97 protein-coding genes and 2 pseudogenes (1 of these 99 running past the window's edge) are annotated in these 115,343 nt (G+C 61.9%); 57 read left to right on the forward strand and 42 right to left on the reverse strand.

The window, feature by feature from the left end:
- Positions 1-17: 17 nt before the first annotated feature.
- Entirely contained in the window at positions 18-656 is a 639-nt protein-coding gene (locus tag ACT01B_RS03275) for a DUF6348 family protein (RefSeq protein WP_445145961.1), read from the forward strand.
- Positions 657-852: 196 nt separating this feature from the next.
- Here the strand turns inward: ACT01B_RS03275 and ACT01B_RS03280 are convergent, their stop codons facing one another.
- From ACT01B_RS03280 to ACT01B_RS03290, 3 genes are all read right to left on the reverse strand, one after another.
- Entirely contained in the window at positions 853-1,665 is an 813-nt protein-coding gene (locus ACT01B_RS03280; RefSeq protein ID WP_445144727.1) for an IS3 family transposase, read from the reverse strand.
- On the reverse strand, positions 1,662-1,988 hold the full coding sequence (locus ACT01B_RS03285) for a transposase (protein ID WP_445144726.1): 327 nt from the start codon (positions 1,986-1,988) through the stop codon (positions 1,662-1,664). Before ACT01B_RS03285 ends, ACT01B_RS03280 begins: the two co-directional genes overlap by 4 nt.
- 144 nt (positions 1,989-2,132) lie before the next feature.
- Positions 2,133-2,516, reverse strand: a complete 384-nt coding sequence (locus ACT01B_RS03290; protein WP_445145962.1) for a VOC family protein — start codon at positions 2,514-2,516, stop codon at positions 2,133-2,135.
- Between the two features lie 227 nt (positions 2,517-2,743).
- On the opposite strand from ACT01B_RS03290, the gene ACT01B_RS03295 reads away from it, so the two are divergent.
- Positions 2,744-3,148: a globin gene (locus ACT01B_RS03295; protein WP_445145963.1), complete on the forward strand. Its 405-nt coding sequence runs from the start codon at positions 2,744-2,746 to the stop codon at positions 3,146-3,148.
- Between the two features lie 54 nt (positions 3,149-3,202).
- Here the strand turns inward: ACT01B_RS03295 and ACT01B_RS03300 are convergent, their stop codons facing one another.
- The 4 genes from ACT01B_RS03300 to pdhA are packed head-to-tail and all read right to left on the reverse strand — an operon-like array spanning position 3,203 to position 7,061.
- The gene (locus ACT01B_RS03300) at positions 3,203-4,585 is read right to left on the reverse strand and encodes a dihydrolipoamide acetyltransferase family protein (RefSeq protein ID WP_445145964.1); all 1,383 of its coding nucleotides are present in this window, start codon (positions 4,583-4,585) and stop codon (positions 3,203-3,205) included.
- 33 nt (positions 4,586-4,618) lie between these two features.
- On the reverse strand, positions 4,619-4,984 hold the full coding sequence (locus ACT01B_RS03305; RefSeq protein ID WP_445145965.1) for a cupin domain-containing protein: 366 nt from the start codon (positions 4,982-4,984) through the stop codon (positions 4,619-4,621).
- Positions 4,985-4,991: 7 nt separating this feature from the next.
- Positions 4,992-5,972 (reverse strand): alpha-ketoacid dehydrogenase subunit beta, encoded by a 981-nt coding sequence (locus tag ACT01B_RS03310; RefSeq protein ID WP_445145966.1) that lies wholly within the window; start codon positions 5,970-5,972, stop codon positions 4,992-4,994.
- A 3-nt stretch (positions 5,973-5,975) separates the two neighbouring features.
- Positions 5,976-7,061 carry a pyruvate dehydrogenase (acetyl-transferring) E1 component subunit alpha gene (gene pdhA, locus ACT01B_RS03315; protein ID WP_445145967.1) on the reverse strand — a complete coding sequence of 362 codons (1,086 nt, stop codon included), beginning with the start codon at positions 7,059-7,061 and terminating at the stop codon, positions 5,976-5,978.
- Positions 7,062-7,275: 214 nt separating this feature from the next.
- Between pdhA and ACT01B_RS03320 the strand changes: the two genes are divergently transcribed.
- The 3 genes from ACT01B_RS03320 (at position 7,276) to ACT01B_RS03330 (ending at position 11,463) form a co-directional block, all read left to right on the forward strand.
- The gene (locus ACT01B_RS03320; RefSeq protein ID WP_445145968.1) at positions 7,276-8,124 is read left to right on the forward strand and encodes a tryptophan 2,3-dioxygenase; all 849 of its coding nucleotides are present in this window, start codon (positions 7,276-7,278) and stop codon (positions 8,122-8,124) included.
- A gap of 114 nt (positions 8,125-8,238) precedes the next feature.
- Entirely contained in the window at positions 8,239-9,747 is a 1,509-nt protein-coding gene (locus ACT01B_RS03325) for a peptide MFS transporter (protein WP_445145969.1), read from the forward strand.
- A gap of 207 nt (positions 9,748-9,954) precedes the next feature.
- Positions 9,955-11,463 carry a peptide MFS transporter gene (locus ACT01B_RS03330; RefSeq protein WP_445145970.1) on the forward strand — a complete coding sequence of 503 codons (1,509 nt, stop codon included), beginning with the start codon at positions 9,955-9,957 and terminating at the stop codon, positions 11,461-11,463.
- 49 nt (positions 11,464-11,512) lie between these two features.
- On the opposite strand, the gene ACT01B_RS03335 is transcribed toward ACT01B_RS03330, so the two are convergent.
- Positions 11,513-11,971, reverse strand: coding sequence for a MarR family winged helix-turn-helix transcriptional regulator (locus ACT01B_RS03335; RefSeq protein WP_445145971.1), 459 nt, complete (start codon positions 11,969-11,971; stop codon positions 11,513-11,515).
- Positions 11,972-12,085: 114 nt separating this feature from the next.
- Here ACT01B_RS03335 and hppD point away from each other — a divergent pair, with 114 nt between their 5' ends.
- Positions 12,086-13,180, forward strand: coding sequence for a 4-hydroxyphenylpyruvate dioxygenase (gene hppD / locus ACT01B_RS03340; RefSeq protein WP_445145972.1), 1,095 nt, complete (start codon positions 12,086-12,088; stop codon positions 13,178-13,180).
- A 47-nt stretch (positions 13,181-13,227) separates the two neighbouring features.
- Here the strand turns inward: hppD and ACT01B_RS03345 are convergent, their stop codons facing one another.
- Positions 13,228-13,623 (reverse strand): DUF5362 domain-containing protein, encoded by a 396-nt coding sequence (locus ACT01B_RS03345; protein ID WP_445145973.1) that lies wholly within the window; start codon positions 13,621-13,623, stop codon positions 13,228-13,230.
- 144 nt (positions 13,624-13,767) lie between these two features.
- Here ACT01B_RS03345 and hmgA point away from each other — a divergent pair, with 144 nt between their 5' ends.
- The 5 genes from hmgA (at position 13,768) to ACT01B_RS03370 (ending at position 19,516) form a co-directional block, all read left to right on the forward strand.
- Positions 13,768-15,066, forward strand: coding sequence for a homogentisate 1,2-dioxygenase (hmgA, locus tag ACT01B_RS03350; protein ID WP_445145974.1), 1,299 nt, complete (start codon positions 13,768-13,770; stop codon positions 15,064-15,066).
- A gap of 91 nt (positions 15,067-15,157) precedes the next feature.
- A complete protein-coding gene (locus tag ACT01B_RS03355; RefSeq protein WP_445145975.1) occupies positions 15,158-16,144 on the forward strand; it encodes a fumarylacetoacetate hydrolase family protein in 987 nt (328 codons plus the stop codon).
- Positions 16,145-16,256: 112 nt separating this feature from the next.
- Positions 16,257-17,657, forward strand: coding sequence for an oxygen-independent coproporphyrinogen III oxidase (gene hemN, locus ACT01B_RS03360; RefSeq protein ID WP_445145976.1), 1,401 nt, complete (start codon positions 16,257-16,259; stop codon positions 17,655-17,657).
- 135 nt (positions 17,658-17,792) lie between these two features.
- A complete protein-coding gene (gene fabA / locus ACT01B_RS03365) occupies positions 17,793-18,308 on the forward strand; it encodes a bifunctional 3-hydroxydecanoyl-ACP dehydratase/trans-2-decenoyl-ACP isomerase (protein WP_445145977.1) in 516 nt (171 codons plus the stop codon).
- A complete protein-coding gene (locus ACT01B_RS03370) occupies positions 18,308-19,516 on the forward strand; it encodes a beta-ketoacyl synthase N-terminal-like domain-containing protein (RefSeq protein ID WP_445145978.1) in 1,209 nt (402 codons plus the stop codon). The genes fabA and ACT01B_RS03370 overlap by 1 nt, the downstream gene beginning before the upstream one ends.
- 9 nt (positions 19,517-19,525) lie before the next feature.
- On the opposite strand, the gene ACT01B_RS03375 is transcribed toward ACT01B_RS03370, so the two are convergent.
- Entirely contained in the window at positions 19,526-20,296 is a 771-nt protein-coding gene (locus ACT01B_RS03375; protein WP_445145979.1) for a prephenate dehydrogenase/arogenate dehydrogenase family protein, read from the reverse strand.
- Positions 20,297-20,466: 170 nt separating this feature from the next.
- Here ACT01B_RS03375 and tpx point away from each other — a divergent pair, with 170 nt between their 5' ends.
- Positions 20,467-20,967, forward strand: coding sequence for a thiol peroxidase (gene tpx, locus ACT01B_RS03380; protein ID WP_445145980.1), 501 nt, complete (start codon positions 20,467-20,469; stop codon positions 20,965-20,967).
- A 141-nt stretch (positions 20,968-21,108) separates the two neighbouring features.
- On the opposite strand, the gene ACT01B_RS03385 is transcribed toward tpx, so the two are convergent.
- Entirely contained in the window at positions 21,109-21,897 is a 789-nt protein-coding gene (locus ACT01B_RS03385) for a hypothetical protein (protein WP_445145981.1), read from the reverse strand.
- A gap of 268 nt (positions 21,898-22,165) precedes the next feature.
- The gene (gene gap / locus ACT01B_RS03390; protein WP_445145982.1) at positions 22,166-23,179 is read right to left on the reverse strand and encodes a type I glyceraldehyde-3-phosphate dehydrogenase; all 1,014 of its coding nucleotides are present in this window, start codon (positions 23,177-23,179) and stop codon (positions 22,166-22,168) included.
- Between the two features lie 166 nt (positions 23,180-23,345).
- On the opposite strand from gap, the gene ACT01B_RS03395 reads away from it, so the two are divergent.
- Positions 23,346-23,816: an OsmC family protein gene (locus ACT01B_RS03395; RefSeq protein WP_445145983.1), complete on the forward strand. Its 471-nt coding sequence runs from the start codon at positions 23,346-23,348 to the stop codon at positions 23,814-23,816.
- Positions 23,817-23,891: 75 nt separating this feature from the next.
- Positions 23,892-24,701: a S1/P1 nuclease gene (locus ACT01B_RS03400; protein WP_445145984.1), complete on the forward strand. Its 810-nt coding sequence runs from the start codon at positions 23,892-23,894 to the stop codon at positions 24,699-24,701.
- 35 nt (positions 24,702-24,736) lie between these two features.
- Here the strand turns inward: ACT01B_RS03400 and ACT01B_RS03405 are convergent, their stop codons facing one another.
- On the reverse strand, positions 24,737-26,752 hold the full coding sequence (locus tag ACT01B_RS03405) for an alpha/beta hydrolase family protein (RefSeq protein ID WP_445145985.1): 2,016 nt from the start codon (positions 26,750-26,752) through the stop codon (positions 24,737-24,739).
- Positions 26,753-27,179: 427 nt separating this feature from the next.
- On the opposite strand from ACT01B_RS03405, the gene pyk reads away from it, so the two are divergent.
- The 3 genes from pyk to ACT01B_RS03420 all read left to right on the forward strand — a co-directional run bounded on the left by pyk (position 27,180) and on the right by ACT01B_RS03420 (position 30,509).
- Complete coding sequence (gene pyk / locus ACT01B_RS03410) at positions 27,180-28,652, forward strand: pyruvate kinase (RefSeq protein WP_445145986.1); 1,473 nt, start codon at positions 27,180-27,182, stop codon at positions 28,650-28,652.
- Positions 28,653-28,868: 216 nt separating this feature from the next.
- Entirely contained in the window at positions 28,869-29,318 is a 450-nt protein-coding gene (locus tag ACT01B_RS03415; RefSeq protein WP_445145987.1) for an energy transducer TonB, read from the forward strand.
- Positions 29,319-29,501: 183 nt separating this feature from the next.
- Positions 29,502-30,509, forward strand: coding sequence for a class I fructose-bisphosphate aldolase (locus ACT01B_RS03420; protein ID WP_445145988.1), 1,008 nt, complete (start codon positions 29,502-29,504; stop codon positions 30,507-30,509).
- Positions 30,510-30,587: 78 nt separating this feature from the next.
- Here the strand turns inward: ACT01B_RS03420 and ACT01B_RS03425 are convergent, their stop codons facing one another.
- Positions 30,588-31,196: an outer membrane protein gene (locus ACT01B_RS03425; RefSeq protein WP_445145989.1), complete on the reverse strand. Its 609-nt coding sequence runs from the start codon at positions 31,194-31,196 to the stop codon at positions 30,588-30,590.
- A gap of 263 nt (positions 31,197-31,459) precedes the next feature.
- Between ACT01B_RS03425 and tkt the strand changes: the two genes are divergently transcribed.
- A complete protein-coding gene (gene tkt / locus ACT01B_RS03430; protein WP_445145990.1) occupies positions 31,460-33,469 on the forward strand; it encodes a transketolase in 2,010 nt (669 codons plus the stop codon).
- Positions 33,470-33,593: 124 nt separating this feature from the next.
- Here tkt and ACT01B_RS03435 read toward each other — a convergent pair whose 3' ends face one another.
- Entirely contained in the window at positions 33,594-34,226 is a 633-nt protein-coding gene (locus tag ACT01B_RS03435; protein WP_445145991.1) for an HAD hydrolase-like protein, read from the reverse strand.
- A complete protein-coding gene (locus tag ACT01B_RS03440) occupies positions 34,226-35,404 on the reverse strand; it encodes a phosphoglycerate kinase (protein ID WP_445145992.1) in 1,179 nt (392 codons plus the stop codon). The genes ACT01B_RS03435 and ACT01B_RS03440 overlap by 1 nt, the downstream gene beginning before the upstream one ends.
- 144 nt (positions 35,405-35,548) lie before the next feature.
- Between ACT01B_RS03440 and maiA the strand changes: the two genes are divergently transcribed.
- The gene (gene maiA / locus ACT01B_RS03445) at positions 35,549-36,214 is read left to right on the forward strand and encodes a maleylacetoacetate isomerase (protein WP_445145993.1); all 666 of its coding nucleotides are present in this window, start codon (positions 35,549-35,551) and stop codon (positions 36,212-36,214) included.
- 75 nt (positions 36,215-36,289) lie between these two features.
- On the opposite strand, the gene ACT01B_RS03450 is transcribed toward maiA, so the two are convergent.
- On the reverse strand, positions 36,290-37,405 hold the full coding sequence (locus tag ACT01B_RS03450) for a PilT/PilU family type 4a pilus ATPase (RefSeq protein ID WP_445145994.1): 1,116 nt from the start codon (positions 37,403-37,405) through the stop codon (positions 36,290-36,292).
- 84 nt (positions 37,406-37,489) lie between these two features.
- On the opposite strand from ACT01B_RS03450, the gene ACT01B_RS03455 reads away from it, so the two are divergent.
- The 10 genes from ACT01B_RS03455 (at position 37,490) to ACT01B_RS03500 (ending at position 49,313) form a co-directional block, all read left to right on the forward strand.
- The gene (locus ACT01B_RS03455) at positions 37,490-38,056 is read left to right on the forward strand and encodes a DUF4398 domain-containing protein (RefSeq protein WP_445145995.1); all 567 of its coding nucleotides are present in this window, start codon (positions 37,490-37,492) and stop codon (positions 38,054-38,056) included.
- Entirely contained in the window at positions 38,053-38,685 is a 633-nt protein-coding gene (locus tag ACT01B_RS03460) for a DUF4398 domain-containing protein (RefSeq protein ID WP_445145996.1), read from the forward strand. Before ACT01B_RS03455 ends, ACT01B_RS03460 begins: the two co-directional genes overlap by 4 nt.
- Positions 38,686-39,105: 420 nt before the next feature.
- Complete coding sequence (locus tag ACT01B_RS03465; RefSeq protein WP_266149805.1) at positions 39,106-39,333, forward strand: YdcH family protein; 228 nt, start codon at positions 39,106-39,108, stop codon at positions 39,331-39,333.
- Positions 39,334-39,525: 192 nt separating this feature from the next.
- The gene (locus tag ACT01B_RS03470; protein WP_445145997.1) at positions 39,526-40,896 is read left to right on the forward strand and encodes a pyridoxal-phosphate dependent enzyme; all 1,371 of its coding nucleotides are present in this window, start codon (positions 39,526-39,528) and stop codon (positions 40,894-40,896) included.
- Positions 40,897-41,045: 149 nt separating this feature from the next.
- Positions 41,046-42,875: a glutamine--fructose-6-phosphate transaminase (isomerizing) gene (glmS, locus tag ACT01B_RS03475; RefSeq protein ID WP_445145998.1), complete on the forward strand. Its 1,830-nt coding sequence runs from the start codon at positions 41,046-41,048 to the stop codon at positions 42,873-42,875.
- A gap of 1,409 nt (positions 42,876-44,284) precedes the next feature.
- A complete protein-coding gene (locus tag ACT01B_RS03480) occupies positions 44,285-45,070 on the forward strand; it encodes a transketolase (protein WP_445145999.1) in 786 nt (261 codons plus the stop codon).
- Between the two features lie 47 nt (positions 45,071-45,117).
- Positions 45,118-45,981 carry a hypothetical protein gene (locus ACT01B_RS03485; protein ID WP_445146000.1) on the forward strand — a complete coding sequence of 288 codons (864 nt, stop codon included), beginning with the start codon at positions 45,118-45,120 and terminating at the stop codon, positions 45,979-45,981.
- Positions 45,978-47,942 carry an NAD-dependent epimerase/dehydratase family protein gene (locus tag ACT01B_RS03490; RefSeq protein WP_445146001.1) on the forward strand — a complete coding sequence of 655 codons (1,965 nt, stop codon included), beginning with the start codon at positions 45,978-45,980 and terminating at the stop codon, positions 47,940-47,942. The genes ACT01B_RS03485 and ACT01B_RS03490 overlap by 4 nt, the downstream gene beginning before the upstream one ends.
- Positions 47,943-48,000: 58 nt before the next feature.
- Positions 48,001-48,921 (forward strand): class I SAM-dependent methyltransferase, encoded by a 921-nt coding sequence (locus ACT01B_RS03495; RefSeq protein ID WP_445146002.1) that lies wholly within the window; start codon positions 48,001-48,003, stop codon positions 48,919-48,921.
- Positions 48,918-49,313: a GtrA family protein gene (locus tag ACT01B_RS03500; protein WP_445146003.1), complete on the forward strand. Its 396-nt coding sequence runs from the start codon at positions 48,918-48,920 to the stop codon at positions 49,311-49,313. The genes ACT01B_RS03495 and ACT01B_RS03500 overlap by 4 nt, the downstream gene beginning before the upstream one ends.
- Here ACT01B_RS03500 and ACT01B_RS03505 read toward each other — a convergent pair.
- Positions 49,310-50,080, reverse strand: coding sequence for a methyltransferase domain-containing protein (locus ACT01B_RS03505; RefSeq protein ID WP_445146004.1), 771 nt, complete (start codon positions 50,078-50,080; stop codon positions 49,310-49,312). The two genes, ACT01B_RS03500 and ACT01B_RS03505, sit on opposite strands and share 4 nt — an antisense overlap.
- Positions 50,081-50,357: 277 nt before the next feature.
- Between ACT01B_RS03505 and ACT01B_RS03510 the strand changes: the two genes are divergently transcribed.
- Both ACT01B_RS03510 and ACT01B_RS03515 read left to right on the forward strand, forming a co-directional pair.
- On the forward strand, positions 50,358-52,454 hold the full coding sequence (locus ACT01B_RS03510) for a hypothetical protein (RefSeq protein ID WP_445146005.1): 2,097 nt from the start codon (positions 50,358-50,360) through the stop codon (positions 52,452-52,454).
- Positions 52,455-52,927: 473 nt separating this feature from the next.
- Positions 52,928-53,236 (forward strand): annotated as a pseudogene (locus ACT01B_RS03515) (transposase); the annotation flags it as partial.
- 70 nt (positions 53,237-53,306) lie between these two features.
- Here the strand turns inward: ACT01B_RS03515 and ACT01B_RS03520 are convergent.
- A pseudogene (locus ACT01B_RS03520) lies at positions 53,307-54,269 on the reverse strand (IS1595 family transposase).
- Positions 54,270-54,503: 234 nt separating this feature from the next.
- On the opposite strand from ACT01B_RS03520, the gene ACT01B_RS03525 reads away from it, so the two are divergent.
- On the forward strand, positions 54,504-56,543 hold the full coding sequence (locus tag ACT01B_RS03525) for a hypothetical protein (RefSeq protein WP_445146006.1): 2,040 nt from the start codon (positions 54,504-54,506) through the stop codon (positions 56,541-56,543).
- A 444-nt stretch (positions 56,544-56,987) separates the two neighbouring features.
- Here the strand turns inward: ACT01B_RS03525 and fabR are convergent, their stop codons facing one another.
- Complete coding sequence (gene fabR, locus ACT01B_RS03530; RefSeq protein ID WP_445146007.1) at positions 56,988-57,635, reverse strand: HTH-type transcriptional repressor FabR; 648 nt, start codon at positions 57,633-57,635, stop codon at positions 56,988-56,990.
- A 96-nt stretch (positions 57,636-57,731) separates the two neighbouring features.
- On the opposite strand from fabR, the gene ACT01B_RS03535 reads away from it, so the two are divergent.
- From ACT01B_RS03535 to ACT01B_RS03550, 4 genes are all read left to right on the forward strand, one after another.
- Positions 57,732-58,838 (forward strand): ferredoxin reductase, encoded by a 1,107-nt coding sequence (locus tag ACT01B_RS03535; RefSeq protein ID WP_445146008.1) that lies wholly within the window; start codon positions 57,732-57,734, stop codon positions 58,836-58,838.
- Between the two features lie 11 nt (positions 58,839-58,849).
- Positions 58,850-59,980: a fatty acid desaturase family protein gene (locus ACT01B_RS03540; RefSeq protein ID WP_445146009.1), complete on the forward strand. Its 1,131-nt coding sequence runs from the start codon at positions 58,850-58,852 to the stop codon at positions 59,978-59,980.
- Positions 59,981-60,528: 548 nt separating this feature from the next.
- Positions 60,529-61,305 (forward strand): DUF899 domain-containing protein, encoded by a 777-nt coding sequence (locus tag ACT01B_RS03545; RefSeq protein ID WP_445146010.1) that lies wholly within the window; start codon positions 60,529-60,531, stop codon positions 61,303-61,305.
- A 95-nt stretch (positions 61,306-61,400) separates the two neighbouring features.
- Positions 61,401-61,832 carry a cupin domain-containing protein gene (locus tag ACT01B_RS03550; RefSeq protein ID WP_445146011.1) on the forward strand — a complete coding sequence of 144 codons (432 nt, stop codon included), beginning with the start codon at positions 61,401-61,403 and terminating at the stop codon, positions 61,830-61,832.
- Positions 61,833-61,951: 119 nt separating this feature from the next.
- On the opposite strand, the gene ACT01B_RS03555 is transcribed toward ACT01B_RS03550, so the two are convergent.
- From ACT01B_RS03555 to ACT01B_RS03580, 6 genes are all read right to left on the reverse strand, one after another.
- Entirely contained in the window at positions 61,952-63,364 is a 1,413-nt protein-coding gene (locus ACT01B_RS03555) for a mannose-1-phosphate guanylyltransferase/mannose-6-phosphate isomerase (RefSeq protein ID WP_445146012.1), read from the reverse strand.
- A gap of 5 nt (positions 63,365-63,369) precedes the next feature.
- Positions 63,370-64,305, reverse strand: coding sequence for a dTDP-4-dehydrorhamnose reductase (gene rfbD, locus ACT01B_RS03560; protein ID WP_445146013.1), 936 nt, complete (start codon positions 64,303-64,305; stop codon positions 63,370-63,372).
- Positions 64,302-64,859 carry a dTDP-4-dehydrorhamnose 3,5-epimerase gene (gene rfbC / locus ACT01B_RS03565; RefSeq protein WP_445146014.1) on the reverse strand — a complete coding sequence of 186 codons (558 nt, stop codon included), beginning with the start codon at positions 64,857-64,859 and terminating at the stop codon, positions 64,302-64,304. The genes rfbD and rfbC overlap by 4 nt, the downstream gene beginning before the upstream one ends.
- Positions 64,856-65,743, reverse strand: a complete 888-nt coding sequence (rfbA, locus tag ACT01B_RS03570) for a glucose-1-phosphate thymidylyltransferase RfbA (RefSeq protein ID WP_445146015.1) — start codon at positions 65,741-65,743, stop codon at positions 64,856-64,858. The genes rfbC and rfbA overlap by 4 nt, the downstream gene beginning before the upstream one ends.
- The gene (gene rfbB / locus ACT01B_RS03575) at positions 65,740-66,810 is read right to left on the reverse strand and encodes a dTDP-glucose 4,6-dehydratase (protein WP_445146016.1); all 1,071 of its coding nucleotides are present in this window, start codon (positions 66,808-66,810) and stop codon (positions 65,740-65,742) included. Before rfbB ends, rfbA begins: the two co-directional genes overlap by 4 nt.
- Before the next feature lie 127 nt (positions 66,811-66,937).
- Positions 66,938-67,762 carry a hypothetical protein gene (locus ACT01B_RS03580; protein ID WP_445146017.1) on the reverse strand — a complete coding sequence of 275 codons (825 nt, stop codon included), beginning with the start codon at positions 67,760-67,762 and terminating at the stop codon, positions 66,938-66,940.
- Between the two features lie 356 nt (positions 67,763-68,118).
- On the opposite strand from ACT01B_RS03580, the gene ACT01B_RS03585 reads away from it, so the two are divergent.
- From ACT01B_RS03585 to ACT01B_RS03620, 8 genes are all read left to right on the forward strand, one after another.
- Complete coding sequence (locus ACT01B_RS03585; RefSeq protein ID WP_445146018.1) at positions 68,119-69,297, forward strand: trans-sulfuration enzyme family protein; 1,179 nt, start codon at positions 68,119-68,121, stop codon at positions 69,295-69,297.
- A 129-nt stretch (positions 69,298-69,426) separates the two neighbouring features.
- Positions 69,427-70,251: an ABC transporter permease gene (locus ACT01B_RS03590; RefSeq protein ID WP_445146019.1), complete on the forward strand. Its 825-nt coding sequence runs from the start codon at positions 69,427-69,429 to the stop codon at positions 70,249-70,251.
- Positions 70,241-71,659: an ABC transporter ATP-binding protein gene (locus ACT01B_RS03595; protein WP_445146020.1), complete on the forward strand. Its 1,419-nt coding sequence runs from the start codon at positions 70,241-70,243 to the stop codon at positions 71,657-71,659. The genes ACT01B_RS03590 and ACT01B_RS03595 overlap by 11 nt, the downstream gene beginning before the upstream one ends.
- Before the next feature lie 4 nt (positions 71,660-71,663).
- On the forward strand, positions 71,664-75,221 hold the full coding sequence (locus ACT01B_RS03600; RefSeq protein ID WP_445146021.1) for a glycosyltransferase: 3,558 nt from the start codon (positions 71,664-71,666) through the stop codon (positions 75,219-75,221).
- Positions 75,222-75,310: 89 nt separating this feature from the next.
- The gene (locus ACT01B_RS03605) at positions 75,311-76,246 is read left to right on the forward strand and encodes a GHMP family kinase ATP-binding protein (RefSeq protein ID WP_445146022.1); all 936 of its coding nucleotides are present in this window, start codon (positions 75,311-75,313) and stop codon (positions 76,244-76,246) included.
- On the forward strand, positions 76,231-76,830 hold the full coding sequence (locus tag ACT01B_RS03610) for a D-sedoheptulose-7-phosphate isomerase (protein ID WP_445146023.1): 600 nt from the start codon (positions 76,231-76,233) through the stop codon (positions 76,828-76,830). Before ACT01B_RS03605 ends, ACT01B_RS03610 begins: the two co-directional genes overlap by 16 nt.
- A 49-nt stretch (positions 76,831-76,879) precedes the next feature.
- Complete coding sequence (locus tag ACT01B_RS03615; RefSeq protein ID WP_445146024.1) at positions 76,880-77,521, forward strand: sugar phosphate nucleotidyltransferase; 642 nt, start codon at positions 76,880-76,882, stop codon at positions 77,519-77,521.
- Complete coding sequence (locus tag ACT01B_RS03620) at positions 77,518-78,084, forward strand: D-glycero-alpha-D-manno-heptose-1,7-bisphosphate 7-phosphatase (RefSeq protein ID WP_445146025.1); 567 nt, start codon at positions 77,518-77,520, stop codon at positions 78,082-78,084. Before ACT01B_RS03615 ends, ACT01B_RS03620 begins: the two co-directional genes overlap by 4 nt.
- Before the next feature lie 174 nt (positions 78,085-78,258).
- On the opposite strand, the gene ACT01B_RS03625 is transcribed toward ACT01B_RS03620, so the two are convergent.
- A complete protein-coding gene (locus ACT01B_RS03625) occupies positions 78,259-79,260 on the reverse strand; it encodes a class I SAM-dependent methyltransferase (protein WP_445146026.1) in 1,002 nt (333 codons plus the stop codon).
- Positions 79,261-79,593: 333 nt separating this feature from the next.
- On the opposite strand from ACT01B_RS03625, the gene ACT01B_RS03630 reads away from it, so the two are divergent.
- A complete protein-coding gene (locus ACT01B_RS03630) occupies positions 79,594-80,502 on the forward strand; it encodes a class I SAM-dependent methyltransferase (protein ID WP_445146027.1) in 909 nt (302 codons plus the stop codon).
- Positions 80,503-80,959: 457 nt separating this feature from the next.
- Here the strand turns inward: ACT01B_RS03630 and ACT01B_RS03635 are convergent, their stop codons facing one another.
- From ACT01B_RS03635 to ACT01B_RS03650, 4 genes are read right to left on the reverse strand one after another with little or no spacing between them, the layout of a single operon-like run.
- The gene (locus ACT01B_RS03635; protein ID WP_445147417.1) at positions 80,960-82,306 is read right to left on the reverse strand and encodes a phosphomannomutase; all 1,347 of its coding nucleotides are present in this window, start codon (positions 82,304-82,306) and stop codon (positions 80,960-80,962) included.
- A 19-nt stretch (positions 82,307-82,325) separates the two neighbouring features.
- The gene (locus tag ACT01B_RS03640) at positions 82,326-83,267 is read right to left on the reverse strand and encodes an electron transfer flavoprotein subunit alpha/FixB family protein (protein WP_445146028.1); all 942 of its coding nucleotides are present in this window, start codon (positions 83,265-83,267) and stop codon (positions 82,326-82,328) included.
- A 21-nt stretch (positions 83,268-83,288) separates the two neighbouring features.
- The gene (locus tag ACT01B_RS03645; protein ID WP_445146029.1) at positions 83,289-84,035 is read right to left on the reverse strand and encodes an electron transfer flavoprotein subunit beta/FixA family protein; all 747 of its coding nucleotides are present in this window, start codon (positions 84,033-84,035) and stop codon (positions 83,289-83,291) included.
- A 52-nt stretch (positions 84,036-84,087) separates the two neighbouring features.
- Complete coding sequence (locus ACT01B_RS03650) at positions 84,088-86,196, reverse strand: glycosyltransferase (RefSeq protein ID WP_445146030.1); 2,109 nt, start codon at positions 86,194-86,196, stop codon at positions 84,088-84,090.
- A 251-nt stretch (positions 86,197-86,447) separates the two neighbouring features.
- Between ACT01B_RS03650 and ACT01B_RS03655 the strand changes: the two genes are divergently transcribed.
- Positions 86,448-87,776: a glycosyltransferase family 2 protein gene (locus ACT01B_RS03655; protein WP_445146031.1), complete on the forward strand. Its 1,329-nt coding sequence runs from the start codon at positions 86,448-86,450 to the stop codon at positions 87,774-87,776.
- Between the two features lie 12 nt (positions 87,777-87,788).
- On the opposite strand, the gene ACT01B_RS03660 is transcribed toward ACT01B_RS03655, so the two are convergent.
- On the reverse strand, positions 87,789-89,390 hold the full coding sequence (locus tag ACT01B_RS03660; RefSeq protein ID WP_445146032.1) for a 4Fe-4S dicluster domain-containing protein: 1,602 nt from the start codon (positions 89,388-89,390) through the stop codon (positions 87,789-87,791).
- A 172-nt stretch (positions 89,391-89,562) separates the two neighbouring features.
- Between ACT01B_RS03660 and ACT01B_RS03665 the strand changes: the two genes are divergently transcribed.
- Positions 89,563-90,960 (forward strand): amidase, encoded by a 1,398-nt coding sequence (locus tag ACT01B_RS03665; RefSeq protein WP_445146033.1) that lies wholly within the window; start codon positions 89,563-89,565, stop codon positions 90,958-90,960.
- Between the two features lie 36 nt (positions 90,961-90,996).
- On the forward strand, positions 90,997-91,638 hold the full coding sequence (locus tag ACT01B_RS03670; protein ID WP_445146034.1) for an alpha-ketoglutarate-dependent dioxygenase AlkB family protein: 642 nt from the start codon (positions 90,997-90,999) through the stop codon (positions 91,636-91,638).
- Positions 91,639-91,640: 2 nt separating this feature from the next.
- Here the strand turns inward: ACT01B_RS03670 and ACT01B_RS03675 are convergent, their stop codons facing one another.
- Genes ACT01B_RS03675 through ACT01B_RS03690 form a run of 4 tightly spaced genes read right to left on the reverse strand, consistent with a single transcriptional unit; the run spans position 91,641 to position 95,158 of the window.
- Entirely contained in the window at positions 91,641-92,264 is a 624-nt protein-coding gene (locus tag ACT01B_RS03675) for an ABC-type transport auxiliary lipoprotein family protein (protein ID WP_445146035.1), read from the reverse strand.
- Complete coding sequence (locus tag ACT01B_RS03680; RefSeq protein ID WP_445146036.1) at positions 92,261-93,199, reverse strand: MlaD family protein; 939 nt, start codon at positions 93,197-93,199, stop codon at positions 92,261-92,263. The genes ACT01B_RS03675 and ACT01B_RS03680 overlap by 4 nt, the downstream gene beginning before the upstream one ends.
- A 1-nt stretch (position 93,200) precedes the next feature.
- On the reverse strand, positions 93,201-94,013 hold the full coding sequence (locus tag ACT01B_RS03685) for an ABC transporter ATP-binding protein (RefSeq protein ID WP_445146037.1): 813 nt from the start codon (positions 94,011-94,013) through the stop codon (positions 93,201-93,203).
- On the reverse strand, positions 94,010-95,158 hold the full coding sequence (locus ACT01B_RS03690; RefSeq protein WP_445146038.1) for an MlaE family ABC transporter permease: 1,149 nt from the start codon (positions 95,156-95,158) through the stop codon (positions 94,010-94,012). Before ACT01B_RS03690 ends, ACT01B_RS03685 begins: the two co-directional genes overlap by 4 nt.
- Positions 95,159-95,350: 192 nt before the next feature.
- On the opposite strand from ACT01B_RS03690, the gene cysD reads away from it, so the two are divergent.
- The 6 genes from cysD to ACT01B_RS03720 all read left to right on the forward strand — a co-directional run bounded on the left by cysD (position 95,351) and on the right by ACT01B_RS03720 (position 102,541).
- Entirely contained in the window at positions 95,351-96,253 is a 903-nt protein-coding gene (cysD, locus tag ACT01B_RS03695; protein WP_445146039.1) for a sulfate adenylyltransferase subunit CysD, read from the forward strand.
- The gene (gene cysC / locus ACT01B_RS03700; RefSeq protein WP_445146040.1) at positions 96,253-98,142 is read left to right on the forward strand and encodes an adenylyl-sulfate kinase; all 1,890 of its coding nucleotides are present in this window, start codon (positions 96,253-96,255) and stop codon (positions 98,140-98,142) included. The genes cysD and cysC overlap by 1 nt, the downstream gene beginning before the upstream one ends.
- 134 nt (positions 98,143-98,276) lie before the next feature.
- Positions 98,277-99,377, forward strand: coding sequence for a glycine cleavage system aminomethyltransferase GcvT (gene gcvT, locus ACT01B_RS03705; protein WP_445146041.1), 1,101 nt, complete (start codon positions 98,277-98,279; stop codon positions 99,375-99,377).
- Positions 99,378-99,473: 96 nt separating this feature from the next.
- On the forward strand, positions 99,474-99,869 hold the full coding sequence (gene gcvH / locus ACT01B_RS03710) for a glycine cleavage system protein GcvH (protein WP_445146042.1): 396 nt from the start codon (positions 99,474-99,476) through the stop codon (positions 99,867-99,869).
- A 726-nt stretch (positions 99,870-100,595) separates the two neighbouring features.
- On the forward strand, positions 100,596-101,162 hold the full coding sequence (metJ, locus tag ACT01B_RS03715) for a met regulon transcriptional regulator MetJ (protein ID WP_445146043.1): 567 nt from the start codon (positions 100,596-100,598) through the stop codon (positions 101,160-101,162).
- A 338-nt stretch (positions 101,163-101,500) separates the two neighbouring features.
- Positions 101,501-102,541, forward strand: a complete 1,041-nt coding sequence (locus ACT01B_RS03720) for an energy transducer TonB (RefSeq protein WP_445146044.1) — start codon at positions 101,501-101,503, stop codon at positions 102,539-102,541.
- A gap of 76 nt (positions 102,542-102,617) precedes the next feature.
- On the opposite strand, the gene ACT01B_RS03725 is transcribed toward ACT01B_RS03720, so the two are convergent.
- Complete coding sequence (locus ACT01B_RS03725; RefSeq protein ID WP_445146045.1) at positions 102,618-103,970, reverse strand: serine hydrolase domain-containing protein; 1,353 nt, start codon at positions 103,968-103,970, stop codon at positions 102,618-102,620.
- 188 nt (positions 103,971-104,158) lie between these two features.
- Complete coding sequence (locus tag ACT01B_RS03730) at positions 104,159-105,751, reverse strand: GMC family oxidoreductase (RefSeq protein ID WP_445146046.1); 1,593 nt, start codon at positions 105,749-105,751, stop codon at positions 104,159-104,161.
- 63 nt (positions 105,752-105,814) lie between these two features.
- On the opposite strand from ACT01B_RS03730, the gene ACT01B_RS03735 reads away from it, so the two are divergent.
- Positions 105,815-107,131, forward strand: coding sequence for an NTP/NDP exchange transporter (locus ACT01B_RS03735; RefSeq protein WP_445146047.1), 1,317 nt, complete (start codon positions 105,815-105,817; stop codon positions 107,129-107,131).
- Between the two features lie 13 nt (positions 107,132-107,144).
- Here ACT01B_RS03735 and ACT01B_RS03740 read toward each other — a convergent pair whose 3' ends face one another.
- The 3 genes from ACT01B_RS03740 to mtgA form a co-directional block, all read right to left on the reverse strand.
- Positions 107,145-107,573, reverse strand: coding sequence for a CBS domain-containing protein (locus ACT01B_RS03740; protein ID WP_266149758.1), 429 nt, complete (start codon positions 107,571-107,573; stop codon positions 107,145-107,147).
- 134 nt (positions 107,574-107,707) lie between these two features.
- A complete protein-coding gene (locus tag ACT01B_RS03745; RefSeq protein WP_445146048.1) occupies positions 107,708-108,643 on the reverse strand; it encodes a glycosyltransferase family 2 protein in 936 nt (311 codons plus the stop codon).
- A 65-nt stretch (positions 108,644-108,708) separates the two neighbouring features.
- Complete coding sequence (gene mtgA, locus ACT01B_RS03750) at positions 108,709-109,449, reverse strand: monofunctional biosynthetic peptidoglycan transglycosylase (RefSeq protein ID WP_445146049.1); 741 nt, start codon at positions 109,447-109,449, stop codon at positions 108,709-108,711.
- 169 nt (positions 109,450-109,618) lie between these two features.
- Here mtgA and hslO point away from each other — a divergent pair, with 169 nt between their 5' ends.
- Positions 109,619-110,479 (forward strand): Hsp33 family molecular chaperone HslO, encoded by an 861-nt coding sequence (hslO, locus tag ACT01B_RS03755; protein ID WP_445147418.1) that lies wholly within the window; start codon positions 109,619-109,621, stop codon positions 110,477-110,479.
- A gap of 768 nt (positions 110,480-111,247) precedes the next feature.
- On the opposite strand, the gene ACT01B_RS03760 is transcribed toward hslO, so the two are convergent.
- On the reverse strand, positions 111,248-114,085 hold the full coding sequence (locus ACT01B_RS03760; RefSeq protein ID WP_445146050.1) for an EAL domain-containing protein: 2,838 nt from the start codon (positions 114,083-114,085) through the stop codon (positions 111,248-111,250).
- Positions 114,086-114,448: 363 nt separating this feature from the next.
- Here ACT01B_RS03760 and ACT01B_RS03765 point away from each other — a divergent pair, with 363 nt between their 5' ends.
- Positions 114,449-115,343, forward strand: the 5' portion of a protein-coding gene (locus tag ACT01B_RS03765; protein WP_445146051.1) for a hypothetical protein. 23 nt of this gene lie beyond the right edge of the window; 895 of the gene's 918 nt are visible here — the first part of the coding sequence; the start codon lies at positions 114,449-114,451; its stop codon lies beyond the right edge, outside the window.

Raw genomic sequence — 115,343 nt, forward strand, 5'->3', positions numbered from 1 at the left:
AAACGACGAGGATCCCCATGGACGACGCAACGCTGCAACGCTATCTGCTACGCCTGTTCGAGCGGCATGACGTCGAGCTGGAACCCGACGAAGAGTGGCTGATGACGGATGGGGATTTTCCGGCTATCCGGGCCATTTGGCATGAGGGCGTAGCCGGCGAGCCCGGGCGTCTGGACGTCGATATCGTGATCGGCGAAAACCGCCATATCGAAGAGAGCTTCGCCGGCGAAGGTGTCGGTGAGGCGGCTTGCCGCAATGCGTTGGAGGCCTTCGAGCGCAGCGTATTCCATGTGCTGCTGGCGGCCTGCTGGTACGTTACCGACGATCGTCGAATGCAGCTGGAGAGCTGGGATATCGGCGTACGCACCTGGGACGTGTTCATCGGTCCCCCGGTCTCCAGTCGCGATGGCGTCGAGGCGCCGGCTGAGCTCGTGCCGGCCCTGCGCAGTGCCTTGCAGAACGAATCACTCAGCCCGGAGCTGCACTGGGTGCGGCTGTTCTACCGCCGCTCCGACGACGGCCAGGTCAGTACGGAAGTGCAGCTCGACAACGAGGTATGGCCTGCAGGTGATCGCCTGCTGACCTCCTTGGCATGGCCGGAGGGCACGGGCTACCGTGCGCGCAGCTTCGTTGCGTTGGATATTCGCGATTACTGAACCAGGGCCACGCCCACTTTCGGTAGGAACGCACCCTGTGCGCGATCACGGCGTCACCGCTGCGTAGGCTTTTCACTCGGTCCATCCTTGGCCCTCGCCCTTCGGGCAGCTGTCGCTGTGCAAACCGGCAGTCCTGCCGGTTTGTCGCGCACAGGGTTGTAGTGGCCGGCTTTTTTTGGACCAAGAGATAGGAGCGTTAAGCCGCCAGTGCCTCAAACTCGGCGGGCGGCCGGTAATCGAGCGTGGAGTGTAGACGTTCGTGATTGTAGTAGCGTGCGACGTAGTCGATCACGGCATGACGCGCCTGTTCGCGCGTTGGGTAGGTTCCGTCGATCCATTCCTGTTTTAGGCTGCGGAAGACGCGCTCGACCACCGCGTTGTCCCAACAATTACCTGTACGACTCATGCTTTGCACGGCACCGTGTTGCTGCAAATGAGTGACATAAAGGTCCGCGGTGTACTGGCACCCTTGATCGGAGTGCACGATGAGCCCGGGTCCGGGCTGGCGGATGGCGAACGCCAGTTCGCTGGCCGCAAGAGCCAGCCGCGCATCAGCCACCTGCGCGGTCGCCCAACCGATGATGCGCCGGGAAAACAGGTCGACCACGATGGCCAGGTAAAGCCAGCCCTGACGGGTCGGGATGTAGGTGATGTCACTGGCCCAGGACTGGTTAGGGCGGCCCGGATCGAACTGGCGCGCGAGAAGGTTTTCCGCGGGCGCCGGCTTGGTGTTGCGACGGTAGTGCTGAAAACGCTTCGTCTTGGCCGTGATGTTCATCAGACGCATGATCGTGGCGGCCCGTTCTCGCCCGGTCGGGATGCCGGCCCGACGCAGCCCGTGCGCCAGGGTGCGGGCGCCGCAGCTGCGGTTGCTTTTGGCGTGGAGGTGGCGAACCTTCCGGGCGATGACTTCATCCACGACCGGCGCCGGACGCGGTGCGGCGTAATAGCTACTGCGCGACCAACCCAGCAGCCGATGGATGCGCCGGATGGATACCTCCCCTCTCACCTTGTCGAGCGCCTGCGCCGTTGAAAGAGCACGGCGAGGTGAGAGGGCAACGATTTTTTTAGGGTATCGCGCTCTTGTGCCAGGGCCTCGCGCGCTTCTTCCGAAGCCTTCAGCTGCTCCTGCAGCTCCCGAATGAGGCGCTGCTGATCGGCGACGCCGCTGGGAATTTGCGCTTGATGTGCGCGCCACGCTTGGACCCAACGACGCAGCGCCGTCGGCCCAACCCCTGTCAGTTGCGCCGCCTGCGGCGGGGAATAGCCCGCCTCAACGACCAACCGAATGGCCTCTGCCTTCACCGCAGCGGCAATCTTTCTATGACCCATGGTTCACCTCGTAGGAGATTTTGCTCCTATCCGGTGGTCCAGAAATACCCGGCCACTTCAGGTGCGCTCCTACAGAAGGCGCCCGGCCGGCGCCGTACGGTGCATCGCGTACGCTATCGTCATGGCGCGTGGAATACGGGCGCCTCACTCCCATCGATTGAGATGCGGGCCGAAGCGTTCGCGCTGCTGGCGAACCACACAAAAGCGATGGCCGCTGGGTGCCTGCATCACCCACCAGCGATCGCGCACATGGGCCACGCGGGTGGCGCCCAGTTTTTCGAGTCGCTCGACTTCGGCCTCAAGGTTATCGGTCTCGATATCCAGATGGACGCGGCTGTCATGTTCAACGCGTTGCAACAGGATGATCTGCTCATCGTCTGCCGTCGCCAGTTCGGCATAGCGTCCGTCGCCGTCCTGGTCGAGCGTCACGATGGACTTACCCAACGCGTGACTCCAGAACGTGGCCGCTCCGCTCAGGTCATCGGTTTGGCAGTCGATGACGATGGTGCATAGCCTGCTGTGGTGCATGGGGTGGCTCCCGTGGCTGCGATAACGCGATTCGTATAGCGGTTCGGTAGTCGAGATCCCGTCAAACGGCATGATTGCTTTTGTTCGGTTACGAGTGATCGTGGCGATGTCGCACGCGATATGTTTTTTGTCGCTGCGTTGCGACGCTGTGACTCAATGGCCCAAACAAGCCTGCGTGCTAGATTCCTGATGCTCAAGGGCAGACGGTGTCCACGCAAGGAGCAGGCATGGGCGATAGCTTTGATGATTTGCAGACCAGTTACGGTCGCTGCTTGCGCAATGGTCAATTCATTGCGCGTTTCTACGAGATCTTCGTAGCTAGCCATCCCGACATCCCGGGCATGTTCAAGAACACCGACTTCAGCATGCAGTTTCTTGCCCTGCGCCGCGGTATCAGCGCGGCGATTACTTATGCCGGTGGCAGTACGCTTTCCCGACGCATGATGACCGAGATGGCGCAGGTGCACAGCAAGCGCGGTCGCGCGCCCGTGCCGCCTACGCTCTATCCCTATTGGATGGACAGCCTCCTGCGTGCCATTGCGGAACAAGATCCGGAGTATGACTTCGCGCTGGAGCAACGCTGGCGAGCGGCGTTGGGTCGCACGACCCAATATTTTATCGACCAGTACTGAGCTTGCACAAAAAAGCCCCGGCATGACCGGGGCTTTTCTTGACGCTGGTGATGCTTAGTTCGGCAGGGCCAGGTCGTCCATCATGGCCTTGAGGAAGCGGGCGGCTTCACCACCCGTCACGGCGCGGTGATCGAAGGTCACCGACAGCGGCATGCGGCGATGCACTTCGATGCCACCGATCACGGCCACTACGTCGTGGCTCAGCTTGCCGGCACCAATGATGGCGACCGTCGGCGGCACCACCACCGGTGTGGCGTAGCGACCGGCGAACATGCCGAAGTTCGACAGGCTGATGGTGTAGCCGGACAGTTCCGAGGCCGGAATGCTGCGGTCTTCCACCTGCGAACGCAGGCGCTTGATCGCGGCACGCACGCCGGCACCGTCCAGCACGTCCGCATTGCGCAATGCCGGCACGAACAGGCCATCATCGGTGTCCACGGCGATGCCGATGTCCACATGCGGATGCAGGGTGCGGGTGAGGTTCTTGCCGTCGAACCAGGCGTTCATGGCGGGCACCGTCTTGCAGGCAACCACGATCGAGCGGATCAGGCGGGCGGTGATGTCCTGCTTGCCGATCCAGGCATGCAGGTCGGCATCGTCGACCAGGGAGGTCGGCACCACGTTGGCGTGGGCCTCGGCCATCACCCGCGCCATATTGCGGCGGACACCCTTCAGCTGCTCGGGCTGGCCGCTGGCGTGCACGCTTGGCGGTGCCGTGCGCACCGGCTTGCCGGCCAGCGAGGTGGCCGTACGGGCCGGCTCAGGCTGCGGCAGTTCCGGCGCCAGGTGGCGACCGGCGGAAGCTGGTACGGCGCGCGCCGGCGCGGCCCCAAGCGCGGCCGTGCCATTGGCGGCGGCGTTCTTCACATCCTGCAGGGTGACCACGCCATCGGCACCGGTGGGGTGCACGCGGGTCAGGTCGACCTTGAGCTTCTTGGCCAGTGCACGCACGGCCGGTACGGCCTTGACGCCGCCGACGCTGCTCGCCTGTTCGACGTGCACGTGGCTGCCGCTGATCATGGCGCCAACCACGGTGCCTTCGTCTTCGCGCTCAGGCTTGCCGTTGTCGTCGATTTCGCCACCCTCGTCGGAGGCGACGACCTTGTGCGCATCGGCGGTGGCGCTACCCACGCCCTTCTTCGGGCCGTGGTGGTGGCCGGTGGATTCGGCCTCGGCGCGCTGCTTGGCATTCGGGTCGGGCTCGAACTCGGCCAGGGCCGAGCCGGTCTCGATGATGTCGCCGGCCGCACCGTGCAGCTTGGTGACCTTGCCGGTGTACGGCGACGGCACGTCGACCACGGCCTTGGCCGTTTCCATCGAGCACAGCGGTGCGTCGAGCTTGATGTAGTCGCCTTCCTTCACGTGCCACTCGACGATGGTTGCGTCGGGCAGGCCCTCGCCGAGGTCGGGCAGGTAGAACGTCTTGATGTCAGCCATGGCGTGTCTGGTCTCTCGATGGGAGCGTGGACCTCAGGCCCACACGTCGTTATCTGCGGTAAGGGTGCTGTCGGTGTCGCCGGTATTGACGATGCCGCGCGGCTCGATGAGCAGGGCGTGGCATTCGCCCTCGGCACGCGTGATGTGCTCGACGCCGCGTGGAATCACGTATAGCTCGCCTTCGCGTACGGTCACGTTGCGGTCGCGGAAACCGATCTCCATCTGTCCGTGTAGCACGATGAAGGTTTCGTCGGTATCGGCATGGGCATGCCAGACGAATTCGCCCTGGAACTTTACCAGCTTGAACTGGTAGTCGTTCATTTCAGCGATGACGCGAGGCGACCAGTGTGCGCTGAACGTCGCCAGCTTGTCGGCTAGGTTGATGGCGGATGCCTGCATGGCGGGCTCAGCTGGCGGCCAGCGTGCGTTTGGCGGCGGCCACGACGCGCTCGGTGCTCGGCATGTACTTCATTTCCAGGCGGAACAGCGGAATGTGCGTGTCGAAGCCGGTCACGCGCTCGACCGGCGCGAGCAGGTCGTACATGCATTCCTCGGCCAGGCGCGCGGCGATTTCGGCACCAAAACCGGCAGTCTTGGGCGCCTCGTGCACGATCACGCAGCGGCCGGTCTTCTGCACCGACTCGGCGATGGTGTCGAAGTCGAGCGGGGTCAGCGTGGCCACGTCGATCACTTCGGCACTGATGCCATCGGCGGCAAGTTCATCGGCGGCTTCCAGCGCTTCCTTCACCTGGGCGCCCCAGGTCACGATGGTGACGTCGGTACCGTCGCGCAGCACGAAGCAGACGTCGAGCGGCAGCGCCTCGCCGTCATCCGGCACCTCTTCTTTGTACTGGCGATAGATGCGCTTGGGCTCGAAGAACATCACCGGATCCGGATCGCGGATGGCGGCGAGCAGCAGGCCATAGGCACGTGCCGGTGACGACGGCATCACCACGCGCAGGCCCGGGATATTGGTGAACAGGTGCTCGTTCGCCTCGGAATGATGTTCCGGCGCGCGGATACCACCGCCCCACGGTGCACGCCACACGGCCGGCACGGTGATACGGCCGCGCGTGCGGTTGCGCAGGCGGGCGGCGTGGCAGGCGATCTGCTCCATCATCGGATAGATGAAGCCTTCGAACTGCGCTTCGGCGACCGGCTTCATGCCCTGGGCGGCGAGGCCGACGGTGACGCCGGCAATGGTGGTTTCGTCCAGCGGCGTGTCGAGCACGCGCAGCTCGCCGAATTTTTCCTGCAGGCCCTGGGTGGCGCGGAACACGCCGCCGTTGACGCCCACGTCCTCACCGAGCACGACGACGCTGTCGTCATGGGCCATTTCATAGGCCAGCGCCTGGGTGACGGCTTCGATAAGAGTGATTTGTGCCATGACTCAGTGACCCTTGGTTTCGAGTGAGAGGACGTAATCGCGCTGCTTGGCGAGATCGGCAGGAACTTCGGCGAAGGTGTAGTCGAACATCGCCGTGACCGGCTGCGTCTTCGTCTCGAGGTAGGCATTGACCTCGTTGTCCATCCACTCGTCGCACTCGGCCTTCCAGGCCTCTTCCTTGGCGTCGTCCCACACGCTCTTGGCCACCAGCCAGTTGCGCAGGCGCTTCATCGGCTCCTTGGCCCAGGCGTCCTTCACTTCGTCCTCGCCACGGTAACGGCGGGCGTCATCGGCGGTGGTGTGGTCGGACAGGCGATAGGTCACCAGCTCGACCACCGAGCCACCCTGGCCGGCGCGCGCGCGTTCGATCGCGTCGCCCATGGCCTTGCGCACGGCGATGATGTCGTTGCCGTCGACCTGGATGCAGTACAGGCCTGCAGCGATGCCCTTCTGCGCCAAGGTCGGTGCACCCGACTGGATCTTGCGCGGCACCGAGATGGCCCACTGGTTGTTGACGATCGCGGCGACCAGCGGCAGGTTCTGCGCGCCGGCGATGTTGATGGCGCCGTAGAAGTCGCCCTTGGACGAGCCGCCATCACCGATGGTGCACACGGCCACGCGTGGCTCGTTGCGGATCTTAAACGCGAGGGCCGAGCCGGCGGCGTGCAAGCATTGCGTGGCGATCGGCACCGACCAGGGGAAGTCGTGGCGGGCCGGTTCGTTCTGGTAGTCGTTGCCGCGCTCGTCGCCGCCCCAGTACATGTACACCTCGCGCGGCTGCACGCCGCGGTACAGCTGGGCGCCGTATTCGCGGTAGCTGGGGGCGAACACGTCTTCCGGACGCATGGCGCTGCCGATGCCGACGTGGGCCGCTTCGTGGCCTAGGCAGCTGGCATAGGTGCCGAGCTTGCCGGTACGCTGCAAGGCGACCGACTTGGCGTCGAACACACGGGTCGACAGCATCAGCTTGTACAGCTCGACCATGTGGTCGAGGTCTTTGGCAAATTCAGGCAGATCGTCACGGACCTGTTTGCCTTCGGCATCGAGATACTGCAGGTATTCGATTTCAAACTTGGCGGCGATGGACACGACTCGCTCCCGGAGTGAGTAATGGTAGGGATATGGGTGCAGGGGAGGCCGCGACCCATCCAGTGGGGTCTGGCGCACGCGTAACGTCCTGACAAGACCGCATTTGATAACAGGGGCGTATGTTGCGCTGCAAGGTACAGCGCAGCATTCGCGGCGGTACGGAGGGGGCCTCAACAGCAGTTAACATGCGTCTTTTGCCGCTTACTGGAAGGCCATGACCGAGAACCAGCGCGACCTTGAGGCCGGTATCGAACTCGACCTGAACGGGCGACTGACCTATGGCGGTTATCTGCGACTGGATACCCTGCTGTCGGCACAGCGCCCGTTGAGTAACCCGCCGCACCATGACGAAATGCTGTTCATCGTCCAGCACCAGGTGGCCGAGCTGTGGATGAAGCTGCTGATCCATGAGCTGAAGGCCGCGCTGGCGCATCTGCGCGCCGACGACATGGATACCTGCCTGAAGATCCTGGCGCGGGTGAAGCAGGTGCAGCGCCAGCTGTTCGAGCAGTGGGCGGTGCTGGAGACGCTGACGCCGTCGGAGTACCTGGAATTCCGTGGCGTGCTGGGTGCCTCGTCGGGGTTCCAGTCGCTGCAGTACCGGCAGATCGAATTCCTGCTCGGCAACAAGAACGCGCAGATGCTGCAGGTGTTCGCCTATGACCCGGCGGCGCAGGCCGAGCTGCGCGGCGTGCTCGAGGCGCCGAGTCTGTATGACGAATTCCTGCGCTATCTCAAGCGCCGGGGGCACGATGTGCCAGCCGCCTTGCTCGAGCGGGACTGGACGCAGCCCTATCAGCGGCACGACGCGTTGTTGCCGGTGTTGAAGCGCATTTACGAGAACCGCTCCGAGTTCTGGCCGGAATACCACATGTGCGAACAGTTGGTGGACGTGGAGGAGAGTTTCCAGCTTTGGCGTTTCCGCCATATGAAAACGGTAGAGCGAATCATCGGGCACCGGCGCGGCACGGGCGGCTCGTCTGGGGTGGCTTTCCTGAAGAAGGCCCTTGAGCTGGAATTCTTTCCCGAGTTGCTGGATGTACGCACCGAGCTCGGCAGCTGATCCGAGCGGCCGCACCACGACTTTGACGGGCTGGCGAACGCGTAGCGCATTCGCCAGCCCGTGACCATACCGGTCGGCACGCGTCGTGCCGACCTAAACCCAACGGGGCAACGCATGAGCGACACCACCACGAGCGCAGCTTCATCGGTGCCGGACTATCCGCAAATGCTCGGTCATCCACGGCCGTTGTGGATGCTGTTCATGACCGAGTTCTGGGAGCGCTTTGCGTTCTACAGCGTCAGCTGGGCGCTGGCCTTGTACATCGTGGCCCATTTCTTCAACGGCGATCCCGCCGGCGAAGCCTGGGCCAGCAAGATCTACGGCGCGTATACGGCGCTGATCTATGCCACCAGCATCTTTGGCGGCTATGTAGCGGACAAGATCATCGGCTACCAGCGCTCGATCCTGCTCGGCGCCCTGGTGATGGCGGCGGGCCTGTTCGTGGTGATGCTGCCGAGCAAGGAACTGTTCCTGTTCGGATTGTCGATGGTGATCGTCGGCAACGGCCTGTTCAAGCCGAATATCTCCACCATGGTCGGCCAGCTTTACGGTCCCAAGGACGATCGGCGCGATCGCGGCTTCACCCTGTTCTACATGGGCATCAATGGCGGCGCCTTGCTGGCACCGCTGCTGACGGGCTGGCTGGCCAGCTATTTCACCGACACGCCGATGCAGCAGAATTACCGCCTGGTGTTCGGCGCGGCTGGCGTCGGCATGGTCTTGAGCCTGTTCTGGTTCTGGTTCGGCCGGCGTGGTCTGGGTGGGGTGGGGCGGCCGGCGCCGGAAGCGGCCAGCCGCATGCGCGTGGTGTGGGTGCTGCTGGGCATCGTGGCGGCGGTGCCCCTGATCTATCTGCTGCTGGCCTTTGTCGGCGCGAACGGCCTGCAATGGCTGCTGGGCCTGCTATTCGTCGGCGTGGCGGCGATGCTGATCGTCGAGGCGATGCGCCAAGATCGGATACAGCTGCATCGGGTGCTGGCGATGCTGATCATTTTCGCCTTCAACATCCTGTTCTGGATGTTCTATTTCCAGCTGGGCACGTCCTTCAACTTCCTCGCGGCGAACATGGTCGACCGGCGCATGTTCGGCGGCTGGGAATTCCCGGTGGGCTGGTTCCAGTCGGTGAGCCCGCTGGCGATCATCGTGCTGGCGCCGCTGGTGACCCAGGTCTGGTCGTTCCTGGCACGGCGCCATAAGGAGCCGTCGATTCCGCGCAAGTTTGGCCTGGGCCTGGTGTTCAACGGCCTGGGCTTCACCGCGCTGATGTATGCCTTGTCGCGCTTGGTCGACAGTCATGGACTGATTCCGTTGTGGCCGCTGACGCTGTGTTACGTGCTGCAAACCGTGGGCGAGCTGTGCCTGTCGCCGATCGGCTTGTCGATGGTGACCAAGCTGGCGCCGCCTCGCCTCACCGGCGTGGCCATGGGCGGCTGGTTTCTGTCGCTGGCGGTGGGCGGCAATCTGTCTGGCTTATTGGCTGGCCGCATCAGCGGCGAAAGCGGCATGACCGCCGCCTCTGCGTTGAGCGGCTTCACCTTCAGCTTCTGGCTGCTGGCCGGTGCCGGCGTGTTCCTGTTGTTGATCTCGCCCCTGATCAACCGACTGATGCACGGCGTGCGCTAAGCAGACGGGTCGGGGCTGGGTTGACGCTGCCCTCGCCATAGTCCGGGCGGCGCTGCCGCCCGGAAATCAAGGCTTTGCATGGAACGCTGACCGGATCGTAAAATGTTGCGGTGCATTTGACGGGGTCGGCAATGGCCGGTTACACCTCTCCGTCAGCAACGATCCGGTCCGCACCCGATGTGCCGACCCGTACCCATAGGGGAAGGCATGAGCGAGACCATTACGACTGCCGCGCCAGCGGCGCCTGATTACCCGCAGATGCTCGGCCACCCACGGCCGCTGTGGATGCTTTTCATGACCGAATTCTGGGAACGCTTTGCGTTCTACGGCATTCGCTGGGCGCTGACGTTGTACATCGTGGCGGAGTTCTTCCACGGCGATGCCGCGGGCCAGGCCTTTGCCAGCCGCACTTACGGTGCCTATCTGGCCCTGGTCTACGCCACCGCCGTGTTCGGCGGCTATGTGGCCGACAAGATCATCGGTTACCAGCGCTCCATCCTGGTTGGTGCCACGGTGATGGCGGTGGGCCTGTTCATGATCATGTTGCCCAACGAGCAGCTCTTCCTGCTCGGGTTGGCCACGATCATCGTGGGCAACGGCCTGTTCAAGCCGAATATCTCGTCCATGGTCGGTCAGCTCTATGCGCAGGGCGACTCGCGCCGGGACCGTGGCTTCACCCTGTTCTACATGGGCATCAACGGCGGCGCGCTGATCGCACCGCTGATCACCGGCTGGCTGGCCAGCACCCTCACCGACACGCCTATGCAGCAAAACTACAAGGTCGTGTTCGGCGCCTCAGGCGTGGGCATGTTGATCAGCCTGGCGTGGTTCTGGATCGGCCGCCGCCAGCTCAAAGGCGTGGGCCGGCCGACTGCCGACCAGGCCAACCGCCTACGCGTGGTCTACGTGGTGCTGGGCATGCTGGTGGCCATCCCGGTGTTCTACCTGCTGATGGCCAGGGCCGGCGCGGTGGTGTTGCAGTGGCTGCTGACGGCTCTGTTCATCGGCGTGGGCGCGATGCTGGTCGTCGAGGCGGTGCGCAACGGCAAGGTACAGATCCATCGCGTGATCGCCATGCTGATCATCTTCGCCTTCAACGTGCTGTTCTGGATGTTCTTCGAACAGGCGGGCAGTTCGTTCAACTTCCTGGCGCAGAACATCGTCGACCGCCAGATGTTCGGTGGCTGGGAATTCCCGGTGGGCTGGTTCCAGTCGGTGAACCCGGTGGCCATCGTGATCCTGGCACCGCTGGTGTCGCTGGCCTGGGGCTGGCTGGACCAGCATCGTATCGAGCCGTCGATTCCGCGCAAGTTCGGCTTGGGCCTGCTGGGCAACGCGCTGGGCTTCCTGGTACTGATGTACGCGCTATCGAGTGCGGTGGGCAGCAACGGGCAGATTCCGTTCTGGCCGCTGGCGCTTTGCTACGTACTGCAGACCGCCGGCGAGCTGTGCCTGTCGCCGATTGGCCTGTCGATGGTGACCAAACTGGCGCCGGTGCGCCTGGTCGGCCTGGCGATGGGTGGCTGGTTCCTTTCCACCGCCATCGGCAACAACCTATCGGGCCTGTTCGCCGGCCATATCAGCGGCGCGAGCGGCATGACCGTGGCCTCGGCCCTGGGTGGTTTCACCTTCAGCTTCTATCTGCTGGCCGGCGCGGGCGTGCTGTTGTTCCTGATCGCTCCCCTGATCAACCGCCTGATGCATGGCGTGAAGTAAGCGACAGGAGAGGAGGGGGTGCATCCCCCTCGTTGCTCATACCGAGTACTTACTGCGGCTCGACCGGCTGGAGCTTGTCGAGGATGCGCATGAGCCAGTCACGCTCTTCGGCATCCAGTTTGGCCAGCAGCTCGCGCTCCCTGGCCCGGGCCATCGGCGCCACCTCATCGTGGACCTGCCAGCCGGCCTCGCTGAGACCGAGTACGGAACGGCGCTTGTCGCCGTCGTGGGTGCCGCGGTTGACCCGACCCGATTCCACCAGGCGCGCCAGGGCGCGACTTACGGCGACCTTGTCCATCAAGGTGCGTTCCGCCACTTCGCGCGCGGACAGGCCGTCGAAGCGCGCCAACACGGCCATCACGCGCCATTCCGTCATGCTCAGGTCAAAACGGCGCTGATACTCGTCGGCAATGCCCTGGCTGACGGCGTTGGACAGGATCGAGAGCCGGTACGGCAGGAAGTGCTCGAGTTCAAGTGGCGCATGGTCGGGACGGGATTCAACAGGCACTGCTGCAACGCTCCTTGCAAATGGTTTCATATGTAACTATAACGCTCATCTTATACGGATGGTCGCACGCTTAGGCGTAGGGCCATTGAGTCTTAGGTCAATCAGGAGATCCCCATGAGCGCGCAGCCCAATCTTGGCATGCAGGTCACCACCTTCGAAAACCCCATGGGCATCAACGGATTCGAGTTCGTCGAATTCGCCGCTCCTGCCGACCGCGCCCATGAACTGCATACGCTGTTCAAGAACATGGGTTTCACCGCCGTACTCAAGCACAAGTCGCGGCCGATCACGGTCTACCGCCAGGGCGGCGTGAATGTCTTAGTCAACGAAGATCCCGATTCGTTCGCGGCTGATTTCGCCAAGGCGCATGGTCCCTGCGCGGCCGGTTTCGCCATTCGCTTCCAGAAGCCCGCTGCCGAGGTCCTGAACACCGTGATCGGCAACGGTGGTGAGGCAATCATCGAGAAAGCCCAGACCAAGGCCGTGAATGCGCCGGTCGTGAAGGGTATTGGCGACTGCATGCTCTATCTGGTCGATCGTTACGGCGACAAGGGCAGCATCTATGACGGCGACTACGAGCCGATCCCTGGCGTGGACCAGCATCCGACCGGCTTTGGCCTCACTTTTATCGATCACCTGACGCACAACCTCTACTTCGGCAATATGCAGAAGTGGTCGGACTACTACGAGCGCCTGTTCAACTTCCGCGAGATCCGCTACTTCGACATCAAGGGTGCCAAGACCGGCCTGGTGTCCAAGGCGATGACCGCGCCGGACGGCATCGTGCGCATTCCGCTCAACGAATCGAGTGATCCGAAGTCGCAGATCAACGAATACCTCGATGCGTACCACGGCGAAGGCATCCAGCACATCGCCTGCTTCACCGACAATATCTACGACACGGTCGAAGCGATGCGCGCCAAGGGCGTGGCCTTCCTCGACACGCCGGATGCTTATTTCGAGGTGATCGACCAGCGTATTCCGGACCATGGCGAAGACGTGCCGCGCCTGGCCAGGAACAAGATCCTGATCGACGCCGACCCGGAGACCAAGCAGCGCAAGCTGCTGCAGATCTTCACGCAGAACAATATCGGCCCGATCTTCTTCGAGATCATCCAGCGCAAGGGCAACGAGGGCTTCGGCGAAGGCAACTTCCAGGCGCTGTTCGAGTCGATCGAACGCGACCAGATGAAGCGCGGCGTGCTGTAAGGCGCTTGCACGGTGGCCGCCACTGGCGGCCACCGTGGTACGAACGATCAGTGCGGAAAACTGCCGTTCCTTATCATGGTGGCAATCATTGCGCCAAAGAACATGAAGTAAACGGCGGAGATGACGATGCCGACGAGGATGAGCACGCCCAGGACCACGAAGTAGGTGCGCAGCTTGGCGAGCGATTCCTTCAAGGCGTCGGCATCGCCACTGAGCTGGGCGCGTTCGATGGCGTTGGCGGACTTCATGAGCAGCAAGCCCATCCAGATCGGCAGCCAGGCGATGACAATGCCGATAATGGAGAGGGCGATAAGGACCCCATGGACGATGGACACGATGCCGACGAACTTCATCCATCCCTTGCCCGAGGCGAGCGGCTGGCTGAGATCCTTGATCGAGGGGACGGCGGTGGCTTGGCCGAGTGACGAGAACGAGTCGGACATGTGGTTTCCTTTGGTGTCGTTGCAATGAATGAACAACAACGCCTCTTCCCTTGAGCGAGGCGGCCCAGCAGTCGTAGCCAAGAGTAATAGGATCGTGCGGTGTCGTGCATGCCACCGCCCTATCGGACAGATCGCGGAGCTTCCATGTCAGCCAGCAAGCAGCAGTACCAGTCCGGTTTCGCCAATGAATTCGCCACCGAGGCCCTGCCTGGTGTGCTGCCGGAAGGGCAGAATTCGCCGCAGCGGGTGGCCCACGGCCTTTATGCCGAACAGCTATCGGGCACGGCGTTTACCGCCCCCCGGCATAGCAATCGCCGCAGTTGGCTGTATCGCATTCGCCCCGCGGCGATGCACCACCCGTTCGAGGCGATGCCGCCAAGTCGCTTCAACAACCGCTTTGGCGAGGTGCCGGCTTCGCCCAACCAGTTGCGCTGGGACCCGTGGCCGCTGCCGAGCGAGCCAACCGATTTCATCGACGGTCTGGTCACCTTGGCCGGCAACGGTAGCGCGGCCGATCAGACGGGTGTGGGCATCCACATTTATGCCGCCAACCGATCGATGCAGGGTCGCTTCTTCTACGACGCCGATGGCGAGTTGCTGATCGTGCCGCAGCTGGGTCGCCTGCGCCTGGCCACCGAGCTGGGCATCATCGAACTGGAGCCGCTTGAAATCGCGGTGATTCCGCGCGGCGTGCGCTTCCGTGTCGAACTGCTGGACGAGGCCGCGCGAGGCTATGTCTGCGAGAACTTCGGCGCCTTGCTGCGCCTGCCGGATCTCGGTCCCCTGGGCAGCAATGGCCTGGCCAATCCGCGCGACTTCCTCACGCCGGTCGCCGCCTATGAGGATGTGGAAGGCCAGTTCGAACTGATCGCGAAATTTCAGGGCGAGCTGTGGCGCGCGGCCATCGATCATTCGCCGCTCGACGTGGTCGGCTGGCATGGCAACTACGCGCCGTACAAGTACGACCTGCGTCGCTTCAACACCATCGGTTCGATCAGCTACGACCATCCTGACCCGAGCATCTTCCTGGTGCTACATGCGCCCAGCGATACGCCTGGCGTCAGCAATATGGACTTCGCGATCTTCCCGCCGCGCTGGCTGGTGGCACAGCACACGTTCCGCCCGCCGTGGTTCCACCGCAATATCGCCAGCGAGTTCATGGGTCTGATCACGGGTGCTTATGACGCGAAGGCCGAGGGCTTCGTACCCGGCGGCGCCTCGCTGCACAATTGCATGAGCGGGCACGGACCGGATGCGGCGACGTTCGAAAAAGCCTCGGCCGCGGATTTGTCCAAGCCCGACGTGATCACCGGCACCATGGCTTTCATGTTCGAGACGCGTCGCGTGATTCACCCGACCCAACAGGCACTGGAAGCACCGCAGCTGCAGGGCAATTACTACGAGTGCTGGCAGGGCATCCGCAAGCACTTCACTGGCGGCTAAGCGCCGGCAACAACAAACCCTTGGATGGCTTCGGTCATCCGGAACAAAGACGTGAACGGCTGCAGCTGAGCGCAGCATACGGAGCGAAGGCATGAAACTCGGTTCTCTGAAGGAAGGCGGCCGCGACGGCACGCTGGTGGTCGTCAGCCGCGACCTGAAGCAGGCGGTCAAGGCAATCGGCATCGCGCCGACCTTGCAGGCAGCGCTGGACGACTGGTCGAACGTTGCACCGCGGCTCAACGCATTGTCGGAGGATCTCAACGCCGACAACGCCACCGGCGCGTTCGCGCTCGATCCGGCAGCCTTGGCCTCGCCGCTGCCGCGCGCCTACGAATTCGTCGACGGCAGTGCCTATCTGCCCCACGTCGAGCGCGTGCGTCGCGCTCGTGGCGCCGAGGTGCCCGAGTCGTTCTATACCGATCCCCTGATGTATCAGGCCACCAGTGCCGGCTTTCTCGGACCGCGCGACCCGGTGGTCGTGCCGAGCGAGGACTACGGCATCGACCTGGAAGCCGAGGTCGTGGTGGTGACCGATGACGTGCCGATGGCACCCACGCCGGCGCAGGCCGCTGAACATATCCAGCTCATCGGCCTGATCAATGACGTATCGCTGCGTGGGCTGATTCCCGGCGAACTGGCCAAGGGCTTCGGCTTCCTGCAGTCCAAGCCGCGCTCGGCGCTGTCGCCTGTCTTGGTGACGCCGGACGAACTGGGCGATGCCTGGCAGGGCGACAAGCTGCACCTTCCCATGCGTACCTGGCTCAACGGGGCGTGGTTCGGTGAGGCGGAATGTGGCGTCGATATGCAATTCAGCTTTGCCGAACTGGTGGCGCATGCGGCCAAGACACGGCCGCTGACCGCCGGCACCATCGTCGGCTCCGGCACCATCGCCAACGAAGACACCAGCAAGGGCGCCTCGTGTCTGGCCGAGCAGCGTACGGTGGAGACGTTGCGCGACGGCAAGCCAAGCACGCCGTTCCTGAAGTTTGGCGACAGCCTGCGCATCGACGTCACGGACAAGGGGGGCGCGTCGATCTTCGGTGCCATCGAACAAGTTGTCGCACCGCTCAAGCGCTAACAGGTCACTGCCGCGGTCACCACGACGTGACCGCGGCACGACGGGTCACATTGTCGCAATGACTTGATCACCATCAGGCGTGTTATCCGTGGCGCTGGCGATACTTTCGCCCATGCGCACTCACACGACCGCCCCTGAATTCGACCCGGCACTGATTGCCCGGCACGACACCGCCGGCCCTCGATATACCAGCTACCCGACCGCGCCCCAGTTCCATGCGGGGTTCGACGAAGCGGCTTTGCGTGCGGCCATCCAGTCGTCGAACGATGCCGCTGTGCCGCGCCCGCTGTCGCTGTACGTGCACGTGCCATTCTGCTTCAGTCCGTGCTTCTATTGCGGCTGCACGCGCACCATCACGCGCGATCCCGCCCACGCAGATACCTATCTGCAACGGTTGCAGAAAGAGCTGGCGCTTATCGCGCCTCAGTTCGACCGCCACCGGCCGCTGCGTCAACTGCATTTTGGTGGTGGTACACCCAACTTCCTCGATATTTCGCGGATGCGCGCCCTGTTCGGTTCGATCGCACATCATTTCAACGTCAATCGCGATGCGCCTCGCGAGTACGGCATCGAGATCGATCCGCGCTATGCCGATGGCACCTACATCCGCGAGCTGGCCGCGCTGGGCTTCAACCGCGTTTCGGTGGGTATCCAGGACTTTGATCCTCGGGTGCAGGCGGCGGTCAACCGCGTCCAGAGCGTCGAACAGACACGCGAGATACTGGATGCGGCTCGTGACTCGGGCTTCGACTCGACAAGCGTCGACCTGATCTACGGCCTTCCGCGCCAGACTCTGGATGGCTTTGACCGCACCCTCGATGCAGTGATCGCGCTCTCGCCCGATCGCATGGCGGTCTACGGTTACGCGCACTTGCCGCATTTGTTCAAGGCGCAGCGGCAAATCGACGATGGCGACCTGCCTGACCCGTCCACCCGGCTCGCGCTGTTCGGTCGTGCCCTGGAAAAGCTGTGCGGCGCCGGTTACGTCTATGTCGGCATGGATCATTTTGCGCGCGCCGATGATGAGTTAGTGCGTGCCCAGCGCGAGGGGACGCTGCAAAGAAACTTCCAGGGCTATTCCACCCACGGCGACTGCGACATCATCGGCCTCGGTGTGAGTTCGATTGGTCGTATCGGTAACACCTATAGCCAGAACGCGCGTGACCTCGCAGGCTACTACGCCGCACTGGACTCCGGACGTTTGCCCGTAGCGCGCGGCTTGATGCTTAACGAAGACGACTTGATACGCCGTGCACTGATCGGCGAGCTGATGTGCCATGGCGAGCTCCATCTGCCTGCCTTCGGCGCGCTGCATCGGCTGAACTTCACCGATTACTTTGCCGCCGAGATGGAGCGTCTGCGCAAGCTCGCGGGCGACGACCTGGTCACCTTGGAGGCCGACACCATTCGCGTCACCTCGCGTGGCCGGTTGCTGCTGCGAAACATCGCGATGTGCTTCGACGCGTATCTGTCGGTGCCGTCGGAAGCGCCACGCTATTCACGGACCATCTGATGGAAGCTGTCGTTTCGGCTGGCAACTCTTGACGCGAAGTCCTGACCCAAATCAGGGCCGGTGAGGGCTTGTGCACACAGACTCGCGGAGTCACTACTGGAGTGTCCATGTCCCGTCCTCACTGCGAGTGCTTTCATGTCCTACCCTTCCTCGTTTGACCGCGAGCAGTTGCTCGCTTGTGCGCGTGGCGAGTTGTTTGGCCCCGGCAATGCCAGGCTGCCATCGCCACCCATGTTGATGTTCGACCGTATTACGCATGTCGATGACCACAGCGGAAAATTCGGCAAGGGTTCGCTCCATGCTGAACTGGATATCAGTCCGGGCCTATGGTTCTTCGCCTGCCACTTCGATAGCGATCCGGTGATGCCGGGCTGTCTTGGGCTGGATGCGCTGTGGCAGCTGAGCGGATATTTCCTGCCCTGGCTCGGTGTGCCGGGGCGCGGGCGGGCGCTGGGGGTGGGGCAGGTGAAATTCTCCGGCCAGGTACTGCCAAGCGCCAAGCTGGTGCGCTACGAGGTGGATATCCGCCGTGTGATGCGCAGCCGGATGTCCTTGGTGGTGGCTGATGGCCGCGTGTTTGTCGACGACCGCCAGATCTATGTAGCGACTGATATGCGCGTAGGCCTGTTCGATTCGACGGAGGGCTTCTGATGCGGCGCGTCGTGGTTACCGGGCTGGGCATCGTTTCCTGCCTTGGCAACGCGAGCGACACGGTGACGCGTGCATTGCGCGATCTGCGCAGTGGCATCCAAGCGGTACCCGAGTACGCCAGGCGTGGCTTGCGCAGCCACGTCGCCGGCGTGCCTGACATCGATCTCGACGGGTCGATCGACCGCAAGCTTCGGCGTTTCATGGGTGATGCTGCGGCTTATGCCTATATCGCCATGCGGGACGCCATCGCGGATGCGGGATTGGCGCTCGAGCAGATCCGGCATCCTCGTTGTGGCGTGATTGCCGGCTCGGGCGGGGGATCCGCGCGCTGGCAAATCGAGGCTGCCGATTTGCTGCAAGCGAAAGGCGTGCGCAAGATCGGCCCCTGCATGGTGCCGCGCACGATGTGCTCGACTGTATCCGCGTCGCTTGCCACGGCGTTCGGGATACTCGGGCTGAGCTATTCGATTTCCGCCGCCTGCGCCACGTCCGCACATTGCATCGGTGCGGCAGCGGACTTGATCCGTCACGGTGCGCAGGATGTGATGTTCGCCGGTGGTGGCGAAGAGCTGCATTGGGGAATGACGGCGCAGTTTGACGCCATGGGTGCGCTGTCCACCGGGCATAACGACGCACCGGAAACTGCCTCGCGACCCTATGACGCCGGTCGGGATGGCTTTGTCATCGGCGGCGGTGGCGGCATGCTGGTGCTGGAGGAATACGAGCATGCCAAGGCGCGCGCAGCGCCCATGCATGCCGAACTGGTGGGCTATGGCGTCACTTCCGATGGCGCGGATATGGTCGCCCCCTCCGGCGAAGGAGCGGCGCGTTGCATGCGCATGGCGCTGGCTTGCGCGAACGTACCGATCAGCTACCTCAATACGCACGGCACCGCGACGCCATTGGGCGATATCGTCGAGCTGATGGCGGTGCGTGACGCGTTTGGCAGCGCGATGCCGCCCCTGTCGTCGACCAAGGCGCTGAGTGGCCACGCGCTCGGCGCGGCCAGCGTGCACGAAGCGATCTACAGCCTGCTGATGCTCAATGGCGACTTCATGGCCGGCTCCGCGCATATCGCCGAATTGGATCCGCGAGCGAAGGGATATCCGATTCTGCGCGAAACGCGCGAAGCCAAGCTTCTCGCCGTCATGTCAAATAGTTTTGGCTTTGGTGGCACCAATGCGAGCCTCGTGTTTGCCAAGGTCTGAGGATGCGCCTCACCGGCCTGGCAGATCAGGAATGGACAGGGCGGTGCCGTCGCCGTCCACCAGCAGTCGTTGGTGGACGGCGCTCAATCTTTCCAGCAACTGCGCGCGGGCGGCGGAGGCGTAGGGATTTTCGCGTTGAATCGCGGCGAACAGATGACCCGCATCGCCACGCACCGCGGCCAACATGTGGGCCAGGCCAAGAAAGGATGGCGGCGCCATCGACAGATCCTCGCCAACGCCCATTTCCACAAGGGCCTTGGCGATAAAGAAGGTCAGTGCGTGGGTCTCGGCCATGGCGCGGTCGTGGGTGGCAGGATCCCGATCAACCACTTCGCAGCCGAGTGACTCGAACAATTGACGCGTGCGCTTGCCAGCGCCCGGGTGCTGCGCGCTGGTGCATAGCACGGTGCGCAACGGGCACTCACCGCGCGCCAGGCTTAACGGGCCGAACAACGGATGTGTGCCGGCGTGCGGAATCTGTGCGCCGAGCAAGTCGCCCATCAGTGCGCAGGGACGCAGCTTGACGCTGCCCACATCGATGACCGTTTGCTTCGCATGAAGCATGGGACGCAGGTCCAACAGTGCTTCTTGCATGCCTGGTACGGGCATGGCCAGCACCACCCAGGTCGCATCGGCGACGGCGGCAGCGGTGGATGAGGCGGCCAGCGCGCGCGGTACGCTGGCCTGCGGGTCGTAGACACGAACGCGATGTCCCGCCTGTTGCAGCAATTCGGCGAACGCCTGTCCAAAGCGGCCGTAGCCAAGCAGGGCGAAGTTCATGCGGGGTTCCTTGGGGCATGGCTGGGACATGGATGCTTGATGTCGCCGCCCTTGCTTGCCATGACTCAGGTCAAGCGAAGCGTCTTGCCAGGCTGCCGCGCGCTGGCTCGCTATCGTGCTTCGGGCCGGTGGCATGTTCTACTTGTAGGGCCCATCCAACGAGGTGTCCCATGTCCCAGGTAACTCTGAAGGGCCAGCCGGTCCAGGTCGACGGTCATTTTCCCGCCAAGGGGGATCATGCACCCGCATTCTCCTTGGTCGGCAAGGACCTGTCCGATGTCACGCTGGCCACGTTCGCCGGCAAGCGCAAGGTGCTGAACATCTTCCCGAGCGTGGACACGCCCACCTGCGCCACCTCGGTTCGCCGCTTCAACGAGAAGGCCAGCAAGCTGGAAAACGCCGTCGTGCTGTGCATATCCGCCGACCTGCCGTTCGCGCAGTCGCGCTTCTGCGGCGCGGAAGGCCTGGACAACGTGGTGACGCTGTCCACGCAGCGCGGTCGTGACTTCCTCAGGAACTACGGCGTGGCGATCGCCGGGGGGCCATTGGGCGGTTTGGCTGCGCGTGCCGTCGTGGTGCTCGATCAGCATGACAACGTGATCCACACCGAGCTGGTCGCCGAAATTGCGGATGAGCCGGACTATGACGCAGCCCTGGCTACGCTCGGTTGATGTCAGCCACGATGCGGTCGCATCGGTGAGCCGTGCTTGCCGAGTGCGGCCTTGTCGGTGATCTGATGCTGCCGGGACATCTCGGTCTCGGAAAGAAAAGGCCGGGCAATGCCCGGCCTTTTCTTGTCGCCGACGGGTGGGTTATTGCCTGTAGTGAACATAGTAGCGGCCATCGCCCAGAATGATGGGCACCCAGGCATAGCGCAGCGCGGCGCCTTCGCTTGGCGACACCGTCATCGACCGGGCATGGGCAATCACGCTGTCGTCGGGCGTGGTTAGCGGCACGGCGTCCAGCAACTGCACGCTGGCAGCCGTGCCGTCTGCGCGAAATGCCACGAGCACATCAGCCATGCCGGCATCAGGGCCACGGGTGCCTGGCGTCACGTCGACGTGATGCCGATGCGTGGTGGGATGCAGGTCATCATGCGCGATGGCGCCGGCCATTCCTGCGCGGATACTCGCGTCGTACACCATCTCGAAGCTGCGCACGTCCTTGATGATGGCGTCCATCGCGGGCCGCTCGACGTGGTCATCGATGCGCTTGATGAGTTCCGCGGCATAGCTTTCCCTTACGACGTCTCTTTCTGAAGACGACACGGCATAGTGGGCATAGATCTGCGCCCAGTTCATGGCCTCGGGATAGTCCTTCGCCGCCAGCTTGAGCTCGGCCATCTTGGCCATGGCCAGCACGCTGCCGCGAACGGCGGCATTGGCAAAATACAGGCCGGCTTTCTCGGTATCCGCCTGCACGGGCGAGCCATGGGCGTGCTGGCCCATGTGGTAGAGCGAGCCGAGCATGTACAGATCCTGCGGGTCTTCCAGCCTGGGGCGGTGCTCCAGGTTTGCTACGGTGCGTCGTCGTTCATCGAGGGGAATGCGATCGTCGAACAAGGCAGCCCACTCCTGATCGGACATGGCCTGATCGGACATGGGTGGTGCAACGTTGGCGTCCGTTGAGGTCGGCGGGGTGACCTCTTCCGTCGCCACGGCAAGTCGAGCCGTTGAGCACGCGAGACAGAGGCCCACAGCCGTCCACAACGCTATCCCTTGCATCGATTTCATGGCGTTCCATCCCCCAATGGTGTCAACGAAGTATCGCTTGCCTCGCGGGTAATCTGTAGGGGTGACCGCGAGCAACGTGGTCAAAGCAAAAGGCCGGGCAGGTGCCCGGCCTTTCGAAGACGCTTGGCGCCTTGACTTACTTCGCCGCCATCAACGCGACGGTCATGTCGAGCATGCGGTTGGAGAAGCCCCACTCGTTGTCGTACCAGCTCAGCACCTTCACCAGGGTGCCGCCCATGACGCGCGTCTGGGTGGCGTCATAGGTGGAGGAGGCCGGGTTGTGGTTGAAGTCGATCGAGACCAGCGGCTTGGTGTTGACCGCCAGGATGCCCTTCAGCGCGCCGTTGGCGGCTTCGTTGATGACAGCGTCGATCTCTTCCTTGGTCGTCGCACGAGCGGCGTCGAAGGTCAGGTCGACCACCGACACGTTGATGGTCGGCACGCGCATGGCGAAGCCGTCCAGCTTGCCGTTGAGCTCCGGCAGCACCAGGCCCACCGCAGCGGCGGCGCCAGTCTTGGCCGGGATCTGGCTCATCGTGGCCGAGCGCGCGCGACGCAGGTCGGAGTGATACACGTCCGTCAGCACCTGGTCATTGGTGTAGGAGTGGATGGTGGTCATCAGGCCGCGCACGATGCCGATCTTGTCGTGCAGCACCTTGGCCAGCGGGGCCAGGCAGTTGGTGGTGCACGACGCGTTGGAGATCACTTCCAGCTTGGAGGTGAGTTTGTCGTCGTTGACTCCGAAGACGAAGGTACCGTCCACGTCCTTGTCGCCAGGGGCGGAGATGATCACCTTCTTGGCGCCGGCGGCGAGATGCGCGCTGGCCTTGGCCTTGGAGGTGAACAGGCCGGTGCACTCGAGCACCACGTCGACGCCCAAGGCGCCCCACGGCAGCTTGGACGGATCACGCTCGGCACAGACCTTGATGCGGTCGCCGTTGACGATCAGGTCGCCACCCTCCACCGACACGGCGCCCGGGAACTTGCCGTGGGCGGTGTCGTACTGGGTCAGGTGCGCGTTGGTCTCGGCGTCGCCGAGGTCGTTGATCGCGACGATCTGGATCTCTTGGGTGCGACCGGCTTCGTACAGCGCGCGCAGAATGTTGCGGCCAATGCGACCGTAACCGTTGATGGCGACCTTAATTGCCATGGGACAGCATCCTCCGGGGTAGATGACGAAAATGGCGGCCGCTGGCCGCCGTAAAACCGTCATTTTAGCCTGAACCGGGGGGCGGCCTCATCTGGGGCTGTTCAGGAAGTCCCTAACGCGCTTGAATCGACGTTTTACGGCTAGCCGAGCAGGAAGGGAAAACGCCATGAGCGACGCACAACAGACCATCGAGATCTCCCTGGAGCAGACCGCCGACTACGAATTCCGGGTCCGTTTCGATGACACGGCGATCCCCGACCTGATCACCGATGAAACCGCCCCGCTGGGTCATGACGCCGGCCCCAATCCCTCGCGGCTGCTGGCCGCCGCCGTTGCCAATTGCCTGACGGCGAGCCTGCTGTTTGCCCTGCGCAAATACAAGAATGCTCCGGGCACCTTGGGGGCGCATGCGAAAGCGACGCTGACGCGTAACGAGCATGGCCGCTGGCGCGTCACCCACATTGCGGTCGACCTGCAACTGGCCGATGCGGCGGCGACACTGGAACACCTGGATCGCGTGCTCGCCCAGTTCGAGGACTTCTGCATCGTTACCGAGAGTGTGCGGCAAGGGATCGCGGTCGATGTCTCCGTGCGCGATGAGGAAGGGCAACTGCTGTCCAAGCCCGCCGGCGGCTGAGAGCTTCGCTTGGATCTGGCTGTCATGGGGCCGTGGCACACTCCACGGCCCGCTCACCCAAGGTCACCCATCGCCATGCCTGCACTTCGTCGATCCGCCGCTGTTGTACTGATGTGCCTTGCTCTAGCACCTGCCGCGCAGGCTTGGGGTCCTTTGGGGCACAGTGTCGTAGCGGACCTGGCGCAGCGTCAGTTGAGCCCGACGGCCGAGGCGATCGTGGAGCGGCTGCTGGCGCCGGAGCACACGCGCTCGCTGGCCGATATCGCCAGCTGGCCCGACGAGATCCGCAACGACCCCAAGCAGGCCGATCTTTGGAACAAGACCCGCGGCCTGCATTACGTCGACTTCACTTCGGGCGATTGCGACTACCAACCGCCACGTGACTGCCGCGATGGCGTCTGCGTGGTCGCGGGCATCGACCATTACGTTGCCGTGCTGGGCGACAAGACCCAGCCCGATGCGGTGCGGCTGGAAGCGTTGAAGTTCGTAGTGCATTTCATTGGCGACGAACATCAGCCGCTGCACGGTGGCTCGCGTGACGACAAGGGCGGCAATGCCTACCAGGTGCAGTTCAACGGCAAGGGCACGAACCTGCACAGTGTGTGGGATTCGGGCCTGCTCAAGACGCGTGGCCTCGAATGGAAGGCCTACGCAGACGAACTCGATGCACGCGGCCCGGTCGATCTGCCGCCCCCGATCCCGCCGCTGGACAATATCTATGCGCAGTGGGCCGAGGAATCCTGCGCCATTTCGCGCGATATCTATCCCGACGGCCACAAGATCGACCAGGCCTATGTCGACAAGGAGTTGCCGGTGGCCGAACTGCGCCTGCGTGAAGCGGGGCGTCGCCTGGCTGAAGTACTGAACCTGGCGTTGTCGCGCTGAGCCCGCGTCGGGACTTGCGTCACGCCCCCTGTTTCCTAGGGCGTGGCAACCGTCTTGTCCGCCTGGCTGGGTTGACCGATGTTTCGGTTCAGGAAATCGAGCAGCTTGTCGTACATCGCCAGACGGTGCTCCGGTAGAAAGAAGCCGTGACCCTCGTGCGCCTCCGTCAGGGATTCGTAGTGCTTGCCTTGCCTGTCGAGTGCCGATGTGAACTCCGCGAAGTTCGCGTAGGGAGCCCTCTTGTCCATCCCACCATGGATCAGCAGGAGATCGGCCTTGAGGCGGTCGACGCCGGCGATAGGTGAGCGCTTCAGCAGATCGGCACGATCATCACCCAACACGTCGTGCAGATAATCCAGGCCTTGGTCAGTAAGTTGCGTGTCACTCTTGTCGAGCTGGATCCGCAGATCGTAGACACCGGCGTAGCCGATGGCGCAGCGATAGAGCTCAGGTTCGCGGATGGCACCCTCCAGTGCGGCGTAGCCTCCGTAGCTGCCGCCGTAGATGCATACACGCGAGGCATCGGCATGCCCTTCGCGCACTGCCCAGCGGGTCGCGTCGGTGACGTCGTCCTGCATGGCTAGCCCCCACTGGCGATAACCCAGCTGCTCGAATTGCGCTCCGTAACCACCTGATCCGCGGTAGTTGATCTGTAATACCGCATAACCGCGGCTGGCGAGCAGCTGAGTTTCCTCGTCGAATGTCCATGCGTCGGCCTGGCCATGTGGTCCGCCGTGAGGTAGCACCACCATGGGAAAAGGCCCCTTGCCATTCGGTTCGGTGAGAAAGCCGTGGAGGACGACGCCGTCCCGTGCGGTGACGGCGATCGGTTGCATGGGCCGCATGCGCTTGGGTGAAAGCCAGCGACGCTGGCTGAAGAGATAGCGCGCCTGCTTCTTCTCAAGATCGAACAGGTAGTAGTCGCCGGGATTGCGATCGCTGCTCACATCGACGATGGCAAGGCGGCCGTCGCGAGTGAACGATGTCGGCCGGACCAACTGGCCAGGAAAACTGCCAACCAGCGCGTCGATGATTTGTGCCTCGATGCGGTGCGGGTCGAAGAAATGCATCGTCGGCACGCCGTCGCCGGTGATCACACCGTAGAAATCCTTGCCGTCCGCCGTCGGAAGCAGATGGCCGGGGTCGGCGAATTCGCCGCGATAGAGGAGGGTGCGTTCGCCGCTGTGCAGGTCCATCAACTCGATGGAATCGGGCCCGCGCGCATGCGTCACCCGCACGTACAGCAGGCTGTTGTCGCGATTGAAACCGATGGGCCGGATCTCCTCATGGGAGGTCTTCGCATCGTTGCGCAGAGCCCACTCTCCACTGGCATCACGCGTCCACAGACGCGGGTGTGTGTAACCGCCGCCGGTCGCTGCGCGGGGCTCACCCGTATGATCGAGTGTCATCCACACGTCGGGCGCGGGACCTCCCAGGATGCGCCGGCTCTCGCCGTTGACCACGTCCAGGCGTTCGATCGACGGCACATTGCCCGAGCGCTTGTCGGTGAACGGCTGGGTCTGCACCAGCAGGTAGCGGTCGTCGTCCGTAGGCGCGGATGGAAGCAGGCTCGCATAGGCAGCGCGGCCAATAGCGCCATGCTGAATATGGTCGCTGCTAGCGCCAACGTCGCCACCCCAACCGAACAGGTACATGTCATGGCTGCCATCGGCATCGATGGCCATCAGTTCACCGGTATACGTGGGCTGCTCGAGGCTCCCCTGGCGAGTAGCCATCGCCAACACCAGCCGATGATCGTTCACCCACAGGTACTGAAGGATCTCGTTGCGGCTGTTGGCGCGCAGGCTCGATAACGGCTTGCCGCTCGCGGTGTCGATCATCACCAACATGTTCTCGTATGGCATGCCGGGGCGAGGCGCCAGGGTGGCGATATAACGCCCGTCCGGCGACAACTGGACGTTGTGGAATTCGCTGGGCTGGATGAAGTCGTGAGTAGGGATGACAGTCGAATCTGTACCCATTGCTGTGGACAGCGGCGATGTGCACAGCAAGGCCAGCACGGCGGCAGCCGTACGCTTAAGACGTGTCATGGCGGAACTCCCCTTGTCCGTGGATCCCCCGATCCTCGCGGTGATATTAGCGAAATGTCCAGTCGATCCGTGCGTGTTCGCCTACGCATCGAGCCATCTCCATCTATGCTTTTTGACGCGCTGCAGCATCTTCATCGATGTCGCAAATAGGGGGCGGCAGGGCGTCTGTACCTCGACCATCGCGGGTTGAATCGGTGCACGCGGTGCTTATCGCAACTGGGTGGATACCACACCAGTGGTTGGATACCTTCGCGACCCGCGAGTAGACCAGTGCTCGTCCTCAACCCCAATGATGGCGATAGAGCGCCATACCACTTGACCGGGTGGTCATCAGGCCACGTGCAGTCCACTTTGACCTCAAGAAACAGGTGGCGAAGGCCCCCAACGACCCACTAGCAGATCGATTCAAATCTGCTAGCGTTGAAGCATGACTACTGAAAATCCGCTGCGCCGCACAAAGATAGTTGCCACCCTCGGTCCTGCGACCGACGCGCCTGGCATGCTCGAAAAAATCATCGCCGAAGGCGTGGACGTGGTTCGCTTGAACCTGTCGCACGGCCAGCCTGACGATCATCGCGCGCGAGCCATCGCCGTGCGCGAGGCGGCGGGCAAGCTCGGCCGCGAAGTCGGTGTCTTGGCCGATCTGCAGGGTCCCAAGATCCGCGTGGAGCGTTTCGCCAACGGTCCTATCGAACTGAGCGTCGGCGACGCCTTCGTGCTCGATTGCCGCCCCGGCGCGCCGTTGGGCGATGCCACCCGCGTCGGCGTGAGCTACTACGGTCTGCCTAACGATGTGGTGGCCGGCGATGTGCTGCTGTTCGACGACGGCCTGGTCGCGATGACGGTCGAGCAAGTCGTCGGTGTCGAGATCCATTGCCGCGTATTGATTGCCGGCCGCCTGTCCGATCGCAAAGGTCTCAATCGCCAGGGCGGTGGGCTTTCGGTGTCGGCCCTGTCGGACAAGGACCGCGCCGATATCAAACTGGCTGCCGAGATCGGCGCCGATTTCCTGGCCGTGTCCTTCGTACGCTCGGCCGATGATATGCATGAAGCGCGGCGCCTGCTGGAAGAAGCCGGCGGCCGGGCGTCGCTGGTGGCCAAGATCGAGCGCGCCGACGCGATTCCGGTACTCGGCGAAATCATCGACGCTTCGGATGTAGTGATGGTGGCGCGTGGCGACCTGGGCGTGGAGATCGGCGATGCCGAGCTTCCCGGCCTGCAGAAGAAGATCATTCGCGAATCGGTACAGCGCAATCGTGCCGTGATCACCGCGACGCAGATGTTGCAGTCGATGGTGCGCTCACCCATTCCGACTCGCGCCGAGGTGATGGACGTCGCCAACGCCGTCATCGACGGCACCGATGCGGTGATGCTGTCCGAAGAGTCGGCCGCCGGTGCGCATCCGGACAAGGCGGTGGCCGCGCTTCGCCGCATTTGCCTGGGTGCCGAGCGTCAGTTCGAGCCGAAGGAAGATCCGGCCACGCAAGGCCATCTGCTGGATCGTACCGATCAGGCTATCGCCCTCGCGGCCATGGTGCTGGCGGCGCAGCTGGGTGTGCGTGCCATCGTGGCGCTGACTGAATCCGGTGCCACCGCGCAGTGGCTGTCGCGCTACCGCAGTGCGGTGCCTATCTACGCCTTGTCGCCGTTCGACGATGCCCGTCGCCGCATGTCGATTTTCCGCGATGTGACGGCGGTGAAATTCACCCACGTTTCGCAGACCCCCGCCGGTTCGGCCCGCGACGCGGTGCACCAGCTGTTTGTCCAGGGCCGACTGGCCGAGGGCGACCGCGTGGTGCTGACTCACGGCGACCACATCGGCCAGGGCGGCGGCACCAATACGCTCAAGCTGCTGTCGGTGGGCGTCGAGGGCGTGGTGGAGTGCCTGCGCGACCTGTGATGGATTAGGGGGCGGGGAATGGGTAGCGGGGGCGCGAAAACCAGCCACCGAAGGTGAGTCTCTGCGGTGCGACAAGGTCTGTCGCCCACGGGATGATGCCCTCAGGTGGTTGGATTTGGCGCCCCACCACCCATCCCCCATCCCTGCTGCTCCCCCGCTGTCGTGGTATCGCTAGAATGGCGACGGTCCGTCCCCACTCGCCCAGGAGGTTTTTCCATGAACACGATGTCACGTCGCTGTGGCCAGGCTTTGGTGCTGGCGCTGGCCATGTCCGGGGCGGCGCCACTGCTGGCGCAGTCGCAGGCGCGCATGGTGGGGCCGGAGCACATCCAGTCGTACTGGATCATGCTCAACACCAAGGTCGACGCCGATATCCCCAACAGCGGCAGCAATATGGACAAGCCGGGCTGCGTCGCCGTGAGCTACCTGATCGGCTCCGATGGCGTGCCGCAGAACGTGACCGTGCGCAAGGTGGTGCCGCAGAGCGGCCTGGACGCGGTGGCCAAGAGCGTGGTGAAAAACTTCCGTTATGGCCCGTCGCTGACCAATCGCAACAGCGAGCCGGTCTCCACTTACTTCATCGTGCCGTTCAACCTGCCGGCCGATGAGGCTCAGCGCAAGTCGATCGTCGCCGCTTGCAAGCTGCCGGGCTTCGACCAGGCCTGAGTCCCTCTCGTCATCCCAGCGATGAAATGAGGCTTTAAGGCGGCCAAGCCCGTCGTGGCGCCCTCCCGGGCCTCTCCGGACCCTATTTGGCCTTATGACATATAATTGCGGACTTTGAGCCTTGCCGCCCCTGCGGGCGGCTTAACCTTGTGCGGCCCACACCGCCTAGTATCCGGAGTTGTCATGAGCATCGAAGACCTCGAAAGCATCGCCTTGGCGATGGTCGCGCCCGGCAAGGGCATCATCGCCATCGACGAGTCGACCAACACCATCAAGAAGCGTTTCGAGGCCGTCGGCATCGAGAACACCGAAGAAAACCGCCGTGCCTACCGTGAGCTGCTGCTCACCGCGCCGAGCCTGTCTGAGCACATTTCGGGCGCGATCCTGTATGACGAAACGATTCGTCAGTCGACCAAAGACGGCGTGCCGTTCACCCAGCTGATGAAGAAGAACGGGATCATCCCGGGCATCAAGGTCGACAAGGGCCCGGTGCCGCTGGCTGGCTTCCCGGGTGACGTGATCACCGAAGGCCTCGATGGCCTGCGCGAGCGCCTTCAGGAATACGTCAAGCTGGGTGCGCAGTTCGCCAAATGGCGCGCCGTGATCAACATCAGCGAAGACAACCCCAGCTCCACCGCCATCGAGGCAAACTGCCACGCGCTGGCCCGTTATGCCGCGCTGTGCCAGGAAGCTGGGCTGGTGCCGATGGTCGAGCCGGAAGTGATCATGGACGGCGACCACAGCATCGAAGTCAGCTACGAAGTGCACGAAGCCGTGCTGCGCAGCCTGTTCAATGCGCTGTACGAGCAGAACGTGATGCTGGAAGGCACCATCCTGAAGACCAGCATGGTCATCCCGGGCAAGGATGCGGAGGAGCAGGTGGAAGTCGAGGAAGTGGCGGAAGCCACCGTGCGCGTGCTGAAGACCACCGTGCCGGCGACCTTGCCGGGCATCGTGTTCCTTTCGGGTGGCCAGAGCGACGAGCAGTCCACCGCCCACCTCAATGCCATGAACCGCATGGGCCCGCATCCGTGGCCGCTGAGCTTCTCCTACGGCCGCGCCATGCAGCAGGCCGCGCTGAAGCTGTGGGCAAAGGACATGAAGGCCAACTACGCCGAGGCGCAGAAGACCGTCGCCGCGCGCGCCCGGGAAAATGGCCAGGCCGCTCTGGGTCAGTGGAACGCCAAGTAAGACCGCGTTTCAGGCCATCGCTATAAAAAGAACGGGCGCCTCGCGGCGCCCGTCTTTTTTTGCCCTGTGGCAGGTCGATCAGAAGCGGTATTCCGCGCTGACGCTGTACAGATTGGTCGGCAGGTGGATGTTCTTGTCGCTCTGGCTGCCGTCGTAGTAGTCCCAGTTCAGGCCCACGCTCCAATTCTGCGCGATGTTGTAGCCAACGCCGGCGCCAGCGTAGTAGCGGGTGCTGTTGAAGCTGGTGAACTGTGGGTTGTAACGGTCGTCGGTGAGGCCCTCGCCCTTGGCGAAGAAGGCACCGCCACGGACTTCGCCGTACCAGCTCGGGTTGAAGTTGTAACGCAGGTTCAAGCCAGCGGTAGCGCCCTGCAGCTTGGACTTGTCGTTGCTGCCGGCGAAGTTCTGCGAGTAGCTGTTCTGGGCGCTGACACGGCCCAGGTAGACGTAGCCCACTTCCGCACCCAACGAGGTCGAGGGGTTGATCGCAAAACGGTAGCCGCCCTTGATGCCACCGGCGAATTCACCATTGTCATAGGCGCCGCGGCTCACGTTGGCGTAGCCGGCGTTCGCGCCGACATACCAACCCTGCTGAGCCGTCGGATTAGCAGCGTCCTGAGCAAAAGCGGCCGGAATAGCCACCACACCAGCGGTAGCGAGGGCCAGAGCAAAAAGTGTCTTCTTCATTTGGGGGAATCCTCTTCGTCTTATAAGTTCAAGCCGCGGTGCCGGGGGTTCGGTCAGGCGCGGCCAGTGCACCAGTCTGTGACGGTGCTGGGGATTAGATGGGGCGGGCGCCGAAGAGTTTCAATACTTGTTAGTCCAGTATTAAGCTTCAGTTAATCGCCAAACTGGCAGGGCCAATCCGCACCTCGCGGGCGACACCGGACGCGAGGATCGGCGACAATGAGCGTTTTTAGCCGCCGCCTGCCCCCCGGAGAATTCTCTAGATGACTACCCGCCGCGAACTCGCCAATGCCGTGCGCGCTCTCGCCATGGACGCCGTGGAAAAGGCCAATTCCGGCCATCCGGGCATGCCCATGGGCATGGCGGATATCGCCGAAGTGCTGTGGAACGACTTCCTCCAGTACAACCCGACCAATCCGAAGTGGTTCAACCGCGACCGCTTTGTGCTTTCCAATGGCCATGGCTCGATGCTGCAGTACGCGCTGTTGCACCTGACCGGCTTTGACCTGCCGATGGACCAGCTCAAGCGCTTCCGCCAGCTGCATTCGAAGACCGCCGGCCATCCGGAAGCCAGCGAAACTCCAGGTGTGGAAACCACTACCGGCCCACTGGGCCAGGGCCTGGCCAATGCGGTAGGTTTTGCGCTGGCCGAGAAGGTGCTGGCCGCGCACTTCAACCGCCCGGACCACGAGATCGTCAACCACCACACCTATGTGTTCCTGGGCGACGGCTGCCTGATGGAAGGCATCTCGCACGAAGTCGCTTCGCTGGCCGGCACCTGGAAGCTGGCCAAGCTGGTGGCGGTCTATGACGACAACGGCATTTCGATCGACGGCGAAGTCCACGGCTGGTTCACCGACAACACGCCGGAACGTTTCGAGGCCTATGGCTGGAACGTGATCCGCGGCGTCGACGGTCATGACGCCGAGGCCATTGCCAAGGCGCTGAAGGCGGCGACCAGTCAGAACGAAAAGCCCACGCTTATTTGCGCCAAAACCATTATTGGTTTTGGTGCCCCGCATAAGCAGGGCAAGGAAGAGAGCCACGGCGCGGCGCTGGGCAAGGACGAGGTTGCTGGCGCGCGCGACGCGCTGGACTGGCGCTCGGCGCCGTTCGAGATTCCGGCCGAGATCTATGCCGGCTGGGACCACAAGAAGGCGGGCGCCGAGCGCGAGCAGGCCTGGCACGATGCGCTGGCCAAGTACACCTCGGCGCACCCTGAACTGGCCGCCGAGTTCAACCGCCGCATGTCCGGCGAACTGCCGTCCGACTGGACGTCCAAGTCGCAGGCCTTCGTCGACAAGCTGCAGTCCGACGGCCCGGAAATCGCGTCGCGCAAGGCCTCGCAGATGAGCATCGAGGCGTTCGCGCCGCTGCTGCCTGAACTGATCGGTGGTTCGGCCGACCTGGCCGGTTCCAACCTGACCAAGTGGAAGGGCAGCGTTGATGCTGGCAACGGCAATAGCGGCGACGGCAAGGGCAATTATGTGTATTACGGCGTGCGCGAGTTCGGCATGAGCGCGATCGCCAATGGCCTGGCGCTGCACGGCGGTTTCATCCCGTACGACGCCACCTTCCTGGTGTTCTCCGACTACGCACGCAACGCCGTGCGCATGAGTGCCCTGATCCCGGCCCATGCGATCCATGTATACACGCACGACTCGATCGGTCTGGGCGAAGACGGTCCGACCCATCAGGCGGTGGAGCATCTGGCTTCGCTGCGCTACATCCCGAACAACCAGGTGTGGCGTCCGTGCGATGCGGTGGAATCGGCGATGTCGTGGAAGCTGGCCATCGAGCGCAAGGGCAATCCCGCCTGCCTCGTGTTCTCACGTCAAAACCTCAAGCACCAGCCGCGCACTGCGCAGCAGGTGGCCGACATTGCCCGTGGTGGCTATGTGCTTTCCGATCCGCAGGACACCAAGTTCAAGGCGATCCTGATCGCCACGGGCTCGGAAGTCGGGCTGGCGACGGAAGCGGCACAGGCGTTGGCTCAACAGGGCGTGCCAGTGCGCGTGGTGTCGATGCCGTGCACCGAAGTGTTCGATGCGCAGCCGCTGGAATACCGCGAAGGCGTGTTGCCGGGCTGGTGCCGTGCCCGCGTGGCGGTGGAAGCGGCGACCGCCGACTTCTGGCGCAAGTACGTGGGCCTGGACGGCGACGTGATCGGCATGACCACGTTCGGCGCTTCCGCGCCGGCGCCGCAGCTGTTCGAGCACTTCGGTTTCACCGTCGCCCATGTGGTCGATGCAGTGAAGCGCGTCATCGGCTGATGCCCTTTCAACCCTCTCCCCCTTGGGGAGAGGGCAGGGTGAGGGGCGGGTGCTCGCCCAAACCTCGCATAAAAAACGCCGCGTTTATCGCGGCGTTTTTTATGCGCTCCTACACAAAAGGATCTCAGGCGGCCAGCAACGTCGCCAGATGCTGCGGGTCATGCGCAATCGCATGCGCCCCGGCTTTTTCCAGTTCCTCGCGACTGCCAAACCCCCACAGCACACCCACGCCACGTACCCGATTGGCGACCGCGCCATCGATATCGAAGTGGCGATCGCCGATCATCGCGGTCTGCTCGGGCGCTGCACCGAAGTCGGCCAGTGCCGCCGCGATCATCGCCGCCTTCTCGCTGTGTGGACTCGATGGATCGGGCCCATACAGTCGGCTGAAGGCGGATCCGAACGGCAGGTGCTCGATGATCGGTCGCGCATGACGCTCCGGCTTGCTCGTGACCACGGCCAGCTGATGACCCGCAGCCAACAGCTGGCCGATCATCGCTTCGATACCCGGATACACCGTGTGCTCACGCCAGCCGATGGTGTGGAAGCGATCGTGGTAGTGCTCCACCGCCTGTTCAATGCGGTCGTGATCGTGATCCAGCAGCGGCGCGAAGCTGTGCCGCAGCGGCGGGCCGATCCAGTGGCGCATCGCGGCGGGGGCGGGCACGCCCAGCTGCGTGAGGGCGTGCCGTACACAGCCGAGGATGCCCAGCTCCGAATCGATCAGCGTGCCATCGAGGTCGAATAGACAGAGCATCAGTGACCTTTGCGTGCCCGGAGTGCGGCCACGGCCGGCAGCTCCTTGCCTTCGAGAAATTCGAGGAAGGCACCGCCACCGGTGGAGATGTACGAGATATCTTTCTCGATGCCGTACTTGTCGACCGCGGCCAGCGTGTCACCGCCGCCGGCAATCGAAAACGCCGGCGAGGCGGCGACGGCGCGCGCCAGCGTTTCGGTGCCTGCGCTGAACGCGTCGAACTCGAACACGCCGACCGGGCCGTTCCATACGACGGTGCCGGCCTTGGCGATCATCTCGGCATAGCGGCGTGCGGTTTCAGGCCCGATGTCCAGGATCATCTCGCCGTCCTTCACTTCGTCGACGGGCTTGACCGTGGCCGAGGCATGGGCGGAGAACTCCGGGGCCACCACGACGTCGACGGGCACCGGCACATCGGCATTGCGGCGCTTGGCTTCGGCGATGACTTTCTTGGCCGCCGGGATGAGATCGGGCTCGTACAGCGAGTTGCCAACCGACCAACCCATGGCCGCGATAAAGGTGTTGGCGATGCCGCCGCCGACGATCAACTGGTCCACCTTGCCGATCAGGTTTTCCAGCAGGGTGAGCTTGGTGGAAACCTTGGAGCCGGCGACGATGGCCAGCAACGGACGGGCCGGCTGCCCCAGCGCCTTGCCCAACGCGTCCAGCTCGGCGGAGAGCAGAGGGCCGGCGGCGGCGATCGGAGCAAACTTGATCACGCCATGGGTGGAGGCCTGGGCGCGATGCGCGGTGCCAAAGGCATCCATGACAAAGATGTCGCACAGGGCGGCGTACTTCTTCGACAGGGTCTCGTCGTCCTTGCCCTCGCCGACGTTCATGCGGCAGTTCTCCAGCACGACCACTTCGCCATCGGCGACATCGACGCCGCCGAGGTAGTCGGCGATCAGCCGCACTGGCTGGCCGAGTTTGCCGCTCAACCAGGCGGCGACCGCGGCCAGCGACGATTCGGCATCAAACTGGCCTTCCTTCGGGCGTCCCAGGTGCGATAGCACCATGACCTTGGCGCCAGCGTCGCGAGCGAGCTTGAGCGTGGGCAGGGCGGCTTCCAGGCGCTGGGTCGAGGTGATCCGGCCGTTTTCGATCGGTACGTTCAGATCTTCGCGAATCAACACGCGCTTGCCGCGCAGATCCAGATCGCTCATGCGGGTGACGGACACGGCGGAACTCCCTTACTTGGATTCGTGGAAACGGGCACCCGTAGGCGCGAACCGCGTATTGTCCTGTCCGCCCGCCGGGGATGCAAACCACGCGACAGCTATCCTAGATAATGAGTGTTTCAGTCTGCCGCAAAGGACACGAGGATGGCCCCGGATTTGGTCTTGTATGGCTACTGGCGCTCGAGCGCCGCCTATCGCGTTCGTATCGCCTTGAATCTCAAGGGCTTGGCCTACGAGTCGCGGCCGGTGCATCTGGTCCGGGACGGTGGCGAACAGCATGCCCCGGACTATCAGGCGCTGAATCCGCAGGAGTTGGTGCCCTGCCTGGTCGATGGCGGGCAGGTGTTCACCCAGTCGATGGCGATCATTGAATACCTCGACGAAACCCGGCCCACACCGCCCTTGCTGCCCGCCGACCCGGCCGGTCGTGCCCGCGTGCGTGCCCTATCCCAGGTGGTGAGCTGCGATGTGCATCCACTGGGCAACCTGCGGGTGCTGCAACATCTGGTGACGCAGTTCGGCGCCGACGATGCTGCCAAGGGCGTGTGGTCGCGGCACTGGATCGGGGATGGGCTCAAGGCGCTCGAAGTGATGCTGGCCGGCAACGTCGCTACCGGCAGTTTCTGCCATGGCGACGAGCCCACCATGGCGGATACCTGTCTGGCACCGCAGATCTACAACGCCGTGCGCTGGAAAATGCCGCTCGACGATTATCCGACCATCCAGCGCATCTATGCGGCGTGCCAGGCGCTGGAGGCGTTCCAGAAGGCGGCACCAGAAGCCCAGTCAGACGCGCCTGCCCCGCTGTAGGGAAGGCCTGAATTAGTCCTTGCTCGTCATCCCAGCTTGCGCTGGGATGACGGTCTATTCAGCGCTTCGTTGCCGTCAGAAGCCCAACCCGTACGGATCATTGCCGACCAGTTCGGTGCTCTCCGAACCGCTGCTTTCGGACAGGCGGATCTTGAGTCCCAGGCCATCGCGGGAATCGGCCTTGTTGAGCGCCTCGTCCAGCTCGATGCGGCCTTCCTTGTACAGGCGGTAGAGCGACTGGTCGAACGTCTGCATGCCTTCCTGCAGGCTGCGATCCATCGCTTCCTTGACGTCGTGGACCTGGCCGCGGCGGATCATGTCGCGGATCAGTGGCGTGTTGAGCAACACCTCGGTGGCCGGCAGGCGGCGACCGTCCTTGCCGACCACCAGGCGCTGGCTGATCACCGCGCGCAGGTTGAGCGCGAGGTTCATCAGCACGTTCTTGTGCGCCGATTCCGGGAAGAAGTTGAGGATGCGCTCCAGCGTCTGGTCGGCGTTATTGGAGTGCAGCGTCGCCAGGCACAGGTGGCCGGTTTCGGAGAACGCGATAGCCGCTTCCATGGTGTCGGTATCGCGGATCTCGCCGATCATGATCACGTCCGGCGCCTCGCGCATCGCATTGCGCAGGGCCTCGTGATAGCTGTGCGTGTCCAGGCCGACTTCGCGCTGGTTCACGATCGAGCGCTTGTGCCGGTGCAGGTACTCGATCGGATCCTCGATGGTGAGGATATGCCCCGACGTGTGCTGGTTGCGGTGATCGATCATGGCCGCCAGCGTGGTCGACTTGCCTGAGCCGGTGGCGCCGACCACCAGGATCAGGCCGCGTGGCTCCATGATCAGGTCGCGAAAAATGGCCGGCAGCTGCAACTGGTCGACGCTAGGAATCTCGCTCTTGATGGCACGGATCACCATGCCCACTTCGCCGCGCTGCTTGAACACGTTGATGCGGAAGCGGCCGGCTTCCTTCACCGCCAGCGCCATGTTCAGCTCCAGGTCCCGCTCGAATTGCGGTACCTGGCCCTCGTCCATCAACGAATAGGCGATTTTCTTGACCATGCCGCTAGGCAGGCCCGTATTGCCCAGCGGGTACAGCTTGCCCTCGACTTTTATGTTCACAGGAGCGCCCGTCGTCAGGAACATATCCGACGCGCCCTTGTCAACCATTAGCTTGAGGAAGTAACCAATGTCCACTCGAATCCCCTGAATTTCGTGCGCATTGCTAAAGTGGATTATGCCTGCCCACAATACGCTGCGACACTCCGAGAGGAATGAGTGATGGTGCACATCTTTTTCCCGCTGTTCGGGCGCCCTAGGGGCGTTCGCCTGGCGGTTTCGACCCTGACGCTGGCAGTCACGCTGGCGCTTTCCGGCTGCGCCTCGACGCCGCCGCCGGACGGGATCATGAACCAGGCCCAGGTGCAGCTACAGGCTGCCCGTGATGCCGACGCCGCTGCCTACGCGCCGGTGGACCTGGGTTTTGCGCAAAACAAGTTCCAGCAGGCCCAGGCCGCCATGGCCAAGGGTAAGTACGATGATGCTGCCACCCTGGCCGACGAAGCCCGAGCGGACGCCGAGCTGGCCCGCGCCAAGGCTCGTCTTGCCGCGGCCAGGTCGCAGATCCAGAACAAGGGCGAGGCCAACCGCCAGCTGCGCGATCAGATCGACCAGTCGCTGAGCAACGAGCAGCATCAGGACCAGAGCCAGAACCCGGCGCTTCCGGCCCAGCAGTCGCAGGGCGATATGCCCGCGCCCGCCAGTTCCTCGCTTGCCGAGCCCATCCCTCAGGGGCAGGGTTTCCAGACCATACCCCAGTCGACCACTGACCAGGGAGGTCATCCATGAAAACCTTGGCCCTCCGTTGTTCGGCGCTTGTCCTGGCCCTGGCTGCCGTGGGCGTTGCCCACGCCGGCAAGGACGACATGGACATCGCCCGCTTGAACAGCAGCCTCGACCAGCTCGCCAGTGACCCGGCCTTGGGCAGCTACGCCCAGGCTGAGCAGGCGCGTGCCCGCGACGCCATCAACCAGCTGGCTCAGGCTCGCTCACGCGACCGCGCCCATGCCCTCTATCTGGCGGAGCGCCGCGTCGACCTGGCCCGCGCCACGGCGCAGCTCCAGGACGCCCAGCTGAAGATCAATCAGCTCGACCGCGAGCATGACCAGATCCTGCTCGACGGCAGCCGCCGCGAGGCCGACCAGGCCCGCCGTGAGCTGGATCGCCAGCGCTCGCAGTACCAAATGGCGCAGGAGGAGGCCGCCCGCCAGCAGGCCGAAGGCGCCGAAGCCACCGCCCAGGCGCAGGCCGAGGCGGTGCAAGCCAAGAAGCTTGCCGCTGCGCAAGCCAAAGTCGCCAATGCCGCCAAGAAGCAGGCCGACCTGGCGGCGCAGGCGGCGCGAGCGATGCGTTCGCAGATGCAAGGCGACAGCTCGTCCTCAGACGACAGCAGCGCCAAGAAAGATCAGGGCAAGTAAAACCCAGGCCCTCGAGGCGAGCAGGTGCGAAGGCCGGCCGGTACATACCGTCGGCCTTCGTGCTTTTGATGAGTAGGGCGAAGCGACGTGAAGTGTCGTACTTCGACCTTTCGTTCAAGATCCGGAAAGTCTTCGTTGAATTCGTGCAAAAGGCTGTTCCGATAGCTTTTTTTACGGATATTTGGCGGGCGATCTAGTCCCTTTATGACGCTTGCATGCCCCTGATCCGGAGAGTAGGGTCAAGTTCCCAGGGCGCACTTCGCTTCCTGGGTCATTGACCGGAATCATGCATCTACCCTTCCCCAACATCGAAGTCCATGGCCCGATTAACCGGCATGGATCGTGGGTGTGTGCATGTCGTTCAGCGTCTGAGGGCGCCCCCACGGGGCGCCCGTCGTTCTCTCCAGAGGAGGTCGAATCATGTTTGAAAACCAGCAGCGTGATGATGTCGAAGCCTTGATGAAGGCCGACGCGGAATTTCGTCGGCTCTACCAACACCACCAAGAGCTCGACAGCAAGGTGCACGACGCCGAGATTGGCGTGCTTCCCATCGATGACATGACGTTATCGGGCATGAAGAAGGAGAAACTCCACGCGAAGGAGCGGCTCCAGCGCATGTGGGACAATCACGCGCACCGCATCAACTAAATCTGCGAGTTTTCGCATGAACGCGGCCCCGGTACCTCCCGCAAGGGAACGGTTTCCGGGGCCGCTCCGTTTTCGGGGTCAAGGACCCTGACTGGTTCAGCGCTTCCTGGGGAAGCGGGCGCCGCGGCTCGGTTATCATCCATGCCCTACGGGTCGTGATGATGCGACCGGCGTTTTCGGCAAGGAGTCCCCATGACGGTCCACCAGAGTGTCCTCGAACTGATCGGACGTACCCCGATGGTACGCGCCCAGCGCCTGGACGTCGGACCGTGTGAGCTGTTCCTGAAATTGGAAAGCACCAATCCGGGTGGCTCCATCAAGGATCGCATCGGCTTGTCGATGATCGAAGGCGCCGAGCGCGCCGGAAAGATTCGTCCAGGCGACACCCTGGTCGAGGGCACCGCTGGCAACACCGGTCTCGGCCTCGCCCTGGTCGCGCAGCAGAAGGGCTACCGCCTGATCCTGGTGGTGCCCGACAAGATGAGCCGCGAGAAGATCTTCAACCTCAAAGCCATGGGCGCCGAAGTGGTGCTTACCCGCTCCGATGTCGCCAAGGGGCATCCGGAGTACTACCAGGACATGGCCGAGCGCATCGCGCGCGAGACACCTGGCGCCTACTTCATCAACCAGTTCGGCAACATGGACAACCCGGCCGCGCATATCGCCACCACCGGCCCGGAGATTCTCGAACAACTGGACGGGCAGGTCGACGCCATCGTGGTGGGCTGCGGTTCGTCCGGTACGCTCAGCGGCCTGTCCAAGTTCTTCGCCGAACATTCGCCGAGCACCGAGTTCGTGCTGGCTGATCCGGTGGGCTCGATCCTCGCCCAATACATCAACGAAGGCACGCTTTCGGCCAAGTCCGGCAGCTGGATGGTGGAAGGCATCGGTGAGGACTTTCTGCCGAGCATCAGCGACTTCACCCGCGTGACGAAGGCTTATGCCATTCCTGACAAGGAAAGCTTTCTGGTGGCGCGCGAACTGCTCGCGAAAGAGGGCATCCTTGGCGGCTCATCCACCGGCACCTTGCTGGCGGCGGCGCTGCGTTACTGCCGCGAGCAGACCGCGCCCAAGCGTGTGGTGACCCTGGTATGCGACACGGGCAACAAGTACCTGTCGAAGATGTACAACGATTACTGGATGCTCGACAACGGCTTCATCGAGCGCGAGCAGTATGGCGATCTGCGCGATCTGTTGCTGCGCCCGTTCGCGCAGCGTGACACCGTGGTGATCGGGTCGAACGAGCTGCTGATGACAGCCTATACACGCATGAAGCTGTATGACGTCTCCCAGCTCCCCGTGATGGACGGTGATCGCCTGGTAGGCATCCTGGATGAGTCCGATGTGTTGATGCACGTGCACTCGGACGAGACCCGCTTCCGCGACGTGGTGTCGACTGCGATGACCAGCAACCTGGAGATGCTCGACGTGCGTTCGCCGATCGAAGCGTTGCTGCCGGTATTCGATCGTGGCCATGTGGCCATCGTCATCGACGGCGAGCAGTTCCTCGGCCTGATCACGCGTATCGACCTGCTGAACTATCTGCGACGCAAGGTGCATTAAGCGCGGCGGAGCTGGCGTTCGGCGCGCCGACGAACACTTGGATTCGGTCCCTTTGTAGCCACGAAAGCCTGCTGAAATCGGTTGCCGACAAAGTGATGGATCTTGAAACACGGGCACGAGGCCCGTGTTTCACTAAGGAGGATATGTCGATGTGTGGAATTGTTGCCGCTGCCGCCCAGCGTGATGTGGCGCCGCTCTTGATCGCCGGCCTGAAGGCGCTGGAATATCGCGGTTACGACTCAGCCGGCGTGGCCGTGCTGGATCGCGGCGAGATTCACCGCGTTCGCGCCAAGGGCAAGGTGCGCGAGATGGAGTCGCTGTACCTGGCCGAACCCTTCCCTGGTGGCACCGGCATCGCACACACCCGCTGGGCCACGCATGGCGTGCCGAACGAGGCGAATGCACATCCGCATATGGCCGGCAGCGTGGCGCTGGTGCACAACGGCATCATCGAGAACTACGCCAGCCTGCGTGCCGACCTGCAAGCGCGCGGTCACGTGTTTACCTCGGAGACCGATACCGAGGTCATGGCCGCCCTGATCAACGAACACGTCGAGGCGGGCCTGAGCCTGCGCGACGCGGTGATGGCGACGGTGCGTGAACTTGAGGGTGCGTACGCGATTGCGGTCATCAGCAGTAAGGAGCCTGGCCGGGTCATCGGTGCGCGCCATGGAGCGCCACTGCTGATTGGCGTAGGTATTGGCGAGCATTTCCTGGGTTCCGATGCGCAGGCGCTGATCCAGGTCACCAACAAGATCATCTATCTCGACGAGGACGACGTTGCCGAGATCACGCGCGACAGCGTGGCGATCTTCGGTCTCGACGGTCAGCGCGTCGAGCGTTCCATGCACGAAAGCGAGTTGTCGGCGGATGCGGTGGAGCGTGGCGAGTATCGCCACTACATGCAGAAGGAGATCTTCGAGCAGCCGCATGCGGTGGCAGCAACGCTCGAAGCGCGCATCGGTCCACACGGCGTCTTGCCCAATATCTTCGGCGTGGGCGGCGATGAACTGCTGTCGCGCGTGCGTGGCCTGCATATCATTGCCTGCGGCACCAGCTATCACGCAGGCATGGTCGCCAAGTACTGGATCGAGGAGTACGCGCGACTTCCGGTCAGTGTCGAAGTGGCCAGCGAGTATCGCTATCGCGAAGCGGTGGTGCCCGATGGCACGCTGTTCGTGGCCATTTCGCAGTCGGGCGAAACGGCGGACACTCTGGCGGCCATGCGCGAGTCTCGTCGTCGCGGCTATCTGGGCACCTTGGCCATCTGCAATGTGCCCGAGTCGTCAGTGGTGCGCGAGGCCGATCTCAAGCTGATGACCCGGGCTGGCCCGGAAATCGGCGTGGCGTCGACCAAGGCATTCACGACCCAGTTGGCGGCACTCGCCCTGCTTACCTTGCATATGGCGCAACAGCGCGGCCTGGATCGCGCGCGCTATGTGGACCTGTGCACGCAGCTGCAACACCTGCCGCGCGCCCTTGAAGATGCGCTCAAGCTGGAGCCGCAGATCATCGAACTATCGGCGCACCTGATTCACCGCCAGCACGCGCTGTTCCTCGGGCGCGGTGCGCAATATCCGGTCGCGCTGGAGGGCTCGCTCAAGCTCAAGGAAATCTCCTACATCCATGCCGAAGCGTATCCCGCCGGCGAACTCAAGCACGGTCCGCTGGCGCTGGTCGACGAGGACATGCCGGTGATTGCCGTAGCACCAAGCGGCCCATTGCTGGACAAGCTCAAGTCCAACCTGCAGGAAGTGCGTGCCCGTGGCGGCGAGTTGATCGTGTTCGCCGATGGCGAGGCCAGCCTCGAAGGCAACCATGCGCGTGGCGTCACCTTGCGCATCAATGGTGGCGGCGACTTCATCGCGCCAGCCGTGTTCACCGTGCCACTGCAGCTGCTCGCCTATCACGTGGCCGTGCTGCGCGGTACCGATGTCGATCAGCCGCGCAATCTGGCCAAGTCGGTGACGGTGGAATGATCTAGCTAGGGAGTGCTGGGATGGTGATCGCCATGATTAAAGTCCGTAACAGAAAATAAAGTCGGTAATGGCATTGCACCTATTCAGTGCAATGCCAGCTCGCCCCCGTGAGCACGGTCGGGCCGCAATTGAGACCGCACCACAAGGGCGCTATGTGGCCGGAATTCGTTCGTAATCCTCCACGATTAGCCAGTAGCTGACCTCGCCGAGGGCTCATCCATCCCTTCTTCCTGGGCTAGAATCCCTTTAGAAATCAGGGAATGGGGGCGGTAGTGCAATCAGCCAAATCTGAAGCCAACCCAGTGGTTGGGTGTGTGGTGCGCATGCGTACCAGGACTTGGCTAGTTGAGGACGTAAGCTCGAATGAATCCGGGCGACCTGAGATCGTTAGTCTCGCGTGTCTGGATGACGATGCCCAAGGCGATAAGCTGGAGGTGATCTGGCCGCTCGCGCTAGATACCAAGGTCCTGGATCGGGAGGCTTGGCACAGCATCGGGGGCAGGGGTTCGATGATCCGCGAATGTTCGGTGCTTTTCTTCGCACGCTGCGCTGGAATTGCGTCACTGCTACTGACCCCACCTTGTTTCAGTCGCCGTTCCGAGCAGGAATACGCCTTGATGCCGTTGCAAAAGGCACTCCGGCTCCCACGCGTCAACCTGTTCATCGCGGACGACGTGGGTCTCTAATACCTAATAGAAACTCCAATTCCTTAATTAGAGTTTCCAACAAACGAGCCCGTCTGCTTACAGCGAAAATAATAATGGTTCTGACCAGCATGCTGGACTAGCGATGTAAGCAGCTGTCGCCTTCTTTGGCCCGCTCCCGACTTTGCGCTGCCCCGTTTGGTCCCTTTGGATCAGGGGCTCGCATTGCTCAATGGTCGCCCTCGAAAAGCCGGGCGTCGGTTGGGGCGGGTTGCCGAGTGACGCTGCGTTCCCCGGTGCTGGGGTGCTCCTAAGAATGGCCCCGATCAGAATACGATGAAAGCCATTTCGGGGAATGCTTCCAGGGCAGACGTAGGCGGCCGGCGTCGTCAAGGGCCACCTTTACAGATTGGCCGCGCATACAGCGTTTCCGGCGCGATGGCTCAACACCCGAAGCGTCTTGCGAATCCCGGAGCCTGCACATCTCTGGCGACACAGGGACAGGTGTCTCTATTGACTCTCAAGTCGCCACTTAGAGGAGCGCCATGGCTTCGTTGCGGCCCAGGTCCGACGGCAGAGGACAAGGGCCAACGTTTGCAGGTCCAGTGAAGAGTTTCGAGCCGGCGGGGCCAGGATAAGGAAAAGCTTAATGCTTTTGTTAAACTATTCCCACAATTACTCGACCTGGCACAGCATGGCCATCCCAAGGCTTTCCAAGCCGCAGCATTCCAGATCGCCCAGCCATGAGCGGCGCGGCAATTCGTTATGACGTACGCGAAGAGGCTGGACGTGGGCCAATTGGCAACGATCCGCGAGCGCCTGGTCCGCATGCATTACGAAAGTGGGGTGGGACACATCGGCGGCAACTTGTCTGCGATCGATGCCCTTGCGGTTCTGTTCAATGAGCGGATGGGCGCGGAGGATCATTTCGTTCTTTCCAAGGGACACTCCGCCGGCGCACTCTATGTCGCGCTGTGGAGCGCGAACAGGTTGTCGGATGAAGATCTCACGACATTCCACCGCGATGCGACACTGCTGGCGGGCCACCCCCCGGCCAATGGCATCGACGGGGTGTTGTTTGCCACGGGAAGTCTTGGCCATGGCCTGTCACTGGCTGCCGGGACAGCGCTTGCCTTGCAACTCAAGCGTCAGCAGGGTCGGGTTTTCTGCCTAATGTCCGATGGAGAGTGGCAGGAGGGCTCGAGCTGGGAGGCGCTGATATTCGCCTGCCATCAAGGACTGGCGAATTTGACGGTACTAGTCGATCACAATCGCTTGCAGGGCTTCGGCACGACGGACGAGGTCGCCTCGATGGCGCCTCTCTGGGAAAAACTCGGCGGCTTCGATCTCGACCTCCAGATCATCCAGGGTCATGACCTGGATGCGATCCGCAGTTCGCTGGATCAAAACTCGCAACGTCCCCGCCTGATCGTCTTGGATACGATCAAGGGCAAAGGTGTCTCTTTCATGGAGAATCGCATGGAGTGGCATTACCTGCCGCTCGACGAAGCGAATTATTTGCAGGCCATCGAGGAGCTTGCTCGTCGATGAGAAAGCAATTATGCGACGCGCTGGTGAATCGCGCACAGAAACCGGACATGGTCTTTCTGACCGGCGACCTCGGTTTCATGGCGCTCGAGCCGCTTCAAGAGGCACTGGGCGAGCGATTCATCAATGCCGGTGTTGCCGAGCAAAACATGATTTCTGTCTCTGCCGCACTCGCCCGTCAAGGGCTCGATGCCTGGGTCTACAGCATTGCGCCTTTCTGCTATGCCAGACCTTTTGAGCAGATACGCAACGATATTACGTTCCACGGCCTTCCCGTAAAGCTTATAGGAAATGGCGGCGGTTACGGCTATGGGGTGATGGGCCCCACCCATCACGCTATCGAAGACTATGGCGTCCTGCTTACCCTTCCGAACATCAAGGCGTACATCCCGGTTTTCGATCACGACGTCGGCGACGTCGTATCGCTGGCCGGCGCAAGCCCCTTGGCCAGCTATATCCGACTAGGACGCGGCGAACAGCCGGCGGATTTTCAGGTGCCGGCCTACGCGCCTTGGCGTTGCCTCACTCGTGGCACCGGCCTCCCGGTTATCGTAGTCGGGCCGTTGGCTGGCACCTATATCGAAGCCTTCCGTATGATGCATCAGTCTGATCGCCCCAATCTCTGGGCCATTTCGGAGCTGCCGCTCGCCCACAATCCGCCTCCTGACGAGCTGCTCGCGCAAATCGCGCGGCTCGGTCGTGTGTGCATCGTGGAGGAACATGTCGAGCGCGGTGGCTTTGCCGCTGAATTCGCGCTGCATATGATGCGCAATGGCCTAGCTGCCCGCATCAAGCTGCTATGTGCACGCGCGCATCACTATGCCCGCTACGGCTCGCAATCGTATCTACGCAAAGAGTCTGGCCTTGACCCCTCAAACCTTCTCACCGCCCTGGCCGAGCTGTCCCAAGCATGACTGACCCGACTTCACATATTCGCGCACTGGCCGGGCCGATTATCGTACCGGGCGCAACCGGATTCGTTGGTGCGAACCTGTTTCACACCATTCGCGCGGTGCGCTCCGACGTCTATGCGGTGGTGCAGAAGGAAAAGAATTGGCGCCTCGCCGATGTTAGCGACATTCATATCGTCGCAGCCAATCTCACCGATCCTGCGGCGGTCAAAAATCTAGTCGATGTGACTGCCCCCAAGACCGTGTTCGATTGCGTGGCCTACGGTGCCTATTCCTTCGAGCAAGACCAGCAGCTCATTTACCAAACCAACTTCAACTCGCTAACCGCCATGGCCCAGCTGCTTGCGGATCGCTCCATCGCCGCTTACGTGCACGCCGGAACCTCATCCGAATACGGCACCAACAGCGCAGGTCCAACCGAAGATGCCGTTTGCGCTCCCAACAGCCACTACGCAGTCTCGAAACTCGCCGCGTCGGAATACCTTCAATACATGGGGAGAACGCACGCTTTTCCGTGCATCAATCTGCGGCTTTATTCCGTTTACGGTCCGCTTGAGGACAGCTCGCGGCTGATACCGAATCTTCTGCGCAAAGCGCTTGCGCATACCCTACCAGCCTTCGTCGATGAACGAACATCCAGAGACTTCGTTCACGTCGACGACGTCAGCGCCGCCTTCATTCTGGCGGCTGCAAAAATGAATCCGACCCTTTACGGGGAAAGCCTCAATATCGGGGCGGGGCGAAAGGTCACCATCGGTGAGTTGGCAGACATGACTCGCTCGCTTTTCAATATTGAGGAAGCGGCCAGCTTCGGCACCATGCAGGGACGATCCTGGGATCTTTCCGATTGGTATTCCGACCCGGCCAAGGCCGAGCGACTTATCGGCTGGTGCGCACAGATTCCGTTGGAACAGGGGTTGCTGGACACCGCCAAGTGGATCGCCAGCCTGACCGAGGAGGAGCTGGCCCTCCGCTCAAAGAAGGCCACGCAAGGCAAGCGCCGCTCCATTTCGGCGATCATCGCTTGCTACAAGGACGAGCCGGCAATTCCCGTCGTGCATCGCCGGCTGACGGAGACGTTCACCAAGCTCGGCATCGACTACGAAATCATCTTCGTCAATGACGGCAGCCCGGATGATAGCGCTGAGCAAATACGGAGAATCTCTCAGGCAGACCCGCACGTCATCGGCATTTCTCATTCGCGCAATTTCGGATCGCAGATGGCTTTCCGCAGCGGCATGGAGCTGGCATCGAAGGATGCCGTCGTGCTGCTGGACGGAGATTTGCAGGATCCGCCGGAGTTGATCGAGGCATTTCATGCCGAATGGGAAAAAGGTCATGATGTCGTCTACGGCCGCCGCGTTCAACGGGAAATGCCCTGGCATTGGGGGCTGCTGTACAAGGCGTTCTACCGCGTCTTTGCCGCATTCAGCTACGTCAAGATTCCACTCGACGCAGGCGATTTCTCGCTGATCGATCGAAAGGTCGTGCAGTGGCTTCTGACCTGCCCTGAGCGCGATCTGTTCATGCGCGGTCTCCGTGCCTACGTCGGATTCCGACAGACTGGCGTGGACTATGTTCGTCCAGAGCGAATGTTCGGCCGCACGACCAATACGCTTTCTAAAAATATCGACTGGGCCAAGAAGGGGATTTTTTCTTTCAGCAACGTGCCGCTCACCCTGTTGACAACGACGGGACTTACTCTTCTCGGCCTGTCGCTGATAGCCGCATTAGTGGTGGCCGTACTCCGCATCATATGGCCGGATATCGCACCGCGCGGCGCCACCACTCTGCTGATCGTCATACTGATGTTTGGATCCCTCAATCTGTTCGGCTTGGGGTTGGTCGGCGAATACATCGGAAAGATCATGATCGAAGTAAAGGGAAGGCCACGTCTCATCCGTTCTGCGCTGATCCGGCACGGCGTTATCACCGATCAGACCTGCGGACCGGCCAAGCAGTAACGTGCTTCAGGATCCTTGTAAACCAACTTTCGCATCCAGGCCGCCCGAGGCGAAAACCATGCAGCTTGATGACCGACATCACCGGCCTTGCCCGATATGCCATCGCTTTCCGGCGCATGCGAAAATATTTCTGGAGGAGCGCATCGATCCGGAAAAGTTGAATGAATTTAGCTTTTCCTCTCGAAAGGAGCCCGAACATCTCTGCTATCAGATGGTCAGGTGCCCCGATTGCGATCTTGTCTATGTAGACCGCCCGCCGTCACAAGGTGCGCTGGCCAACGCTTATCACACCGCCGACTATGACAGCAGTGAAGAAGCGAACGATGCCGCCAGCAGCTATATCCGCGCTTTCACGCCGGCGCTGCTACGGATCCATAAAGGCTCGGCACTGGAAATCGGCACGGGCACCGGAATCTTTCTTGAAGAACTAACCCGGTTCGGATTTGGCGCCGTCGCCGGTGTAGAACCATCTACCGCCGCCATTGCCGCTGCGCCGGCACACCGGAGGGCGTGGATACGAGAAGGCATCTTTGTCGGCGAGGACTTCCCTGCCGCGTCATTCGATCTCATCTGCTGCTTCATGACGCTGGAACATGTACGCGATCCGCTAGACATTGCCGAATCCGCATACCGGCTTCTCAAGCCCGGCGGAGCTTTTCTTACCGTTACCCACGACTACCGTAGCAGCGTGAATCGCCTTCTAGGAGGACGCTCTCCCATCATCGACATCGAGCACATGCAGCTTTTTTCCGGCCGGAGCGTTTCGGCGCTGCTCGAACGTGCCGGTTATGTGCAGGTGGAAGCAGCGCCGTTTACCAACCGATATTCCCTGCGTTATTGGAACCGGCTGATGCCCTTCCCTGCAAGCGTCAAGAAGTCGTTCAACGCCATACTTTCTGCTGTAGGGCTGGCTCAGATGAAGCTTTCTCTCAACGTCGGCAACAGTGCCGCCGTCGGCTTCAAGCCGGACGGGCAATGAGCGGAAGACCGAATCTGCAACGCTTAAGGCGTTTCTTTATATTTCTGCTGGTCGGCGGCTTGAATACGTTGTTCGGCTTTGCCGTCTACGCCGTCTTCGTCATTCATCACAGCCCGACCTGGCTTGCGCTCATTGGCGGCAACATTGCGGGCATGGTGTTCAATTTCTTCACCACTGGCCATTTCGTTTTTCTTGACGTATCGCCCACTCGCATACCGCGCTTTGCAAGCGCCTATTTGCTGATCTTTTACGCCAACCTCGAACTCATCAGCGTGGTCAACCGCTACACGCATGACGCGATCATCAGCCAGGCTTACCTGACCCCAATCTTTGCCGTGATCTCGTATTTGCTTCTTTCAAGATGGGTATTCAGCGCGGGCAAAACAGATTAACCAGCGCGCTTGCGCGTTGTGCGCCTAGCCTTTACGAAATAGCCGAGCGGATCCTCTTTCGCGCCCCAGCCGAACGTTTCCGATAAATGCGCCGCAAACAGAAAGCCCAATGCCAACGGTGCGCACACCACCACAAGCGGGAGTTTCCACAGCACGTCCAGGACCACTTTCTTTGGAACAAGTCTCGCGGCAAGAACAATCATCTTGCTAGCGATGGCGCCCAGGTCGGTTCCGCGCTCCCTTATGTCAATGTCCTCGAAACCGCTGGCATTGAAGAGAATTTCCAGGCGCTCGCGGGTGAATCGGTGGTAGTCGTGCGGAACATGATGTCTCCGAGCGGACCACGGAACGCTGAGCAAAACGGGGGATTGGTCCTTGAGTACGCGCGCGATTTCAGACAGGCAAAGCTCGGGATTTCTAGCATGCTCTAACACCTCGATGCAGATCGCGCCGTCAAACGCGCTGTCATCAAAAGGCATGATCTCGCCATCGTAGTAGGTGATGTCTTTCCGGCCGGCATGCATGCCGAAATCCGAAGCATTTCCAATATCGATGCCATGATAGGTAACATCCGCCGGAAGCCACTCCCGCCATGGGGATTCGCCCGCCCCCACATCAAGCACTTTTCCCGTCATAACCGCCAGCTCCGGCCGAAGCTGCTTGACGATGCTTCCTAGCTGAAGATCGATCAGGCACCTAATGCTGAACAACAGCGGATTATCAGAGGGAGGCCTCACCGCAATCGGTTTGAATTGCTCACTGGGCATGCGTCATCGATTCCAAAGGCTTCAACTCGCCCGATGCCGAGCCCCCAGGAAATTGTAGAGGACTTCGGCCAGCACATAGGGCACATCCCGATATCCCGACACCCTATGCCACCGAGGCTTCTGGATGCGTACTGAGCAGGCTCGATCCGCACATGCGGGCGCGAAAGGTGCCGGCTATCAAGCATACAATACCGCACCGATCGCCGGTGGCGATCGCTCGTGCTCGCCACGATGAACGGGTGACCAAGTCGATTTGTCCCCATATGGATATCTGCCTATGAGTGGCCGTTTCAGCATCAATCAGCATCAATCCCTTCCATGGACATGGCAACGGCTCGGGTTCTTCGCAGTTGTTGCAGGATTTATCGATGTGCTGCTTATGCTGGCCGGCGCCAGGCATAGCGTCCAGACGATGCTTGCGCCATTTATCGGCGTGTTCGTCGTGACCATATCGGGAGAATGGTTGCTGGCACTTGTCGGGCCTGCTCTTACGGCCGTGCTTCCGGCCGCCTTTGTGACGGGAGCCGCGGCCATGATGATGGCCATGCTGGCGTTAAGCAGCCTGTTCAACGTGACTGCACAAACAGCCTTCATTATTTGCGCGTTGCTAATTGCGTTAACGTACCTGGCTTGTCCAGTCGCAAGACACGCCATAAAGCCTGTTTCATCACAAGATATTCCCGCAACGCTATTCCTTGCCGTTCTCATAGGCTATTTCTGCCGGGATGTCGCTGCATTCTTTCCGTCCGCGACGGCGGGGGGAGCGCTTCCAATATGGACGGACTACTACGTCCATGGAACAGTGATTGCCTCCTTCGGTGATCCGCTGGCAGTAAAAGAGGGCAACATTCTACTAGCCCATGCGCCGCGCCCGTTTTATCACTACGGCTCCTTCATGCTTCCCGCAGCGCTGCTGCCGGCATCCGGCCTTCCAGGTCTAGCGCTGGCCCTGGCGACACTGCTTCCGCTCGGCCTACTGATCGGAGCCTTGGGTCTCTACGCCCTGCTGGCTCAGATGACCAGCAGGGCGATGGCGCTGTTTGTCGTGCTGTGCGTCGCGTGCCTGCCGGATGCCTCGTACTACTGGATGCAGAACGGCTTCTACGGATTTCGCTGGCTGCTGTACACCGCCCCTGGCTCGGGCTACGCGCTGGGTGTCGCGGCAATGGCTGCCACGTGTCTCCTGCATGGACTAAGAACCAAGAAGCAGGCGTCCAATGCACTGGGACTTTTTCTGCTTTTGTCGCTTTTCATGATTCGCCTTCACTTCTTCGTACTCCTCGCACCTGCGTTCGCGGGGACGTGGTTGCTAGCGCAATGGCGAATTTCTCCAAGGAAGAAGGCTCTTTTGGCATGCTTAAGTTTTGCGCTCGCCTTTGTGGCCTCCATCAGTCTTTTGTCTTGGCAGCCCGGACTACGGGCCATGCTGCAACCGATTCAGTACGCCGAAGGCACGTTGAATTTCGGTCCCCCCGATTACTTGCAGTTTCTCCAGCACACCGAGGCATCAATGCCTTTGGCGGCATCGCTGGCACTGCTCGTCGCCATGCTGTTGGCGGCGACACTGGGCGTGTTATTGATCGGCCTTCCACTTGTCACTGCAGTCTGGGCTAGAAGCGGTCGTTGGGAGGATTTCGATTGGCTGCCCTGGTTGCTGTGCGTCGCGTATTCACTATTGATTTTGCTGGCGCCAACCGGGCTGAATACGGACGCATCGGAGCTGAAGCATCGGCACTTCATACTTCTTTATGCGATCGCCGGAGCATGGAGCATCGCCCGTAGTGCGCAATGGGCATCGCAATTTGCCCTGAATGACCGGCGAGTTGACTATGTCTTGTGGCCCGCCTCCGCCGCCGTTCTTCTGCTGACCATGACGTTGGGCCGCGATGTCAACCCGGGGAAACCATCCTTGATTCACATGCCATGGGCAAGTGGCTTTTTTGACGTACCGGTCGCGCCGGGCATCGCCCAGACGGGCGCCTATATTCGCGCACACTCAGAGCAAGGCGACCTTATGGTCATGAGTGGTGAAGCCATGCGTGGTTACATGCAAAGCAGGCAAACTGAGCTTATCGGCTTCGCCGATGTAGCGACCTATCTAGGCCGGACCGAGTTGCTTGAGAAACAGCGTGGAATCGCGTCCACTCTGGCGAGCGAGCGCGCCGCAGAGGTCAACAATGTAGTGACTGCCGCTGCATGGGCCGCGGCCTGCGCTCGTTTGAATCAAATGGGCGTCCGCTGGTATGTCGAAAACCAGGCCGGCCTGCCGAGCTGGGATCCATCACACAGCGAAGCCGTGTTCAGCGCGGCAGAGTTTTCCATCTACGATGCAGGTTCCGAGCCTCGAAGCCGTTGCAACAACGCCGCGCATTGAGGGGGAATTCTCGATCGCTCGCCATCGCTCGAAAATTGGCGTTCGCGCACTTTCCGCAGACACCATCCTAGCTTCATCCCTTCGCCGGTGCCTGACAAGGCGCATAGTCCCAAGAGTTTTGATAGTACGTCTTGAATATCCAGTCCAATCCGTCGAGCTCGCATTCGAAGCTCTAGCGGAGCGTGCTGCTTCGGTCGCGCATCCATGCGCCGAGGGTGTGTGCGGTGAGCGGGCTGCCCAGCAACGTCACGGGCCGCGCATTGAGCTTGCCGAAGATTTCACTGTGCACCCGATCCGAACGCAAGGCATAGCCATGCCGCGCGTTTGCACCAGATGGGTACACTGTAGGTTCGACAGCGCCTCGCGGATCGGCGCGGGCGGCGATCCGATGACGTCCCCAGTACACTGCTGCTCAGTGGCCCTGAACCGCTGATCGCAGCATGCTGAAGTTGTCGCAGTACCTCAGAGCTTTTCACCTCATCATGGATAATTACGGCACGCACAAGACCGAGAAAGTGCGCGCCTAGTTTGCCGCCCATCCGCGTTACCACGTCCATTTCACGCCCACCTCGGCCTCATGGCTCAATTTGGTCGAACGCTTCTTCGGTCAAAGCAGCGCGCAGTGGATCAAGCGCAACGCCCACACCAGCGTGGCCGATCTGGAACAATCCATCTGCAATTACATCGACACCTACAACGCCGATCCGAAACCTTTCGTCTGGCACAAGAGCGCAGACACCATCTTGGTTGCTGTCGCGCGGGCTGCGGCTAAACTTTCTTAATATTATTTTTGAGACACCACACTAGACCAAGTGGCGGGAAATCATAGACTATCCTGATTAGCCCCGAGCCTCAGCCATGAAAATTGTCGGCCATGCGCAGGGCAGGCTCCGCATGAGGCTTGCACAGCATCATCGCTCGGGCCAGACGGGGCAGCATCTCGCGCAGACGAAACCGGCGATTGAAGCGATGCGCGGCTTCCGCCAGATAGCGCCGCGCGTATTTGCCCTGACGGATAGCGTGGTAGCTCCCGCTGATGGCGCAATTGACGTTGCCCAGCAACACGTTGACCCAGCGTGCCCCGCGCACCTCACAGGCGGCCCGCCCGCCGGCAGTTTCCGGGACGGTGTGGGCGTGCCCGGCATCGACAAAGCGGCTGAAGCAGAACAGGCCGTCGCTGAAGACCTCGGCCTCCGGCGCCAGATGACGCGACTGCCAGTCCCGGATGCTCGCATCATCGAAGCCAAGCACTGGCTCGATGACAGCATGGGCCGGATGTTCCAGATCGACATCGGTCTCCACGGCGATCAGGAAGGCCTGCTTGTTCTGCGAGCCGCGGCCCGGCTTGCCACCGTCGAGTTCCCCGCCGAAGTAGGCGTCGTCGATCTGCACAAACCCGGACAACCGGCGGGACGCTTCACGCGCGGTCATCGCGTGCATGATCTTGTGCTTGATGCGCCAAGCCGCCTTGTAGTTCACTCCCAGATGCCGCCTCAGCTCCAGCGCGGCCATGTTGGTCTTGGTCGAGGTCAGCAGGTGGATGGCCAGCATCCAGGTGCGCAACGGCAGCTTGGTCGCCTGAAAGATCGTCCCACTGAGCAGGGTCGTCTGGTGCCGACAGGCGCGACACTGGTAGTAAACCTGCTGCCCACGACGGAACCGGCAGCGCCGCCGTTCGTTGCGGGCCGGGCAGCGAAAGCCCTGCGGCCAGCGCGCCCGGTACAGTGCGCGGTAGCACTTCGCTTCGGTGCCGTACTATTGCATGAACTCCACTATCGACAGGCCGGTCAGGAACTGCACAAGATTCATCGCCATGACACACGCCCTCGCTTTCGCAGATGGCGTCATCCTCGGCCAACGCCGTCGCAAATCACGCGACGGGAGGCTGAGGTTCGGGGTTAATCAGGTAGACTATTGGGGCGACTCCCCTGGGGGAAGGGGCTCAACACTGGTCGGCGTGTTCGCTTATGGGCGAAGGCGGCTCCACCGGACGTGGTGTTATCGGCGACTTAAATACCGCCATGACGGTATCGAACACTAGGCGAGTCCATGGCCAGCAAGCTGCCGACCATTGCGCTTTATCTCTGTATTGGATTCATCATCGTCTATCTGCTGGCCAGAAATCTTCTGGCTGAAGGCACGGTTCGGCCACCCGCGCCCAGAAGGCGAGCTGCTGCGGTCGTTGCGTTACTCATTGCGATCGTTTTTCTGCAGTTTTCATCGCCCGCGCCGGGCTTGCTCGTCATCGGCTGTGCCATCGCTTCGGCTCTCATCTGTCCCGTCAGCAGAAAGATGATGCCACGCAGGATCGACTGGCCGGCTGCAGCGATGCTGTTCATGGTGTTCTGCCTTGCAGCAACGCTGGCGTGGTGGCGGCGCAGCAGCTCTGTGTTCGATATTTCCTGGCAAGAGCTGCTGATACTGCAGTTGCTGCTAGTGGCAGGCACTTGGGCGCTTGCTGTCGAGCGCGACGGCGACGGTAGTGATCGCCGCATATGGTGGTTCGCGTTTGCGGCATTCATTTTCGGCGGATTTCTGTTCCTCTTTTCGACTGGCTTATACGGTCAGCCGAGGATGCTTTGGCTCAGCTGGCATCACTGGGGTGCCTATATCGGGCCGGCACAGCTCATGCACGCCGGTGTCCGGCTTTTCCACGACGCACCGGCCCAGTATGGGCTTGGGCCCACAGCGTTGTTGGCACTGTCCTGCGGAGCCAATTGCTGGAGTGCCATGTATTTCGTGGTCGGGATTTCGAGCCTGCTGTATGGCGTGTTGCTGATGTCCATCGCCGTGCGGGTTTCCGGGTCCAGGCAAACACCGCTGCAAGTCATGCTGATTGCGTTGGTTACTTTTGCGTCAGTATTTGTTTGGACCTCATACCCACCCAATCTCGGCTCGCCGGCCCTGACGCCATCGGTGTCGGGTCTGCGCTTCCTGCCGCTAGCGTTGCTGATGTGGGCGTTGATCCGAGGTAACGACGGCATGCGCGGAGAAAAGCCTTCCGAGGCAATCCACATGCTGTGGCTTCTTGGCGTCTTGTGGTCCCCCGAGAGCGCCTTTCAGGTCACCGTCGTCTGGTGGCCCTACTACGTATGGAGCCGTGGTGCCCGAGCCGATGGACTCCATCGCTTGCGGACCTTCCTGCTGGCGAATGCGAGGCTCACGAGCTGGCTGATAGCGGGGGTTGCCTCCTTCCTGCTGATCTACCGTCTGGCATATGGAGTGATGCCAACCCTCGATGGCTATCTTGCGTACGCGATGTACCCGCCTGGACCACTGCCCGTCGATCTCTCCGGCGCAGTCTGGTTCTTCGGGGCCGTGATCGTGCTGGGGATCGTGGGCCTATATGGGCAATTGCGGACATCGCCGGACGTTCGCTCGACGCACAACATCATCGTGCTGTTGCTGGCAGCGTACGGTGCTTCCTCTTATTTCCTTGGCCGAAGCCACGACAATAACCTGCTCAATATCAGCGTTTTCTTCGCACTTTTGCTGCTGGCGTTGCGGGAAGTGAGGCAGGGCACCCTGCTGCGCATTGCTTCATGTGGGCTGCTCGCCGCGCTGCTGGTGTATCCATCGCTCGCAGGCTGGAACTCATGGGCCGACGTGGTGAAGACCAGGCTTCTTGTTGAGTTCCAACCCGACCGCGCGACCGCTAGGTTCAGCTACATGCACGCCCGCGGTATGCAGGCGAATATCAAGGCGAACCAGCTTATTGCCGGCCCGCAGCCGCCAGAGGCGATGACGGGCGACGCAGCGAGAGGCATGCGGACCCTATGGGAACAGTTCCATGAACCGGTCACGGTACTCGACCCGGCGTTTACCTTGGAGGGATCTTCCGCGGGTGCTCCATGGAGCGCTTTCCACGGACCGGAAAACTATGTGTATCTGCCGCCGCGGTTACGGCGACAGTTCCTGGCAAAGGTCGCGGCAAGGCTGAATGCGCCCGGTTGGCTCCTCATCCGGCGAGACTACCCCGTTGCGGATTGGCTATCCGACTACGACGAAGTGTATCGGCGGGATCGTACGCTAGATTTCGGAACCTACTATGCGATTCGATACGTACCTTTAGATAAGGCTCATAAATAGTCTAAACCGGGGACGTCGCCTTCCAAAGCTGGGCATCTAGCAGGCTGTTGAGAAGCTCCAATTTCCCAACCGATCGATAGCTCGTTTCTAAGGATGACCAGGCCTCCCGCGATCTGGTCGTAGCGCGACCGTCCTGCCCAGGCCCGACGTTCCCCTGCGACAGACTTTGCAGAACTATCAAACTGGCGCAAGTCATTGAAGTTCCTAGGCCCGTCCTGGCAGACTATGTTTGTTGCGATCAAGGTTTTAACTAGACCGTTATCTTGGGCCGGCGCCCACGAATAGAATTTCCAACAAGGATGCCCGACTTGCGACGGGGGAAGGCCGCCCTTGGCATGGTTGGTGACAGGCGACGAGTCGCGGCATCGAGCTCGCGCCTCATTGGCGCGAGCCCGATGCAATGCATGGCCCATGGGGTGCCGTGACGGCGACCACGGCGGCCGTCTATTTCGTATCGGATGCCAGGGTGCGTGCGCCGACGATGATCATCAACACCATCTGGGTGAGTTGAGCAATCAGCTCAGGGTCCCGTTCGCTGGGCAAATCCAGCGCCGTTGCACCCATCGCAAACACCAGGCGAGTGATGGCCTTGGCGACCAGGGCCGGCTCGTGGAGTGTCACGTTGTTTGCCGAAGACAGGCGGATCAGGTCGGTGCGCAGTTCTTCCTCGAAGAACGTCAGTTCGCGATCCACCGCGCGCTTGAATGCATCCGAGCCGGCGGTGCCCTCGCGCAGCAGCACGTGCAATAACCGGTCATCGGCGCGCACCTGCTCGATAAATGCCTCGACCGAGCCCTCCACGATGCTGCGGCCGCTCACCGCGCGATGACGCGCTGCACCCACGATCTTGCGGAGCGACTGGCCTGAGAGGTCGATCAGGGCGACCGCCAGTTCGTCGATATCGCGGAACTGCCGGTAGAAGCTGTTAGGGGCGATACCGGCCTCGCGCGCGACCTCACGCAGGCTCAGGCTGGAGACGCTGCGGTGCGGCCCCAGTAGGCGCAAGGCTGCGGCCAGAAGGTCGTCCCGCGAGATCGACGCCCGGCGGCCGGCGCCGATAGTGGTTTCAGAGGAGGTTTCGGTTTGGCCCATGGGCATGAACCACGCTGTAAAAGGAAAGAGCATACCAGTCGCGAAATAATATACAGGTGTATAGACGAATGTGCGCGCGTTTGTATAATCTGGGGCATGAACACCTCTTCGAGTCTGCCCATCCCTCGGTTGTCCCGTCTGGCACGGCGCCTGGCTGGCTATTGGGCGCCGCCACGGGTCGTCGATTTCTGGGCTTCACGGATCAGTCCGGCGTGGTCCTGGGATCGCCCCCTGGCCCGGGTCGTGGGGCACCGGCGTGAATCGAGCCATGCCTTCTCGCTGTTGCTACAACCCAATCGCCTTTGGGATGGCTTTCGGCCGGGTCAGCATCTCCATGTGGGAGCGGAGATCAATGGCACGCGGGTCAGCCGGAGTTACAGCCTGACCGAGACGCCCCGAGCAGACGGTCGCCTGGCTATTACCGTCAAGGCGATCGAGGGCGGTCGGCTCAGTCAGCACCTTTGCCATGCCACGCGGATCGGCGATGTGCTGGAAATCGGCCCGGCCTTTGGCGACATGGTCTTCCCCGATACCGTGGATAGCCCTTGGCTGTTCCTCGCTGGCGGTAGCGGCATTACTCCCTTGATCGCCATGACTCGCGAGCTGGCCGCGCGCGGGATGCCGGTACCGCTGACCCTGTTGTATTGGGTGCGGCATAGGGATGACCGTTGCTTTGTCGACGAGTTGCGGGCGCTGGCAACCAGATACCCCAACTTCCGGGTGCACTTCTTCCTGACTCGCAACGTGGCTGCGGCCGGCGATGAGGGGGAGGGACACCTAAGCGATGTCCCGTGGACGAGCTTGGTACCCGATCTGCAGGCTCGGCAGGTCTATGCCTGCGGGCCCGATGGCTTTGTGCAAAGCGCACGAGCGGAAACGGCCTCGCAGGCGCGCTCGTTTCATGCAGAAGCTTTCACGCCTCCCGCTTTTGACTTTGACGATCAGGGCAGCGTGCGAATCACGCTTGCCGCCAGTCAGCAGACAGTGAGCGTGCCCCGCGGCACAGCGTTGCTGACCGCGCTGGAGGCGGCAGGCATTACCCCGGCATCCGGCTGCCGTATGGGTATTTGCAACACCTGCGCATGCGGCAAGCGCTCTGGCGCGACCCGCAACCTGCGCACCGGCGAGCTGGAGCACGAACCCGTTTCCGCATTGCGACTCTGCATCAGCAGCGCCAGCAGCGACCTTGTCCTTGAACTGTGACCCGCCAACCTATGCCCCGTCATTCCCGCAATCGCAAGCTAACTAGCGCAGAACTCGGCCACTTCGGCGCTGAACTGGATGCGCTGCGCACCCGCACCGTCGCCACGCTGGGGCAGGGCGATGCCAATTACATCCGCCGCATCGTTGCCGCCGTGCGCTATACGGGTTTCGCTGGGCGCCTGTTGCTGATGATCGGCGCGATCGGCGGTGCCTTCGTGCATGCCGTGCTATGGCCCGCTTGTATCGCCGGCACGCTGTTGCTGGCGTTGTCCAAGATCCTGGAAAACATGGAGCTGGGTCACAACGTGATGCACGGCCAATATGACTGGATGCGTGATCCGGCGTTGAATGGCCGCACCTACGAATGGGATATCGCCGGCACCAGCGATAACTGGCGCAAGACGCACAACTACAGCCATCACACCTGGACCAACGTCCGCGGCATGGACGATGACATCGGCTATGGCTTGCTGCGTCTGTTTCCCGAGCAGCGCTGGAGGCCGTTCTATCTCGCGCAGCCGGTGATTGCCGTGATCTTCGCGCTCTTGTTTGAGTGGGGTGTTGCCATCCAGGATCTGCGTCTGGGTCGATGGCTCACCGGGCGTGTCACGACGGCGCAACTACGCGAGAAGTTTCGCCCGGTGGGCCGCAAGATGGCTCGACAGCTGCTGAAGGACTACGTGCTCTTCCCGTTGTTGGCTGGGCCGTTCTTTCTGCCGGTATTGCTTGGCAACGTGGTCGCCAACGTGCTGCGCAATATCTGGACGTACACCATCATTTTCTGTGGGCACTTCACGGCAGATGCCGAGGTTTTTTCCAAGGACTCGGTACAAGGTGAATCGCGTGGCCAGTGGTATCTGCGCCAGCTGCGAGGCTCATCCAACCTTACCGGTGGCTGGTTGATGAACCTGATGTCTGGGAATCTGAGTCACCAGGTCGAGCACCACTTCTACCCCGATATACCGGCCAATCGCTACGCGGCGATGGCGGTCGAGGTACGCGAGATTTGCGCGCGCTACGGCCAGCACTACAACACGGGATCGCTGCCTAAGCAGTTTGGCCAGGTGATATGGCGCATCTTGCGGCATGCATTTCCCAGCCGCCCGGTGGCACGACTGGGTTCGCCCCAAGCAACGGGCTGAGGAAGGCTGCCGGCGCGCAGGGTTGTTGGTGCGGCTATCGATCAGTACTTCGTTAATTAAAAAGCCGCGCAACATGCGCGGCTTTTTAATTAACGCTAACGGGAGGATCTCAGGATCGGCCGTAAACATCTTCCTATGGGACGACGTCGTGCTCGCCGAGGTAGCTGCCGAACACTACGGACCCAAGGATGATGGCGTTCAATAAGCTACGACGTCCCCCCACTTTTAGGGTCGAAAGTGGGGCCAAGCGGGCTTGGCCAAATTGGCGTGGCGTGATGTCACCGTCCGCCAGGTGCGGGAATTCATGATTAAAAAGACCAAGGGCGGCAACCGGCCGCGCAAGGCGATCCGGTTCAGTGCGCCGAGGAGACCACCGGCTGCGGCCATGATCAGCGAGCCCATCGGAATCCCGCCACACTTGTCACTCCCACGGTTGGATGCTTGGCGCTAAAACTATTGCGTGACCCACAGCCGGCGATGAGCAGAAGGAAATATCGCTTCAGCCCGAAGGCATGGGACCTCGCCCAACATTAGGAGGTTGCTGAGCCATGATTACCTCACCTGAGAACGAGCGGAAACGCGGACAGCTCGCCATGAGCACGCCACCGATCGTGTCACCGCGGGAGTGGGAGGCGGCGCGCGCGCAGTTGCTCGTGAAGGAGAAGGCCTTGACCCGTGCTCGTGACGCGCTGGCCGCCGAGCGCCGGCGGATGCCGTGGCTGGCCGTGGAGAAGGAGTATGCGTTCGACGGACCTGCGGGCAAGGCGAGCCTGCTCGACTTGTTCGACGGCCGCCGTCAGCTCATCGTCTACCGTGCCTTCTTCGAGCCAGGCGTGTTCGGCTGGCCCGAGCATGCCTGCCGTGGCTGCTCCATGGTGGCCGACCAGGTTGCCCACCTTGCCCATCTGAACGCCCGCGACACTACCCTCGCGTTCGTCTCGCGCGCGCCGCAGACGGACATCGCGCGCGTGAAGGCACGCATGGGCTGGGAGATGCCGTGGTACACCATCACGGACGGCTTCGACAGCGACTTCGGCGTGGACCAGTGGCACGGCACGAACGTGTTCTTCTGCAACGGCGACCGCGTGTTCCGTACCTACTTCATCAACAACCGTGGCGACGAGGCGATGGGGAGCACCTGGAGCTATCTCGATGTGACTGCGCTCGGGCGCCAGGAGGCGTGGGAGGACTCGCCGAAGGGCTATCCCCAGACCCCTCCGTACACCTGGTGGAATTGGCACGACGAGTACGCCGACGCCTCGCCCGACCCGCGGTGGGGTGAGGTGGTGGAGGCCGCCTTAAGCAGCGTGGCAGAACCGCGATGACTGGCACGGCGATGTACGCGAGCGATTTCGCGTGGATGTAACGCGTCACGGTGCAATGTCCCTCCGCTCGGCCAACACGAGCGGAGGAGACCGTTATGCCGAAGGTGCTTCGTTTTCCCCTGATCGCCATAACACTTGCCACTCTCGTGCTCAGTGTCGGTGCAAATGGCCAGGATGCGTCGCAGCCCGCCCAGTCGGCTGCACAACCGAAACGAACCATCTTTGACCGTCACGATCAGAGCGATGTGCCCGGCAAGGAAATCGTCATTGGCACGGCGGAGTTACCCGCGGGAGCCGTTATCGGCTGGCACGTGCATAACGGGGACGAGTCGGGCTATGTCATCAAAGGCAATCTCGTGCTGAAGACACGCGGTCAGCCGGATCGGGTACTCAAAGCCGGAGACTATTTCTTCAATCCGCGTGGTGCCGTTCATAGCCTGGTTGCAGCCCCTGGCACGGATGGCGGGGTCGCGCTTTCGACGTGGGTCGTCGACAAGGGCAAGCCGCTTGCCGAGCCGGTGAAATAGGGCCCATGTATGGGTGCGTGCCGATGATGGGGCTGCGATTGCTACTGGGATATCGGAAATGCTTCACATAGAAAAAAGCCGTGCAATGCACGGCTTTTTTCTCTGATCTGAAGAGCGGCTCAAGACCGGCCGTAAACGTCTTCCAGTCGAACGATGTCGTCTTCGCCGAGATAGCTGCCGGATTGCACTTCGATGATTTCGAGCGGCACCTTGCCCGGGTTACGCAGTCGATGCACGCTGCCGAGCGGAATATAAGTGCTCTGATTCTCGCCAAGCAGAAACACGCGTTCGTCGCAGGTAACTTCGGCGGTGCCTGACACCACAATCCAGTGTTCAGCACGATGGTGGTGCTTCTGAAGGCTCAGCGATGCGCCGGACTTCACCACGATGCGCTTGACCTGGAAACGCTCGCCAGATTCGAGGGAATCGTAGCTTCCCCACGGACGACGGACTACGCGGTGCAATGAGTGCTCCGTGCGACCCGCGGCCTTGAGTTCGTCGACCACCCGCTTGACGTCTTGCGCGGCATCACGATGTGCGACCAGCGTGGCATCGGGCGTGGTGACCACGATGAGGTCATCTACGCCCACCGTGGCCAGCAGATGATGTTCGTGCGAACGCAGCAGGGAGTTTTGAGTATCCACCGTGATGGTGTCACCCTCGCGCAAGTTGCCCTGTGCGTCGCGGGCTCCGGCAAGCCAGAGGGCAGACCATGAGCCGATGTCGCTCCAGTCGCAGGCGACAGGGATCACCGCTGCACGCTGGGTCTTCTCCATCACGGCATAGTCGATCGAGTTGTCCGGCACCTTGGCGAAGGCATCGCTATCGATGCGCACAAAATCCAGATCCGTATTGGCGGAAGCATGGGCGGCGCGCACGGCGGCGAGCATCGTCGGCGCATGTTCCGCCAACTCTTCGAGGTAGCGCGAGGCCTTGAACAGAAACATGCCAGAGTTCCAGTCATAGCCGCCCTCGGCGAGATAGGCCTCTGCGGTGGCGAGAACGGGTTTCTCGACGAATCGATCGACACGGTAAGCGTCGTCACCAATCGATTCCGCGCGACGGATATATCCGAAGCCTGTTTCGGGGCGATCCGGGCGGATACCGAAGGTCACCAGCCAGCCCTGGCGTGCCACCGGCAAGGCTCTCTGGACACCGTCGGTAAAGCTCTTTGCATCGCCGATCAGGTGGTCGGCCGGCAAGACCAACAGAAGCGCTTCCGGATCCCTCTCAATCGCTTGGAGGGCGCCCAGGGCGATGGCCGGCGCCGTGTTGCGTGCCGTGGGTTCGAGCACGATCGTGGCGCCCTCGACACCCGACTCCAAAAGCTGCTCGGCGGCGAGGAAGCGATGATCCTCGCTAGCGACAACGATGGGGGCGGCCACGTCCTGAAGCAGGCGTGTGCGTTCCAAGGTCTGCTGGAACAAGGTGCCTTGCCCGGTCAACGACAGGAACTGCTTGGGCAGATTCTTGCGCGACACCGGCCACAGCCGAGTGCCGCTGCCACCGCTGAGTATGAGAGGGATCAACATGGCTTTCAGAGTCTCTTTGGTGAGAGTTCGCGGATGACCTCGGCTAGTCCATCGCTCCAGTGCGGGAGCGTAAAGGCGAACTGCTTCTGGAACCTGGTGTTGTCTAGCACTGAATAGGCGGGGCGCTTCGCCGGCGTCGGGAAATCAGCCGTACCGATGGCCTGGACGTCCGGCTTGCGTGCTAGCAGGCCGTGTTCCACCGCTTGCTCGAAGATGGCAGAGGCGAACCCGTGCCATGTTGTTTCGCCGCTGGCGACAAGATGGTAGGTGCCTTCGAGTTCGCCACGTGCCGCCTCTGGCAGCGCTAGCCAACGCTTCAGCGCAGCCACCGTTCCGGCCACGATCAGGTTCGTGGAGGTGGGGGCGCCGTACTGGTCCGCAACCACGCGTAACTGATCGCGCTCAGCCCCGAGACGGAGCATGGTGCGCAGAAAGTTATGCCCGTGCGCTGCATAGACCCACGCGGTGCGAAACACAAGGTGGTGTGCGCCGCTGGCGCGTAGTGCCAGTTCCCCGGCCAGCTTGCCGCGGCCGTACGCCCCGATGGGGGCGGTGGGGGCATCGATCGGGTAGGGGCTTCGAGCTCCCCCGTCAAAGACGTAATCCGTCGAATAATGCAGCACCAACGCCCCGTTTCGAGCGGCCCATTCACCGATGGCGCGCACGGCCTCGCCATTGACCAGCGTGGCGAGGTCCTCCTCCTGCTCGGCGCGATCTACTGCCGTATAGGCGGCGGCGTTCACGATGATGTCGGGTCGCGTGCGGTCGAGCAGATCCCGGACGCCGTCCAGTGAAGCCAGGTCACCAGCCTCGCCATGGCCACCATCGATCAGCTTGCCATCACGGCTTACCGGAATCAGCACGCCGAGGCTTGCGAGGTTGCCTTCATGCATGAAGCTACGCCCGAGCTGACCATTGGCGCCGAGTAGGGCGATCTTCAACGAAGATACTCCGGCAGACGATCCGTACTCACGTCCTTCAACCGAGGTGCCTTCTCGTCCTTTTCGGACAATAGTGGCTGGCTGACCGGCCAATCGATGCCGATGTCCGGATCATTCCAGCGCACGCCGGCGTCAGCCACGCGGTCGTAGAGCGCCGTACATTGGTATGAGAAGGTCGCGACATCCGAAAGCACGCAGAAACCGTGGGCAAAGCCTTCGGGAATCCAGAAATGGCGATGATTGTCGGCAGTCAGCATGACCCCGGTCCATTGCCCGAACGTGGGCGAACTACGACGGACATCGACCGCCACGTCAAATACCTCTCCTTCGAGCACGCTTACCAACTTGCCTTGGGGGTTGGGCCACTGATAGTGCAGACCACGAAGTACGCCTTTGGCGGAGCGCGAGACATTGGACTGCACGAACGCCGCGGTGATGCCTGCCTCGTGATACTTGGCCTTGTTGTAACTCTCGTAGAAAAAGCCGCGTGCATCGCCAAATATCTGTGGTTCGATAACCACGGCCCCAGGCAACGAGGTCTCAATCACTTTCATCGAACGTAGCCTTGCTCGGTCAGATTGCGCAGATATTGGCCATAACCCGTCTTGGCAAGTGGCGCAGCGAGACGCAAGAGCTGCTCGGCGTCGATCCAGCCACTGAGGTAGGCGATTTCCTCGGGGCAGCAGACCTTCAGTCCCTGGCGGTGCTCGATGGTTTGAATGAAGTTGCCGGCTTCCATCAGTGATTCGTGCGTACCCGTGTCCAGCCACGCGTAGCCGCGGCCGAGCTGTTCCAGATGCAGTGAGCCGTCGTCGAGGTAGCAGCGATTCAAATCCGTGATTTCGAGTTCGCCGCGAGGAGATGGCTTGAGTTCGGAAGCAAAATCGCACGCGCGGCCGTCGTAGAAGTAGAGGCCAGTAACCGCGTACTGGGACTTCGGTTTGGCAGGCTTCTCTTCAATACCAACGACCTTGCCCTGGGCGTCAAACTCGGCGACACCATATCGCTCGGGATCGCGCACCCAATAGCCGAACACGGTGGCGCCATGCTCGCGAGATGTTGCACGTTTCAAGCGTTCGGTCAGGCCCACGCCATAGAAGATGTTGTCACCAAGGACCAGGCAGCTCGGGTTGGTTCCAACGAAATCTCTGCCGATAGTGAACGCCTGCGCCAGGCCATCCGGCGATGGCTGCACGGCATACGTGATGTCGATGCCCCACTGCGAGCCGTCGCCGAGCAAGCGCTGGAAGAGCTCCTGCTCATGTGGCGTGTTGATCATCAAAATCTGCCGAATGCCTGCCAGCATGAGCGTGGCCAAGGGGTAGTACACCATCGGCTTGTCATAGACCGGTAGCAGCTGCTTGCTCACCGCCTGAGTTATCGGATAAAGGCGGGTGCCGGATCCGCCGGCGAGAATGATGCCTTTTGTGGCGCTCATGATCCCAGACGCTCCATGCGGTAGCTCCCGTCGAGTACGCGGTCGGACCATGTCTGATTCGAAAGATACCAGTCGATGGTCTGTTCGATGCCACTCTCAAATGTTTGTGAAGGCCGCCAGCCAAGCTCGTCCTGCAGCTTGCTCGAGTCGATCGCGTAGCGGCGATCATGGCCAGGACGGTCCTTGACGAAGGTGATTAGCGATTCGCGCTTGCGGCCATCGGGCAGCGGACGGCGTGCGTCCAGCAGTGCGCAGATTGTTTTCACGACTACGATGTTCTCGCGTTCTGCATTGCCACCCACGTTATAGGTCTCGCCCACGCGACCGGCTTCCAGAACGCGCTGGATGGCCGTGCAGTGGTCACCCACGTAGAGCCAGTCGCGGATATTTAAACCGTCGCCGTAAACCGGCAGAGCTTCGCCAGCCAGGGCCTTCTGAACAATCAGCGGAATCAGCTTCTCGGGGAATTGGTACGGCCCATAGTTGTTTGAGCAATTGGTGGTCAGTACCGGCAGGCCATAGGTGTGATGGAAGGCGCGGACCAGATGGTCGGAAGCTGCCTTCGATGCGGAATAGGGCGAGTTTGGCGCGTACGGCGTCTGCTCGGTGAACTTGCCATCGGCGCCTAGCGAGCCGTAAACCTCATCGGTGGACACGTGCAAAAAGCGGAACGCCATGCCTGCCGCTCCGTCCAGCTCACGCCAGTAGTCGCGTGCGCATTCGAGCAGGCCAAGCGTGCCGACGACATTCGTCTCGACGAATGCCGCGGGGCCATCGATGGAACGATCGACATGAGACTCGGCGGCGAAATTGACGATGGCGTCGGGTCGATGCAACTTCAGTAACCGCGCTACCAGCTCACGATCACCGATATCGCCCTGCACGAAGATGTGCCTGTCGCTGTTTTCGATGGACGCTAGGGTATCCAGATTGCCGGCATAGGTGAGCTTATCCAGATTGACTACTCGCTTACCGTCGCGCACCGCTTGAAGCACGAAATTGGCCCCAATGAAGCCGGCGCCGCCGGTTACAAGTAGGGTCGTAGTCTCTGATGAAGCGCTCGTCATTAAGGAGTCTCAGGCAGGAAAGGCGAAAAGACACGAAGTACATGTGCCATGACTGCGCAATTCTGCCTGCTCTGACTGTAACAACCAAGCATCGCATCTATTGACTGAACTGCTTTTTGCATAGCATTCAGGGAGTTGCCATTTCAAACCCGCGCAGACCTGGACGGGCCCTTGTCTGATTTCTGGAGCGCCCTGCCGAAGACAGGAGTATTTCTCGCGCACAGGTGTGCAATGCCATATCAAGCCTGTTCGCCTGCATGAAGGCTGCGTAGAGCTCGTCCCCAATCAAATTCCTCAGTTCAAACACCTTGTGCTCCCAGGGCAAGATATTGCGGGCGGTTGAGTTTTCCCAGCACGATGAAAGCCGTAGCCCGGGAAGCAGAGGGGCGTAGGTTTCCTGCAGCACCTGGACGGACAGGTCAAATAACTCGACCACCCCTACGATGCCCCACTCGCGGAGAAGGTTCTGCGCCTGCCCCAGATCGGCCTCCGTTGCGCACGCCTGCAGGATATCCCCCCCTCGCCATGAAGCGTCCGAAAGATGGACCACCTGATAATTGCGGATGACGATACTTCCTGGATCCCCTCGCAGCGCCCACTCGATGTAGGCAGCGAAATTTCTGTCTCTGGCCACTTCGGCAAATGGCTGCGTCTCATCTTTCTGTGAGAACCGGTAGACGGAATAAGCCCGAAGCAGCGGATGTCGAACGAACGTTACCGGCAGGCATCCCCGATGTGGCAACGGTGGGCGAGCCAGGTGGCTGGAAACGGCTTTCAAGCCTGGATTTGCTTGGATGAACGTGGCGAGCTGTCCGCTCGACTGGACATCGTGGGCGTGCTCCCCCTCGAATGTTCCCCACAGGCTGCCAAATGAGCGCTGCAAACAGGCGTCGACGCTGGAGCCTGCGTTTTTGAAGATGTGGTAATGAATCAGGATGGATTGTTCGACCATGCCAAAGCTCGGGTTGTTTTGATTTCTAGATACGCGCTTGCCAACGTCGTGCAAAACGGTGGCTATGCGCGGCCGTCCCCTTGGCCACTGGCGGTCTCCTCGGGGGCGCTAGGGCCTTTAAACGCCGAACCGGCGCCCGAGTTTACGCAAAACTTGCGTGAAGCTTACATATACATTGCACAAAAATGACAATGTGCCCCGTCTGGTCAATGTTGCTTCAGGTATGAATTGAGGCCGGCTCGAGCCGGCGATAGCCTGGCTTCGGCATTTGTGAACACAAACCTTCCCCGGAGTCGGTTACATCCGCGAGGAAAGGTAAGATAAGCGTTTGTCACGAGGCGGGGAGATCCCTGGGCATGGCTACATCCACGAAGAAGAGCACGACACGTCCGAAGCTTGGTCTGGGAACCCTTGCCATTCATGCAGGACAGTCGCCCGATCCGACGACGGGCGCCATCATGACGCCGATCTACGCGACATCGACTTACGTTCAGGAAAGCCCTGGCAAGCACAAGGGGTTTGAGTACTCTCGTACCCAGAATCCGACACGCATGGCCTACGAAAAGTGTGTTTCGGAACTTGAGGGGGGCGTGGATGGCTTCGCCTTTGCTTCCGGTTTAGCTGCAGCGGCTACGGTTTTGGACTTGCTCGACACGGGGAGCCACATCATTGCCATGGATGACCTCTATGGCGGCAGTTATCGCCTGTTCGAAAGGGTGCGCCGCCGCTCGGCGGGCCTGGACTTCAGCTTCGTTGACTTGAACGATACGGCGGCTCTCAAGGCAGCCTTGAAGCCGAACACCCGAATGATCTGGGCTGAAACGCCGACCAACCCCATGTTGAAGCTGGTTGCCTTGGACAAGGTGGCTGCCTTCGCCCGCAAGCATGGGCTCATCCTGGTGGTCGACAACACTTTTTGCTCACCCATGATCCAGCGTCCGCTGGAGTACGGTGCCGACTTGGTTCTGCATTCCGCGACGAAGTATCTCAATGGCCATTCGGACATGGTTGGCGGCGTAGTCGTTGCCCGCACTCAAGAGCTCGCTGAGCGGATGGGGTTCCTGCAAAATTCGGTGGGTGCGGTCGCGGGTCCGTTCGACTCCTTCTTGGCCATGCGTGGTCTAAAGACGCTTCACTTGCGTATGAAGGCTCACTGTGAAAGCGCCATGCAATTGGCGCACTGGCTCGAACGGCACGATGCCGTAGAACGGGTCATTTATCCGGGTCTCAAGAGCCACCCCCAACATGCGCTCGCCCGACGTCAGATGGCCGGTTTCGGCGGCATAATCAGCGTCGAAGTGAAGGGGGGGCTTAAGAAGGCGCGTCGGATGCTCGAACGCTGTCACCTGTTTGCTCTGGCGGAGTCGCTGGGCGGTGTGGAGAGCCTGATCGAACATCCGGCCATCATGACTCACGCATCCGTGCCGCTGGCCAACCGTAAACGGCTCGGGATCAGTGACGGGTTGATCAGGCTGTCGGTGGGTGTGGAAGATGTCGCCGATTTACGTGATGAGCTGGCTGCTGCACTCGGCTAGACGGGGCACTTTGGGAGATTCAGTTCCGAGGGACTAGTAAGCAGATATCGGCTGTCAACATGTATTCAAAGTGTCCGTGAGCGTCAGGGACGTGGATCTAGCCATTACCATGAAAAATTTCGAGTAAGCATGAATTCAACTTATCGTTTACGCGATCCTCTTTCGCCATATCGGGCCCTGGTCCGTCATTTTCCCCTGGTCATACAGATGGCACGGCGTGATGTGATCGGGCGCTATAGAGGGTCCTTTATTGGCCTACTGTGGTCGTTCTTCAATCCTTTGCTGATGCTGGGGGTGTACACCCTCGTATTTGGCCTGATTTTCAAATCGCGCTGGGGTACGCAAGACGGAGGGCAATTCGAGTTCGCAGTGATTCTGTTCGCTGGCCTCAACATAAATACTATGTTTGCCGAGTGTGCAAATCGCGCGCCCATGTTGATTGTGGACAACACGAACTTCGTCAAGAAAATCGTATTTCCCCTGGAAACGCTGTCGTGGAGCACGTTGTGCTCAGCACTGTTCCATCTGGCGATTTCTACGGTAGTCCTGCTGGTCTTCTCGCTCGTGGTAAGGGGCAGTATTCCCTGGACGGTCGTGCTGTTTCCGATCGTGGCGGCGGTCTTCATTCCCTACGTCGTCGGGCTGATTTGGCTACTGGCGTCGCTGGGGGTGTTTCTGCGTGATCTCAAGCAGGCTATTGGCATCATTACCGCCATGCTGATGTTCCTCGCACCCATCTTCTATTCCAAGGAACTGATTCCTCTCCCTTATCGCAACCTTCTTTACCTGAATCCCCTGACAGTCATCGTGGAAGCATCGCGAGACGTGCTGGTATGGGGGCATATGCCGAACTGGACGATGCTCGCTCTATACGCAGTGGCGTCGAGCCTGTTTGCATGGGCTTCCTTCAGCTGGTTTGAACGCACGCGCCGGGGTTTTGCTGATGTCCTCTGAAGAACAGACCATTTCAGTCGAGTCGCTGGGCAAGAAATACGACATCTACGCCAAGCCCGCCGACAGGCTCAAGCAGATGATCCTGCCTCGCCTCGGGCGCATGATAGGAAAGCACGAGCTGGCCTATCACGACGAGTTTTGGGCACTGCGCGATGTGACCTTCAGTGTGAAGCGCGGTGAGACCGTTGGCATCATCGGGCGCAATGGTTCGGGTAAGTCGACCTTGCTTCAAATGATATGCGGGACGCTTTACCCAACCGAGGGTGCCGTCAAGATCCACGGCCGCATAGCGGCGCTGCTTGAGTTGGGTGCGGGCTTCAACCCGGAGTTCACAGGCGAGGAAAACGTCTATCTGAGCGGTCTTCTGTACGGTATTTCAGAGACCGAGCTGCGCAAGCGCTTCGATTCCATTTTGGCATTTGCCGATATCGGCGAATTTATCAGTCAGCCGGTGAAGACCTATTCCAGTGGCATGTATGTGCGACTGGCCTTCGCCATTGCTGCGCATGTCGATGCCGATACCTTGGTTATTGATGAGGCGCTCAGTGTTGGCGATGTGCGATTTACCCAAAAGTGCATGCGTTATCTGCGTGAGTTTCAAAAGCGCGGTACGCTGCTATTCGTAAGCCATGACACGGGAGCGGTGACCAACCTCTGTGATCGTGCGGTCTGGCTGGATCGAGGACGGCTTGTAGTGGATGGGGCCACGCGAGATGTGGTAGAGCGCTACCTTGCCGAACAGCACGCTGCAGATCGCGCGACCCTCGGCAATGCGGTGGCAGTGCGTGTGCCTGGATCAAAGACTGCCGGGAATGGAAGTGGCAAACCTTTACCGTCGCAAGCGCCCGCAGCGGTTCCGATCGACATAGTCGATCCACGCAAAAGTCTTCAGCAAGCGAACGGCGAGCGTAATCGCGTGGAGATTTTTGAGTTCGATCCGGAGCAACTCAACAGCCAATTTGGAGCTGGTGATGCCCGCATTACGGATGTGCGCATCGTCGATGTAGACGGCGAGAATTGCCGTCTCATCCTGGGAGGCGAGCCAGTACGCTTGATAATAGAGGCGGAGGTTTCCGCTCCTATCAGTGCTCCGATTTTTGGCTTCTACGTCAAGGATCGGCTTGGCCAGCGCCTGTTCGGTGATAACACGTACCTGAGTTACCACGAACACCCCATCAAGGCGGAGGTGGGCGCTCGCTTGGAAGCGAAGTTTGAATTCAGGATGCCGATCCTTGCCTCGGGTGACTATTCCGTTGATGTGGCGCTCGCCAGCGGCTCACAGGACGATCACACGCAGCAGCATTGGATTCACGATGCTCTGGCTTTCAGGGCGGACGAGAGCACCATGCGTCATGGCCTGGTGGGCATTCCTATGCGTTCGATTGAGATTAAGCAGCTGAGGGCCTGAATACATGGAATTTACTGGTGAGCGTTTCCTTCCAACTGAGGCGGGTGAGATTAGGCACGAGCATCTGCATCGTTATGCCTGGTGTCGCCCGCTGGTGATTGGCAAGGTTGTGCTCGATATAGCGTGCGGCGAGGGATACGGCAGCGCCATTCTCGCGCGCGGCGGTGCATCGTCGGTGATCGGGGTCGACATCTCACCTCAGACGGTAGAGCACGCGGCGAAAACGTATGCGGGTATTGAGGGGCTGGAGTATCGCGAGGGTAATGCCGCGGCGATTCCTTTGCCCGACAGTTGCGTCGATGTCGTGGTTTCGTTCGAAACGATCGAGCACCATGATCAGCACCTCGAAATGATGAGCGAGCTTCGTCGTGTCCTGAGGCCCGGAGGCTTGCTGATCATGTCCTCTCCCAATCGTCCGGTGTACACGGACAAGGCGGGGCATCACAACGAGTTTCACGTAAAGGAACTGGATTTCTCCGAGTTCGACGAGCTGCTTCGTCAGCAGTTTCCCCAGGTGCGGTATTACGGGCAGCGACTTGCGGTGGGCTCTGCGATCCTTCCTCTTCAGCTGGAAGACGCCACACGCGTCGTAGAAGCGTTGACCGACACCGGTGATGATGTTCTGGAGCGTTCGGCTCGATTGGTTGATCCAGTTTATTTTGTGGCGATTGCCGCTGCGAAAGATGTTCAGCTTCCCCGGCCCGACCCTTCGGTGTTCTTTTCAGAGTCAGAGGATCTCTACACCCATCATCGCGACGTGGCGAAGTGGGCAAAGAGTCTTGAAGCTGATTTGAATAAAGCGCGCGAGGCATACGGCGACCTGGTGCAAGAGCACGAGAATATCGCTAATTGGGCCAAGGGTCTTGATGCTGATTTGAAACAGGCGCGCAAGGCATACGGCGACCTGGTGCAAGAGCACGAGAATGTCGCTAATTGGGCCAAGGGTCTTGATGCTGATTTGAAACAGGCGCGCAAGGCATACGGCGACCTGGTGCAAGAGCACGAGAATATCGCTAATTGGGCCAAGGGTCTTGACCGTGAACTCAGCGAACGGAATGCCGACGTGGTCGCGCTGCGCGAGCAGATCGAGGCATTGCAAGTCGAGCGCGATTCATACGCAGATAACGCCATCGTGATCAAGGGAACGTTGGAGCATGTGCTTGACGATGAGTCTCAGCTGCTCGAAGCCGTCGTGAATGCGGCGAGCCATATGCGCGAAATTGAGCAACTAGGTGAGGCGGCGGAACGTTCAATCCACGGTCATGAAGCAGTGGTCAAGCATAGAGATGAGCTTGCGGCTCAATTGCTTGAACTACGTAAATTGCGGGCAGCTGAGCTGGACAAGGGGGAGCAGATGTCTTCCCGCCTACGTTCGCTCGAGTTCGAAATGGCCGTTCAAGGCGAACAGTTGCGACAGATTGTCCAGTCCCGCTCGTGGCGAATCACTCGCCCCTTGCGAGCTATGGGTCTGCTGTTGAGAGGCGACATTGAATCAGTGCGGCGTGGGCTGCGGCAGCGACTGCGTCGCGATATTGTCGCGAGCCCGTCCGAGGGAACAAAAACGCTATCCCCGCCAGCGGTGAATCTGGCTGACCTGGCGTTTCCGACCTTTGAGCATCCCTTGGTCAGCATTGTTATCCCGACCTATGGCCAATTTGGCTACACGGCTGCCTGTCTTCAATCCATCATGCAACATCAGCCGCTGGTGCCTTTCGAGATTTTGGTGGTTGAGGACGCGTCCGGTGACGTATCCATGCGCGACCTGAAGAAGGTCCCGGGGCTGCGCTACGAGGAGAATCCCGACAACCTGGGTTTCTTGCGATCCTGCAACAGGGCATCGACCCTGGTCAGGGGCGAATACCTCTACCTGCTCAATAACGACACGCAAGTCACTGCTGGTTGGCTCGATTCCATGCTGGATGTATTCGAACGCTTCCCCGATTGCGGCATGGTGGGTTCCAAACTTGTCTATCCGGATGGAAGGCTGCAGGAGGCCGGCGGCATCATCTGGAGCGATGGGAGTGCCTGGAACTATGGTCGCATGGATGATCCGGGTCGCAGCGTCTACAACTATGTGCGGGAAGCCGATTATTGTTCCGGGGCGTCGCTGCTTATTCGCGCTGGGCTGTTCGAGCAGCTTGGCCGGTTCGACGAACGATATGTACCCGCCTATTGCGAAGACTCGGACTTGGCATTCAAGGTAAGAGAGGCTGGATTGAAGCTTTACTATCAACCTGCCTCAGTCGTTGTGCATTTCGAAGGGATCTCCCATGGAACCGACGTGACCGCCGGTACCAAGGCCTACCAAGTCGAGAACCAAGGGCGCCTCCGGGAGCGTTGGCGCGACGTACTCGCGCGCGAGCATTTCCCTAGCGGACAGAATGTAGCTGCAGCCAGGGGACGGACGGCGGGCAAGAAAACCATCCTCATCGTGGATCACTACGTTCCTCAGCCTGATCGGGACGCGGGTTCGCGGACGATGTGGCAATTCATCGTCATGTTTCAGCGCATGGGCTACCACGTGAAGTTCTGGCCGCAGAACCTGTGGGTTGATTCGGTTTATACCCCTGCCTTGCAGCAGCTTGGCGTTGAGGTGCTCTATGGCGATGAGTGCCGGCAGGGCTTTGACGCGTGGCTGCGAGATAACCGCAAGTACATCGACTGTGTTTTGTTGAGTCGGCCGAATATTGCGATTGATTTCATTCCAGCAGTGCGCAAACACACGGAAGTGCCTCTGTTGTACTACGGGCATGACGTTCACTACATGCGTATGGATGACCAGTTGCGCGTCGAGTACAGCGAGAGCATGGCTGTCGATCGGGACAAAATGGAGCGGCTTGAGAAGAATGTTTGGCGACTTGTCGATGCGGTTTACTACCCATCCCATCATGAGACCGAACAAGTAGGCGCGTGGCTGCGGACCAATGCCCCTCAGGTTCGTTACTACACGATCGCGCCTTACTCGTATGAGACGGTTCCCGATGACGTTGGGAGCAACCTCTCAGAACGTGCGGGCTTGATGTTCGTTGCAGGCTTCTCGCATACGCCGAATGTCGATGCAGCTGTCTGGTTTGTCCGGGAAGTACTGCCGCTTATTCGTATGGCACGTCCTGATGTCACGCTCTCGTTAGTTGGTTCGCATCCAACGGACGAGGTGAAGGCGTTGGCAAGCGGGCACGTTGAAGTGACGGGATTTGTGACTGACGCCGAGCTAGCCAGGCGTTACGCATCGTCACGTGTCGCGATCGCTCCGCTCCGTTTTGGCGGAGGTATGAAAGGCAAAGTCATTGAAGCGATGCGGTACGGTTTGCCTTGTGTCACGACGTCGGCTGGTGTCCAAGGGCTGAGTGGTACCTCGGATTACCTTGCTGCCACGGATGATGCAAAGGAATTCGCGGACCATGTGCTTAAGCTTCTCACCAGCGACGATGCCTGGCGGAAAGCATCCGCAGGCGAGCAGGCCTTTGTCCGGCGGCATTTCACCATCGATGCGCAGTGGGAAGTGTTCTCGAAGGAGCTCGAAGTGCCCATGCCATCAAAAGTGCAGGGGGCGCGCGTATGATCGTCCGGTCTCGTGCACCACTGCGCCTTGGGCTAGCCGGTGGCGGTACGGACGTTGCTCCGTACTGTGACCTTTTTGGTGGTCATGTCATGAATGTGACCATCAATCGCTACGCATACACCACGATATGCCAATCCGCGGACGCCATGTGCCGTTTTTCGACATTGGATGGCGGCGCTCATGAAGAGTGGCACAGCGAATCGCCGATTCCGACACAAGGGCCGCTCCAGCTCCTGAAGGGGGTGCACGCGCGCATCACGCGTGACTATCTGAACGGCGATGCTGTCCCCCTGCACGTGAAGACGTTTTCCGATGCACCGCCTGGTTCGGGTCTTGGTTCCTCGTCGACGATGGTCGTCGCACTCATTCAAGCCTATGTCGAATACTTCAACTTGCCTCTGGGTGAGTATGAAGTGGCACAACTGGCGTATCTCGTGGAGCGCAAGGACCTGGGATTGGCTGGAGGCAAGCAGGATCAGTATGCCGCGACCTTTGGTGGCTTCAATTTCATGGAGTTCTACGCCGACGAACGCGTGATAGTTAACCCATTGCGCGTCAAGGACTGGGTATGGGCCGAGCTGGAAGCTTCACTAGTGTTGTACTTCACTGGCGTATCCCGCGCTTCAGCGGACATCATCGACCAGCAGTCGCGAAATGTCGGGGAGAGTCGCCAGGCTTCGATAGAGGCTATGCACAGCCTCAAGCAGGAAGCCATTCAGATGAAGGAATGCGTGCTCAAAGGCGACCTCCGGCGCCTGGAAACCACGCTTCAGGCGGGCTGGGAAGCAAAGAAGAAGACCGCGACGAGCATCAGCAATCCACTCATCGAGCATGTCGAGCGAGTGGCGTTTGCCAACGGCGCCAGGGCTGCCAAGGTGTCTGGTGCAGGTGGCGGCGGATTCATGATGTTCCTCTGTGATCCGGAAGACAGGCTGCGGTTGACTCGAGCCCTGCTGGAACAGGGAGGAAGCGTGATGGACTTTCATTTCACTCAACAAGGGGCTACGGCATGGCGAATCAGCTGATGACGAGAGTCGACGAAGAATTCAAGAAGTCCATTGACCTTTTGCAGACCATGTCTGCAGATCGCACCATGCGCCAATGGATCCAGGAGGCGCTGGCCATGTCTGTTGCGGCGCTCAAGCGAGGCAACAAGTTGATGTTCGCCGGCAATGGCGGCAGCGCAGCAGATGCGCAGCATTGGGCAGGCGAGCTGGTCAGCCGCTTCTACTTCGACCGCCCTGGTCTGCCCGCTGTGGCCCTCACTACCGACACGAGTATTCTGACCGCCATCGGAAACGACTACGGCTATGACTATGTGTTCGCTCGCCAGGTGGAAGCGCTAGGTCGAGAGGGCGATGTTTTTTTTGCCATTTCGACCTCGGGCAATTCGAAAAACATCTTGAGGGCTATTAACGCGGCGCGCTCCCAGGGACTTGGCGTGATCGGTTTCACCGGTGAAAGCGGCGGCGCGATGGCAGAACGATGCGACGTCTGTTTTCGCATGCCTTCCAGTGAGACGCCCAAGATTCAAGAGGGCCATGAGTTCATTGGGCATTTGCTGTGCGGCCTGATCGAACACGAGATGTTCTCCGATGCCAAGGGCTGAGGAGGCTATCGTCCTCGTTGGTGGGCTGGGTACGCGTCTTCGTAGTGTCGTGCCTGACCTGCCCAAGCCGCTTGCGCCCGTGGCAGGGCGGCCGTTTTTGGCGCGTCTGCTAGACCACCTGGCCGATGCCGGGATTCGTCGTGTGATCCTCGCCACCGGTTACATGGCGGAAACGATTGAGCAGGTCATAGGCAAGCGTTGGAGCGGGATGGAAGTGGTCTATTCCCGCGAAGAGACGCCGCTCGGAACCGGTGGCGCCATTCGCCTGGCCTCAAGTCGACTGCAGGGCGAAGGTGTGCATTTGGCCAATGGCGATACGTTCCTTCGCTTTGACCTGAAAAAACTGGAGGAACGGGTTCGCGGTTTGGCCGTTCCTATCGGCATGGCGCTGGCCAAGGTCCCTGACGTGGGGCGCTATGGCGCGGTTGAGGTGGTGGATCACAAAGTGGCTGCCTTCCGCGAGAAAGGGGGAGTGGGGTCTGGTTACATCAATGCGGGAAACTACTTTCTGTCAGTTGACGGCATTGCGGCCCTGCCAGCCATGACAGCTTACTCATTCGAAACGGACGTGCTATTACCTGCAGCGCTCAAGAGCGAGGTTGCGGCGCTTGAGGAGTCCGCTGATTTCATTGATATCGGAGTGCCTGAAGACTTCGCCCGTGCACAGCACATGTTTGCAGTGCCGGTATGACTGCCCATTCATGTCCTGGCGTGTTCGTCTCAGAGAGCAACAAGCGTCAGCCGCATCAGAGCTCAGGTAGGGCGCTCTTCCTGGATCGCGACGGCGTCATCAATGTCGATCATGGCTATGTGTATGCGGCGGACAACACCGACTGGGTGCCAGGCATCTTTGATCTCTGCGTGATGGCGCGGGATGCTGGGTTCGGGCTCATCGTTGTGACCAATCAATCGGGTATAGCTCGAGGCTATTACAGCGAAGGCGAGTTCCTTGAATATACGCGCTGGGTGCACGCTCAATTCGAAGAGCGTGGGGTGCCGTTGCTGGCCACCTACTATTGCCCGCACCATCCCGAGGCAGGTCTTGGTGAATGGAAGAAGGATTGCGATTGCAGGAAGCCAAAGCCGGGAATGATCCTCGCCGCCGCCGACGATTTCGATCTTCGGCTAGGGTCTTGTGTGCTTGTGGGTGACAAGGCTAGTGATCTTCAAGCAGCCGATGCGGCAGGGATAGGCGCATCCTTCATGGTCGACATGGCCATTGAAGATATGAGCCTTGTTTTCCGTCAATCTTAGTGCGACTGCAGGATACGCGTGAACAGCTGGGCTCGCTTGCGCTGGAGGTCTCCGCGCGTGGGTTGGTTCATGCAAGGATGTCCTGAACAAGTTCAGGACATCCTTTCCAGCATTGCCGGATCAGCGACTCACCCTGACCATCTCCAGATCAGGAGGGGCGAGCCGCCATCGGGGTCATTTCTGGGCAACTATGAGAATCTGTTCGTTACCGATATGGCCGTATTCGAGTGACCACATGATGGAAAGCTTGGCGTCCGAAAAGCCGGCGGCCCGGAAGTCTTCGAGCAATTCCCACCCAAAATGGTAATAGCAGAGAACGCCGCCCTGTGGATCCACGGGATCGCCATGATATTCGGCTGGGAGGATGTGTTCGATGCTCCCGTCTTGGCCAATGCGCGCCCGGATGAGGTTGCGGTCGTACAGGAGCCCAAAGGGCACAGACAAAAGCACCTTACCACCGGGTTTAAGTGTGCGACTAAATTCGCGTAACGCGGCGCGATAGTCAGGCACATGCTCGAGTACATCAAAACTAAGGATGTAGTTGAAGGTCGCATCTTCAAAGCTAAGTGCGGTAACGTCCTCGTGACGAATGCCGCGCGAGTCGATAGCGCCTGACGAAAACTCCGGCCCTAGGTACTCGCTCATCACCGTCGAGGGGTAATGCTTTGCGAGGTAGGCCGCCATAGGAGTGACCTGCTCAGTGATGTAAATACTTGGATTGGTGCCTTTGACCGAGCATTCAAAGACCTGAACAGATAAACGAAGCCTATTGTTTAATTGGCACGTCGGGCAAATGAGGCGTTCGCGCCAATTAACGTGTTTTGAGTCCGAATGCAAAAAGTCGTACGTAAACGCCTGCACGGATCGACATACCCAGCAATAGCCAGGCAGGAATGCTTCCTTACGTGAGCCAAGTTGTCCCTGGATTTCGTTCTCAATAGAGCGCCTTGCCTGGAATCTCTCCGCGTGCGTCTCAAGCGCGCATTGGCACTCTGCGAACGAGTTCAGAGTGAGATTCCATAGATCGGCTTGCATCAGTATCTTCGATGGAGAGAAGCCATGGCGGCTCTTTTCGTCACGCATCGCGGGTAACGAACTTGCCAGGCCAAGACGCGTCACGATCCTCCTGAGCCGCCTCGCACCGAGAGAGATGGCACTCTGGATATGGCTTTCCATCAGGCGACTCCGATTGAGTGTGTGACTTGCGGTGTCCCCGGATATTCTCATAAGCATCGGTTGATAGGGGGAGCTTTCCCGCACATTCTCACGATCATGGTCGAGGCCGGCCGGCCCGGAGGCGTAGATATTGCAGTCCCTTCAGTGAGGCATTGTGCTACTCACAAACTTCCATGCTGCCCTGCAATCCCATTGAGGGGCCTGCAGATCACGGAGCCTCGGAGCGGTAACGGACCTGATGCTATGCTTGCAAAATGGGGCGCGGGTGAGATCGAGCTGACAGCGCTGATCCCTTCCGTCGCTACGATTTCGCAGTGAAGTTCGCAAAGTCATATGGGGTTACTGGTGAAGATCGATTGTCCCGTTTGTGAAAAAAAAGCAGCCGCCAAGCCGTATCGAGTCATTGACGGCTTTTCATATTTCGACTGCAACGCATGCGGATCCTTGTTCATAGATCCCAACGTCCTGGCCAAGGTGGATCGCGGCGAGTCTCTTCGAACTTATGATGATGCGTATTGGGCTGCGGAGCTCGAGTCAGCTAGGCAGCGTTCAAGGAGTGATGGTTTGGTCAGGGCCGGTGAGGCCATCCTGTATGCGCGTTCCGAAGTAAAGCGCTTCCTCGACGTGGGCGCAGGCCCTGGCTACCTGTTGGACCAGTTGTCAGCCATGTTGCCAAGGCATGCGGACTTATTTCATGCCGTCGAAATGTTTCCTCCCGAGGGTCACAGTCGGCACCCCAATTACACGGTAGGGGCGGTGGGCGATCTCGTCGACGCGTTTGATGCCGGTGTGTGCATCGAGGTGGTGGAGCATCTCACGCCTAAGATGCTGACGGGCCTGGTCGAGCAGTTGGCGAGGGTCAGCCACGAGAACACACTATGGCTGTTCAACACGGGGTTGCACAATTATGTTCGAAACGAAGATCCCGGCTACCTGGATCCTCTCGGTCGCGGTCACATCGTTTCGTATTCCTTGCCGGGGCTACAAAAGATATTCGAGCCGAAGGGTTTTCGGATTTCAGCAATCCCGGGCAAAAGCTATGCGTTTTTAGCTGAGTTTGGGCCTACGAGCACGGAACCGGGCTTCAGTGAGCGCTTCTACTCTCCAGTGCCGAACAACAGGCATTTACTGGAGGAGGCGGGCTTGCTGTATCAGGCGGCATTCGAGGCAGCCCGATCAGGTTATTACCATGCCGAGTACATGGAACGGACCGCCTGGGCGCTAAGTTTTCTGCGCAGATAAGTCGTTGGTCGTCGCCCATTCGCTATCGCCAAGATTCAATTGGCGATAGCTGGTGATGCGGAAGGCGACCGTTCGAGGCATTGCTGCACATGTATCCGGCGCATGGCCAATACTCTTTTGGTGTCATTGTCCGTGAGGCGCAACGTGGCATTGTCCCCGATCCAATTTCCCGTCTCAGCTTGCCCGCTCGGGCCCGCTTTTATCCAATTTTTCGGATCTGAGCTACCGCCGTCGACCCAAATGGATACGTTGCCCACGTGAGCGGATGTCGTATCCCAGGTCACCATCGTCGCCAGCCTGAGATCAGAATGCTCGCAAGCGCGAATGTTGTCTGACAAGTGCCCGGCGGGCGGCCAACACCACCCGCGGAACATCGCCTGATCATGGCTGCGAGCCGGAGCGGAAGCGGTTGGAAGTGATTCTGGACGACGGGCAGCCGCTTGTCCGCCAAGAACCGCTAGTCGCGCAGCAGTGTGCTGATTTCGTCGACGCGGTGTTGCATGAGCTGCGCGTCGCTGCGGGATTCAACATTGAGCCGGAGCAGCGGCTCCGTGTTGGAACTGCGCAAATTGAAGCGCCAGCCACCAAAGTCGGCGCTGATCCCGTCCGTTTGGTCGATCTGCGGGGATGACGTGGCAAAGTGCGACATCACTCGGTAGATAGCCGCTTCCGTGTTTTCAACCTTGAAGTTGATCTCACCGCTACAAGGATAGGCGTGCATCCGATCCTCCACCATCTGTGCCAGAGACTGGCCGGTCCGCGAAATTAGGCTGGCGATCAGCAGCCACGGAATCATGCCGGAGTCGCAGTAAGCGAAGTCGCGGAAATAGTGGTGTGCGCTCATCTCGCCACCATAAACGGCATTTTCCATGCGCATCCGTTCCTTGATGAATGCGTGCCCGGTCTTGCTCTGCATCGGGACGCCGCCCGCATCGCGCACCATTTCGATCGTGTTCCAGGTGAGGCGTGGATCGTGAATGATCTTGTCGCCTGGGTTTTTGGCGAGGAGCGATGTTGCCAGTAGGCCCACCAGATAGTAGCCCTCGATAAAGCGACCGTCGGCGTCGAAGAAGAAGCAGCGATCGAAGTCGCCATCCCATGCAATGCCAAAGTCCGCGCCATTTGCACGCACTGCGTCCGCAGTGGCGCTGCGATTTTCCGGTAGCAGGGGATTGGGGATTCCATGGGGGAATCGGCCATCTGGGCCATGCTGCACACGTATGAAGTCGAAAGGCAGGTATGGTGCCAGTTCGTCGATGATCAGGCCCGCGCCGCCGTTCCCGGCATTGGTGACGATCTTGAGGGGCTTGAGTGACTTGAGGTCGATATAGGTAAGCAGGTGCCTTATATAGGCAGATTTGTCGAGCGCATGGCTGAGCTTTCCGGTGCGCGTCGCTTCAACAAAAGTACCGTTGGCGACACTGTCACGTATGGTGAATAGGCCCGAGTCACCGCTGATGGGCCGCGCACCTTCGCGAACGAGTTTCAGTCCGTTGTAATCCATGGGGTTGTGGCTGGCGGTCACCATGATGCCGCCAGCCGCACCGAGGTGGGCGGTTTGGAAATAAACCTCTTCGGTGCCACATAGACCGATATCGACGACATCACGCCCGGTAGCCGTGATGCCCGCGGTCAAGGCATCCTGCAGCGCGGGGCTGCTAAGGCGCACATCGCGGCCGAGCACCATGGGGCCTGGGCCAAGCAACTGCGAAGTCGCATAGCCGATAAGGCGCGCCAGATCGTCATTCAGTTCGTCCGGGACGCGGCCACGAATATCGTAGGCTTTGAAGCTGTTGAGGTTCACTCCAATTCCATTTTGGGGGTCAAAGCGCTTGTTCAAGCTCGGGAATCAGCTTGAACAAATCACCCACCAGACCGAAGTCCGCGATTTCGAAAATCGGTGCCTCGCCGTCCTTGTTGATCGCCACGATCGTTCCAGCGTCCTTGATACCGGTCAGGTGTTGAATCGCGCCGGATATACCGATAGCCATGTACAGCTCGGGCGCGATGATCTTGCCGGTCTGGCCGACCTGCAGGTCGCTGGGCACGTAGCCGGCGTCGACTGCTGCGCGTGAAGCGCCCACGGCGGCGCCAATCTTGTCCGCGAACTTGTAGATGATGTCGAAGTTCTCCTTCGAACCCACGCCGCGACCACCTGAAACGACCTTGCTGGCGCTCTGCAGATCGGGACGGTCGTTCTTGCCCTGCTGCAATTCAATGAAGCGGGTGTGGATCGGAAGGGCGACGTCGAGAGAGAGTGCTTCGATCGGCGCACTGCTGGCACCGTTGGCAGCGGCCGGCCACGATGCAGTGCGAATGGTCGCCACGACGGTGAAGTTGGCATCCGCCTCGATGGTAATGATGGCGTTGCCCGCGTAGATCGGGCGCTTGAAGCTATGGCTGCCTTCGATGCTCATCACATCGCTTACCTGGGCCACGCCAAGCAGGGCGGCGACGCGAGGGGCGACATCCTTGCCGAACGTGGTGGACGGGGCGAATACGTGGCTATAGCCCGCTGCGGCCTTGGCGATCTGCGGCGCCAGTACGGCGGCAAGCGGATGCGCATTCTCCGCGCGGGCGACGGTCAGCACGCGGCTCACGCCTTCGAGCTTCGCCGCATCGGCGGCAATGGCGTCGACCTGATCAGCCAGCACCAGCACGTCGATGGCTTCAGGCTTGACGGCGGCGGCGGCGCTTACCGCGCGTGCAGTGGAGGGGTTAAGTTTGCCGCCCAGATGTTCGGCGATAACGAGAATCTTGCTCATGTCCGGTCTCCTCAGGGCTGCTTAAAGCAGGCCTTTCTGCTTCAGCGCCGCGACCAGTTCGGCCGCGTCCTTCACCATCACGCCCTTGCTTCGCTTGGCCGGCGCGGCGTAGTGCGTCGTCTTGAGATGGGCATTGTTCTCGACACCCAGCGAAGCGAGCTCGATCGTGTCGATCGGCTTGGATTTTGCCTTCATGATGTCCGGCAGCTTGATGAATCGCGGCTCGTTGAGGCGTAGGTCGGTGGTGATCACGGCCGGCAGTTCGGCTTCGATCACTTCCAGGCCAGCGTCGACCTCGCGGGTCACGATAGCCTTGCCGTTGGCGATCTCGACCTTGCTGGCAAACGTGGCCTGCGGGCGATCCCACAGGGCGGCCAGCATCTGGCCGGTCTGGTTGGCATCGTCGTCGATGGCCTGCTTGCCGAGGATGACCAGGCCCGGCTGTTCCTTCTCGATCAGCTTCTGGAACGCGCGCGCCGCGGTGAGCGGTTGCAGGGCATCGGCTGTTACCACGTGGATGGCGCGGTTGGCGCCCATGGCGAGACCGTTGCGCAGGTGCGCGGTGAGATCGGCCGGGCCAATGCCGACAACCACGACCTCTTCCGCCACGCCCTTCTCGCGTAGGCGCAGCGCTTCTTCCAGCGCGATGTCGTCGAACGGATTGGCGGAGAGCTTCACTCCATCGGTCACCACCCCGGTGCCATCGGGTTTCACCTGGATGCGGACGTTGTAGTCCACGACGCGCTTGTAGCCGACCAGAATCTTCATGGGAAATCCTTGCTTTACGGGATGCTGTCTCTAGGTACTTGAAGTCGGAATTCTAACGCGATCCGTACGGTCCGGTACGGATGGGGCCGGCGAGGGCTTGGCGGAGCGTTTCCCTTGCCTTGTCAAACGAAAAATGATGCCGGATGTTATCGAGTGCCGCATCGGAAAGGCTCAGCCACAGGGAGGCATCGTCATGCAACCTCAGGATGGCCGCGGCAAAGTCGGCACCATCGTCCGCCAGCAGCACGTTCTCGCCATGGACCAGGCTCATGCCTTCCGCCGCCATCGGGGTGGCGACCACTGGCAAGCCATAACTCATCGCCATATTGACCTTGCCCTTGACGCCCGCGCCGTAGCGCAGCGGCGCCAACGCGACGCGGCAGCCCTCCATCCACGGCGTCAGGTCATCGACGCGCCCGTGGATGTGGATGCCCGGCCCGGACAATCGAGGATGCTCACCTTCTGGAATGTCGCCGATCAGGTGGAGCTCGATGTCGGGACGGCTGGCGCGCACGCGCGGATAGATGTCGGTCACCAGCCAGTTCACGGCATCGATGTTCGGTGGGTGCGCAAAACCGCCGACGAACACGAGGCCGCGGCGGTTTTCAAACGGCTGCGTCCGGCCAAACAGTTCATGGATGTTCGACAGGAGCTCCACGTGTGCCTCCGGCACTTCCGTCGCAATCAGCTTCTGCTCGATCGAGCTGACCACGAAGGTGACGTCGCAGGCACGGATAAGGGCCAGCTCCGTCTGGCGCGACGCCTCGGCCTGTCGTGCGAGCGCCGGGTTGTCGTCGTGCTCCGCGGCCCGCTTTTCGCGCAGAAAATGCAGGTCAACCGTGTCGAAAAGCACTTTGGCCGTGGGTGCCATTTTTCGCAGGAGCCGCAGATGAGGCGGGGCTACGTAGTGCCGGCAGAGCATCACGGCATCGAGTGTCTTGCCTTCGCGTGCCAACCACACCGGCAGGGTCGGAGCCCAAGGTTTGCACAGCACGCGTACGCCCAGGCTGCCGAGATGCGCAATCTCGTTCGGACTGGAGCGTCGGTTGTCGGCCATGAAGGTGACCTGCCAGCCGAGCTCGCGGAGTAGCCGCATGATGTTGACGAGACGCAGCGAGCCCGAATCACGCGTCGGCTCAGGCGTGAGCGCGTCGATGATGAGGATGTGCCGCTGACCGTGCAACAGCGCCTGTTCCAGCGAAAGGTTGCGCCGCGGCTGGTGCTCGAGCGCGCCCCGCCATTTCTCACGGAACTTGTGTTGATTGATCGTCTGGTAGCGCTTGACGCCGCTGAACGGATCGACGCCCGAGCTCACGCCTTCGAAATGCACGACCTGGCTGGCGGGTTCGTAGATGACGCGGCGCCCCGCCGCACGCACAGCGAACGCAAGGTCGAGGTCTTCGCAATAGGCCGGCGCGTAGCGGGTATCGAAACCACCCACCTGGTCGAACAGCGCGTGCTCGATGAGCAGGGCGGCGCCGGACACGTAGTCGGCGTCGCGGCGAAACAGGAAGCGCGGATCTTCGCGTGGCTCGAAGCGGCCGAGGTTCCAGCTCTCGCCATCGGAAAAGACAATGCAGCCTGCTTCCTGCAGACGCCCGTCGGGATAGATCAGGCGGCTGCCGACGATGCCGGCACTGGGTTCCTCGAAATAAGTCTGCCTGAGCGTGTCCAGCCAGCCCGGCAGCACCTGGGTGTCGTTGTTGAGGAAGAACAGCAGCGAGCCCCTGGCAGCGCGCGCACCTGCATTGCAGCTGCCGATGAAGCCAAGGTTGTCCTCGTTCCGCAGGACGCGCAGCCCCTTGATGGTGGACAGCGTGGCGTACGTCTCATCCGGTGACGCGTCGTCCACGACAATGACTTCGAAAGGTGTTTGGGCACCATGCCGCGCAATCGAGCGCAGGCAGGCGATCGTCCAGTCGAGCTTGCTGTGAACGGGAATGATGACCGAGATATCGGGGGTTTCGGAGAACGGAATTTCGGCGGGAGCAGGTGCGCCGCTTGCCTCAAGCGAAAGCGCCAGGTCTTCCGCCTGGGGGCTCTGGAGTTCCTGGCGTATGCGGCTCAAGGTGCCCCTGATGCCGCGCTGCGCCAGGCTACCCCTGACTCGCTTCAGCACATATCCGAGCTGCTGGAGCTTCCAGCCAACATGAGAAGACATCTGTTACCTAGTCCAGGAGGGCTGGTCTTGCCCTAACATGCGATAATCGCATGCTAGCCCTAAGCTGTTCAATTGAACGTATTTCGTATTCCAAGAATCGTCATGATGCGGCACGTGGCTTACAAGTTCCTAAATGGCCTCCATTTTTCGACTTCGCGGCCCGGCCGCTTGGGCGTTGCGGTCTCCGGGCCGTTGCCCGCATGGCGGCCTGAATGGCGGACAAGACGGAAGTTTTTGCGGAACCCTCTCCCGTGAGCCCTCGACTGCTGTCATCCGTGCACCGGGCATGGCAGGGACTGCGCCGCGATGGTGGGTTACGCACGTGGGACCGGACCATCGATTTTCTGCGCCGACATTCGCCATGGACGCCCAGACATCAACTCGTGCAGCCTGATGTGGCCGCGATTGCGGCGCTGACTGCCGTGCCGAGAGCCGCCGCTCCGCTGGCAAGTATCATCGTGCCGGTGTTCAACAAGGTTGACTACACATTGACCTGCCTGGCGGCATTGGCTGCCTGTAGGGATGCAAGCAGCTACGAGGTGATCGTCGTGGACGACGGATCCTCCGACGACACCTCCGTCCGCGTGCCGGCCATCGAAGGCGTCCGCTACATCCGCAATTCAAGCAACCAGGGCTTCATCGGCAGCTGCAATCGCGGTGCAGCTCAGGCGCATGGCGAGTACCTGGTTTTCCTCAACAACGACACCGCCGTCCAGCCGGGATGGCTGGACGCCTTGCTAAGAATCTTCGAAAGCCATCGTGATGCTGGCCTCGTTGGTGCCAAGTTGCTTTATCCCGACGGTACGCTGCAGGAAGCGGGTGGCATTCTCTACACCGATGGCCGAGGGGGTAACTACGGTCGTTTCGACGCCGCGCTCGATCCGCGCTATACCTACGTGCGTGACGTCGACTATTGTTCCGGTGCGGCCATTGCCATCCGCAAGGTACTGTTCGACCGACTCGGCGGTTTCGACGATCGCTATCGCCCTGCGTATTACGAAGATGCCGACCTGTCGATGCGCGTTCGCGAAGCGGGCCTGCGTGTGCTCTACCAGCCGCGCTCGCTGGTGATCCATTTCGAAGGCATCACGTCGGGCACGTCGGAGACGTCCGGCGCCAAGGCCTATCAGGTGCGTAACCGCGAGATCTTTCTGCAGCGCTGGCGCGATACATTGTTGCGCGATCATTCCTCCTGGGGAACGCCGCTGGATATGGCCGTCCTTCGAAAGCCGCGCGTGTTGCTTGTGTTCAAGGGAGCGCAGGCTGCCGGTGAAGCTGCTGCCGAAGTCGACCACCTGATCGCCCAAGGGCAGGCCGCGGCGCTGCTACTCGAACACGGCGAATTGCCCCCAAGGCTGCAACAGCGATGGGAAGAGCAGGGCGTGGAGATCTGGTCGGGTTACTGGCGCACCGGCGTGCGTCGGTGGGTCAGGCGGCATGGGTCACGCGTGCGCGAGGTCTGGGTCTTTCCGCCGGCCGATCCACGGAGGTATGGACGTCTATTTGGTGATGCTTCGAACGGTACGTGCGTGTCCGCTGTCACATGGCGCAAGGCAGGGGATCAAGTGTCCGGCGACTGATCCCCGCTAACATCACAGATTCTGGTAATTCGGCCCCGAGCCACCTTCCGGCGTGACCCAGGTGATGATCTCGTACGGGTCCTTGATGTCGCAGGTCTTGCAGTGCACGCAGTTGGCGGCGTTGATCTGCAGGCGCTTGCCTGCCTCGTCGTCGACGATCTCGTAGACGCCGGCGGGGCAGAAGCGGGTGCAGGGGTTGCCGTATTCCACCGCGCACTGGGTGACGCACACCGAGGTGTCGGCCACGTGCAGGTGGACGGGCTGGTCTTCGTCGTGTTCGGTGGCGGCGAAATACACGCCGGCCAGGCGATCGCGCGGCGGCAGTTCGCGCTGCACGTAGTCGCGCTTGGGTTCCTCGCACTCGCCCAGTTTGTGCAGCGAGGACCAGTCGGCCTTGTTCTTGAGGGTCCACGGCGAAGCACCGCGGGTCACGGTTTCCCATGCCGCATTGAGCATGCCGAACCACAGGCCCTTCTTGAAGGCAGGCTTGATGTTGCGAACCTGCTTGAGCTCGGCCATGACGTCGGAAGCGCGCAGCTTGGCGTCGAAACCGGCGGGATTGAGATCGTTCGCGACCAGGTGCTCGGCCGCGAGCATGCCGCTCTTGATGGCCTGGTGCGTGCCCTTGATCTTGGGCACGTTGAGCAGGCCGGCGGTGTCGCCGATCAGCAAGGCGCCGGGCATCTCCAGCTTCGGCAGCGATTGATAGCCGCCGGTGACGATGGCGCGTGCGCCGGCCGAAAGAATGGTGCCGCCTTCCAGCAGCGCTTTCACCGACAGGTGGTTCTTCCACTGCTGGAACGCTTCCCACGGCTGGTAGTTGGGGTCGGTGTAGTCGAGGCCGCTGACGTAGCCGAGCGCCACGCGATCCTTGTCCAGGTGATACAGGAAACTGCCGCCGTAGGTGTGGCTGTCGGCCGGCCAGCCGAAGCTGTGCACGATCTTGCCGGGCGTGCCGCGTCCCGCCGGCAGCTGCCACAGCTCCTTGATGCCGATGGAGTAACCCTGCGGGTCACTGTCCTGGTCCAGCTTGAAGCGCTTGATCAGCTGCTTGGTCAGGCTGCCGCGCGCACCTTCGGCGAGCACGGTGACCTTGGCCTTGATGTCGATGCCCTGGGTGTAGCCGGGCTTGTGCGAACCGTCCTTGGCCACGCCCATATCGCCGATGCGCACGCCGGCGACCGAGCCATCGTCGTTGTAGATGTTGTCGGCGGCGGCGAAACCGGGGAACACGTCCACGCCCAGCGCTTCGGCTTGCGGCGCCATCCAGGCGCACATCGCACCCAGGGACACGATGAAGTTGCCGTGGTTGTTCATGCCCGGCGGCACCGGCAGCTTGCGCGCGCCGGTCTTGCTGAGCAGCCAGAACTCGTCTTCGCCTGCGGGAACGCAGATCGGCGGCGGATGGTCGCGCCAGCCTGGCAGCAGTGCGTCCAACGGCTGCGGTTCGATCACCGCGCCGGAGAGGATTTGCGCGCCGACGGTCGAGGCTTTCTCGATCACGCACACGCTGATGTCAGGCTTGAGCTGCTTCAGGCGAATGGCGAACGAGAGGCCGGAGGGGCCCGCGCCCACGACAATGACGTCGTATTCCATTGTTTCGCGGTCGCTCATGGCGGGCTCCATCTGGCTAGTGCGGCACAAAACCGTTCCGTGGCGTACGGAACGGACAATCCGGCATTGTCCGGGTTCAGGCCGTGCCGGGCAACGGACGCGGGGCAGATCCTTGCAAACCCTTCATCAGCGAAGGGGATAATCCACGGCAGCCAGCGCCAAGGACGAGACCATGAGTCAGCAGCCCCCGATCAGCGATCTTGACCTTCGTCGGGCCACCATGTGCCAGCTCCTGCACTGGCTGGCCGCGGAACGCGTGCATCCGCAGGCGCTGGCCGAGGTCTATCAGGAGGCCATCGAGCGGATCAATCCCCAGCTCAATGCCTACGTCAGCCTGAGCCCCCCGATGCTGCAGGAACAGGCCCTGGCCGCCCAGCATCGTCGACGCGACGGGGTGATCGGCAGGCTGGACGGCCTCCCGATAGCGCTCAAGGACAATTTCGACATCGCGGGCTGGCCTACCCGCGCAGGGCTGGCGGGTCGCTTGAAGCCGGTCGCGGAGGACGCTCATGTGGTGTCGCGCCTGCGCGCGTCCGGCGCGGTACTGGTTGGCAAGACCAATATGGACGAGGGGGCATTAGGGGCAGTTACCGACAACCCGCATTACGGGCCCACGCATAACCCCCATCGCCACGGCTATACCGCTGGCGGTTCATCGGGAGGTGCCGCGGCGGCGGTGGCCGCCGGGCTGGCGGTGGCGGCCGTGGGTTCGGATAGCCTGGGCTCGATTCGCATCCCGGCGAGCTATTGCGGCGTGTACGCCATCAAGCCGACGCATGGCGAAATTTCCGCCCGCGGCGTCGTGCCGGCAGCGCGGCGCCTGGACACCGTAGGCTTGATCGCGCGCAGCGCCGACGACCTCACCGTGCTGCTGCAAGTGCTGGCGGGCTATGACGCCGATGACGCGCGTTCGCGTCGACGCCGCGTGGCGCTGTCGCCGCCGGATTGGGAGCCGGGCAACCTGCGCGCGGGTCTGTTGCCGAATCTGGCCGGGCTCGGCGTGCAGCCCGAGGTGATCGAAGTATTCGAGGCGGCGCTGGCGAAATGGCCGCGGGAGCTGGGCGAGCGCCGGACAGTCGATTTCTCCGACTGGAATTTTGCGCGTACACGTCGCGCCGGTTTGCTGCTGATGGAAGCGGAGATGATGGGCACCTTCGCCGACGATCTTGCCGACACCGATCATCGCGTATCCGAACATTTTCGCCGCTTGCTGGGCTATGCCGCCGCCAAGACCGCGGCGGACTACGCCGCCGCAGATCGCGTGCTGGATGCGGCGACACTCAAGATGCGTAGGTTGTTCGCCCAGATCGACGTCCTCGTCTTGCCCACCACGCCGCAGGGTGCGTTCCCGCTGGATGGTCCCGTGCCGGATTCCCAGGCCGATCTCACCAGTTTCGCCAGCCTGGCCGGCTGCCCCGCGGTAAGCATTCCGATGGGCTACCTGCCTAATGGCATGCCGATAGGCTTGCAGCTCGTGGGCGCCCGCGGCTCTGACCTGCGCCTGCTTGAACTGGCGTCGGTGTGTGCCTCTACGCTGGATGTCGAGCCAGCGTATCCGGCGATTACCTGACCGATGAGCCGGATGCGATCGTAGGGAGATGTTCGGATGAGTCTGTTCGAGGATGCATCGTCGCGTGGCTGGCAACGATTGCCGCTGCCGGGTGCCGAGCTGTCACTGTGGCCACACTGGCTGGCACCGGTCGATGCTGATGGCCTGCTCGCCGACCTGCTGGCGACCATCGCCTGGGAAATCCATCGGATTCGCATCTACGGTCGCGAGGTCGAGTCGCCCCGCTTGAGTTGCTGGATCGGCGACGCGGACGCCACCTACGTCTATTCGCGCACGCGCTTTGAACCGCACCCGTGGACTCCCGCGTTGGCGGCTTTGCGAGCCCGTGTGGAAGCAGCGTGTGGGACGCGCTTCAACAGCGTGCTGGCGAACCTTTATCGCAATGGCCAGGACTCGATGGGCTGGCATAGCGACAACGAGCCCGAGTTGGGCAGGCAACCGGTGATTGCGTCATTGAGCCTGGGAGCGGTGCGCCGGTTTCGCCTGCGTGCCAAACGCGGCGAAGGTAAGCGCGACGTGCATGTGGTCGAACTGGGACATGGCAGTCTGCTGCGCATGGCCGGCGACACGCAGCATCTTTATGTGCACGATCTGCCCAAGACGAAGGCCGCGGTCGGGCCGCGGATCAATCTGACCTTTCGCCAGGTGCATACGGCATCGACGGGTGTTGTCGGCTGAACTCAGTTGCTGGCCTGCCGGTTGCGCGCGGGTTGTTGCAGCGTCCATGACACCAGCTGCGCCGCCAGCGCATCGGTGGCCTGTCCAAAGGCGGTCACCACCTGCGGTACCGCCGATCCGTTCACCGGCTGGGTGATTTCGAAGCGATGGGTAGCGATGATGCGCAGGCCGGCGTTGCTGATCAGGCGCGCGTCAAAGCGGATAACCACGACAGGATGGTCGCCCTGGTACTCGGTCTGAAACGCGCGCATGTCGCCGGTCAGGATGTAGTCGGCTTGCACGCTCGAATCGTCGCTGCTGACAGCGGCAACGCGCCCGTCGTCATGAAAGGCGTCGATCAGGCGATTGCGCAGCAAGGTCGTCGCAGGGTCGCTCCATCGAGCGCCCCGGTACACGGTCATGACGTCGCCTTGCGGCAAGACCACGATGCGCGCGCTGTCGATCATGCGCCCGCCCTGCGGTGTATCGACGCGCAGTGACCAGTTGACGGGCGAGGCGTCGGCACGGGGCAGGGCCGTGACCGGCAGGCGGTAAGTTTCCTGTGGTTCCGGCTTGGGGAAGATCGAGCATGCGCCAAGCAACAGGATGGCCGTCAACGCGGGCACAAAGCGGGCGAAATACCTCATGGCACGAACTCCTTGCTGCGGTCGCGGCCTAGCAGAAAGCGAGCCGGGTTATCGTCGAGGCGGCTCGAGATGCCGCGCATGGTGCCGGCCGCATCGCGCAGCTCGCGGATCGCCGGGCCAAGCTCGCTAAGGCCTTGCAAGCCGCCGTTGACGGCGGCGCGGTTGTCGTTGAGCAACTGGTCGATGGTGGCGGAGGAGCTCTGCAGCGAGGCCATCGTCTTCTGCGCGCTGTCCAGGGTGGCGCGTGCCTGGTTGTCGACCAGGCCATTGGTGTTGCGTACCAGTTGATCGGTCTGCGCCAGCGTCGCGTTGGCCTGCTTGCTCGCCTGGGCCAGCTGCTGCACCAATTGGCGAATGTCGTCGTCCTGCTCGGCGAAGGCACCGGTCACCTTGTCCAGATGATCGAGTGTGTGGTTGATGTGCTCGATGTTTTTCGGTGACAACAGTTCGGTGGCACGGTCGACGACCTCGTTGATGCTGACCAACAGATCCCCACCGCCAGCGCGAAGACGGGCAAGCGGCGACGGGTCGGCCACGATCACCGGCAGGTTGCCGTTGCTCCCCACCAGCGGAGGGCTCCCCGGCGAACCGCCGCTGAGCTGGATGATCGACAGTCCGGTAACGCCGGTCAGCGCCAGCACGGCACGGGTGTCCTGGTGCATGGGGGTGTCGGCGCCCAGGCGGACTCTTGCAAGCACCTTGCGTGGGTCGGTGGGATCGAGCCGGAGCTGGGTAACCTCGCCGACCCGGATGCCGTTCATTTCCACCGCGCTGCCTTGCGAGAGGCCAGTCACCGCCTCCTGGAAGACGATTTGCAACTGGACGAATTGGCGGTCGGAGCTGGACCGGGCCAGCCATAGCGCAAACAGCAGGGCCGCGGCCACCACGATTACCGTGAACAGGCCGATCAGTACGTGATGGGCTCGCGTTTCCATATCACTTCACCTCGTGCGAGAGCTCGGCGGCACGCGCGTCTTCGGCAGCGCGGCCACGCGGACCATGAAAATAGGCTTGCACCCACGCGTCGTCGGTTTTCGCGACCACGTCGATGGGGCCAATCACCAAGACCTTTTTCTGCGACAACACGGCGACGCGGTCGCAGGTGGTGTAGAGCGTGTCGAGGTCATGCGTGACCAGGAACACGGTGAGCCCCAGCGCGTCGCGCAGGGTCAGGATCAGCTGGTCGAAAGCGGCTGCGCTGATCGGGTCCAAACCGGCCGTGGGTTCATCCAGGAACAGGATTTCCGGATCGAGCGACAGTGAGCGCGCCAGCGCCGCGCGCTTCACCATGCCGCCCGACAGCTCCGATGGATACTTGGTTTCGGTGCCGGCCGGCAGGCCCGCCAGGGCCAGTTTCACCCCAGCCAGCTGCTGGGCATCCGGCCGCGTCAGGCCCGCATGCTCGATCAGTGGCATGGCGACGTTCTCGACCACATTGAGCGAGGAGAACAGCGCGCCGTTTTGAAACAGCACGCCAAACCGACGCTCGACCAGCGAGCGACGTTCGGGCGAGAGGCTCAGCAGATCCTCATCAAAGACGCGCACCTGCCCGGAAGTCGGACGAAGCAGACCCACGATGCTGCGTAGCAAGACCGACTTGCCGGTGCCGGAGCCGCCGACCACGCCAAGAATCTCGCCGCGGCGAACGTCCAGGTCCAGATGCTCATGCACGGTCTGGGTGCCGAAGCGGTTGACCAGGTTACGCACCTGGATGACATCGTCCGGCGGCTTGGTCGTCACCGCGTTCACCAGCCCATCTCCATATAGAACAGCGCGGCCACGGCATCGATGAGGATCACCACGAAGATGCACTGCACCACGCTCGAGGTGGTGTGCTCGCCCACCGATTCGGCGCTGCCGGTGACCTTGAAGCCCTCGAGGCAGCCGATCACGGCGATCAGGAAGGCGAACACCGGCGCCTTGGCGATGCCGACCAGGAAATGCTCCACGCCAATATTCGTCTTGACCACGTTGACGAACATGATCGGCGAGATATCCAGGACAAGTGCGCAGACCACGCCGCCGCCAATAATGCCGGCCATCGTGGCCAGGAAGGCGAGCATGGGTAGCGATATCAGCAGCGCGAGCACGCGCGGCAACACCAGCAACTCCATCGGATCCAAGCCCAGCGCACGAATCGCGTCAATCTCCTCGTTCGCCTTCATCGAGCCGATCTGCGCCGTGAAGGCGCTGGCGGTGCGGCCGGCCATCAGGATCGCGGTAAGCAAGACGCCGAATTCGCGCATGAAAGAGAACGCCACCAGGTTGACGGTGTAAATGGTCGCGCCGAAGTCGGCCAAAATCGTGGAGCCAAGGAAGGCCACCACGGCGCCCACCATGAAGGTGAGCAGGACGACGATGGGTACGGCATCCAGGCCGGTCTGCTCGATATGCGCCGCCAGCGACGTGACCCGCCAGCGGCGCGGTCGCCAAAGGGTTTGGGCCAGCGTCTGCAAGGTGAGCCCGACGAAGCCCAAGAGCGCGAGCTGCTGCTGCCAGACCGCCTCCATCGCGGCACCGATGCGCGCAAGCAGGTCGGTGACGGCGTTGCCCTGATGCGTCTTTCGGGTCGGCTCGCGGCAGCCGGCCAGCGCCGTGCCCACAGTTTGCAACAGGGCGCGGCGGGCGGCTGTTATTCCCGGTGCTGCGTGCGCCAGGTCGCCGAGACGGGCTGCGCCCAGCAGACCGACCAACAAGGAGGCTCCGGCGGTATCCAGCGAGCCGAGTTGGTCCAGGTCGACGGTGGTATCGCCGCGCAGCGGCGTCTTGATCAGCCCAACGGCTCGCTCGAGTTCGGCGTAATGGGCCAGCGTCCAGTCACCCGCAACGCGCAGGCAGGGGGGCGTCGCCGTGGCATCGAGTTGTGCGCTTCCCGTCGCCATCGATGTGCTCATGAGGCGGATCTTAGACGAGTGTTACGCCACGAAGGTGACGAAAAGATCACGCCGGTCGGCGCGGATCGCCCCCGCGCGTTTCCGGCTGTCTGCGGCAAGTGATCGTGTTCCTTCTGGTGACTTCCGCTAGATTTCCACGGATGATCTCCAGCCACCCCCGGGCGATCGAGCCAGAGGCCAGCGAAGCAACCTATGTCCCCTATGTCCTACCTGGATGCACTCGAGGCCGAGAGCATCCATATATTCCGAGAGACGGCGGCAGCTTTCGAGCGCCCGGTCATGCTCTATTCCATCGGCAAGGACTCCTCCGTGCTGCTCCATCTGCTGCGCAAGGCGTTCTATCCCGCGCGGCCGCCGATGCCGCTGCTGCACGTCGATACGACCTGGAAGTTCCGCGAAATGATCGCCTTTCGCGACCAGGTCGCTGCCGCCGGCGATGTCGAAGTGCTGGTGCATATCAATGAAGAGGGCGTGCGCCAGGGCATTTCGCCGCTGGTCCATGGCTCGGCGGTGCACACCGATGTCATGAAGACGGTGGGCCTGAAGCAGGCGCTGGACAAATACCGCTTCGATGCCGCCATTGGCGGTGCGCGGCGCGACGAGGAGAAGTCGCGCGCCAAGGAGCGCGTGTTCTCGTTCCGCAATGCCCAGCACCGCTGGGACCCGAAGAACCAACGTCCGGAGTTCTGGCACACCTACAACACGCAGATCCACAAGGGCGAAAGCGTCCGCGTGTTTCCCCTGTCCAACTGGACCGAGATGGACGTGTGGCATTACATCCGCCGGGAGGGCATCCCGGTGGTACCGCTGTACTTCGCCAAGCCGAGGCCGGTGGTGGAGCGCGATGGCGCCTTGATCATGGTCGACGACGACCGTTTCACCCTGCGCGAGGGCGAGGCGGTGGCCATGCGCGAAGTGCGCTTCCGCACCTTGGGCTGCTATCCGCTGACCGGCGCGGTGGCATCCAGCGCCGACACCCTGGACAAAATCATCGACGAGATGGCGACGTCGCGCAGTTCCGAGCGCCAGGGACGGGTGATCGACCATGACGCCAGCGCGTCGATGGAGCGCAAGAAGCAGGAGGGGTATTTCTGATGGCCACGATGGAAATCACCCCGGCGCCGGCACAGGACACGACGAACCTGCTGCGCTTCATCACCTGCGGCAGCGTCGACGACGGCAAGAGCACCCTGTTGGGTCGGCTGCTGTACGACGCCGGCATGTTGCCGGAAGACCAGGTTGCCGCGCTGATCCGCGACAGCCGCAAGTTGCACGCCGATGCGCCCGATCAGCTGGATTTCTCCCTGCTCACCGACGGCCTCGATGCCGAGCGTCAGCAGGGCATCACCATCGACGTGGCCTATCGCTATTTCCATACCCAGCGGCGCAGCTTCATCGTGGCCGACTGCCCGGGGCATGAGCAGTACACGCGCAACATGGCCACCGGTGCCTCGAATGCCGAGCTGGCGGTGGTGCTGGTGGACGCACGCAAGGGTCTGTTGGCGCAGACGCGGCGGCACACCTATATCTGCGCCCTGATGGGTATCCGCCAGGTGGTTCTGGCGGTAAACAAGATGGACCTGATCGACTACCGGGACGATGTCTACGCCGCCATCGCGAACGAATACCGCGAACTGGCAGCGCATCTGGGTATCACCAGCGTGCACTGCCTGCCGGTGGTGGCCCCGAGCGGAGACAACGTCGGCCAGCGTTCCGAGCGCATGCCCTGGTATCGCGGTCCCTGCCTCCTGGAGCTGCTGGAGTCGGCCGATACGTCGGCAACGCAAGCGGTCGACTTCCGCATGCCGGTGCAATGGGTCAACCGGCCGGATGCCTCGTTCCGTGGTTATGCCGGCACGATCTGTGGCGGCCAGCTGGCGGTGGGCAGTGAGATCGTCGTGCAGCCGGCCATGCAGCGGGCACGTATCGAACGTATCGTGACGGCCGACGGCGATCTTGCGGAGGCGACGGCCGGCCAGGCGGTGACCTTGACCTTGGATCGCGAGGTCGACGTGAGTCGCGGCGATGTGATCGCCGATGCCACCCGGCCGGCCCCGGTGGCGGACCAGTTCGCCGCGCACCTGTTGTGGATGGGTGATGAGGCCTTGCTGCCCAATCGCGCTTACTGGCTCAAGATCGGCTCGCGTACCGTCAATGCGCGGGTCACCACGATCAAGCACAAGGTCGACGTCAATACCCAGGCCCAGCTGGCCGCGCGCCGGCTCGACCTCAACGAGGTCGGCTACTGCAATATCGACCTCGACCACGCCATACCGTTTGAATCCTATGCGGACAACCGCACGCTCGGTGGTTTCATCCTGATCGATCGGCAGACCCACGCCACGGTCGGCTGCGGCATGCTCGACTTCGCCTTGCGTCGTGCCGCCAACGTGCACTGGCAACATACCGACCTCACTAAGGATGTTCGTAGCGCCAGCAAGGGGCAGCAGTCGCGTTGCCTGTGGTTCACCGGCCTGTCGGGTGCCGGCAAGTCCACCGTGGCCAACCTGGTGGAGCGCCGTCTGCACGCGCTCGGCTACCACACCTATATGTTGGACGGTGACAACCTGCGCCACGGCCTCAACAAGGATCTTGGCTTCACGGCGGAGGCGCGCGTGGAGAACGTGCGTCGCGTGGCCGAAGTGGCGCATCTGATGGTCGATGCCGGCCTGATCGTGCTGGTCTGTGTGATTTCGCCGTTCCAGAGCGAGCGCCGCTTCGCCCGCGGCCTGTTCGACGGCGGCGAGTTCCTCGAGGTGTTCGTGGACACCACGCTGGAGGAATGCGAGCGGCGCGATGCCAAGGGCTTGTACCGCAAGGCCCGTGCCGGCGAGATCCTCAACTTCACCGGTATCGACTCGCCCTACGAGGCGCCCGAACAGGCGGAGCTGCACCTGCGCACCGCAGGCTTGCGCCCCGAGCAGTTGGCCGAGCAGGTGGTGGAGCAGTTGCTCGCGGGATTGGGACCGCATCACTCGAGCTAGATGCACGGGCGCGTAGAGTGCTGCGCTGCACGACGCGGTGATCGATACGGCGACGCACGGTGAACCGGCGTCGCTCGGCTTGGAATGCCTGGTGCCCGCGGCGATAATGTTCCTTTCCCCAGAGCACGACTGCGATGACCGAGAAGACCGTACTTAATGACACCCATCGCGCGCTCGGCGCGCGTATGGTCGATTTCGGTGGCTGGGACATGCCGATCAACTATGGCTCGCAGATCGAAGAGCACCACGTCGTGCGTCGCGATGCCGGCATGTTCGACGTCTCGCATATGACCGTGGTCGACCTGCATGGCCCGCGCACGCGGGACTTCCTGCGTCACCTGCTGGCCAACAGCGTCGACAAGCTCAAGCTCCATGGCAAGGCGCTGTATTCGTGCATGCTCAACCCGCAGGGCGGCGTCATCGACGACCTCATCGTGTATTTCCTGGGTGAAGAATTCTTCCGCCTGGTGGTCAATGCCGCCACCCGCGAAAAGGACCTGGCCTGGATCGAACAGCAGGCCAAGTCCTTCGACGTGCAGGTGAAGGAGCGTCCTGACTTCGCCATGATCGCCGTGCAGGGCCCCACCGCCCGCGCCAAAACCATCGGATTGCTGGCTGAGATCGATCACCAGCGCATGGGCAAGCTGGGCAAGTTCGCCGCCGCCGCCGCGCAGGGGCCGCATGGCATGCCGCTGTTCATCGCCCGTACCGGCTACACCGGAGAAGACGGTTTCGAGATCATCGTGCCGCAGGAGCACGCCGTGGCCTTGTGGCAGGCCCTGGTCGACGCCGGCGTTGCACCGGCCGGCCTCGGTGCCCGTGACACGCTGCGCCTGGAGGCCGGCATGAATCTTTACGGGCAGGACATGGACGAGACCGTGTCGCCGTGGGAAGCCAACCTCGGCTGGACCATCGCACTCGACGAGGGGCGCGACTTCATCGGCCGCAAGGCGCTCGAGGCGCAGAAGGCCGAGGGTGTGAAGCGCGTGATGGTCGGCCTGGTGCTGGACGACAAGGGTGTACTACGTCATGGCCAGCCGGTCCTCACCGCCAACGGTGCCGGCGAGATCCTGTCCGGCAGTTTCGCGCCGACGCTCAACAAGGCGGTGGCCTTTGCGCGCATCCCTTCGGGCGAGCCGGGCGACGTGCGCGTCGACATCCGTGGCCGCGAAGTACCGGTGCGCGTGGTGAAGTACCCGTTCGTGCGCGACGGCAGGCCCTGCGAAGGCATTTGACCTCGACGGCAACATCACGACCGGTGTTGCCATAAGAATGAAGCGGCTAGAATTGCTACTTCATCCCCGACCCAAGACCAACGACTGGATTCGATCATGAGCGAGATTCCCGGCGATCTGAAATTCCTCAAGTCCCACGAATGGGCCCGCGTCGAAGACGACGGCCTGGTTCGCGTGGGTATTTCCGAGCATGCCCAGGGCCAGCTCGGTGACCTGGTGTACGTCGAGCTGCCGGAGATCGGCGCCAGCGTGCAGGCAGGCCACGGCGTGGCCGTCGTCGAGTCGGTCAAGGCCGCCTCGGACATCTACAGCCCGGTGTCCGGCGAGATCGTGGCGGTCAACGAAGGCCTCAACGACAAGCCCGAGACGATCAACGAAGACGCCTTCGGTGACGGCTGGATCTTCCTGGTTCGCGCCAGCGACCGGGCCGAGCTGGATGAGCTGCTCGACGCCAATGCCTATGCCGAACTGATCGAGAACGAAGACCACTAAGTCCGCGTTCGCCGCTTCACCCGACGCCGGCCGCCCCAAAGCGGCCGGCGTCTTTTTGAGGGGAGGGGCCGCGGCGATCCTCATCACGTAGCACCGACATTGGCGGGTGCCACTGCATCAACCGGATGATCGGTTCGCCGGCAATGCATGCGTCGAGAGGAAACCCCTCAAGCGCATCATCGGGTGACATCGGCAGCCGGGCGAGCGGCATTTTGGTCGCTGCAAAAGTTACCGACGGCTATGCCGATAGATGTCCATGACGTACACCCGGAAGGGGTTCGCAACGGCGTGTCGGGTTTGGATGAAGGGGCTTCGCGACCGATTCGGAGTCCGATGGACGGGTCAGACGACCTTCTTTCGGGGTTGGCCGAGCAGATCATTTAAGTCGTGTTTTGTTCATTCTCAAGCCCCCTCATGGGGCACCCAACTTGCCCTATGTATTCAATGAAATACGTGGTGAGTGAGTGCATTGGCGCAGTGTCTCGGGGTGGCTTGAAACACCTTGTTTTAAGCGGTTTTATTGCATTAACTGGTTATCTAGGTGGATTTGAATTTAGCGGTATGGACGTCCGACTAGAAATACCCTTTGACCCCCTCAGGCCTTGTCGGGCGGGGGTTTGGACCCTGCTGGGGGTGGGTGAAACGAATTGATTTTGTAGCTAAAATCAATTGACAGTTGAAATCTTCAGGAATAGCTTTCGCATCGGAACACGGAGAACGGGTGCTATGGCAACATCGAAATTCATACCGCCTTATATCGAGCATGGAGAAAAGGCCTCTGCAGTACGCAAGATCACGGTCTCGATCCCGCTGCACGTTCTAAGGCCCCTTTCTGACGAACGCACCCGTCGTCAGGTGAACAATCTTCGGCACGCCACCAATAGCGATCTGCTTGTGGAGGCGTTCCTACATGCTTTTACTGGGCAACCACTGCCAACTGATGAGGAGCTGAGACGAACTATGGCCACTGCCAAGAAAGCCGCTGCAAAGAAGCCGGCCGCCAAGAAGGCGTCCAAGAAAACCGCCGTGAAGAAGGCCGCCGCGAAGAAGCCGGTTGCCCGTAAGCCGGTCGCCAAGAAGGCTGCCAAGAAGGTCGCCAAGAAAGCTGTCGCCAAGAAGCGTCCGGCGGCCGCCAAGAAGGCTGCTGTAAAGAAGGTCGCTGTTAAGAAGGTCGCGAAGAAGGTAGCGAAGAAGGCTGCCAAGCGGACCGTGAAGAAGGCTGCCGCTGCCAAGGTGGTGAAAGCCACCAAGACCACGAAGACCGCCAAGGTCGCCAAGGTCGCGAAGAAGTAAGTATTAACTTACATAACTAGCTTCACCGACTTTTCTCCCCGCGGTGCCCAGCGCGGGGAGAGTCTTCGAAAGCGCGATTCGTCCCGGCCTTTGCCGGGACGCTTCGTTTCTGGGGTACGAAAAATTCTTAGATGACCTCGGATGTCGCCACGATGACGCGGCCGTGACCTACCGGCCCGGTCCTGATCTCCGCGACGTGACGCCACGCACGATTTGCCGTGGTGCCACATTACGGTTACCTTTCGTACATCCGCGCCGCGGCGAGCCTGGGGAGGTTCCCGCTCCTGGATTCACAGGGGGAAAAAGCGCGGGTATCTGGTGACACTCAGTGAGAGACCATGGATACCCGATATAAATGTCATGCGCGTCGCCGTGCGCGCGGGGCCGTTCGGCCAGCCGCCATCGCCATCGTCGCCGTCGTCGCCGTACTCGCGTCGGCGTCTTGGTTCCTAATCATCAAGCCGCATCAGGACTTGGTCGAAACTGACGTTGGCGCACATCCGTCGACGCCGGTAGTGGCCGGTCGTGAGGCGCCTCCACCGCCGGTCAACGTGGCGGCGATGAGTACCAACCAGCTGCTCTCCGAGGCCCGCAAGGCCGTCAATGAGCAGCGCCTGCTGGCGCCCGCCGGCAACAATGCCTTCGAGTTCTACCTCAAGGTGCTGGAGAAGCAGCCAGGCAACCAGGTCGCGACGGATGCGTTGCGCGAGACCTTCCCGGTCGGCTCCAGCGTCGCCGAACAGGCGATCAACCAGCGCGACTTCAACGAAGCCCAGCGGCAGATCGATCTGCTCGCCAAGGCCGATCCGGCGAACTACACGCTGACGATCCTGCGTTCGAAGCTGGACGCCCAGCGCAAGCTGCAGGACCGCGAGCAGCAGCAGGCATCGGACAAGGAGAAACAGACGCAACTGGCTGCCCAGAAGGCCGTGTCCGACAAGGCCGAGGCCGATCGCCAGGCGGCCGAAGCGCAGCAGAGGGCGCTCGCCGAACAGCAGCAGAAGGCTCAGGCACGTCTTGCCCAGCAACAGCAGACATCGACCGAGTCGGCGCGGCAGTCGCAGGCAAGCACAGCAGGCGTGGCGAACGAAAGCGCGAATGCTGCCGGCTCACACGGTGCGGTGCTGATGAGAAATGTCAGTCCGCGCTACCCGGCGACGGCGATGCGATCCAACCAGGAAGGTTGGGTGGAGCTGACCTTCACCGTCACGCCGGAGGGCAACGTGGATGATGTGAAGGTGGTCGATGCGGAGCCACGTCACGTGTTCGATCGCGCGGCGGTCGAAGCGGTGAGCCGTTGGAAGTATCAGCCGGCGACCCAGAATGGCTCACCGGTGCCCTCGCAGGACAAGCGTCGCATCGTCTTCAAGCTCAACTGATCGGTAGCGGTCCGCACGGACGTGCGGACCGAACGAACGACGAGGCGCTGCATGTTCATGCAGCGCCTTTTTGCTGTCAGGGGCCGGATGATCCCGAAGATGGGTCAACGGTCAGCGGCTGGTGGCGTGCGTGACCGCTCGCCGCGGTCTTGGTCTTGCTGCGCGTCTTGCCCTTGGCGGTTGCGGCCGTCTTTGCTGGCGCATCGCTATCGAGGCCAGCCCAATCCACATGTGGCAGGCCGAGCAGGCCATCCAGGACTTCGGGCATCAGGCCCGAGGGGACCGGGCCAGCGGAATTCCACAGCGTCACCACGCCAACGTGATATTTCGGAAAGAAGCCGATCATCGTGCGATAGCCTTCGACCGCACCGGCATGGAAGACCAGGGTCTCCCCGCCGTACTCGAACACGCGCCAGCCGAGGGCGTAACTGGCGTCGCTCAAGCGGGCGCGTCGCCATGGCGTGGAGCGCAGTTCGACCGGGGTAGCGACTTCCGGCGAGTGCAGCATTTCCAGTAGTTGGGGTGGCAGCACGTCGGGGCGGCCGCCCATCTGTGCAATCAGCCACTGCTCCATGTCGCGCAGGCTGGCGTTCACGCCAGCGGCGGGCGCCACGCGGTAATAGGCTTCCTTGGGTTCGAAGGGCAACCAGCCACCGCCGCTGGGGCGATGCGGGCGTGCCCAACTCTTGCTCGCCTCCAACGCTTCGCGGCCATAACTGGCGGTCTTCATGCCCAGCGGGAAGAAAATGCGCTTGTCGACCTGGCGGTTGAAGAAGTCACCGGTCTGCGCGTAGATCACGTCGCCGATCAGGCTGAAGGCGACGTTTTGGTAGCCATAGCACTGGCCCACGCCGCAGGTGAGGTCGACCTCATTGAGTTTACGCACCAGTTCCTCGTAGGGGATGTTCTCCTCGAGCATGTTGTCGTAGGTGTTCTTGGGCAGGCCCACGCGCTGGCCGAGAATGTCGCGCACGGTCGCCTGCTGCTGCGCCGAGCCGTCCTTGAGTCTGAAGAACGGCAGTACGCTGGCCAGCTTGGTATCCCAGTCCAGCTTGCCTTCGTTTACCAGCACGCCGGCCAGCGCCGTGGCAAATGCCTTGGACAGCGAGGCCAGGCGAAACACGGTTTCCGGCGTCACCGGCTCGCGCGTGGCGGCATTGGCGTAGCCGATGGTGTTCTCGAACACGACCTTGTCGCCCACCACGACGGCCGTCGCCAGGCCCGCCACCGAATTGCGCTCGTCGAGTTTCTGCAACCACTGCTGATAGGCGTCCAGCGTTTCCTTGACGCGATCGGCGGGCAGGGTGGGCGACAGCGCGGAGGCACCGGCAGGCTGCGCCGCCGGAGACTCGACCGGGCCGGCCACCAACGGCCCACTGGACAGGCCCAGTGCCGCGGCGATCAAAAGGGGCATCGTGCGTAACGTCATACTACTCGAACGCTGTGGTGGAGCCTGCTGGCGCCGTTGCAACTGGATCGGCGCCGGACAGGCCGGGCCAGGTGGATGCGCGTCGGATCCCTCCGTGACGCCTGGCCGAGAGTAACCCAGGTCAGGCCGAAAGTCCCCGTTGCCAGGTATGCGTTGAAGCGGTCTGCGAGTAGGGGGGGCTGCTGGCCCTATCCCTTCAAAGTTTCGTTCAGGATCAAGGCGCTGGCGCGCTCGGCGATCATGATGACGGGCGCATTGGTATTGCCGCTCGGCAGGCTCGGCATCACCGAGGCGTCAACCACGCGCAGGCCATCTACGCCGCGCACACGCAGCTCGCTGTCCAGCGGCGCAGCGGCATCGCTGCCCATGCGGCAGGTGCCGACCGGGTGATAGATCGTCTCCGCCTTGCGGCGTATGAAATCGACATAGTCGGCGTCGGTGCTTAATGCGCGCTCCGGAAACACCGGCGCACCCCTGTACGGAGTAAAAGCCGATTGGGCCAGGATCTCGCGAGAGAGACGAGCGGCTTCCATCATCCGCTGCAGATCGTGGCCTTCCGGATCGCTGAGATAGTTCGCGTGGATGGCAATCGGTTGCGCTGGATTGGACGAGCGCAGGCGCAACCGACCGCGGCTGCGCGGGTGCAGATAGCAGGCGTGCACCGTATACCCAAAACCGGGTAGTCGATGACGACCGTGATCGTCGAGCAGCGCGGGCACGAAATGGAATTGCACGTCGCAGCGCTCGTCGGTGGCCAGGCGGCTACGCAAGAAACCACCGGCTTCGGCCACGTTGGAGCTGCCCGGTCCATCGCGATGACGCAGGAAACGCCAGCCCGCCGCGAGTTCGTTGAGATGGTCGTAGGTGATGCGCTGGGTGCTGCCGTCGAGCGTGCAGATATCCAGATGGTCCTGCAGGTTGGCGCCCACCTCGGGCAGATCGGCCACCACGACGATGCCCATCTCGCGCAAATGATCGGCGGGGCCCAGGCCCGACAGCATCATCAGTTGCGGCGTGTTGATCGCGCCACCGGCGAGGATCACCTCGCCCGCCTCAAGCAAGGCCGTCTCGCCCTGCAACTGCACGCCAACGGCGCGGCCGTGGCGGATGACGACGCGGGCAACGGCGGCCTTCGTGCGCACCTCCAGGTTCTCCCGCTGGCGCACAGGCTGCAGAAAGCCGGTGGCAGTGGAGCACCGCGCGCCACCGCGCTGGGTGACCTGATAGAGACCAAAGCCTTCCTGTTGTGGACCATTGAAGTCATCGTTGCGTGCATGGCCGGCGCTGGCCGCCGCTTCGATGAAGGCTGTCGATAACACGTTGTGATAGCGCAGATCACTGACGCCGAGTGGCCCACCCGTGGCGTGCAGTGGGCTGGTGCCGCGGCTGTTGTCCTCGCTCTTTAAAAACCACGGCAGCACCTGCGGCCACGACCAGCGCGCATCGCCGGTTGCGCGCGCCCAGGCGTCGTAATCGCCGGGCACGCCGCGCACGTAGCACATCGCATTGATCGAACTGGAGCCGCCGAGTGTCTTGCCACGAGGCCACCATAAACGGCGGTTGAGCAACTGCGGTTCCGGCTCGGTGCGATAGTTCCAGTTGAGTCGGCGGTTGTTGGCAAGGCGCGCGATGCCCGCCGGCATGTGGATCAGCGGATGCCAGTCGCTGGGACCAGCCTCCAGCAGCAGTACGCGCTTGCCAGCGTGCGCACTCAGTCGATGGGCCAGCACGCAGCCCGCCGAGCCCGCACCCACGATGATGTAGTCGTAAGTCACGCCCATTCCCCCGTCCATGCCCGTCATAGTCGCATGCTAGTCTGTGCCCGACTCCGGCTGGATACGCCAGTGAATACCCCTCGACCCGCCGCAGCGAACGAAGGCCTCGCCTCGACCCTGTCGGCCGTCGCCTTCTTCTTCGTGATGACGGCGTATTACATCATCCGGCCCGTGCGCGACCAGCTCAGCGGCGCGGTCGGCTCGCAGTCGCTGCCGTTGTTCTACGGCAGCGTGTTTGGTGTGATGTTGTTGCTGACGCCGGTGTTCGGTGCGCTGGTGGCGCATTTTCCGCGTAGGCGCCTGCTGGGCTGGACCTACAGTTTCTTCATCGCCTGCCTACTCGTTTTCGTGCCCGCCTTCGTGGCGCAGGATCGCATTGGCGCACGCCAGCTGGGCGTGGTGTTCTTCGTCTGGGTCAGCGTGTTCAACCTGTTCGTGGTGTCGCTGTTCTGGAGCTTCATGGCGGACATCTTCCACAGCGTGCAGGCGCGTCGCGTGTTTCCGTTGATCGCGCTGGGCGGCATGGCGGGCGCCATCTTCGGCCCGCTGGTGACCAAGCTATTGGTGCAGACGATCGGCGTGGCGCTGTTGCTGATGGTATCGGCGGGCGCTCTTCTGGCCGCGCTTGTCGTGTTGCTGGCGCTTTCTTCGCGCCTCGATTGTCGCTCGCCGATGCAGCGCGATGAGGTCATCGGCGGTTCGCTGTGGGCAGGCATCAAGGAACTGTGGACGCGACCCTTCCTGCGCTACATGGCGATCCTGATGGTGCTGGGCGACGGCATCGGTACGCTGGCCTATGCGCTGATGGCGGACTACACCAAGATCCATCTGCCGGACAAGATCGCGCGAACGTCCTTCTACAACGATCTGGATCTGGCGGCGAATATCCTTGGTGTGGTTCTGCAGCTGACCTTTACCCGCTGGTTGCTGATACGCCGTGGCACGACGTGGGGACTGGTCGTGCCGTCGCTGGTCAATCTGGCGTTGCTTGGTGGCTTGATGATGCTTGGCCACGGCAATCTGTCCCTGCTTGGTTTCGCCATGCCGATGCTGTCGGTGACGCTGATCGGCTCGCGCGGTTTTGCTTATGGCATGACCAAGCCGGCGGTAGATGCGCTGTATACGCGGGTACCGCGAGAGACGCGCTACAAGGGCAAGAATTTCGTCGAGACGGCGATCTGGCGCTTCGGTGACGTTGTGGTCACCAGCGGCGTGAATTTGCTGGGCAAGTTCGGCGTGGCCGTGGGTGGCATGGCGGCGATCGGTGCGGGCGTGTCGGCACTGGCCACTTGGGTGGCCGCACGCGCGGGTCGTTCGCCCGACCTGCTGCCAGAGCAGCAGGACGAACCGGCAAACGTGGGTCAGGCGCGACCGGCCGAAGCCTGAGCGCCTGCTTTGGTCAGCTGGTGATATAGCGCTGCAACTGTTCGATCTGTTCGGCTTGCGCGTCGATCACTTCTTTCACCAGGTCGCCGATCGAGATCACGCCGATCACCTGCTCACCGCTGACCACCGGCAAGTGGCGAATGCGGCTGTCGGTGCAAAGGCGCATACAGTCGAACACATCGGTGTCCGGACCCACCGTCAGCGGCGGACTGCTCATGATCTCCGAGACCGCGGTCTGGGCGGAGGACCGCCCTTGCAGGATCACCTTGCGGGCATAGTCGCGCTCGGAAAGGATGCCGACCAGTCGTTCGCCTCGCATCACCAGTAACGCGCCGACGCGGCGTTCCGCCATGTGCTTGATCGCATCGAGTACAGGTGCGTCCGGTGCGATGCTGTAGATGTCGTTGCCCTTGCCTTCCAGCAAATGCTTGACTTGACGCATGCTTGAACCTCCCACGCGACCGCGGACGGGCCGCATGCCGTCAGTCTAGCGCCGCTGCGGGCCACATGGTGTTGGTGGGATGTGAAGCTGCTAGAGACGACTTGAGGGCGCGCGCGGCAGGCACCGCGAGGTCGTCATTTCGCCCGATGGGATCGCTGTTCTTCGATGAAATACAGCGGCCGTTGCTTGCTCTCAGCGTAGTTGCGGCCGAGGTACTCACCGATCACGCCCAGCGCCAACAATTGCACGCCACCCAGGAACAGGATCGCCACCATCAACGACGGGTAGCCTTGTACGGGGTCGCCGTGCAAGGCGGCCTTGCCAAACACCCATAGCCCATACAGAAAGGCCACCAGCGAAGACAGCAGGCCCACCCAGGTGGCCAGTCGCAGCGGCGCGGTAGAGAACGACGTCACACCCTCCATGGCCAGCTGCAGCAGTCGCCAGTAATTCCACTTGGTCGAGCCGGCCTGGCGCGACTCGCGCAGGTAGTGCACGGCGGTCTGCCGGTAGCCAATCCAGGCGAACAGACCCTTCATGAAGCGCTGACGCTCGCGTAGCTGGCGCAGCGCGTCCAGTGCCCGGCGCGACAGCAGGCGAAAGTCGCCGGTGTCGCGCGGTATCGGGGTATCCGACAGGCGTTCCATGCCGCGGTAGAACATCGCCGCGGTGAGGCGCTTGAAGCCGGTTTCGCCAGCGCGGGCGGTGCGCGTGGCATAAACCACGTCGAAGCCTGCGTGCCACTGTTCCACCAGCGAGGGAATCAGTTCAGGCGGGTCCTGCAGGTCGGCATCGATCACCACCACAGCGTCCGCATCGACATGGTCCAGGCCGGCCGTCAGTGCCGCCTCCTTGCCGAAGTTGCGGGAAAGCTTGATCGCCCCTACGCGCGGGTCACGGGCCAGCAGCTCCTCGATCAGTCGCCAGGTCGCGTCGGTGCTTCCGTCGTCGACGTACAGCACGCGGCCATCCAGTGGCAGCTCCTCAAGCACGCGGCCTAGCCTGGCATGGAAGGCTTCCAGCACGGCGACTTCGTTATGGGCGGGCACAACGACGGTTAGGCGGGGCATGGGCGGCGCCAAGGATGCTGGAAAGGATGCTGCATGCTAGTGCAGTGGCGCCGCGGCGGCGAGCGTCAACGTTGGCGTTGTGCGCGCGGTGGTCGGCGGCTCTGTAGATAGTCCGGGCCGCCAAGCTGAGCCATCTGCTGTTGGATCCAGTTGGCGCGTCTTTGCACATAGGCGCTAGGGTTGTCGGCATGCAAGAGCCGAGGGTTGGGCAGTACGGCCGCCAGCCGCGCCGCCTGGGCCGCGCTGAGGCGAGCTGGCGGTTGGTGGAAGAACGCATCGCTGGCTGCGCCAACGCCGTATATGCCATTGCCGAGCTCGGCGATATTCATATAGACCTCAAGAATGCGCTGCTTGGGCCAGGTCAGCTCGATCAGCACCGTGAAATACGCCTCCAGCCCCTTGCGTACGAAACTGCGACCATTCCACAGGAACAGGTTCTTGGCCGTCTGCTGGCTGATCGTGCTGGCGCCGCGCAGGCGCCTGCCCTCGTCAGCCGCGTCCATGGCGTTCTGGATGGAGTCAAAATCAAACCCATGGTGGAACGGGAACTTCTGGTCCTCCCCGGCCACCATGGCCAGCGGTACATACGGCGACACCTGTGACCATGGCACCCAGCGCTGGCGCAGCTGGAAGCCAGTCTCACCGTGGATAAGCGCGCCCAGTCGCCGTTCCATCATCACCGCCGAGCTCCACGGCGGCACGAAGCGCAGCACCAACACCGCCAGCCAACTCAGTGCCAGCCAGGACACGACAAGGATCAGCAGGGAACGCAGCAGGCGGACAGGAAACGGGCGTCGTGGCGTCATGGCGATGTGCTGGAGAGGTTGCAAGCAGTATAAGTGCCGACAGGTGGCAGCCTGACCGCCTGGATCAGCGGCCGTTGAGCTGCCGCGGCACTGCCCCCACCTACTGAGATTGTTCTTGGGAGGTCTATCCGTGGAAACCGTGCTTGTCGAAGATGTGCTGCACCGCTTCATGCTCGAGCGCGCCGGCGTGCGCGGCGTACTGGTCCAGCTGGGGCCGGCCTGGCGCGAGATAGCGGGCCGTGCGGAATACCCGGCCGCCTTGCACTCGGTGCTTGGCCAGGCCATGGCTGCCAGCGCGCTGCTCACCGGCAACATCAAGCTGGATGGTGCGCTGTCGGTCGAGCTGAAGAGCGATGGCGCGCTACGCATGCTGTTTGCCGAATGCACTGACCAGGGCCGCCTGCGCGGCCTGGCGCGCTGGAATGATCCCTTGCCGGAAGTGCTGGATCTGGCCGCCCTGCCCAAGGCCATCATGGCCATCACCATCGGTCATGCCGAGCGCGGCCAGCGTTACCAGGGCCTGGTCGATCTGCAGCATCCGAACCTGTCCTCGGCGCTGGAGAATTATTTCAGCCAGTCCGAGCAGTTGCCTGCACGCATCGTGCTGGCTGCCGATGGCGAGCACGCGGTGGGCCTGATGCTGCAGAAGCTGCCCGGCGAGGGTGGTCACCATGCCGTGGAAGATGAAGACGCCTGGACGCGCATCCAGCATCTCACCGCCACGCTAGGCGACACCGAGTTGTTGACCACCGCGCCCGAACAGCTGCTGTACCGCCTCTATCACGAGGAATCGGTGCGTCTGTTCGAACCACGTCCGCTGGCCTTCGGCTGCAGCTGCTCGCGCGAGCGGGTGGAAGCGATGTTGCGCGCGCTGGGGCGCGACGAAGTCGAAGCCACCCTGGAGGATCGCGATGGCGAGATCGAAGTGATCTGCGAGTTTTGCGCCCAGCGCTATACGTTCGACCGCATCGATGCCGAGCACCTGCTCAGCGCGAGTCCTGCGGCAAGCGCGCCGACCACCGCGCAGTAGCGATCGCACGCTCTGCTCCTTCTCCCCGGAGGGGAGAAGGCTGGGATGAGGGGCGGGTGCTCGCGACATCGCTAAAGCTCAGCGTTATGGCAAGGGTGCCGCTTACGCAGCGGGCGTTCCGAACCGCTGCCGCGGTCCGGGTCACTTTTCTTTTGCTGGCCCAAAAGAAAAGTAACCCAAAGAAAACGGCCTCTAGAGCTGGCAGCACTACGTGGGACAGAAGCGTTGGAAGGTCGCGATGATCTGATCGTTGCCGGCCCATGGCGCGAGACAGCCGCTACCCCGCAACGCGCCGATGCGATGAGGACTTAAGGCTGGCTTGACCGACGGTCGAGACGTTTGCTCAACCGAGAGATGGCCACAAGGCGCATGCCTTAAGCCCTCTGCGCGCCGGCGCGTTGCGGGGTAGCGGCTGTCTCGCGCCATGGGCCGCAACTTCTCCGCCTGGCGATGCCCTTCAGGCTCGTGTCCCGCGCCATGCTATGAGCTCTTCAGGCCATTTTCTTTGGGTTACTTTTCTTTTGGGCCAGCAAAAGAAAAGTGACTCGAGCGCCGGCAGGCGATCGAAACGCCCGCTGCGTAGGCGGCAAGCTGGCCATAGGGCCCAGTTGTCGCCCAATCGCGAACACCCGCCCCTCATCCCAACCTTCTCCCCGGAGGGGAGAAGGAGCAAAGCGCGTCGGCAGGCGGTTGAAATGCCCTCATTCTTCCTCGGCCTGTGCGCAAACAGATCCCTGCTCGGGCCAGCTAGTGGTATGGAACAGCTTCTTAGGGCAGCGCGAAATGGTGTTCGCGCTGCAGCCACACTTCGGCCATCTTGGGCGTGGCGAACAGAAAGCCCTGGCCGTAACGGCAGCCGATGCGCAACAGGGCGTCGCGCTGCTCTTCTTCCTCGATGCCTTCGGCAATCACCTGCATCTGCAGCGAGTCGGCCAGCGCCTGGATCGCGCGCACCACGGCCGTGCCGTGTCCGCCCTCGCGCGGCAGTTCCACGATGAACGAGCGGTCGATCTTCAGCGTTTCGATCGGGTACTGGTGCAAATAGCTCAACGACGAATAGCCGGTGCCAAAGTCGTCGAGCGCAATGCTGACGCCATGCGAGCGCAGGTTGTCGAGCATGCGCTTTACCTGGATGGCGTTCTCCAGCAAGGCGCGTTCGGTGACTTCGATGCGCAGGCAGTGCGGCGGCAGGTGATGGGACGCGATCAGGTCGAGCAGGCTGCGATCCAAGTCCGGCGAGCGGAAGTGGCGGCCCGAGACGTTGATGCTGACGAATCCATCGGGACCCGCCAGTGCCTCGGCCTGCGTGCATACCTGTTCGAAAATCTGCCAGTCGATACTTTCCGCGCAGCCGCTCTCTTCGGCCACGGCGAGGAAGTCGCCCGGCGTAAGCAGGCCACGGTCGGGATGGCGCCAGCGCAGCAGCGCTTCGTAGCCCACAGTACGACCGGTCTTCAGCTCCACGATGGGCTGGTAGAACGGTACGAACTCGTTGCGGCTCAGGGCACGGCGCAAGTCGCCCTCCATCTCGAGCAGGGACAGCGCCTCGCGGCGCAGGCGATCGTCGAACACCGCCGCGCGATGGCGACCCTCGTCCTTGGCGCGGTACATGGCAGCATCGGCGTCGCGCAGCAGTTCTTCAGGGCGCTGATAATGCGGGCTGGGCAGGGCGATGCCGATCGAGGCCGAGGTGAAGATCTCCTTGGCGCCGAGACGGAACGGCGTCTGCAACTCGTCGATAATGCGCTCGGCAATCAGCAGTGCCATCTTCGGATCGGTGATGCCTTCGGCCAGCACGGCGAATTCGTCACCACCCAGGCGTGCCACCACGTCGCGCGTTTTCAGGCAGGCGCGGATGCGTCCACCGACCTGGAACAGCAGGTCGTCGCCCACCAGGTGGCCCACCGAGTCGTTGATGACCTTGAAGCGGTCCAGGTCGATAAAGAGGATGGCGAACAGTTCCTGCGTATCGCTGTGGTAGCGCTGCAGCGCCTGTTCCATGCGCTGGAGCAGGAGGGTACGGTTGGGCAGGCCGGTCAGCGAGTCGTGCAGCGTTTCGTACTTCAGGCGGCGCTCGACCCGCTCGCGCTCGGCGATCTGCTCGCGCAGGTCGCGATTGGCGAGCGCCAGCGCGCGAGTGCGCTCGGTCACCCGGCGCTCAAGGCTCGCATAGGCCTGCTTCAGCGATTCGGTGGTGTGCTTGCGTTGCAGGGCATTGGCCACATGGTAGCCGACGAAGGTCAGCAACTCTTGGTCGCGCACATCGTAGGTGTGCTCGGGCGAGTAGCTCTGTACGGCCAGCACGCCCATGGCGCGGTCACCCCAGACCAGGGGCACGCCAAGCCAGCAGACCGAGCGCGAACCCCGATGGGTGAGTTCACCCAGGCGCGACAGGCGTTCGAATTCCTCCGGGTCGGCCAGCAGCGGCTTGGCATGGCGCAACACGTACTCGGTCACGCCACGGCCGTGCGCGCGCGGCAGGCGAATCGTGTCGAATTCGTCGACGGAGTAGGGAAAGCTGAGCGTCTTCTGCTCTTCGTCCAGCAGCGCAATATAGAAATTGCGCGCATACAGCAGGCCGCCGATCACGCGATGGACGGCGGCGTAGAAGTTGTCCAGGCTTTCCGAGGCATTGGCCAGTTCGGCAATGCGAAACAGCGCCGCCTGCAGCCGCTCGCCACGCTGGCGCTGCAGCACCTGTTGGCGCAGCACGCGGTTGGCCTCGCGCAGCGCGGCCGTGCGGCTGGAGACGCGTCGTTCCAGCTCTTCGTGCGCTTCGCGACGCTCCAGTGCGGTCTGCACATGCTTGGCCACGTAGCTGAGCAGCTCGCGGTCGTGCTGGGTGTAATGCGTGTCCTCGCGATAGCTTTGCATCACGATGCCACCCACGACGCGGCCCTCGCGCAGCAAGGGCACGCCCAACCAGTGCTCGCATACCGGGCCCAGGAGCACGAAGCGGCCCTGGAACTGCTGGGTCAGTTCGGCCACCGAACCCATGATTGCCTGGCCGCATTGCAACAGGTTCCAGGTCAGGCTGTGACGCATCTCCTGCAGCGGCACGCTCTCGTCGGGCGAGGGCGGCTCCTTGTCCATGGTGTCGACGTAGTACGGGAAGCGCACGCTGTCGGTGGCTGCGTCGTACAGCGCGATATAAAAGTTTTCCGCATACATCAGGCTGCCGAGAATGGCGTGCAGCGAATGCATCATCTCGGTCATGTTGTGCTCGGCGCTCGCCTGGTCGGCGATGGCATAGAGCGCGCGCTGCAGCCGCTCGGCTAACGCGAGTCGCGAAATGGCCTCATACAGCCGCGACGTTTCGGCCAGCTGGCGCAGTCGGGACGCCGACAGTCGGCCGAGCCAGGCCAGATGGTCGTACAGCGAGTCCGGCGTGACGGCATCGGGCAACTCCAGCACCAGGGTGCGCAGCCCCTGCGGATCTTCGGCCAGATCCAGTGGGGTGGTGCCGTCGCTGGCGGAGGGTTCGTCACCGATCAGGCGCCAGTGCAGACGCCCGCCGATGCCGAGTTCGCCCAGCATGGCTTCGCAAATCTCGAGCACGCTGGCGGCGTCGGAAGCGCGGAACAGCCGCTCCACGGCCGCATGCATGGCAGCAACGTTTCCGTCAGCGGGCCATGGCACGAGTGTGTTGCTGGTAGAAGCCGAAGTCATCGGTCGCAGGCGAATTCGCGCATGGTGACGAGGCGGACTATATATCGCCTCCATTCAGCTTTGTTGCCCAGCGAAGCATATGAACGGCGGCTCGCAGGCGTTGGAGTCGCCCCGGACCCGGTCGTAAGGAACCCTTTCGTAGGCTCGATGTCAAAAAATGGTGATTCCGCAGGTTCCGTCACACCTTTTGGGTGCATATGAGGTGTTAGCAAAAAGTAAAACGTGATATCTTGATGCCCGATCGTCTCTGGGAGGGGGCGACCCATCCCGTTCATCCGTATCGCCGGGGGACTCGCGTCCATGCGCCGTTGGTTGTTGTCATTGCCCTTGCTGCTCATGCCGTTTATCGCGGCAGGACAGTCTGCGGCCAATGATCCCTACGACATGGCGGGGCAGATGCTCATGCAGCAGCCCGACCAGGTGGCCCAGTTCGGCCCCGGCGCGACGGTGCCGCTGTGGCGCGGCGCCGATGGTCGCTGGCTGGCCCTCAAGGCGGACAATGACACCTTGGCGGCGGCTCAGCGCGCGGATGCGCCGCTGCAGTTTCGTGCAGTGGACGCCGCCACGGTGCTGTCGAGCCAGGTGCAGTATGGCCTGGGCCCGAATCTGCAGGCGCACGCTGGCGTGACCGAGCACAACTGGGCCAACAATCAGGCGCCGCGCATCATCGGCACGGAAGTCGGTGCTACGTACGACGCCGGCCGCTACAGCCTGGGTCTGAGCGTGGGTTCCGACACGATTCCCAATGGCGCCACGCTTCCGCGTCTGCTGCCGGGCGCCATCCCTGGCGTCAACGGCTTGTCCGGTTTCGATAGCAGCACGCAGGTCAATGCGCGTGGTCGACTGGCGTTGGATAGCAAGAGCGGCATCGACCTCGGTGCCAGTGTCGGGCGCGTGCGCCTGCTGCCGGGCAACCTGATGGGCGTCAGTACGCTGGATCAGAAAGCGGTGAGCTTCGGTGTCGATCGCGGCCCGCTGAGCGGCAGCATCGTCGGTCGCGTCATGCAGCCTGATACGGCGATGCCAGGCGCGGCGTATAGCCCGGATCGTCGCTGGAGCAGCATCGACCTGGGCGTGACCTGGCGTCTGCCCTGGCAGGGTCAATTGAGCATCGGTGCGCAGAACGTGTGGTCGTCGGGCAATGCGATCAACACGCCGACCGGCCCTGAGCCTGACCAGTCGCGCACCCCGTACG

The sequence above is a fragment of the Dyella sp. Tek66A03 genome, from assembly GCF_052567735.1.

Excerpts from the sequence above, each read along its gene's own strand:
- ACT01B_RS03275 (WP_445145961.1), top strand. The coding sequence starts at position 18 with ATGGACGACGCAACGCTGCAACGCTATCTGCTACGCCTGTTCGAGCGG.
- ACT01B_RS03285 (WP_445144726.1), bottom strand. The coding sequence starts at position 1,988 with ATGGGTCATAGAAAGATTGCCGCTGCGGTGAAGGCAGAGGCCATTCGG.
- ACT01B_RS03290 (WP_445145962.1), bottom strand. The coding sequence starts at position 2,516 with ATGCACCACAGCAGGCTATGCACCATCGTCATCGACTGCCAAACCGAT.
- ACT01B_RS03295 (WP_445145963.1), top strand. The coding sequence starts at position 2,744 with ATGGGCGATAGCTTTGATGATTTGCAGACCAGTTACGGTCGCTGCTTG.
- ACT01B_RS03300 (WP_445145964.1), bottom strand. The coding sequence starts at position 4,585 with ATGGCTGACATCAAGACGTTCTACCTGCCCGACCTCGGCGAGGGCCTG.
- ACT01B_RS03305 (WP_445145965.1), bottom strand. The coding sequence starts at position 4,984 with ATGCAGGCATCCGCCATCAACCTAGCCGACAAGCTGGCGACGTTCAGC.
- ACT01B_RS03310 (WP_445145966.1), bottom strand. The coding sequence starts at position 5,972 with ATGGCACAAATCACTCTTATCGAAGCCGTCACCCAGGCGCTGGCCTAT.
- ACT01B_RS03320 (WP_445145968.1), top strand. The coding sequence starts at position 7,276 with ATGACCGAGAACCAGCGCGACCTTGAGGCCGGTATCGAACTCGACCTG.
- ACT01B_RS03325 (WP_445145969.1), top strand. The coding sequence starts at position 8,239 with ATGAGCGACACCACCACGAGCGCAGCTTCATCGGTGCCGGACTATCCG.
- ACT01B_RS03330 (WP_445145970.1), top strand. The coding sequence starts at position 9,955 with ATGAGCGAGACCATTACGACTGCCGCGCCAGCGGCGCCTGATTACCCG.
- hppD (WP_445145972.1), top strand. The coding sequence starts at position 12,086 with ATGAGCGCGCAGCCCAATCTTGGCATGCAGGTCACCACCTTCGAAAAC.
- ACT01B_RS03345 (WP_445145973.1), bottom strand. The coding sequence starts at position 13,623 with ATGTCCGACTCGTTCTCGTCACTCGGCCAAGCCACCGCCGTCCCCTCG.
- hmgA (WP_445145974.1), top strand. The coding sequence starts at position 13,768 with ATGTCAGCCAGCAAGCAGCAGTACCAGTCCGGTTTCGCCAATGAATTC.
- ACT01B_RS03355 (WP_445145975.1), top strand. The coding sequence starts at position 15,158 with ATGAAACTCGGTTCTCTGAAGGAAGGCGGCCGCGACGGCACGCTGGTG.
- hemN (WP_445145976.1), top strand. The coding sequence starts at position 16,257 with ATGCGCACTCACACGACCGCCCCTGAATTCGACCCGGCACTGATTGCC.
- fabA (WP_445145977.1), top strand. The coding sequence starts at position 17,793 with ATGTCCTACCCTTCCTCGTTTGACCGCGAGCAGTTGCTCGCTTGTGCG.
- ACT01B_RS03370 (WP_445145978.1), top strand. The coding sequence starts at position 18,308 with ATGCGGCGCGTCGTGGTTACCGGGCTGGGCATCGTTTCCTGCCTTGGC.
- ACT01B_RS03375 (WP_445145979.1), bottom strand. The coding sequence starts at position 20,296 with ATGAACTTCGCCCTGCTTGGCTACGGCCGCTTTGGACAGGCGTTCGCC.
- tpx (WP_445145980.1), top strand. The coding sequence starts at position 20,467 with ATGTCCCAGGTAACTCTGAAGGGCCAGCCGGTCCAGGTCGACGGTCAT.
- ACT01B_RS03385 (WP_445145981.1), bottom strand. The coding sequence starts at position 21,897 with ATGTCCGATCAGGCCATGTCCGATCAGGAGTGGGCTGCCTTGTTCGAC.
- gap (WP_445145982.1), bottom strand. The coding sequence starts at position 23,179 with ATGGCAATTAAGGTCGCCATCAACGGTTACGGTCGCATTGGCCGCAAC.
- ACT01B_RS03395 (WP_445145983.1), top strand. The coding sequence starts at position 23,346 with ATGAGCGACGCACAACAGACCATCGAGATCTCCCTGGAGCAGACCGCC.
- ACT01B_RS03400 (WP_445145984.1), top strand. The coding sequence starts at position 23,892 with ATGCCTGCACTTCGTCGATCCGCCGCTGTTGTACTGATGTGCCTTGCT.
- ACT01B_RS03405 (WP_445145985.1), bottom strand. The coding sequence starts at position 26,752 with ATGACACGTCTTAAGCGTACGGCTGCCGCCGTGCTGGCCTTGCTGTGC.
- pyk (WP_445145986.1), top strand. The coding sequence starts at position 27,180 with ATGACTACTGAAAATCCGCTGCGCCGCACAAAGATAGTTGCCACCCTC.
- ACT01B_RS03415 (WP_445145987.1), top strand. The coding sequence starts at position 28,869 with ATGAACACGATGTCACGTCGCTGTGGCCAGGCTTTGGTGCTGGCGCTG.
- ACT01B_RS03420 (WP_445145988.1), top strand. The coding sequence starts at position 29,502 with ATGAGCATCGAAGACCTCGAAAGCATCGCCTTGGCGATGGTCGCGCCC.
- ACT01B_RS03425 (WP_445145989.1), bottom strand. The coding sequence starts at position 31,196 with ATGAAGAAGACACTTTTTGCTCTGGCCCTCGCTACCGCTGGTGTGGTG.
- tkt (WP_445145990.1), top strand. The coding sequence starts at position 31,460 with ATGACTACCCGCCGCGAACTCGCCAATGCCGTGCGCGCTCTCGCCATG.
- ACT01B_RS03435 (WP_445145991.1), bottom strand. The coding sequence starts at position 34,226 with ATGCTCTGTCTATTCGACCTCGATGGCACGCTGATCGATTCGGAGCTG.
- maiA (WP_445145993.1), top strand. The coding sequence starts at position 35,549 with ATGGCCCCGGATTTGGTCTTGTATGGCTACTGGCGCTCGAGCGCCGCC.
- ACT01B_RS03455 (WP_445145995.1), top strand. The coding sequence starts at position 37,490 with ATGGTGCACATCTTTTTCCCGCTGTTCGGGCGCCCTAGGGGCGTTCGC.
- ACT01B_RS03460 (WP_445145996.1), top strand. The coding sequence starts at position 38,053 with ATGAAAACCTTGGCCCTCCGTTGTTCGGCGCTTGTCCTGGCCCTGGCT.
- ACT01B_RS03465 (WP_266149805.1), top strand. The coding sequence starts at position 39,106 with ATGTTTGAAAACCAGCAGCGTGATGATGTCGAAGCCTTGATGAAGGCC.
- ACT01B_RS03470 (WP_445145997.1), top strand. The coding sequence starts at position 39,526 with ATGACGGTCCACCAGAGTGTCCTCGAACTGATCGGACGTACCCCGATG.
- glmS (WP_445145998.1), top strand. The coding sequence starts at position 41,046 with ATGTGTGGAATTGTTGCCGCTGCCGCCCAGCGTGATGTGGCGCCGCTC.
- ACT01B_RS03480 (WP_445145999.1), top strand. The coding sequence starts at position 44,285 with ATGACGTACGCGAAGAGGCTGGACGTGGGCCAATTGGCAACGATCCGC.
- ACT01B_RS03485 (WP_445146000.1), top strand. The coding sequence starts at position 45,118 with ATGGTCTTTCTGACCGGCGACCTCGGTTTCATGGCGCTCGAGCCGCTT.
- ACT01B_RS03490 (WP_445146001.1), top strand. The coding sequence starts at position 45,978 with ATGACTGACCCGACTTCACATATTCGCGCACTGGCCGGGCCGATTATC.
- ACT01B_RS03495 (WP_445146002.1), top strand. The coding sequence starts at position 48,001 with ATGCAGCTTGATGACCGACATCACCGGCCTTGCCCGATATGCCATCGC.
- ACT01B_RS03500 (WP_445146003.1), top strand. The coding sequence starts at position 48,918 with ATGAGCGGAAGACCGAATCTGCAACGCTTAAGGCGTTTCTTTATATTT.
- ACT01B_RS03505 (WP_445146004.1), bottom strand. The coding sequence starts at position 50,080 with ATGCCCAGTGAGCAATTCAAACCGATTGCGGTGAGGCCTCCCTCTGAT.
- ACT01B_RS03510 (WP_445146005.1), top strand. The coding sequence starts at position 50,358 with ATGAGTGGCCGTTTCAGCATCAATCAGCATCAATCCCTTCCATGGACA.
- ACT01B_RS03525 (WP_445146006.1), top strand. The coding sequence starts at position 54,504 with ATGGCCAGCAAGCTGCCGACCATTGCGCTTTATCTCTGTATTGGATTC.
- fabR (WP_445146007.1), bottom strand. The coding sequence starts at position 57,635 with ATGGGCCAAACCGAAACCTCCTCTGAAACCACTATCGGCGCCGGCCGC.
- ACT01B_RS03535 (WP_445146008.1), top strand. The coding sequence starts at position 57,732 with ATGAACACCTCTTCGAGTCTGCCCATCCCTCGGTTGTCCCGTCTGGCA.
- ACT01B_RS03540 (WP_445146009.1), top strand. The coding sequence starts at position 58,850 with ATGCCCCGTCATTCCCGCAATCGCAAGCTAACTAGCGCAGAACTCGGC.
- ACT01B_RS03545 (WP_445146010.1), top strand. The coding sequence starts at position 60,529 with ATGATTACCTCACCTGAGAACGAGCGGAAACGCGGACAGCTCGCCATG.
- ACT01B_RS03550 (WP_445146011.1), top strand. The coding sequence starts at position 61,401 with ATGCCGAAGGTGCTTCGTTTTCCCCTGATCGCCATAACACTTGCCACT.
- ACT01B_RS03555 (WP_445146012.1), bottom strand. The coding sequence starts at position 63,364 with ATGTTGATCCCTCTCATACTCAGCGGTGGCAGCGGCACTCGGCTGTGG.
- rfbC (WP_445146014.1), bottom strand. The coding sequence starts at position 64,859 with ATGAAAGTGATTGAGACCTCGTTGCCTGGGGCCGTGGTTATCGAACCA.
- rfbA (WP_445146015.1), bottom strand. The coding sequence starts at position 65,743 with ATGAGCGCCACAAAAGGCATCATTCTCGCCGGCGGATCCGGCACCCGC.
- rfbB (WP_445146016.1), bottom strand. The coding sequence starts at position 66,810 with ATGACGAGCGCTTCATCAGAGACTACGACCCTACTTGTAACCGGCGGC.
- ACT01B_RS03580 (WP_445146017.1), bottom strand. The coding sequence starts at position 67,762 with ATGGTCGAACAATCCATCCTGATTCATTACCACATCTTCAAAAACGCA.
- ACT01B_RS03585 (WP_445146018.1), top strand. The coding sequence starts at position 68,119 with ATGGCTACATCCACGAAGAAGAGCACGACACGTCCGAAGCTTGGTCTG.
- ACT01B_RS03590 (WP_445146019.1), top strand. The coding sequence starts at position 69,427 with ATGAATTCAACTTATCGTTTACGCGATCCTCTTTCGCCATATCGGGCC.
- ACT01B_RS03595 (WP_445146020.1), top strand. The coding sequence starts at position 70,241 with ATGTCCTCTGAAGAACAGACCATTTCAGTCGAGTCGCTGGGCAAGAAA.
- ACT01B_RS03600 (WP_445146021.1), top strand. The coding sequence starts at position 71,664 with ATGGAATTTACTGGTGAGCGTTTCCTTCCAACTGAGGCGGGTGAGATT.
- ACT01B_RS03605 (WP_445146022.1), top strand. The coding sequence starts at position 75,311 with ATGAATGTGACCATCAATCGCTACGCATACACCACGATATGCCAATCC.
- ACT01B_RS03610 (WP_445146023.1), top strand. The coding sequence starts at position 76,231 with ATGGCGAATCAGCTGATGACGAGAGTCGACGAAGAATTCAAGAAGTCC.
- ACT01B_RS03620 (WP_445146025.1), top strand. The coding sequence starts at position 77,518 with ATGACTGCCCATTCATGTCCTGGCGTGTTCGTCTCAGAGAGCAACAAG.
- ACT01B_RS03625 (WP_445146026.1), bottom strand. The coding sequence starts at position 79,260 with ATGGAAAGCCATATCCAGAGTGCCATCTCTCTCGGTGCGAGGCGGCTC.
- ACT01B_RS03630 (WP_445146027.1), top strand. The coding sequence starts at position 79,594 with ATGGGGTTACTGGTGAAGATCGATTGTCCCGTTTGTGAAAAAAAAGCA.
- ACT01B_RS03640 (WP_445146028.1), bottom strand. The coding sequence starts at position 83,267 with ATGAGCAAGATTCTCGTTATCGCCGAACATCTGGGCGGCAAACTTAAC.
- ACT01B_RS03645 (WP_445146029.1), bottom strand. The coding sequence starts at position 84,035 with ATGAAGATTCTGGTCGGCTACAAGCGCGTCGTGGACTACAACGTCCGC.
- ACT01B_RS03650 (WP_445146030.1), bottom strand. The coding sequence starts at position 86,196 with ATGTCTTCTCATGTTGGCTGGAAGCTCCAGCAGCTCGGATATGTGCTG.
- ACT01B_RS03660 (WP_445146032.1), bottom strand. The coding sequence starts at position 89,390 with ATGAGCGACCGCGAAACAATGGAATACGACGTCATTGTCGTGGGCGCG.
- ACT01B_RS03665 (WP_445146033.1), top strand. The coding sequence starts at position 89,563 with ATGAGTCAGCAGCCCCCGATCAGCGATCTTGACCTTCGTCGGGCCACC.
- ACT01B_RS03670 (WP_445146034.1), top strand. The coding sequence starts at position 90,997 with ATGAGTCTGTTCGAGGATGCATCGTCGCGTGGCTGGCAACGATTGCCG.
- ACT01B_RS03675 (WP_445146035.1), bottom strand. The coding sequence starts at position 92,264 with ATGAGGTATTTCGCCCGCTTTGTGCCCGCGTTGACGGCCATCCTGTTG.
- ACT01B_RS03680 (WP_445146036.1), bottom strand. The coding sequence starts at position 93,199 with ATGGAAACGCGAGCCCATCACGTACTGATCGGCCTGTTCACGGTAATC.
- ACT01B_RS03690 (WP_445146038.1), bottom strand. The coding sequence starts at position 95,158 with ATGAGCACATCGATGGCGACGGGAAGCGCACAACTCGATGCCACGGCG.
- cysD (WP_445146039.1), top strand. The coding sequence starts at position 95,351 with ATGTCCCCTATGTCCTACCTGGATGCACTCGAGGCCGAGAGCATCCAT.
- cysC (WP_445146040.1), top strand. The coding sequence starts at position 96,253 with ATGGCCACGATGGAAATCACCCCGGCGCCGGCACAGGACACGACGAAC.
- gcvT (WP_445146041.1), top strand. The coding sequence starts at position 98,277 with ATGACCGAGAAGACCGTACTTAATGACACCCATCGCGCGCTCGGCGCG.
- gcvH (WP_445146042.1), top strand. The coding sequence starts at position 99,474 with ATGAGCGAGATTCCCGGCGATCTGAAATTCCTCAAGTCCCACGAATGG.
- metJ (WP_445146043.1), top strand. The coding sequence starts at position 100,596 with ATGGCAACATCGAAATTCATACCGCCTTATATCGAGCATGGAGAAAAG.
- ACT01B_RS03720 (WP_445146044.1), top strand. The coding sequence starts at position 101,501 with ATGGATACCCGATATAAATGTCATGCGCGTCGCCGTGCGCGCGGGGCC.
- ACT01B_RS03725 (WP_445146045.1), bottom strand. The coding sequence starts at position 103,970 with ATGACGTTACGCACGATGCCCCTTTTGATCGCCGCGGCACTGGGCCTG.
- ACT01B_RS03730 (WP_445146046.1), bottom strand. The coding sequence starts at position 105,751 with ATGGGCGTGACTTACGACTACATCATCGTGGGTGCGGGCTCGGCGGGC.
- ACT01B_RS03740 (WP_266149758.1), bottom strand. The coding sequence starts at position 107,573 with ATGCGTCAAGTCAAGCATTTGCTGGAAGGCAAGGGCAACGACATCTAC.
- ACT01B_RS03745 (WP_445146048.1), bottom strand. The coding sequence starts at position 108,643 with ATGCCCCGCCTAACCGTCGTTGTGCCCGCCCATAACGAAGTCGCCGTG.
- mtgA (WP_445146049.1), bottom strand. The coding sequence starts at position 109,449 with ATGACGCCACGACGCCCGTTTCCTGTCCGCCTGCTGCGTTCCCTGCTG.
- hslO (WP_445147418.1), top strand. The coding sequence starts at position 109,619 with ATGCTCGAGCGCGCCGGCGTGCGCGGCGTACTGGTCCAGCTGGGGCCG.
- ACT01B_RS03760 (WP_445146050.1), bottom strand. The coding sequence starts at position 114,085 with ATGCATGCGGCCGTGGAGCGGCTGTTCCGCGCTTCCGACGCCGCCAGC.